At 67.5% G+C, this 115,343-nt stretch carries 97 protein-coding genes, 4 tRNA genes and 3 pseudogenes (1 of these 104 running past the window's edge); 69 read left to right on the top strand and 35 right to left on the bottom strand.

Annotated elements, in window-relative coordinates; translation table 11 throughout:
- Together H623_RS0111990 and H623_RS21135 are read left to right on the top strand one after the other, a co-directional pair.
- Positions 1-181, top strand: the end of a protein-coding gene (locus H623_RS0111990; protein ID WP_245558986.1) for a PadR family transcriptional regulator. It extends 257 nt beyond the left edge of the window; only the last 181 of its 438 coding nucleotides appear in the window; its start codon lies off the left edge, out of view; its stop codon occupies positions 179-181.
- Complete coding sequence (locus H623_RS21135; protein ID WP_051143219.1) at positions 178-1,164, top strand: hypothetical protein; 987 nt, start codon at positions 178-180, stop codon at positions 1,162-1,164. The genes H623_RS0111990 and H623_RS21135 overlap by 4 nt, the downstream gene beginning before the upstream one ends.
- Before the next feature lie 59 nt (positions 1,165-1,223).
- Here the strand turns inward: H623_RS21135 and H623_RS19585 are convergent, their stop codons facing one another.
- A complete protein-coding gene (locus H623_RS19585) occupies positions 1,224-1,979 on the bottom strand; it encodes an HAD family hydrolase (protein ID WP_084485962.1) in 756 nt (251 codons plus the stop codon).
- A 376-nt stretch (positions 1,980-2,355) separates the two neighbouring features.
- Positions 2,356-2,559: a DUF3073 domain-containing protein gene (locus H623_RS0111975; RefSeq protein WP_022901171.1), complete on the bottom strand. Its 204-nt coding sequence runs from the start codon at positions 2,557-2,559 to the stop codon at positions 2,356-2,358.
- Positions 2,560-2,712: 153 nt separating this feature from the next.
- On the opposite strand from H623_RS0111975, the gene H623_RS0111970 reads away from it, so the two are divergent.
- Entirely contained in the window at positions 2,713-3,777 is a 1,065-nt protein-coding gene (locus tag H623_RS0111970; protein WP_022901170.1) for an NAD(P)-binding domain-containing protein, read from the top strand.
- Positions 3,778-3,805: 28 nt separating this feature from the next.
- Here the strand turns inward: H623_RS0111970 and H623_RS0111965 are convergent, their stop codons facing one another.
- The 4 genes from H623_RS0111965 to H623_RS0111950 all read right to left on the bottom strand — a co-directional run bounded on the left by H623_RS0111965 (position 3,806) and on the right by H623_RS0111950 (position 8,147).
- Entirely contained in the window at positions 3,806-4,264 is a 459-nt protein-coding gene (locus H623_RS0111965; RefSeq protein WP_022901169.1) for a hypothetical protein, read from the bottom strand.
- A 124-nt stretch (positions 4,265-4,388) separates the two neighbouring features.
- Complete coding sequence (locus tag H623_RS19580; protein ID WP_022901168.1) at positions 4,389-6,560, bottom strand: APC family permease; 2,172 nt, start codon at positions 6,558-6,560, stop codon at positions 4,389-4,391.
- Between the two features lie 112 nt (positions 6,561-6,672).
- Positions 6,673-7,293 (bottom strand): PadR family transcriptional regulator, encoded by a 621-nt coding sequence (locus H623_RS0111955; RefSeq protein WP_022901167.1) that lies wholly within the window; start codon positions 7,291-7,293, stop codon positions 6,673-6,675.
- Entirely contained in the window at positions 7,290-8,147 is an 858-nt protein-coding gene (locus tag H623_RS0111950; RefSeq protein WP_022901166.1) for a DUF4097 family beta strand repeat-containing protein, read from the bottom strand. The genes H623_RS0111955 and H623_RS0111950 overlap by 4 nt, the downstream gene beginning before the upstream one ends.
- Positions 8,148-8,333: 186 nt before the next feature.
- Between H623_RS0111950 and H623_RS0111945 the strand changes: the two genes are divergently transcribed.
- On the top strand, positions 8,334-9,122 hold the full coding sequence (locus H623_RS0111945) for a MerR family transcriptional regulator (protein ID WP_022901165.1): 789 nt from the start codon (positions 8,334-8,336) through the stop codon (positions 9,120-9,122).
- Positions 9,123-9,167: 45 nt separating this feature from the next.
- On the opposite strand, the gene yczE is transcribed toward H623_RS0111945, so the two are convergent.
- The gene (gene yczE, locus H623_RS19575; protein ID WP_022901164.1) at positions 9,168-9,872 is read right to left on the bottom strand and encodes a membrane protein YczE; all 705 of its coding nucleotides are present in this window, start codon (positions 9,870-9,872) and stop codon (positions 9,168-9,170) included.
- A 61-nt stretch (positions 9,873-9,933) separates the two neighbouring features.
- On the opposite strand from yczE, the gene yczR reads away from it, so the two are divergent.
- Positions 9,934-11,361, top strand: coding sequence for a MocR-like transcription factor YczR (yczR, locus tag H623_RS0111935; protein ID WP_022901163.1), 1,428 nt, complete (start codon positions 9,934-9,936; stop codon positions 11,359-11,361).
- 125 nt (positions 11,362-11,486) lie between these two features.
- Here yczR and H623_RS0111930 read toward each other — a convergent pair whose 3' ends face one another.
- Positions 11,487-12,737 (bottom strand): LCP family protein, encoded by a 1,251-nt coding sequence (locus tag H623_RS0111930; RefSeq protein WP_022901162.1) that lies wholly within the window; start codon positions 12,735-12,737, stop codon positions 11,487-11,489.
- Between the two features lie 288 nt (positions 12,738-13,025).
- Here H623_RS0111930 and H623_RS0111925 point away from each other — a divergent pair, with 288 nt between their 5' ends.
- Positions 13,026-16,442, top strand: a complete 3,417-nt coding sequence (locus H623_RS0111925) for an efflux RND transporter permease subunit (RefSeq protein WP_022901161.1) — start codon at positions 13,026-13,028, stop codon at positions 16,440-16,442.
- On the opposite strand, the gene H623_RS21130 is transcribed toward H623_RS0111925, so the two are convergent.
- On the bottom strand, positions 16,430-17,542 hold the full coding sequence (locus tag H623_RS21130; protein WP_022901160.1) for an alpha/beta hydrolase: 1,113 nt from the start codon (positions 17,540-17,542) through the stop codon (positions 16,430-16,432). The two genes, H623_RS0111925 and H623_RS21130, sit on opposite strands and share 13 nt — an antisense overlap.
- A 437-nt stretch (positions 17,543-17,979) precedes the next feature.
- Here H623_RS21130 and H623_RS0111915 point away from each other — a divergent pair, with 437 nt between their 5' ends.
- Together H623_RS0111915 and H623_RS0111910 are read left to right on the top strand one after the other, a co-directional pair.
- On the top strand, positions 17,980-20,196 hold the full coding sequence (locus H623_RS0111915) for a DEAD/DEAH box helicase (protein ID WP_022901159.1): 2,217 nt from the start codon (positions 17,980-17,982) through the stop codon (positions 20,194-20,196).
- 382 nt (positions 20,197-20,578) lie between these two features.
- A complete protein-coding gene (locus H623_RS0111910) occupies positions 20,579-20,896 on the top strand; it encodes a hypothetical protein (RefSeq protein WP_022901158.1) in 318 nt (105 codons plus the stop codon).
- 255 nt (positions 20,897-21,151) lie between these two features.
- Here H623_RS0111910 and H623_RS19565 read toward each other — a convergent pair whose 3' ends face one another.
- Positions 21,152-21,724, bottom strand: coding sequence for a MarR family winged helix-turn-helix transcriptional regulator (locus H623_RS19565; protein ID WP_022901157.1), 573 nt, complete (start codon positions 21,722-21,724; stop codon positions 21,152-21,154).
- Between the two features lie 9 nt (positions 21,725-21,733).
- Entirely contained in the window at positions 21,734-23,626 is a 1,893-nt protein-coding gene (locus H623_RS19560; protein ID WP_022901156.1) for an MFS transporter, read from the bottom strand.
- A 142-nt stretch (positions 23,627-23,768) separates the two neighbouring features.
- Here H623_RS19560 and H623_RS0111895 point away from each other — a divergent pair, with 142 nt between their 5' ends.
- Complete coding sequence (locus tag H623_RS0111895) at positions 23,769-24,134, top strand: hypothetical protein (RefSeq protein WP_022901155.1); 366 nt, start codon at positions 23,769-23,771, stop codon at positions 24,132-24,134.
- Positions 24,135-24,153: 19 nt separating this feature from the next.
- Here H623_RS0111895 and H623_RS0111890 read toward each other — a convergent pair whose 3' ends face one another.
- From H623_RS0111890 to H623_RS19545, 4 genes are all read right to left on the bottom strand, one after another.
- Positions 24,154-24,840 (bottom strand): SDR family oxidoreductase, encoded by a 687-nt coding sequence (locus tag H623_RS0111890; RefSeq protein WP_022901154.1) that lies wholly within the window; start codon positions 24,838-24,840, stop codon positions 24,154-24,156.
- A 234-nt stretch (positions 24,841-25,074) separates the two neighbouring features.
- Positions 25,075-25,737, bottom strand: coding sequence for a copper resistance CopC family protein (locus H623_RS19555; RefSeq protein ID WP_022901153.1), 663 nt, complete (start codon positions 25,735-25,737; stop codon positions 25,075-25,077).
- The gene (locus H623_RS19550) at positions 25,737-26,561 is read right to left on the bottom strand and encodes a YcnI family copper-binding membrane protein (RefSeq protein ID WP_022901152.1); all 825 of its coding nucleotides are present in this window, start codon (positions 26,559-26,561) and stop codon (positions 25,737-25,739) included. The genes H623_RS19555 and H623_RS19550 overlap by 1 nt, the downstream gene beginning before the upstream one ends.
- 178 nt (positions 26,562-26,739) lie before the next feature.
- Entirely contained in the window at positions 26,740-27,342 is a 603-nt protein-coding gene (locus H623_RS19545) for a hypothetical protein (RefSeq protein ID WP_022901151.1), read from the bottom strand.
- Positions 27,343-27,560: 218 nt separating this feature from the next.
- Here H623_RS19545 and recQ point away from each other — a divergent pair, with 218 nt between their 5' ends.
- Positions 27,561-29,699: a DNA helicase RecQ gene (gene recQ / locus H623_RS0111870; RefSeq protein WP_084486006.1), complete on the top strand. Its 2,139-nt coding sequence runs from the start codon at positions 27,561-27,563 to the stop codon at positions 29,697-29,699.
- Positions 29,700-30,016: 317 nt separating this feature from the next.
- Here the strand turns inward: recQ and H623_RS0111865 are convergent, their stop codons facing one another.
- From H623_RS0111865 to H623_RS0111855, 3 genes are all read right to left on the bottom strand, one after another.
- Positions 30,017-30,841 carry an MBL fold metallo-hydrolase gene (locus tag H623_RS0111865; protein WP_022901149.1) on the bottom strand — a complete coding sequence of 275 codons (825 nt, stop codon included), beginning with the start codon at positions 30,839-30,841 and terminating at the stop codon, positions 30,017-30,019.
- Between the two features lie 333 nt (positions 30,842-31,174).
- Entirely contained in the window at positions 31,175-31,798 is a 624-nt protein-coding gene (locus H623_RS0111860; protein WP_022901148.1) for a YdeI/OmpD-associated family protein, read from the bottom strand.
- Entirely contained in the window at positions 31,795-32,385 is a 591-nt protein-coding gene (locus tag H623_RS0111855; RefSeq protein ID WP_022901147.1) for a DUF1697 domain-containing protein, read from the bottom strand. The genes H623_RS0111860 and H623_RS0111855 overlap by 4 nt, the downstream gene beginning before the upstream one ends.
- A gap of 108 nt (positions 32,386-32,493) precedes the next feature.
- On the opposite strand from H623_RS0111855, the gene H623_RS0111850 reads away from it, so the two are divergent.
- A complete protein-coding gene (locus H623_RS0111850; protein WP_157560971.1) occupies positions 32,494-33,495 on the top strand; it encodes a DUF4436 family protein in 1,002 nt (333 codons plus the stop codon).
- A gap of 222 nt (positions 33,496-33,717) precedes the next feature.
- Positions 33,718-33,957 (top strand): annotated as a pseudogene (locus H623_RS0111845) (transposase); the annotation flags it as partial.
- Between the two features lie 38 nt (positions 33,958-33,995).
- Here H623_RS0111845 and H623_RS0111840 read toward each other — a convergent pair.
- Positions 33,996-35,534: a reverse transcriptase domain-containing protein gene (locus tag H623_RS0111840; RefSeq protein ID WP_022901144.1), complete on the bottom strand. Its 1,539-nt coding sequence runs from the start codon at positions 35,532-35,534 to the stop codon at positions 33,996-33,998.
- Between the two features lie 300 nt (positions 35,535-35,834).
- On the opposite strand from H623_RS0111840, the gene H623_RS21480 reads away from it, so the two are divergent.
- The 5 genes from H623_RS21480 (at position 35,835) to H623_RS0111810 (ending at position 41,528) form a co-directional block, all read left to right on the top strand.
- Positions 35,835-36,236 (top strand): relaxase domain-containing protein, encoded by a 402-nt coding sequence (locus tag H623_RS21480; RefSeq protein WP_342664585.1) that lies wholly within the window; start codon positions 35,835-35,837, stop codon positions 36,234-36,236.
- Between the two features lie 98 nt (positions 36,237-36,334).
- Positions 36,335-38,452 carry an acyl-CoA dehydrogenase family protein gene (locus H623_RS0111825; protein WP_022901141.1) on the top strand — a complete coding sequence of 706 codons (2,118 nt, stop codon included), beginning with the start codon at positions 36,335-36,337 and terminating at the stop codon, positions 38,450-38,452.
- Between the two features lie 186 nt (positions 38,453-38,638).
- Complete coding sequence (locus tag H623_RS0111820) at positions 38,639-38,986, top strand: hypothetical protein (protein WP_022901140.1); 348 nt, start codon at positions 38,639-38,641, stop codon at positions 38,984-38,986.
- An 89-nt stretch (positions 38,987-39,075) separates the two neighbouring features.
- Positions 39,076-39,978, top strand: coding sequence for an ABC transporter ATP-binding protein (locus H623_RS0111815; RefSeq protein ID WP_022901139.1), 903 nt, complete (start codon positions 39,076-39,078; stop codon positions 39,976-39,978).
- Complete coding sequence (locus H623_RS0111810) at positions 39,960-41,528, top strand: hypothetical protein (RefSeq protein ID WP_022901138.1); 1,569 nt, start codon at positions 39,960-39,962, stop codon at positions 41,526-41,528. The genes H623_RS0111815 and H623_RS0111810 overlap by 19 nt, the downstream gene beginning before the upstream one ends.
- Before the next feature lie 197 nt (positions 41,529-41,725).
- On the opposite strand, the gene H623_RS0111805 is transcribed toward H623_RS0111810, so the two are convergent.
- The 3 genes from H623_RS0111805 to H623_RS0111795 form a co-directional block, all read right to left on the bottom strand.
- Positions 41,726-42,745 (bottom strand): malate dehydrogenase, encoded by a 1,020-nt coding sequence (locus tag H623_RS0111805; protein WP_022901137.1) that lies wholly within the window; start codon positions 42,743-42,745, stop codon positions 41,726-41,728.
- Positions 42,746-42,975: 230 nt separating this feature from the next.
- Positions 42,976-44,019 carry an L-glyceraldehyde 3-phosphate reductase gene (mgrA, locus tag H623_RS0111800; protein WP_022901136.1) on the bottom strand — a complete coding sequence of 348 codons (1,044 nt, stop codon included), beginning with the start codon at positions 44,017-44,019 and terminating at the stop codon, positions 42,976-42,978.
- Positions 44,020-44,052: 33 nt separating this feature from the next.
- Positions 44,053-44,631, bottom strand: coding sequence for an HhH-GPD-type base excision DNA repair protein (locus H623_RS0111795; RefSeq protein ID WP_022901135.1), 579 nt, complete (start codon positions 44,629-44,631; stop codon positions 44,053-44,055).
- 134 nt (positions 44,632-44,765) lie between these two features.
- Here H623_RS0111795 and H623_RS21125 point away from each other — a divergent pair, with 134 nt between their 5' ends.
- The 10 genes from H623_RS21125 to H623_RS0111745 all read left to right on the top strand — a co-directional run bounded on the left by H623_RS21125 (position 44,766) and on the right by H623_RS0111745 (position 54,087).
- Positions 44,766-45,884: a LacI family DNA-binding transcriptional regulator gene (locus H623_RS21125; protein ID WP_022901134.1), complete on the top strand. Its 1,119-nt coding sequence runs from the start codon at positions 44,766-44,768 to the stop codon at positions 45,882-45,884.
- Entirely contained in the window at positions 45,881-47,140 is a 1,260-nt protein-coding gene (locus tag H623_RS0111785; RefSeq protein WP_022901133.1) for an ABC transporter substrate-binding protein, read from the top strand. Before H623_RS21125 ends, H623_RS0111785 begins: the two co-directional genes overlap by 4 nt.
- Positions 47,137-48,096 carry a carbohydrate ABC transporter permease gene (locus tag H623_RS19535; protein WP_022901132.1) on the top strand — a complete coding sequence of 320 codons (960 nt, stop codon included), beginning with the start codon at positions 47,137-47,139 and terminating at the stop codon, positions 48,094-48,096. The genes H623_RS0111785 and H623_RS19535 overlap by 4 nt, the downstream gene beginning before the upstream one ends.
- A 79-nt stretch (positions 48,097-48,175) precedes the next feature.
- A complete protein-coding gene (locus tag H623_RS0111775; RefSeq protein ID WP_026940261.1) occupies positions 48,176-48,961 on the top strand; it encodes a carbohydrate ABC transporter permease in 786 nt (261 codons plus the stop codon).
- The gene (locus tag H623_RS0111770; protein WP_022901130.1) at positions 48,961-50,265 is read left to right on the top strand and encodes a family 1 glycosylhydrolase; all 1,305 of its coding nucleotides are present in this window, start codon (positions 48,961-48,963) and stop codon (positions 50,263-50,265) included. Before H623_RS0111775 ends, H623_RS0111770 begins: the two co-directional genes overlap by 1 nt.
- Positions 50,262-51,197, top strand: a complete 936-nt coding sequence (locus H623_RS0111765) for a glycoside hydrolase family 43 protein (RefSeq protein WP_022901129.1) — start codon at positions 50,262-50,264, stop codon at positions 51,195-51,197. The genes H623_RS0111770 and H623_RS0111765 overlap by 4 nt, the downstream gene beginning before the upstream one ends.
- Positions 51,198-51,272: 75 nt before the next feature.
- Complete coding sequence (locus H623_RS0111760; protein ID WP_022901128.1) at positions 51,273-51,722, top strand: universal stress protein; 450 nt, start codon at positions 51,273-51,275, stop codon at positions 51,720-51,722.
- A 112-nt stretch (positions 51,723-51,834) separates the two neighbouring features.
- A complete protein-coding gene (locus H623_RS0111755; RefSeq protein ID WP_026940259.1) occupies positions 51,835-52,629 on the top strand; it encodes a histidine phosphatase family protein in 795 nt (264 codons plus the stop codon).
- A gap of 160 nt (positions 52,630-52,789) precedes the next feature.
- Positions 52,790-53,326 carry a DUF3090 domain-containing protein gene (locus H623_RS0111750; protein ID WP_026940258.1) on the top strand — a complete coding sequence of 179 codons (537 nt, stop codon included), beginning with the start codon at positions 52,790-52,792 and terminating at the stop codon, positions 53,324-53,326.
- Complete coding sequence (locus tag H623_RS0111745; RefSeq protein ID WP_022901125.1) at positions 53,326-54,087, top strand: SCO1664 family protein; 762 nt, start codon at positions 53,326-53,328, stop codon at positions 54,085-54,087. Before H623_RS0111750 ends, H623_RS0111745 begins: the two co-directional genes overlap by 1 nt.
- Before the next feature lie 491 nt (positions 54,088-54,578).
- On the opposite strand, the gene H623_RS0111735 is transcribed toward H623_RS0111745, so the two are convergent.
- Complete coding sequence (locus H623_RS0111735; protein WP_022901123.1) at positions 54,579-55,235, bottom strand: FMN-dependent NADH-azoreductase; 657 nt, start codon at positions 55,233-55,235, stop codon at positions 54,579-54,581.
- A gap of 63 nt (positions 55,236-55,298) precedes the next feature.
- Positions 55,299-55,925, bottom strand: coding sequence for an NADPH-dependent F420 reductase (locus tag H623_RS0111730; RefSeq protein ID WP_022901122.1), 627 nt, complete (start codon positions 55,923-55,925; stop codon positions 55,299-55,301).
- A 217-nt stretch (positions 55,926-56,142) separates the two neighbouring features.
- Between H623_RS0111730 and H623_RS0111725 the strand changes: the two genes are divergently transcribed.
- Positions 56,143-56,805: a TetR/AcrR family transcriptional regulator gene (locus H623_RS0111725; protein ID WP_022901121.1), complete on the top strand. Its 663-nt coding sequence runs from the start codon at positions 56,143-56,145 to the stop codon at positions 56,803-56,805.
- A gap of 147 nt (positions 56,806-56,952) precedes the next feature.
- Here H623_RS0111725 and H623_RS0111720 read toward each other — a convergent pair whose 3' ends face one another.
- Positions 56,953-57,924, bottom strand: coding sequence for an amidohydrolase family protein (locus H623_RS0111720; protein WP_022901120.1), 972 nt, complete (start codon positions 57,922-57,924; stop codon positions 56,953-56,955).
- A 101-nt stretch (positions 57,925-58,025) separates the two neighbouring features.
- Between H623_RS0111720 and H623_RS19530 the strand changes: the two genes are divergently transcribed.
- A complete protein-coding gene (locus H623_RS19530) occupies positions 58,026-58,961 on the top strand; it encodes a LysR family transcriptional regulator (RefSeq protein ID WP_022901119.1) in 936 nt (311 codons plus the stop codon).
- Positions 58,962-59,200: 239 nt separating this feature from the next.
- Here the strand turns inward: H623_RS19530 and H623_RS0111705 are convergent.
- From H623_RS0111705 to H623_RS0111695, 3 genes are all read right to left on the bottom strand, one after another.
- Positions 59,201-59,276 (bottom strand) — tRNA-Phe (locus tag H623_RS0111705).
- Positions 59,277-59,338: 62 nt separating this feature from the next.
- A tRNA-Asp gene (locus H623_RS0111700) sits at positions 59,339-59,412 on the bottom strand.
- A gap of 40 nt (positions 59,413-59,452) precedes the next feature.
- A tRNA-Glu gene (locus H623_RS0111695) sits at positions 59,453-59,525 on the bottom strand.
- Positions 59,526-59,759: 234 nt separating this feature from the next.
- On the opposite strand from H623_RS0111695, the gene H623_RS0111690 reads away from it, so the two are divergent.
- Positions 59,760-61,049: a M23 family metallopeptidase gene (locus H623_RS0111690; RefSeq protein ID WP_022901118.1), complete on the top strand. Its 1,290-nt coding sequence runs from the start codon at positions 59,760-59,762 to the stop codon at positions 61,047-61,049.
- Between the two features lie 19 nt (positions 61,050-61,068).
- Complete coding sequence (locus tag H623_RS19520) at positions 61,069-62,577, top strand: C40 family peptidase (RefSeq protein WP_022901117.1); 1,509 nt, start codon at positions 61,069-61,071, stop codon at positions 62,575-62,577.
- Between the two features lie 140 nt (positions 62,578-62,717).
- Here H623_RS19520 and H623_RS0111680 read toward each other — a convergent pair whose 3' ends face one another.
- Positions 62,718-63,209, bottom strand: coding sequence for an inorganic diphosphatase (locus H623_RS0111680; protein ID WP_022901116.1), 492 nt, complete (start codon positions 63,207-63,209; stop codon positions 62,718-62,720).
- 144 nt (positions 63,210-63,353) lie between these two features.
- Between H623_RS0111680 and tilS the strand changes: the two genes are divergently transcribed.
- The 10 genes from tilS (at position 63,354) to H623_RS0111630 (ending at position 71,215) form a co-directional block, all read left to right on the top strand.
- Entirely contained in the window at positions 63,354-64,421 is a 1,068-nt protein-coding gene (gene tilS, locus H623_RS0111675; RefSeq protein ID WP_022901115.1) for a tRNA lysidine(34) synthetase TilS, read from the top strand.
- Between the two features lie 194 nt (positions 64,422-64,615).
- The gene (gene hpt / locus H623_RS0111670; protein ID WP_022901114.1) at positions 64,616-65,167 is read left to right on the top strand and encodes a hypoxanthine phosphoribosyltransferase; all 552 of its coding nucleotides are present in this window, start codon (positions 64,616-64,618) and stop codon (positions 65,165-65,167) included.
- Positions 65,168-65,296: 129 nt separating this feature from the next.
- A complete protein-coding gene (gene ftsH, locus H623_RS0111665; protein WP_022901113.1) occupies positions 65,297-67,309 on the top strand; it encodes an ATP-dependent zinc metalloprotease FtsH in 2,013 nt (670 codons plus the stop codon).
- Between the two features lie 19 nt (positions 67,310-67,328).
- The gene (gene folE, locus H623_RS0111660) at positions 67,329-67,901 is read left to right on the top strand and encodes a GTP cyclohydrolase I (protein ID WP_022901112.1); all 573 of its coding nucleotides are present in this window, start codon (positions 67,329-67,331) and stop codon (positions 67,899-67,901) included.
- Positions 67,898-68,818: a dihydropteroate synthase gene (folP, locus tag H623_RS19515; protein WP_022901111.1), complete on the top strand. Its 921-nt coding sequence runs from the start codon at positions 67,898-67,900 to the stop codon at positions 68,816-68,818. Before folE ends, folP begins: the two co-directional genes overlap by 4 nt.
- On the top strand, positions 68,815-69,225 hold the full coding sequence (gene folB, locus H623_RS19510; RefSeq protein ID WP_033371913.1) for a dihydroneopterin aldolase: 411 nt from the start codon (positions 68,815-68,817) through the stop codon (positions 69,223-69,225). The genes folP and folB overlap by 4 nt, the downstream gene beginning before the upstream one ends.
- On the top strand, positions 69,222-69,734 hold the full coding sequence (gene folK, locus H623_RS0111645) for a 2-amino-4-hydroxy-6-hydroxymethyldihydropteridine diphosphokinase (protein ID WP_211218002.1): 513 nt from the start codon (positions 69,222-69,224) through the stop codon (positions 69,732-69,734). The genes folB and folK overlap by 4 nt, the downstream gene beginning before the upstream one ends.
- Positions 69,731-70,210 (top strand): DUF3180 domain-containing protein, encoded by a 480-nt coding sequence (locus tag H623_RS0111640; protein ID WP_022901110.1) that lies wholly within the window; start codon positions 69,731-69,733, stop codon positions 70,208-70,210. Before folK ends, H623_RS0111640 begins: the two co-directional genes overlap by 4 nt.
- 75 nt (positions 70,211-70,285) lie before the next feature.
- Positions 70,286-70,801, top strand: coding sequence for a helix-turn-helix transcriptional regulator (locus H623_RS19505; RefSeq protein ID WP_022901109.1), 516 nt, complete (start codon positions 70,286-70,288; stop codon positions 70,799-70,801).
- A 9-nt stretch (positions 70,802-70,810) separates the two neighbouring features.
- Complete coding sequence (locus tag H623_RS0111630) at positions 70,811-71,215, top strand: VOC family protein (protein ID WP_022901108.1); 405 nt, start codon at positions 70,811-70,813, stop codon at positions 71,213-71,215.
- 137 nt (positions 71,216-71,352) lie between these two features.
- On the opposite strand, the gene H623_RS0111625 is transcribed toward H623_RS0111630, so the two are convergent.
- Positions 71,353-71,967 (bottom strand): biotin transporter BioY, encoded by a 615-nt coding sequence (locus H623_RS0111625; RefSeq protein ID WP_022901107.1) that lies wholly within the window; start codon positions 71,965-71,967, stop codon positions 71,353-71,355.
- Positions 71,968-72,251: 284 nt separating this feature from the next.
- Between H623_RS0111625 and H623_RS0111620 the strand changes: the two genes are divergently transcribed.
- The 6 genes and pseudogenes from H623_RS0111620 to H623_RS21115 all read left to right on the top strand — a co-directional run bounded on the left by H623_RS0111620 (position 72,252) and on the right by H623_RS21115 (position 79,106).
- Positions 72,252-72,749 (top strand): PH domain-containing protein, encoded by a 498-nt coding sequence (locus H623_RS0111620; protein WP_026940255.1) that lies wholly within the window; start codon positions 72,252-72,254, stop codon positions 72,747-72,749.
- Complete coding sequence (locus H623_RS21120; RefSeq protein ID WP_022901106.1) at positions 72,746-74,560, top strand: PH domain-containing protein; 1,815 nt, start codon at positions 72,746-72,748, stop codon at positions 74,558-74,560. The genes H623_RS0111620 and H623_RS21120 overlap by 4 nt, the downstream gene beginning before the upstream one ends.
- Positions 74,560-75,246 (top strand): annotated as a pseudogene (locus H623_RS19495) (DUF2520 domain-containing protein); the annotation flags it as partial. The gene H623_RS21120 and the pseudogene H623_RS19495, both read left to right, overlap by 1 nt.
- Before the next feature lie 230 nt (positions 75,247-75,476).
- On the top strand, positions 75,477-76,337 hold the full coding sequence (gene panC / locus H623_RS0111605) for a pantoate--beta-alanine ligase (protein WP_022901104.1): 861 nt from the start codon (positions 75,477-75,479) through the stop codon (positions 76,335-76,337).
- Positions 76,338-76,449: 112 nt separating this feature from the next.
- Positions 76,450-78,006 carry a lysine--tRNA ligase gene (gene lysS / locus H623_RS0111600; protein WP_022901103.1) on the top strand — a complete coding sequence of 519 codons (1,557 nt, stop codon included), beginning with the start codon at positions 76,450-76,452 and terminating at the stop codon, positions 78,004-78,006.
- Positions 78,007-78,269: 263 nt separating this feature from the next.
- The gene (locus H623_RS21115) at positions 78,270-79,106 is read left to right on the top strand and encodes an endonuclease domain-containing protein (RefSeq protein ID WP_022901102.1); all 837 of its coding nucleotides are present in this window, start codon (positions 78,270-78,272) and stop codon (positions 79,104-79,106) included.
- Positions 79,107-79,235: 129 nt separating this feature from the next.
- Here H623_RS21115 and H623_RS19485 read toward each other — a convergent pair whose 3' ends face one another.
- A complete protein-coding gene (locus tag H623_RS19485; RefSeq protein ID WP_022901101.1) occupies positions 79,236-80,426 on the bottom strand; it encodes an ROK family transcriptional regulator in 1,191 nt (396 codons plus the stop codon).
- Between the two features lie 241 nt (positions 80,427-80,667).
- Between H623_RS19485 and H623_RS19480 the strand changes: the two genes are divergently transcribed.
- The 17 genes from H623_RS19480 (at position 80,668) to H623_RS0111505 (ending at position 108,401) form a co-directional block, all read left to right on the top strand.
- Positions 80,668-82,371 carry an ABC transporter substrate-binding protein gene (locus H623_RS19480; protein ID WP_022901100.1) on the top strand — a complete coding sequence of 568 codons (1,704 nt, stop codon included), beginning with the start codon at positions 80,668-80,670 and terminating at the stop codon, positions 82,369-82,371.
- Positions 82,372-82,455: 84 nt separating this feature from the next.
- The gene (locus H623_RS0111580) at positions 82,456-83,445 is read left to right on the top strand and encodes an ABC transporter permease (RefSeq protein WP_026940253.1); all 990 of its coding nucleotides are present in this window, start codon (positions 82,456-82,458) and stop codon (positions 83,443-83,445) included.
- Positions 83,446-83,460: 15 nt separating this feature from the next.
- Positions 83,461-84,438: an ABC transporter permease gene (locus H623_RS21780; RefSeq protein ID WP_051143215.1), complete on the top strand. Its 978-nt coding sequence runs from the start codon at positions 83,461-83,463 to the stop codon at positions 84,436-84,438.
- Entirely contained in the window at positions 84,435-85,469 is a 1,035-nt protein-coding gene (locus H623_RS21775; protein WP_245558985.1) for an ABC transporter ATP-binding protein, read from the top strand. The genes H623_RS21780 and H623_RS21775 overlap by 4 nt, the downstream gene beginning before the upstream one ends.
- Positions 85,466-86,275 (top strand): ABC transporter ATP-binding protein, encoded by an 810-nt coding sequence (locus H623_RS0111565; protein WP_022901098.1) that lies wholly within the window; start codon positions 85,466-85,468, stop codon positions 86,273-86,275. The genes H623_RS21775 and H623_RS0111565 overlap by 4 nt, the downstream gene beginning before the upstream one ends.
- Positions 86,276-86,402: 127 nt before the next feature.
- A complete protein-coding gene (locus H623_RS0111560) occupies positions 86,403-88,907 on the top strand; it encodes a glycoside hydrolase family 2 protein (RefSeq protein ID WP_022901097.1) in 2,505 nt (834 codons plus the stop codon).
- Positions 88,908-88,929: 22 nt separating this feature from the next.
- On the top strand, positions 88,930-89,838 hold the full coding sequence (locus H623_RS19465; RefSeq protein WP_022901096.1) for a LacI family DNA-binding transcriptional regulator: 909 nt from the start codon (positions 88,930-88,932) through the stop codon (positions 89,836-89,838).
- 6 nt (positions 89,839-89,844) lie between these two features.
- Positions 89,845-90,018: a hypothetical protein gene (locus H623_RS21945; protein WP_022901095.1), complete on the top strand. Its 174-nt coding sequence runs from the start codon at positions 89,845-89,847 to the stop codon at positions 90,016-90,018.
- Between the two features lie 218 nt (positions 90,019-90,236).
- Positions 90,237-91,709 (top strand): cardiolipin synthase, encoded by a 1,473-nt coding sequence (gene cls / locus H623_RS0111545; RefSeq protein ID WP_022901094.1) that lies wholly within the window; start codon positions 90,237-90,239, stop codon positions 91,707-91,709.
- A gap of 122 nt (positions 91,710-91,831) precedes the next feature.
- The gene (locus H623_RS0111540; protein WP_157560967.1) at positions 91,832-92,965 is read left to right on the top strand and encodes a hypothetical protein; all 1,134 of its coding nucleotides are present in this window, start codon (positions 91,832-91,834) and stop codon (positions 92,963-92,965) included.
- Between the two features lie 286 nt (positions 92,966-93,251).
- Positions 93,252-95,456 (top strand): vWA domain-containing protein, encoded by a 2,205-nt coding sequence (locus tag H623_RS0111535; RefSeq protein WP_022901092.1) that lies wholly within the window; start codon positions 93,252-93,254, stop codon positions 95,454-95,456.
- 51 nt (positions 95,457-95,507) lie between these two features.
- The gene (locus tag H623_RS0111530) at positions 95,508-98,969 is read left to right on the top strand and encodes a tubulin-like doman-containing protein (RefSeq protein WP_022901091.1); all 3,462 of its coding nucleotides are present in this window, start codon (positions 95,508-95,510) and stop codon (positions 98,967-98,969) included.
- 13 nt (positions 98,970-98,982) lie between these two features.
- The gene (locus H623_RS0111525) at positions 98,983-101,064 is read left to right on the top strand and encodes a hypothetical protein (RefSeq protein ID WP_022901090.1); all 2,082 of its coding nucleotides are present in this window, start codon (positions 98,983-98,985) and stop codon (positions 101,062-101,064) included.
- Between the two features lie 6 nt (positions 101,065-101,070).
- A complete protein-coding gene (locus H623_RS0111520; protein ID WP_022901089.1) occupies positions 101,071-104,415 on the top strand; it encodes an ICP22 family protein in 3,345 nt (1,114 codons plus the stop codon).
- On the top strand, positions 104,402-105,226 hold the full coding sequence (locus tag H623_RS0111515) for a hypothetical protein (protein ID WP_022901088.1): 825 nt from the start codon (positions 104,402-104,404) through the stop codon (positions 105,224-105,226). The genes H623_RS0111520 and H623_RS0111515 overlap by 14 nt, the downstream gene beginning before the upstream one ends.
- Before the next feature lie 16 nt (positions 105,227-105,242).
- Positions 105,243-105,668: a hypothetical protein gene (locus H623_RS19460; RefSeq protein WP_022901087.1), complete on the top strand. Its 426-nt coding sequence runs from the start codon at positions 105,243-105,245 to the stop codon at positions 105,666-105,668.
- A gap of 210 nt (positions 105,669-105,878) precedes the next feature.
- Positions 105,879-108,401, top strand: a complete 2,523-nt coding sequence (locus H623_RS0111505; protein WP_022901086.1) for an ATP-dependent Clp protease ATP-binding subunit — start codon at positions 105,879-105,881, stop codon at positions 108,399-108,401.
- Positions 108,402-108,485: 84 nt separating this feature from the next.
- On the opposite strand, the gene H623_RS19455 is transcribed toward H623_RS0111505, so the two are convergent.
- Entirely contained in the window at positions 108,486-108,770 is a 285-nt protein-coding gene (locus H623_RS19455) for a hypothetical protein (protein WP_157560966.1), read from the bottom strand.
- 98 nt (positions 108,771-108,868) lie between these two features.
- Here H623_RS19455 and H623_RS0111495 point away from each other — a divergent pair, with 98 nt between their 5' ends.
- Both H623_RS0111495 and H623_RS0111490 read left to right on the top strand, forming a co-directional pair.
- Positions 108,869-109,411, top strand: a complete 543-nt coding sequence (locus tag H623_RS0111495) for an amino-acid N-acetyltransferase (RefSeq protein WP_022901085.1) — start codon at positions 108,869-108,871, stop codon at positions 109,409-109,411.
- A gap of 121 nt (positions 109,412-109,532) precedes the next feature.
- Complete coding sequence (locus H623_RS0111490; protein ID WP_022901084.1) at positions 109,533-110,201, top strand: hypothetical protein; 669 nt, start codon at positions 109,533-109,535, stop codon at positions 110,199-110,201.
- Positions 110,202-110,388: 187 nt separating this feature from the next.
- On the opposite strand, the gene radA is transcribed toward H623_RS0111490, so the two are convergent.
- Complete coding sequence (gene radA, locus H623_RS0111485; protein ID WP_026940251.1) at positions 110,389-111,741, bottom strand: DNA repair protein RadA; 1,353 nt, start codon at positions 111,739-111,741, stop codon at positions 110,389-110,391.
- A gap of 200 nt (positions 111,742-111,941) precedes the next feature.
- Between radA and H623_RS19450 the strand changes: the two genes are divergently transcribed.
- Positions 111,942-112,868, top strand: a complete 927-nt coding sequence (locus H623_RS19450) for an alpha/beta fold hydrolase (RefSeq protein WP_051143231.1) — start codon at positions 111,942-111,944, stop codon at positions 112,866-112,868.
- A gap of 112 nt (positions 112,869-112,980) precedes the next feature.
- On the opposite strand, the gene H623_RS19445 is transcribed toward H623_RS19450, so the two are convergent.
- Positions 112,981-113,772 (bottom strand): SGNH/GDSL hydrolase family protein, encoded by a 792-nt coding sequence (locus H623_RS19445; RefSeq protein ID WP_022901081.1) that lies wholly within the window; start codon positions 113,770-113,772, stop codon positions 112,981-112,983.
- A 69-nt stretch (positions 113,773-113,841) separates the two neighbouring features.
- Between H623_RS19445 and H623_RS0111470 the strand changes: the two genes are divergently transcribed.
- Both H623_RS0111470 and H623_RS0111465 read left to right on the top strand, forming a co-directional pair.
- A complete protein-coding gene (locus H623_RS0111470) occupies positions 113,842-114,696 on the top strand; it encodes a MerR family transcriptional regulator (RefSeq protein WP_022901080.1) in 855 nt (284 codons plus the stop codon).
- A 202-nt stretch (positions 114,697-114,898) separates the two neighbouring features.
- Positions 114,899-114,988 (top strand) — tRNA-Ser (locus tag H623_RS0111465).
- A 53-nt stretch (positions 114,989-115,041) separates the two neighbouring features.
- Here H623_RS0111465 and H623_RS21940 read toward each other — a convergent pair.
- Positions 115,042-115,343 (bottom strand): annotated as a pseudogene (locus H623_RS21940) (IS481 family transposase); the annotation flags it as partial.

The raw sequence follows: 115,343 nt of genomic DNA, 5'->3' as shown, positions 1-115,343 counted from the left end.
GCTGATTATTCGTGCAGGCGACGAGACGGTGGATGGTCGGCTGCGCCGGTACTTCGCGTTGAGTGATGCTGGTGCGCAGGTGTTACGTGCCGAAGCGGATCGGTTGGCGACCCAATCCCGTGTGGCGAAGGAGCGGCTGGATGCTCGTCGCGCGGCGGGGTTTGCCGGCGGTGCGGCATGAGCGTGCGGTTGAGTCGGGACTTCCACCGCTGGTCGATCTGGTATCCGAAGCGTTGGTGTGAGGAGAACGGAGCGGCGATGCTGGGCACGTTCCTGGATCTCGCCGACGCGGAGGGTCGGGATCGGCTGACCGTCCTCGAGAAGGTGGGGATCGTTACGGGAGGACTCGTCGCCAGAGGCGAGGCATTGGTTCCGCGCGAGGTTCAGCGTCTTGCGTCGTCGATCCTGGTCGGTTTGCTCGGCGCGTTTGCGTTGTTCGCGGGAGTCGTCTTTGAGTGGGCGCCCTGGGGCGGCGCGAATCGCGTAGTCCTCGAACAGTTCACCCAGACCTTCGGTCACTTCCTCAGCCCGTTCGTCATCGTTGCCGGACTGGCCCTCACCGCGATGCTCGCATCGGTCATCGCGCCCGACTGGCTGTACCGCAGCCTCCTCGGAGCGACGATCATCGCTTCCCTTGCCGTGATGGCATTGGCGCACTGGGGAATCGGCCAATTCGGATTCCTGCGCGCGACGCCCGCGTTCTTCGCATGCGTGATCGCACTATTGGCGTTGCTGTCCGCGGCCCCTCGGCGACGAGTTGCGTTGATCAGCGCCGGAGGCTGGCTGGTGACCTTCCTCATCTCAACGGCCGTGTTCGGCCCATTGCCACTCGCTCATGTTGTCTCCGGCTACCCCTACGGCACGTTGACCTTTTTCGACGCGGTCATTCAGCCCGCACTGGCGTACTTCGGATGCCTGATCGCCCTGCTTGCTGCAGCGTTGCTCACACTCATCCGACGCGCGAAGGTTGGAGCAGTCATCGTGCTGGTCAGCATTCCGTTCGCCACGCTGTCGGCCGCTCACGGCTGGTTCGGACGCGACCAGATCTACCTCGTCGTCCTCGCACTCGGATACACGGCAACAGCAGCTGCCGCCGTCGTCCGAATGACACGACACGCGTCCCGGGCAACACCACCAGAGGAAATAACGATCAACCCCCAGTAAGCCCAGCGCGCACCGGCCGGGCGACGGACTGTCCGCAACGGGATCGCGTATCGGGCTTTCTACCGGACGGCCGACGCAGAGGCTTCCACGCCAACGTCAAGGAGAACCTCGCGCAGGTCGGTGATGTGCTGGCGGATGCGGGCGGAGGCTGGGGCCTCGCGAGCCTTGGTGTTCACCCATGCCACGTCGATCCCGAGCGCGTTCGCTCCGGCGATGTCGGATGTCAATGAGTCTCCGATGTGGAGAACCTCGCCGGGCTCGAGCTGCAATAGTTCGAGGCCTCGCTCGAACAGCTCTGGCCGTGGTTTGTAGGAGCGCACGTCTTCGCTGGTGACGACCAAGGGCAACGATAGGCCGTGATGCGTGATCGTCGCGCGGATGTCGGCTGAATCGATGTTCGAGACCACGCAGATGGGCACGGGGCATGAAGCTAGGAACTCGGCCGCACCGGGCAGCAGCGCGGGCCTCCTCCAGAAGTCGAAGAGTTCCTGTGTCAGCTCAACTGGGTCGAGGTCGCTGCCAAGCTGATCGAGAACTGCACCCAGAGCTTGGATCGTCAAGTCTCGCTGAGTACGAAACGTGCGCCCGTGGGCTGCAGCGAGCGTTGACGAGAAGCCGTCCCACCACAGATGTCCGAGGTCCCGTCCCGACACGCCAGGATGTTCGTCGGCGAGCTTGTCAACGATCGCCCGCACGACCAGGTCGTCTTCTTCGACCACCGTGCCGTAGAAGTCCAGAAGGATGCCGCGATAGGTCACACCCGCCAGTATGGGGCATCCATGGCGAAGGGCCAGCGTGATACTGATGGCACGCAAGCCGGTCCTTCACCGCGCGGCAGGCAGTCCGGGTCGAACGCAGTCATCAACTGCTGAGAGGTATGCACGTATACCCCGCACGAATAAATGCACCGTGATGGGGACCCTTTACGCAACATCGTTTCCGTGAGTGGGGCGACTGTTCGCTATGCGGGGGTGTGTCGACAGCCTGGCAAGACCGCGCCGCGCAGCGTGACGGCTCGTCGCCCTCGGCATGGAACCCCGGGATTCCAAGTCGATCCTGGCTGCTCTGCAGTCTCAGGTCTCGCGAACAAGTCTCAGTTTGACGCGGATTCATCAATCGCATCCCGTGACGGCTAGCGCGTAGCAAAACGCGCACCCCGTCGCGGGATGCGCGCTGCGTCGTGACTGTCGGTCAGCCCGCGGAACGCTCCTGGTGCTCGTAGTCGTCGGCCTGCTCGCCCTCCGGCTCGTAGTCTGACCACGCCGCGTACCGGTCGTCGTCGTGCGAGTGCCCGGTGAGTTCACGCTCCAACTGGTCGTAGTCGACAGTCGGGCTGTACGACTTCAACTCGCGAGCGATTTTGGTGTGCTTCGCCTTCTGACGGCCGCGCCCCATGCGAGACCCCCTCACGATGACAGGCCCGCGGCGTTCGACGCTCGCACGGGACTTTGGATGGGAACAAAAACTACCGACGAGTTTAGCATGGGGCGCCTGATCAGCCCTGGTGCGCGCTCACAGTCCTTCGTGATGGTATATAGCGTGTCCCCAGTGCCCTCCGACGCCGCAGTGGCGATCATCGGGGCCGGTCAAGCCGGCCTCGCGGTCGCCTATTATCTGCGGCGTTTTCAGCTGGATGCCGACGTCGACTTCGTCGTTCTGGACCGGAGTCCGAGCACCGGCGGAGCCTGGCAGTTCCGGTGGGACGGGTTGCGCATGGGCAGTGCCCACAAGGTGAACGACCTGCCCGGCATGGCCGAACTGGGCATCAGCTTCGAGACCGCGGACCGGTCTTTGCCCGCCAAAGACATCGTCGCCGGATACTACCGGCGCTATGAGGATCACTTCGGCCTCGCCGTGCACCGGCCGGTGGCAGTCACCTCGGTCGTCAACCGGGGTGCGGACCTCGTGTTGCGGCACTCCGAGGGTGAGACCGCCGTGCGGGTGCTCGTCAACGCGACCGGCACGTGGGGGTCGCCGTTCGTGCCCTACTATCCCGGCGCAGGTACATTCCGCGGGCGGCATGTGCACACGAACGGCTACGTCTCGTCGGAGGAGTTCCGCGGCCAGAACGTCGTCGTGGTCGGCGGCGGCACGAGCGCGGTCGGGTTCCTCCTGGAGCTGGAGGGCGTGGCGGCAACGGTGTCGTGGGCATCCCGTCGTCCGATCGACTACAGCACCGACCACGTGCGCACCATCGAGGGCGGCGTCGCCGCGGTGCGCGATGCGGATGCCGCGGCGCGCGCCGGTCAGTCCCTTCCATCGATCGTGAGTTCGACGGGAGTGCCATTGACGCGCAAGGTGGCGGCAGGCATCTCCCGCGGACTGCTCAAAGAGCGCCCGATGTTCGTGCGCGTCGAGCCAAACGGAGTGCGATGGGCGGACGGCTCGTTCACGTCGGCGGACGCCATCATCTGGGCCACCGGGTTCCGTCCCGAGCTCCGCCATCTCGCCCCGCTGAAGCTGCGCGAGCGAGAGGGCGGAGTCACCGTCGAGTCCGGTCAGGTATGGACGGACCCACGCGTATTCCTCGCGGGGTACGGGCCGTACGCGTCGACCATCGGCGCGAACCGCTCGGGCCGCATCATCGCGCGTCAGATCATGGCGCAGCTCTGACGCAACGCGCGGTACCGGGCAGCGCAGGTCATGACGCCGTCGGCGTCGTGTCGGGGGAGCCCGCATTCACCCACACGTACCACTCGTGTCCCGAGCGAGCAGCCTGGTCCTGGCCGCACTGGCGGCGGTCGGCGGTCGGCGCCGGGCTCGGCCACCAGTCCGCATCGATCGTCGGGGTGAGAGGTGAGCCGTTCGGGCCGGCGGAGCACGCGGCCGACACCGGGACGCCAGCCGCCGAGGAGAACCGCATCAGGTAAGCGGAGCCCTGCGCGGGCATGTCGACAACGATGTCGGTCGCATCGTCGGGAATCCAGGTCGGAATGTCGGCGGCATCCTCGTTCACCGCCTCGCTCTTGTCGTCGAAGACGAGGTAGCTCTTGCGCGCGTCTGGCCCGAAGAGGGCGCTGCAGCCGGTGAGCGAGACCACGCCGAGGAGGGCGAGAGCGGCGGCTGTGCGGACGAGGTGTGGGTGAGAACGCTTGTGCATGTCTCCACTCTGGAGAAGGAACTGCGGTCGCCGCGTCCACCGTCGGAGGTAACCGGTGCTACCCGGGCATGAGATCGGCGTCACTCCTCGGAGCCACGGTGAAGCGCCCGGGCGCTCGCCGATGTCAGCGGTCGGGCTTGCCGCCCGTGGTGCCACCGTTCCGCGTCGGGCGCTTCGCGCCGCGAGCGGGAGTGACCTCGGCGGCCGCAGCCGAGGCATCCCGTGCACCGCGCTTGGCCGCAGTGGGCGTCGCCGGTGCGAGCGGTCGGCGCGGGATGGCGCGGATCGGAATCGGCTCACCACGTCGGTCCTGGCCGGGCAGGGGCCGCGACCGTCGGCCGTAGATGAGCTCGGACGAGTCGAGCAACCAGGGGACGAGCGCGATCGTCACGCCGTGCACCAGCATGAGCTGACGCGAGATGCGCCGGGCCCGGTGGTTGTGCAGCAGCGTCTCCCACCAGTGGCCGACGATGTACTGCGGCAGATAGACGGTGGTGATCTCGGAGCCGTGCTCCTCGCGGCGGTGCCGGATGTACTTGATCAGCGGCACGCCGAAGTCGCGATAGGGCGACTCGATGATGGTGAGTGGCACGTGGATGTTCATGTCGTGCCACTGCTGCTGCACGAGATCCGTGGCGGCCTCGTCGACGGAGATGTGCACGGCCTCGATCGACTGATGGCGCGCCGCGATCGCGTAGTCGAGGGCCTTGAGCACCGGCTTCTGCATCTTGCCGACGAGCACGATCGCGTGATCACCGCGAGCGCCGAACGTGGTGGTCGGGTCGACCTCCACCTCTTTCGCCACGTCGCGGTAGTACCGGTTCACGCCGAGCATGAGCAGGAACAGGATCGGCATCATGATGAACACCAGCCACGCCCCGTGCGTGAACTTGGTGATCGTCACCACGACGAGAACGCTGAACGTCAGCAGGGCGCCGAACGCGTTGATCGACATGCTGCGGATGATCGTGGTGCGGTCCTTCGCTTGCCGTCGCGCTTCCGTGTCCCGCAGCAGGGTGATCCAGTGCTTGACCATTCCTGATTGTCCGAGCGTGAACGACACGAACACGCCGATGATGTAGAGCTGGATCAGGTTCGTGAGGTTCGCCTGGTAGATGATCAGCAGCAGGATCGCGGCGAGCGCCAGGGCGATCACGCCGTTCGAGAACACGAGGCGGTCGCCGCGCGTCGACATGGCCTTGGGGGCATACGAATCGCGCGCCAGCACGGAACCCAGCAGCGGGAATCCGTTGAACGCGGTGTTCGCGGCCAGCAGCAGAACCACGGCGGTCGCTGCCTGGATGATGAAGAACGGTATCGAGTTGTTGCCGAAGGTGGCGGATGCCAGCTGTGCGATCAGAGACCGCTGCGGTTGGGTGGCGCACTGCTTCCACCCGATCAGGTCGCATCCGTTCTCGGCGTAGTGCACGCCGCTGATCAGTGCGATCGTCATCAATCCGGCGAAGAGGAACACCGCGATGCTGCCCATGAGAACAAGGGTCGTGCGGGCGTTGCGGATCTTCGGGGTGCGGAAGGCGGGGACTCCGTTGGCGACGGCTTCGACACCGGTGAGGGCGGAGCATCCACTCGAGAATGCGCGCAGCAGGAGCAGGACGATCGCGGCCTGGGTGACGTCCTGGGCCTTGACCGCGTAGTGGGCCGACTCCGCCACCGGCGCGAAACCGAGCGCCGTGCGGATCAGCGCGGTGACGATCATGAGGCCGATGCTGCCGATGAAGACATAGGTGGGAATCGCGAAGGCCTTGCTGGCCTCGCGCACCCCGCGCAGGTTCGCCGCTGCGATCAGCGCGACGAACACCACGGCGAGCTCCACGCGGAACTCGCTCAGGAACGGGAGGGCCGAGATGATGTTGTCGACGCCGCTGGCGACGGAGACGGCCACCGTCATCACGTAGTCGACCAGGAGCGCGGAGGCCACGATGAGGCCGGCCTTCTCGCCGAGGTTCTTGTGGGCGACCTCGTAGTCGCCGCCGCCGGAGGGATAGGCCTTGACGAGCTGGCGGTACGAGGCGACGACCGTGAGCATCAGGATGATGACGGCGAGGGCGATCCAAGGCGAGTAGGCGAGCAGGGCGGCCCCTCCGATGAGGAGCACCATCATCAGCTCCTGGGGCGCGTACGCCACCGACGAGAGTGCGTCGCTCGCGAAGATCGGGAGCGCGAGGTGCTTCGGGAGGAGCTGCCCCTCGAGCTTCTCATTGGGTAGAGGTTCCCCGATGAGCCACCGCTTAGCGGAGCGACTGTCTAACCCGGGGGCACGCCCCTCATTTGTCACGAGGCATGACACTACTACCTGCCTAAACGCTGTCAACCCGGGGGCTTCCCACCCTTTGAGAACGCACAGACGGGCGCAGGCGGGCGGCTCAGCGCGGGCGCGGCCGAGGCGCTCAGGCCCGCAGACGACTCAGCAGATTCGCACGCACCTCGGCGAGCGACGTGCGGAGCTGGGCGACCGTGGCATCCGGAATGCCGTGGCGGGCGGATGCCTCGCGCAGGTCCGCGCGCACCTGCTGTCGGAACTCGTTCAGCACGATCTCCGCCTCGCGCAAAGCGAACCGCGACTCCACACGCGGGTCGGGCCGTGCATCGCGGACCCGGCCCTGCTGCTCGGCGTCCTGCTTCGACTCCCGCGCGGCCGCGGCCAACTCGGCGCGGAGGCTCTTCATCGCCTGGTTCACGCCGGAGCGCACCTCGTCGGCCATCCGCCGAAGGGAATCGGTGACCTCGTGCTCGATGTCGTCGAGATCGGATGCCCTCTCCCGCACTTCGTCGCGGCCCGCATCCGTGATCGCATAGACGCTCTTGCGGCCCATCGACGTCTTGGTGACGAGCCCTTCTTCTTCGAGCTTCGCCAGGCGCGGATAGATCGTGCCGGCGCTCGGGCTGTAGGTTCCGCCGAACCGGTCGGTCAACGCCTGGATCAGCTCGTAGCCGTGCTTGGGCGACTCATCGAGCAGGCTGAGCAGGTAGAGGCGCAGGCTGCCGTGCGAGAAGACGGCGGGGGTCATGCCGCTCCGTTCGAGGCATCCGTGGTGTGCGTCGATTCGGCGGCGCCCGCGGGCCGGCGCACCACCGAGATGTTTCCCGAGACCGAACTGAGGTTCACGTCGAGCCAGTGGCCGTCGTGCGAGTCGGATTCGTGGGTGAACGTCTTGCCCATGGAGCCACGAACCATCGTGGTGCCGTCGAGATGGGCGACGCCGCTGACAGTGTTGAGGCGGTAGCGCACGCCGAGTCCTTCGTCGACGCGCATCGTGAGGTCGCCCGAGACGGAGTTGGAGCGGACCTCGTACGGGGCACCGGACAAGTCGAGATAGATGTTCGCGCTCACGCCGTCGACCGTGAACTTCGGCACGTTGCCGGCCACCGTCACGTCGCCGGAGACGGTGTGCGCGTTCACCTCGCCGCGATGGTCTCTGGCCGTCAGCTCACCGCTCACGGTGTTCAGATCGAGGTCGCCGATGATGCCGTCGGCGGTGACCTCGCCGCTCACCGTGTTGAGCTTGGCGTCGGTCACGAGTCCGCTCACCAGCGCCGTCGCCGAGACGACCCCGAGCTTCAGGTCGACGTCGCGGGGCACGAGGATCGTGACTTCGGCCCGCGCCTTGCCGCGCCAGGATCGGAACACGTCGATGAAGTTGTCCCAGCGCCACTGCGGGTGGTCGACCTCGAGGGTGTCGCCGTCGATCGTGATCTTGAGCTCCTTGCCCACGACGTCGTTGACCTCGACGCGCGCGCTCGGCTCGTCGTGACCGATCACGTCGACCTGGCCGCCGATGAGGCTCACCTTGAGCTTGCGCACCACCTCGAGGTCGATGGTCTTGCTCTCGCCCGGATTCACGATCCAGCGTTCCTGTGCCATGGTGCCGTCTCCTCTTTCTGAACTGGCGAAGTGTGCGGGCCGCGATCGGGACCGGATGTCCGGGTCGTGTAACACGATATATCGCGTGCCGATGAAGACACGATATATCGCGTCTACCGAAACTGCAACAACGAGCCGCGTGCGCCGCTTGACATTGACGTTGCGTCAACCTCTAGCGTCGTTGTCATGAAGAGCGAATCGGATGCCGCCCGCTCGGTCGACGAGTTCGCCGAACTGTCGATCCAGCAGCTGGCGCGGCTGGTCGGAACAACCAGCCGTACCTTGCGCCACTACGACGACATCGGGCTGCTGAAGCCGACCCGCGTCGGCGCGAACGGCTACCGCTACTACGACTCGTCCGCACTCGTGCGCCTGCAGCGCGTGCTCTTGCTGCGCGACCTGGGACTCGCGCTCCCGGAGATCGGCGCCGTGCTGGATCGCGAGCGCGACGAGGTCGCGGCACTGCGGCACCACCTCGGATGGCTGCGCAGCGAGCAGGAGCGGCTGGCTCGGCAGGAAGCATCCGTGTCGTCCACTATCCACGCACTCGAGAACGGAGATCGGATCATGGCGGAGAAGGCATTCGACGGCTTCGACCACACGCAGTACAAGCAGGAGGTCGAGCAGAAGTGGGGCGCTGCGGCGTACGCGAAGAGCGACTCGTGGTGGCGCTCGAAGACCGACGAGGAGAAGCGGGCGTTCCAGCAGCAGCACCTCGACATCGCCGCGGACTACGCCTCGGCGCGTGCCGACGGCGTCGACCCGGCCGATGCCCGGGTGCAGCAGATCGTGCGACGTCACGTGGACTGGCTGAACCTGTCAGCACCGGCGACCGGTGCCACGGTCACGGCGCAGGCACTGCTCGGCTACGGCGACATGTACGTCTCCGATGATCGGTTCGCAGCGAACTACGGCGGCACCGAGGGTGCCGAGTACGTGCGCGACGCGTTCCGCGTCTACGCCGACACGATGTAGCGCCGGCGGACCACCGCCGGTCGAGTCATCAGGGCCGGATTCCGTTCAACGCGCGGGCGGGGTCTCGACGGGCTCGACCCGAGGTCGGCGGTGATCGGATTCACGGCGGCTGTTCGGGGCATCCTCGACGCGAAGCGCGAACAGCGGGATCGCCACGTGCACGAGCGGTCCGATGCACACGGCGAAGGCGAGCGTGCCCCAGCCCACGTTGCCGCCGAGCAGCCAGCCGATGAGCAGCACCGTCGCTTCGATGGCGCCGCGCACGAGCCAGATCGGTCGCCCGGTGCGGGCGTGCAGTCCGGTCATCAGGCCGTCACGCGGTCCGGGTCCGTAGTGGGCGCCGATGTAGAGGCCGGACGCCGCGGCGATCAGCAACAGCCCGGCGGCGAAGAGAAGGATGCGTGCCCACAGCTCACCGGGTTGCGGAACGATCCAGAGGCCGAACTGCGCCGACGGACCGATCAGCAGCACGTTGAGCACGGTGCCCCGGCCGGGGCGCTGACGGAGCGGGATCCAGAACAGCAGCACGACGCCGCCCACGAGGTTCGTGACCAGACCGAACGGAATGCCGGTGTGCAGCGTGATGCCCTGCGCCAGCACGTCCCACGGCTCGATGCCGATCGTCGCCTGCATCATCAGCGCGATCGCCATGCCGTAGCAGAACAGGCCGACGAGCAACTGGGTCATCCGTCGCGCTGCGGTCGCGGGCCGGGAACTCGCGAACAGGGCGGGGAGACGGATTGGCTGCATATACGCATCCAATCGATGAATTGGCCTGTACCGAAATAGCCAATTCGGCTAAAGTGGCCTGATGGCCACGACGACGATCGGCACTCGGTTCCTCATCGAGCTGCTCGGAGAATGGCGCGACGGACGCTCATCGTACGAAGCGCTCGCCGACCGCATCCGACTGCTGGTCATGGACGGCCGGGTGCTCGCGGGCGTGCGCTTGCCGGCGGAGCGCGAGCTCGCGGCGCAACTCGAGGTGAGCCGCACGACCGTCACGGCCGCGTATCAGAGGTTGCGCGATCAGGGATTCGCGGTCAGCCGGCAGGGATCGGGCACGCGCACGACGCTTCCCGGCAGCGCCGGCTCGTCCGCTGCGCACGACCCGGGTCTGCTCGATTTCACGAAGGCCGCCCCTCCGGCGCCCTCGCGCATGCCGGATGCCGTGCGTCGTGCCTCCGAGCTCGTCTCGCCGCTGCTGGGCGAGACCGGGTACGACACCGTCGGCCTGCCGGTGCTGCGGGAGGCGATCGCCCGGCGGTACACGCAGCGCGGACTGACGACCAGCCCCGACGAGGTGCTCGTCACGGTCGGGGCTCAGCAGGCGATCGTGCTGCTCGCTCGCACGCTCGTCAGCCGCGGCGACCGGGCGCTGATCGAGGTGCCCACGTATCCGCACGCGTACGACTCGTTGCGGGCGGCCGGCGCGCGCATCGTCACGACACCGGTCTCCGTAGATTCGGCCGACGGCTGGGACGTCGACACGTTCGAATCCGTGACTCGCCGTACCAGCCCGGTGCTCGCCTATCTGATGCCGGACTTCCAGAACCCGACCGGGCGCTCGATGTCGCAGGCGGCGCGTCGGCGCGTCCTCAATGCGGCGGCGGCCCAAGGCACCGTCGTGGTCGCCGATGAGACGCCGGCCGAACTCGACATCGACCGACCGGATGCCCACCCGCCGCTTGCCGCGACCGCGCACGGTGCGCAGGTGGTCACCGTCGGCTCCGCCAGCAAGACCATGTGGGGCGGACTGCGCATCGGCTGGATCCGCGCCGAGCGCTCGATGATCCGGCGACTGCACGCGGTGCGCGCGAACATGGACCTGGGCACGCCCGTGTTCGAGCAGCTCGTGGTCGCGGCCCTGTTCGAGCAGTACGACGAACTGCTGGAGGAACGTCGTGCGGCATTGGCGGCCGGCCGGGATGCCATCGAGCGGTTGACCGCCGAGACTTTCCCGGACTGGAACGTTCCTCATGCGCAAGGCGGGCTCTCCGCCTGGGTGAACATCGGAGCGCCCGTGAGCTCGCAGCTCGCGCTCGGCGCGCGCAGTGAGGGGCTGCTCATCACGGCAGGACCGCGCTTCGGCGTCGACGGCGCCTTCGAGCGCTACCTGCGCATGCCGCTCACGTCGTCGCCGGCGCAGGTGGAGCGGGCGATCGCGGCGCTGAAACGGGCGTGGCCGGCGGCGACGAGACATCCGCTGCCCGAGCCCGGGATGCTTGCGGTCGTCTGAGCCGGTCGGACCAGGCCCTACCGTCGAGTCAGGCCCGCTGCCGAGCCGGGCCCGCTGCCGGGTCAGGCCCGCCGTCGAGTCGAGCTCGCTGCCGACGGGTCTGTGCGACGCCGGTGCGCAACGGCTCAGCCCGCGCCGTTCGAGCAGGTCTTGGTGGCGGCGGTCTGGCCGAAGACGTTGTCGCTGAGCGCGGCGGGCGTGGAGGTCGACGACGGCGCGGCCGATGACGTTCCGGCGCTCGCGCTGCTGGCGGGAGCCGGGGGCGATGCGGTCCCAGTCGATCCGCCGTCGGCGTCGATCGAGCCCTGCCCTGTGCCTGCCGTGACGGTGATCGGCTGGTCTGCGATGATCGCGTCGGTGAGCGTCTTCGCGGAGTCCTCGTCGGGGATCACTCGGTTGTTGTTCTCCGGGTCGTCGAACACGGGGTATTGCACGAACGTGATGTCGTCGAAGCTCAGTCCTTTGACCGCCATCGCCAGCTGGTAGAGGGTCGTCAGGTTCTTCAGGTTGTCGGAGAACGTGATGTTCTGTTCCGCCGCTTTTGCGATGCCCCACACCTTCACCGGGTTCGACAGCGTTCCCGCGCTCATGATGGTGCGCACGAGCGAGGAGAGGAAAACCTGCGTGTTGCTGATGCGCGACAAGTCGCCCCCACCCTGCAGGCCGTGCCGAGTACGCAGGAACTGTGCGGCCTGCAGGCCCATGAGCGTGTGCTCGCCCGGGGGAAGCTCGAGATCGGTGTCGGGGTCGTCGATGCCATCCCCTCCGACGCACACCGGCACTCCGCCTACGGCGTTCGAGAGAGCGACGACGCCGTTGAACTTGATGAGGCCGGCTGCCTGGATGTCTATGCCGGTCAGCTGCTCGATCACCAGAACCGTGCACGGCAGGCCTCCGTCGACGAGCGAGGTGTTCAGCGGCACGTAGTACTCGGCGCCGTTCCAGCCGCCGTCGCCGTCCGGGCACTTCGGGAAGTCGATCATCAGGTCGCGCGGAAAGCTGATGACCTCGGCGTGCGTGTGGTCCTGAGAGAGGTGCAGCAGCATCGTGACGTCGTTGAGCCCGATGCCGGAGCTGTCCTCCGTGGTGCCGTACGTCGTTCCCTCGCCGGTTCTGCTGTCGGTTGCGGCGATCAGGATGTTCATGCCGCCCTTGAGCGCGCCGACCTCGGGGATCGGGCCGGACGTCTGACCGACCAGGTGCACCGTCGGCGGCGCATCGCTGACCAGGTTCGCGGCGGCGACGCCGACGATGCCGACGGTGCTGAACACGCCAACGGCGGCGATGCACGCGATCACCTTTCCGACGGTGCGCCACGGATGCCGGCGCAGCCGCCCGTGGCGCGCGATGCCACGACGCCTGTGGTGCTTCGTCACGTGGGCCCCTCTCCGCCCGAACCGAACCGAGGCGAGCCGCACGGGCCGGCCGGGCACGGACATCCTCGCCGCGCGGACGACGAGTGCTCGGTCTCGCACGGTGAGATCCGTTTCGCAGGCTACCGGATGCCCGTGCGGCCACGGCGGAACCGAGTGACTGCGGACGCCGAGCTGTGACGGACCTGGGCGGTCGGCCCAGGGCCGGGTGCGATAATCGCGACGGTTCGGCAGGCGGACGTGCGCCGGTTGTCGCCGTCAAGCACCTCGCGACGCCCGAAGGAATAACGCGTGCACGCTCTCGCCGTTCTGAGCATGAAGAACCGTGCTCTCATCGCGCTCGTCACCATTGTGATCGCCGTGTTCGGCGGCATCGCGTTGAGCAACCTCAAGCAGGAGCTCGCGCCATCGATCGAGTTCCCGCAACTGGCGATCGTCACGAGCTACCCCGGCGCTTCGCCCGAGGTCGTGAACAACGACGTGAGCACGCCCATCGAGGCCGCCATCCAGAGCGTGCCCGATCTCGACAGCACTTCCGCGGTGAGCAACACGAATCAGTCGCTCGTGACGGCCAAGTTCACCTACGGCACCAACCTCGCCACGGCGGAGCAGAAGCTCGATCAGGCGATCAACCGCATCAAGTCGACCCTCCCCGACGGCCTTGATCCCCAGGTGCTGAGCGGCAGCATCTCCGACCTGCCGGTGCTGCAGCTGGCGGTCACGAGCGACGAGAGCGGCAAACAACTCGGCGACGACGTGACGCGCCTCGTGCTGCCCGACATCAAGAAGGTCGACGGTGTCAACGATGCCCAGCTGATCGGCGAGGTGGGTCAGCGCGTGACGATCACGCCCGACACCGCGAAGCTGGCGGCCGCGGGCGCGAGCGCGCAGTCGATCAAGGATGCCCTGAGCCAGAACGGCGTGCTGCTCCCCGGCGGGTCCATCACCGAGAACGATAAGACGCTGACGGTGCAGTCCGGATCGACGATCACATCGGTGCACGAGATCGCGGCCCTCCCGCTCGTGCCTTCCGGTGCGAGCTCGGCGGCGTCGGCCGGCTCGTCGGTGTCGTCGGCCGGCGCGGCCGCGTCGTCGAGCGCCGCGTCGTCGGGTGAAGCAGCAGCGGCAGGATCGGGAGCGGCGGGCGCCACGGGGGAGCAGCCGTCGGGAGCCGAGAGCGCGACGCAGCCCCAGGCATCCGCTGCGGCGGCCATGAGCACGATCGGCGACGTGGCATCCGTCGAGCTCACGGATGACCCGACCACCTCGGTCTCGCGCGTGAACGGCAAGCCGGCGCTCACCATCGCCATCACGAAACTGCCCAGCGCGAACACCGTCGAGGTGTCGAACGCGGTCAACAAGCTCGTGCCCGACCTGCAGGACAAGCTCGGCCACGGCGCGAAGTTCACGGTGGTGTTCGATCAGGCGCCGTTCATCACGCAGTCGATCGACTCGCTCACCGAAGAGGGCCTGCTCGGCCTGCTCTTCGCGGTGATCGTGATCCTGATCTTCCTGCTGTCGATCCGGTCGACGCTGGTGACGGCCATCTCCATCCCGACGTCGGTGCTCATCACGTTCATCGGCATGTGGGCGAGCGACTACACGCTCAACATCATCACGCTCGGCGGTCTCACGATCGCCATCGGCCGTGTCGTCGACGACTCGATCGTGGTCATCGAGAACATCAAGCGGCATCTGGTGGCCGGCGTGGACCGGGCGAAGACCATCGTGGATGCCGTGCGCGAGGTCGCCGGCGCCATCACGGCTTCCACGATCACCACGGTCGCGGTGTTCCTGCCGATCGCGTTCGTCGGCGATGTGACCGGTGAGCTGTTCCGACCGTTCGCGGTCACCGTGACCATCGCGCTGCTGTCATCGCTGCTCGTGGCGCTCACCATCGTTCCCGTGCTCGCGTACTGGTTCCTGCGGCCGCCGAAGGCGAAGGCCGTCGAGAAGGCGCGCGCGCGGGAGACGGCCGACGAGCTCGCCGAAGACGCGGCGAGTCACATGTCGATCGGTGAGGCGATCGCGAGCGGACACGACGAGCTCGAGCATCCGTCTCGCCTGCAGAAGGGCTACCTGCCCATCATCAACTGGACGCTCAAGCACTCGGCCGTGACGATCATCGCCGCCGTGCTCGTGCTCGGCGGCACGCTCGCGCTGACCCCCCTGATGAAGACGAACTTCCTCGGCTCGACGGGCCAGAACACGCTGACGGTCTCGCAGACGTTCGACCCGGGCACGAGCCTGCAGGCCGAGGACGACTCCGCGCGCGTCGTGGAGAAGAAACTGCTCGCCATCGACGGCATCAAGACCGTGCAGCTCTCCGTCGGGTCGAGCGGCAGCGCATTGCAAGACGCCTTTACGGGAGGCGGCAGCGGCGCAACGTTCTCGATCACGACCGATGCGGATGCCGACCAGGACGCCCTGCAGGCGACAGTCCAGAAGCAGATGAAGAAGATCACGGGCGAGGGCACGATCACGGTGTCGGCCGGCTCCGGGTTCGGATTCTCGAACGACATCGAGATCGACGTCACCGCATCGACCCAGGAGGAGCTGCAGAAGGCATCCGACACGATCGTGAAGAAGGTGTCGAAGCTGAGCGCCATGGGCGAGGTCACGAGCAACCTGAGCGCGTCGCTGCCCTACATCGCCGTGGACGTGAACCGCGAGACGGCAGCGCAGTACGGGCTGAGCGAGGTCGCCGTCGGCAGCCAGGTCTCCCAGGCGATGCAGCCGACCCAGGTCGGCACGGTCGCCATCAAGGACAACACGCTGAAGATCTACCTCGCCGACGCCGATCAGCCGATGAGCCTTTCTGCGCTGAAGCAGCTGCAGATCGTGACGGCGAAGGGTCCCCAGCCGCTGAGCGCGCTCGCCGACGTGTCGCAGAAGAACGGTCCGGCCTCCGTGACGACGCAGCGCGGCCTCCGCAGCGCGACCGTGACGGCGGCGCCCAACACCGATGACCTCACCACCGCGAACGCCCAGGTCACCGAGGCTCTCGATGCGGCCCACCTGCCCGAGGGCGCGTCGGCGACCATCGGCGGCGTCACCGCCAACCAGTCGAGCGCGTTCTCGCAGCTCGGGCTGGCGTTGTTGGCGGCGATCCTGATCGTCTACGTCGTCATGGTGGCCACGTTCAAGTCGCTGCGCCAACCGCTCCTGCTGCTCGTCTCGATCCCGTTCGCGGCCACCGGCGCGATCGCGTTGCAGATCCTCTCGGGCATCCCACTCGGCGTCGCCTCGCTGATCGGTGTGCTCATGCTGATCGGCATCGTGGTGACGAACGCGATCGTGCTCGTCGACCTCGTGAACCAGTACCGGCGCAGAGGGCTGACCGTTCCGGAAGCCGTGCGCCACGGTGCCTCACGCCGTCTGCGGCCCATCCTGATGACGGCCCTCGCCACCATCTTCGCGCTGCTGCCGATGGCCATCGGGCTCACCGGCCACGGCGGGTTCATCTCGCAGCCGCTCGCGATCGTGGTGATCGGCGGCCTGGTCTCGTCGACCTTGCTCACCCTCGTGGTGCTGCCGACGCTGTACAACCTCGTGGAGGGTGCCCGCGAGCGACGCCGTGCGCGCAAGGCGGCGAAGCGAGGCGGCGGCTCCGCAGGCACGCCGGATGCCGGTGGTGATGGAGGCCCGAGCGCGCCCCGCGCACCCGTCGCCGACGGTTCCGCGCCCGCGGCCGCTCAGCCGAGGTAGCGATGCAGGAACGCGGCGACCGCGGCGCGAGTGGAGGCATCCAGTTGTGCGATCGAGTGTGCGCTGCCCGGAACCACCCGCAGCACCGTGGGCACACCCGCGCGCGTGAGCGCGGCCGCGAAGGCCGTGCCCTGCTCGTGCGGCACGAAGTCGAACTGCGAGCCCTGGATGAAGGCCGGCGGGTCGCTCGCATCGACGTGCGTGATCGCTGACGCCTCGGCGGCGGGCGCGCAGCCGGTGAACGTCGCGCATCCGAGATAGCCGAGCACGTCCGCCTGGATGCCTGTGCTCGGCTGTCCGAGGGACTGGCCGCGTGCCGTCAGATCGACCGGACCCGACAGGTCGACGAGGGCGGCGACGCGCGTGCCCCGATCGGTCGGGCCGGTGCCGCGCGTGGCCAACAGCGACGCGAGGCTGCCGCCGGCCGAGCCGCCGACGACGCCGATGCGCGTGGGGTCGATGCCGAAGCGCTGCACTGTCGCGGCCCGGCGCATCCACGTGATCGCGGCCGTCAGTTCGCGGGGCGCGACGGGGTACCGACCGGCGGCTCCGAGCGTGTAGTCCGCGGAGAAGGTCACGAAGCCTTCGGATGCCAGCCATTGGCAGACCGCGTGATAGTCGACGCTCGCCTTGTCCCCGCCGTGCCACCCGCCGCCGTGGATGAGCAGCAGCGCGGGCCGGTGATCGTCGCTCGAGGTGGCCGAGCACACGTCGAGGTCGAGCAGGCTGCCGTCCGCGGCGGTGGCATAGGTCACGTCAGACGTGGTGCGGATGCCACGGGGCGCGACGAACGTGCGCAGACCGCCGCGCAGGCCCGCGGCATCCTTCGCCTTGGACACGGTTTCAGGGCCGTCTGCCGTCGTGGCATTGCGGGCCGCCACTCCGGCCGCTGCTTCGGCCCCAGCACCGCTCGTGCCAGCGGCCGGTGCGAGCGGCCGGGCAGTGGCTGCCGCGGTTCGCAGAGCTGCGCCGTTCACGGTCGCGCCGATCGCGGCGACCGTGACGAGGGCGCCGACGAGCACCGTTGCGGATGCGGCGTAGACGAGGGCGCGCAGGCGGCGCCGAGGCGGGCGGTCGCCCGCCGAGGGAAGCGTGTTCACTGGCAGTGGATTCTCGTACGGGTGGAAAAGTCGGTCTCAGCGTAGGCCACGATGCTCCGCCGACCGAGTGACACGGCTCACGAGCGATGCGCCGCGCTGCGAACACGCTCAGAGGAGCGAAGCGTTCTCGTCTTGCGATTCGTGCGCCGGCTGTTCGTGCCCGGCTCAGTGCTCTGCCAGGCGGCGTCCGCTAGAGTTGTTCGGTCGGCTCTGGACACCGTGCATGTCGCACGGATGGGTTTGTAAGTCCTGCGGGCCGGTACCGCCGGTGCGAGTGCACCATTTGCGTCGATGGACGCCGCGGCGGATGACCACTGTATGTGAACGGCCCTGATGGTTGCCGGCGCTTCGCGCCGCTCAGCCGAGGATCTGCAAGGACGCGACGACCTGTCGCGAGTTCTGCCATGCACACTCAAGAACAACCCAGAAGTAGAGCCATGCCCAAGAACAAGAAGCCCGCCGGCGGACGTCCGGCCCGCAACTTCGACCCGAGCCGCGCCAAGAAGTCCGGCGGCCGCTCGCCGTTCGGCGGTTCCGCGAAGCCGGGCAGCCGCAGTGCCGGCCATCGCGGATACCGCCCGGCGGACGAGACGGATGCCCCCAAGAAGCGCCGCTGGACGGCTGACGAACGCGCCGCCCGCGGCCATGCGCCGGCGCGGCCGCGCGGCGAGCAGCGGTACGCGGAGCAGTCGAGCGCCCGTTCGTTCGGCGACGCCGAGCGCGGTGGCCAGCGCAGCGAGCGCCCGCGTCGTGACGATGCGAACCGTGACGGTCACGGCGGCCGTGAGGGCTACCGCGGCCGTGACGAGTACCGCGGCCGTGACGACCGCCGTCCGTCGCGTGACGACCGCGACCGTCCGCGTCGCGATTTCGGCGATGACCGTGCTCCTCGCCGTCAGTTCCGCGAGGACCGCGGACAGCGTCGCGACTTCCGCGACGACCGCCCGCAGCGCCGGTACGACTCGGAGCGCCCCGCGCGCCGCTTCGACGACGGGAACGAGCGTCGACGTTCCGCCGAAGACCGCCCCGCGCGTCGCTTCGGCGATGACCGCCAGCGCCGCGACTTCGGCGATGAGCGCCCCCGCCGCCGGTTCGACGACAGGGATTCTCGTCGCGACGACCGCCGTTTCCCGGACGACCGTCCGCGCCGTCATTCCGGTGACGACCGCCCGCGCCGTGACTTCGATCGCGATCGTCCGCGGCGTGACTTCGACCAGGATCGCCCGCGTCGCACCTTCGACGACCGCCCTCGCCGCCGGTTCGACGACGATCGTCCCCGTCGCAGTGACGATCGTCCCCGGCGCAGCTTCGAGGATCGCCGCTCCGACGCTCCGCGCGAGCGTCGTGACTCCGACTTCTACCCGAAGCGCGACGAGCGGCACGCCGGACACGCGTCGCACGACGACGTGGTGCTCGAGCGCCTGCAGGCGGATGCGATCCAGGCGTCCGATGTGGAGGGCGTGAGCTTCGGTGACCTCGGCCTCGGCGGCAACATCGTCAGTACCCTCGCCGACCTCGGCGCCTCCTCGCCGTTCCCCATTCAGGCCGCGACCATCCCCGACGTGCTCGCCGGCCGCGACGTTCTCGGCCGTGGTCGCACCGGCAGCGGCAAGACCATCGCCTTCGGTGCGCCGCTCGTCGAGCGACTCATGAAGCTGTGGGCCTCCTCGGGCCGCGCGAGCGGCAAGCGCACCATGGGTCGCTCGCCCCGTGCCCTCATCATGGCGCCCACGCGCGAGCTCGCGCTGCAGATCGACCGCACCGTGCAGCCGATCGCGCGCAGCGTCGGACTGTTCACCACGCAGATCTACGGCGGCGTGCCGCAGGCGCGCCAGGTGGGCGCGCTGCGTCGCGGTGTCGACATCGTGATCGGCACGCCCGGCCGCATCGAAGACCTCATCGAGCAGGGCCATCTCGACCTCAGCGAGGTCGTCATCACGGTGCTCGACGAGGCCGACCACATGTGCGACCTGGGATTCCTCGAGCCGGTGCAGCGGATCATCCGTCGCACCAGCGAGGGCGGCCAGAAGCTGCTGTTCTCGGCCACACTCGACTCGGGCGTGGCGAATCTCGTCGACGAGTTCCTCGTCGACCCCTCGGTGCACGAGGTCGCCGGTGAGGACCAGGCGTCCGGCACCATCGATCACCGCGTGTTCGTGATCGAGCACCGCGAGAAGAGCGCGATCGTCGAGCAGCTCGCCGATCGCGACGGCAAGACGCTGGTGTTCGCCCGCACCCGGGCGTTCGCCGAGCAGCTCGCCGACCAGCTGGATGAAGCGGGCATCCCCGCCGTCTCGCTGCACGGCGACCTCAGCCAGTCGCGACGCCAGCGCAACCTCGACAAGCTCTCGAACGGGCGCGTCTCGGTGCTGGTGGCGACGGATGTCGCGGCTCGCGGCATCCATGTCGACGACATCGATCTCGTGGTGCAGGCCGACGCCCCCGACGAGTACAAGACGTATCTGCACCGCTCCGGCCGCACCGGCCGGGCCGGCAAGCCGGGCACGGTCGTCACGCTGATCACGCGTCAGCGCCGGCGGCGCATGACCGAGCTGCTCGGCCGCGCGGAGATCGAGGCGGCGTTCGAGGACGTCGTCGCGGGCGACGCACGGATCACCGATCTCGTGGTCGCGGATCTCGCCGCGACCGAGTAGCCGCACCGCCAGAACGCCAGCGGCGCCGGCAGGACACCGCTCGCGTCGGCAGGGCGGACCGCTCGCGTAGGCAGGACGCACGGGTGTCGCCGGCAGGACACCGCTCGCGCCGGCAGGGCGGACCGCTCGCGCGGGCAGGACGCACGGCTGTCGCCGACAGGACAAGCGTCTGAAGACATGCCGAAACGGCATGTCTTCAGCCCGAAAGCGCGTTTTGTCCTGTCGGTGTCGGTGTCGGTGTCGCGTGCGCTGTCGGTGCGGCGTGGTCGGCGCCGCTGGGCGGCATTCCGCCGTTGCTGGACGCCCCCGTCTGCCGTCGGACGCATCCGTGCGCGCCGGTCAACCCCTGGCGCAAGGTGGTCCGGGGTGGAACGGTGAGCGCATGACAGACGAATCGAACACCCAGAACGGCGGTCCGGATGTCAACGGAACCGCCGATAATCCCGAGCGCTCACAGAGCGCGAACGCCCAGAACTCCGCACCGACGCAGGACTCCGGGTCGCAGAACCAGGAGCGGAACGCCGGGCTCGGCTCCCTCGCCGAGGATGCGGCGCATCCGTTCGATCAGACGAACGGCATCATCGACGGGCTGGAAGGCGATGCCGACGACCCCGAGGTCGTCGAGGAGCGTCTGAACGAGTCGGAGGATTCCGCGAGTCCGCTCGACATGGGGGCCAACAGGTCGGGCAGCGGCGGCTGAGCCGAGGGCCGGCTTGTGCCGGCGCACTCCGCCGAGTGCGGTGCGCAGCCGCTCAGCGGCTAGCGTGCCGGCCGACCGCCGAGTGCGGTGCAACCGCTCGGTGAAAACAGCAGATGTCGTCGAGAACAGCACGGCTTCTGCTGTTTTCTGTGCCGGAGCGCGTTCGCTGCTGCTTTCGCGTCGGCCCGCTGGAGCGCCGTGGCCCGGCGGCGCAGTGCGGTGGCGTAGTGGCGCGGTGGCGCAGTGGCGGCAGAGCTACCTGCCTGGCACGTACACCGAGATGCTCTCCAGCACATCGAGCGCGCTGGTCACGGCCGCCATCTGCTCATCGTCGAGCCCGGCCATCAACACCGAGATGCGCTGAGCGCGCTCGGCACGGGCAGTGAGCACCGCGGCAGCTCCGGCCTCGGTGGACTTCACGAGCGAAGAACGTCCGTCGTCCGGGTCGGAATGCCGTTCCACCAGGCCGCGTGCCTCGAGTTCGGCCACCACGCGGGTCGCGCTCGGCGCGGCGATCGACTCGATACGGGCGAGGTCGCCCGGCCGCAACGGGCCCTTCCGGGTGATGCTCGACAGAGCGGAGAGTTGCGCCTGGGTCAGTTCTCCGCGGGGGCGGATACGCCGGTTGATGCGTCCGATCGCCACCGCGAGGCGAGCGGCGGTCTCCGCACGTTCCGGTCCCTCCGCCGGTGCGGAGGCGGACCGCTCAGAACCGCCGTCGAGTGGCGCCGAACCTTCGGCCCGCAGCTCGGAGCCGTCGACTGCATGGGCGGAACGGCTGCCGGCGCGCTCGGAACCGTCACCGGCGTGCTGGGTCGGGGTGGACATCCGTCGATCCTAAGAGGCGGTACGGCCCGGGTCGTCGGGCACGCCGGCGGAGGCGGTCGGGTCTGCTGGGCCGGATTCGGAAGGACCCGTGACGGCAGCCGAGGGGGCGTCGGCTGCCGTCACGGCGACGGGACGGGGCGCAGAGTGGGGGGTCGCGCCGGCTGTCCCGCCGTGCTTGTGGTGGAGTGCGGTCGGGGTCGTGTCGACGTGCACGTACATCTTTCCGCGGCTGAGCGACGCGATGGCGCCGACCAGGGACATGATCGCGGCGGCCACGAACACGACCACGAGTCCGTCGTGGAACGGATCCTGGATGAGTTGCGGGAAGAAGTGCTTTCCGGTCAGCGTGTCGACGTTGGACTTCGAGAGTGTGTCGAGCGCACCGGTCGGCGCCAGCAGGCTCCGGATCGGGTTGTAGCCGAGGAAAGCGGCGAACACACTGCTCACCGGCGGCAGCTCGGAGAGCTGATGAGCGACGGTGCTCGATACGCCGTGCGCCGTGAGGCCGCCGTAGAGCGACTTCGGCAGGGACGAAGCCAGGCCCGAAATGAGCAGGGAGAAGAACAGGCCGATCGAGAGCGAGGTGCCGGCATTCTGCACCGTGCCCGCCATGCCGGATGCCGCCCCTCGCTGATTCGCTGGAACGCTGTTCATGATCGCGGTGCGGTTCGGTGCCCCGAACATGCCGGATCCGATGCCGGAGAGCCCGGTGATGATCGCGAACTGCCAGTACTCGAAGTTCACCGGAATGAGCAGCAGGAGCACGAACGTGATCGCCACGATCACGAGGCCGACGGTGGCGAAGAGGCGGGCTCCGAACCGGTCGGACAGCGTTCCCGACAGCGGTCCCGCGATCAGGAACCCGATCGTGATCGGCAGCATGTAGATGCCGGCCCAGAGCGGTGTATCCGCATAGGCGTAGCCGTGCAGCGGCAGCCAGATGCCCTGAAGCCAGATGATGAGCATGAACTGCAGGCCGCCACGACCGACCGAGGCGAGCAGCCCCGCGAGATTCGCCATCGCGAACGCACGGATCTTGAACAGCCGCATGTTGAACATGGGCGCTCTCGACTTCAGTTCGATGAACGTGAAGACGACGAGCAGCAGGATGCCGCCCACGATTCCGCCGATCACCCACGGATTGGTCCACCCCGTCGAGCTGTCGCCGTAGGGCTGAATGCCGTAGGTGATGGCAGTGAGAAGGGCGGTCAGGCCGACAGCGAACGTGATGTTGCCCGGCCAGTCCAGTCTGCCGGGGTTCCTGGTTCCGACCTCCTTGAGCGAGATGTACGACCAGATCGTGCCGATGACGCCGATCGGAACGCTCACGAAGAACACCGCGCGCCAGTCGACGACGGCGAGAAGCCCGCCCACGATCAGGCCGATGAAGCTGCCCGCGATGGCGGCCACCTGGTTGATGCCGAGTGCCATGCCGCGGCGGTTGGCGGGGAAGGCATCCGTCAAGATCGCCGTCGAGTTGGCGAACAGCATCGCACCGCCGATGCCCTGCACGAAGCGCCAGACGATGAGCCACATGGCGCCGGCGCCGCTCGTGAACGGATCGAAAGCGAGCGCGATCGAGCCGATGGTGAAGACCACGAAGCCCAGGTTGTAGATGCGCACCCGGCCGAACATGTCGCCGAGACGCCCGAAGGTGACGACGAGTACCGCGGTCACGAGCATGTAGCCCATCAGCATCCAGAGCAGATAGCTCACATTGCCCGCCTCGAGCGGATTGAGCTTGATGCCCTTGAAGATCGCCGGTAACGAGATGATGACGATCGACGAGTTGATGGTCGCCATCAGCATGCCGAGCGTCGTGTTGCTGAGCGTGACCCACTTGTAGCGAGGGTGTTCCTTGCTGAAGAGAGCGCGGGTGGGCGGGGTGGAGACGGTGCTCACAGAACTCCTGGAATGAATCAGAGCCGAATTAGTTGCTTGATGTAAAGCAAGTATAAGAGTCGCGCCGTGCGCGGGCACCGCGGATGTCTGCCTCACGGAGAGTCCGTTCGGTCGCCCTTGCCCGATGTGCCAGGGTCGTTTCATGTCGTACTACCCGGCGCCCACGCCGCCTGCATCCGCCGCGCGCCCGGCTCCGGCGGGGAACCTGCTCGGGGTCGTCTCGTTCGTCTTCGCACTCGCCACCGTCGCCTTCGACATTCTGCGGGCGTTCGGTCTCACGTTCCTCGTTCGCGTGACGCCGGCGGGTCTCTACACGGTGGTGTCGTGGACAGGCACGGCGCTGGTCGCGATGCTGGCGCTCGGCGCCCTGATCATCGGGATTCTCGCTCTGCTGCGCAAGGGCGCGCCGAAGGGATTCGCCGCCGCGGGCACCGCGCTCGGCGCTCAAGCCCTCCTGGCCGTGCTCGTCGGACTCGCACAGACCGGGCTCTACTCCTTGATGTACTGAGCCTTCCGGACGTGGCGCGTCAAAGCCCCGGCCGCACGCGCAGGTCGGTCAGGTCGGCGTCGCGTGGCAGGTCGAGAGCGGTGAGCACCGCGGTGACGACGGACTCCGGCCGGATCCAGGCATCCTCGTCGTATTCGGCGCCTTCCTGTTCGTGCACTCGCTTCTGCATCGGCGTCGCGGTGCGACCCGGGTACACGGTCGTGACGCGCACGCCGGCGCTGCGTTCCTCGGACCGGAGCGCGTCGGCGAGTGCGCGCAGGCCGAACTTGCTGGCGGCGTACGCGCTCCAGTCGGCGGATGCCGCGAGCCCGGCCCCCGAGTTCACGAACACGACGCGCCCTCCCGCACTCCGCAGGGCCGGCAGCGCGAGCCGAGTGAGTTCGGCAGGGGCGGCGAGGTTCACCGTGAGCGCGCGATGCCAGGCGTCCGGCCGCAGATCGGCGACCGGTCCCAGGTCGACGACTCCCGCGACGTGGAGCACCGAGTCGAGGCGCTCGGGCAGGCTGCCGCCGATGGATGCCTCCAGCGTCTCCGGCCGCTCCAGGTCGCCGACCAGCGTGGTGGCGCCGGGGAACGCTGCCGTGAGTTCCGCGGCACGATCGGCATGCCGCGCCAGCAGCACGAGCGCGTCGCCGCGGTCGTGCAGTGCGTGGGCGAGGGCGGCGCCGATCCCGGAGGACGCGCCGGTCAGGAGGTGGGTGGCCATGGCATCCAGTCTGCCTCCCGTCGATCCGGTCTCGCGCCTGCGGCTCGGTCGCGTCAACGCTCGACATGACGGTCTGCGCCCTCGCACGGAGACAGGCCGCTCTGGCCTGTCTCCGTGCCGATGTCCTGTTGGGCGCGAGTGGCTGTCCGAGGCCGCGTGTCAGTGGCCGGTGTCAGCGGCCGCTCAGTCTTCGTGGCCGCTCGGTCCTCGTGGCCGCTCAGTCTTCGTGGCCGCTCAGTCCTCGTCCGGGTCGACCGGCTCGTCCTCCTCATCGTCCGCATGGTCGCTCGCTCCGCCGCGCCGCCGGGTCAGCAGGATCACCACGACGGCGATCAGCGCCAGCACCACGATGCCGGCGGCGATCACCACGACGATGACGATCGCACCCGAGTTCACCGTGCCCTCCGCTGTGCCCGCGCCGGCGGTCGGTGCAGCCGTGGCTGCCGCTCCGGCGCCCTTGCAGGGGCTGGCGGATGCGCCGGCCGAGGTTTTCGTGCCCGCCGGCGGTGCGTAGGTGAACTGGATCGAATCCGAGACCACGTGTCCATCGGCAGAGACGATCTGCCACGTGACCAGGTACTTTCCGCTCTTACCGAGCGACACCGGAACCGAGACCTGGCGTCCGCTGATGGTGGGACATCCGGTCTCGAAATGCGTCGCCTTGCCGTTCGGGCCCGTCACCTGAAGCAGTGCGCCAGGACCGGACTTCGCAAGATCCAGCACGACGTCGTCGAAGGTGAGCCGAACCTTGTTGATCGGAGTCGTCTGCGTCGAGCCGGCCTTGGGCGAGCTGTCCACGAGGTAGTCGTGGGCGCTCGCCGGAGCGGCGACGAACGTGCCGAGGGCCGCGGCCGCCACGAGGGCGACGGCCGCAACCCATCCGGTGAGGCGGCGCATCAGTCGCCGCCGGTTCCGGTACCCGAGGTCCCTGCTCCGGCGCTCGAGCCACCACCCGGCTGCTTCGAGCGCGCGGCGCCGGTGCTGCCGGGTCCTGCGCCCGTCACAGCGCTGCGAGGACGCCGGACCAATCCGAGCACGGCCACCACGAGCGCGATCGCGCCGAGCACGAGGCCGCCGATCGCGATGCCGATCGCAGCGGCATCCGTCGACGTCGCGGCCGGTGAAGCCACGGGCGCCGCGGAACTGCTCACGATCGTCGGCGTTCCGTCACTCGGCGGGGCGTCGTTGATGTAGAGCGTCGGCGCCGGATGCTCCGGCTCCTGGCCCGACGCGGGCGTCTTCTGGTCCCACTTCACGACGGTGCCGTCGGAGTAGGTCTGGGTCGCAGGCATCAGCATCTTCCCGGTGTCGGGCACGATGCCCGCGGAGATCGCGAACTCCTGGAACTGACCCGGCTTCACTTGCACTCCGGGGTCGGCTGTCCAGACGATCTTGCTGGGAGCTTCGGTGACGGTCGCGCCGGAGATCTTCACCGGCTTGGGGAGAGTGCTCGTCGTCACTTGGGCACTCCACCCGGCCACGGGCTGGTACGACACGGAGGTGAAGGGCGTGTCGGTCGGGAAGTCGACCTCGAGTTTCACGGTTCCCGCGGTTGCCGACTCGGTCGGCACGCGGAAGGTGAGCACGGCGTAGCTGCCGGGCGTCGCCTGATCGGGGTTGACGCGCACGTGTGCGCTGGCCGCGAGCGGTGCGGCGATCGACAGCGCAACGGCTGCCACCGCACTCGCGGCTGCGGCGGCGAGGGATCTTCTGATTTTCATGGATGCTTTCTGCTGGCTTTGCGTCCGTCCTACGGGTGCGCGCACGGGGGCGCGCCCGACGAGGCGCGGCAATGGTCTGGGGTCGCGGGGCGCGACCGACCTGCGCGCAAGATCGCACCGCCGACACGACGTCTTGTTCCCCAGACGTCTGCATGGCAGTGAGAAGTATTCGGCGCGGTCAGGCCGCGACGGAAAGCGCCGGCGGGCCGCGATGCCGCATCGCGCCGAGCACGCGGGTCGGGGAGGCGAGCGTGACCGGGCGGGTCTGCACGCCCATCCGCACGGGTGCAGGCACGGGCGTGACCGTGAGGCGCCGGATAGCGGTGACGAGCAATACCGTGAAGTTCGCCAACGCGTACAGCGTGCGCTCGCCATAACGCAGGGCGATCAGCGTGACGATCGCGGCAGCGGTGTGGGCGAGCACCATCCAGCCGGTTCCGCCGTGCATGGCCATGCCGTGTCCGGCGACGACATCGATGTGCATGCCGGCGTGCAGATGGCCTGCTGGCACGTTCAGCGACGTGCCCGAAGCATCCGATCCGAGGCTGAAGAGCAGGTGCAGAGCCAGCTGACTGATGCCCACGCAGGCGGCCTGCCGCCAGAGCACGATGCGGCGGCCGGCCAGCACGACGCAGATCGGTGTGGCGAAGGCGAGTGAGAGCACCACGGCGAGTACCGAGGGAAGACCGTCGCCGGCCGCATCATGGAACAGCGCGGCCACGAACACGGCGAGCACCGCGGTTGCGGTGCCGCGGAGCGTGCGGATGCCGCGATCCGTCATGAACGCCTCTCGCTGTTGGTGAATGCCTCCAGGTTAGCCGAGCGGGTCGACGCGCGACCGGTCGATGCTGTGGGCTGTGGAGGCGACGCGATTCCCGGTGCTGGGGAGGGCGAGTGGATGCTCTCTCCCGCCGAATGCCTGTGGATGAACGTGCATCCACCGTGAGCACCGACACAGCCCGCGACGTCGGCCGCCCTGGATACCCTGGACCGGTGAGCATGCCCGAGCCCTTCGATCCCACCGACCTCTCGTCGGGCGGCCCGTCCGGCGACCCCGCCGAGGCGGACGGCTGGCACGACTGGGATCCCAACGAGCTCGTTCCACCTGACGATGAGTACGGGCCCGAGGAATACGGCCCCGAGGGATACGGTCACGAGGAGTTCGGTCCTGTGGTGGGTGGCGGAACCGCCGCATCTCCGCGTCGATCTGTCGCTGGCGAGAGACCGACCGGCAGCCTCGAAGCTGCGCTGGAACAGGCCTCCGTTCGCCGCATGGTCGGCTCCCATCCGCTCGATGTGCTGCACACGGTGTGGGGCTACGACGAATTCCGCGGCGACCAGGCCGAGATCGTCGACAGGGTGATCGGCGGCGGCGACGCCGTCGTGTTGATGCCGACCGGTGGCGGCAAGAGCCTCTGCTATCAGGTACCGTCCCTCGTGCGCGAGGGCACCGGCGTGGTGATCTCGCCGCTGATCGCGCTCATGCACGATCAGGTCGAGGCGTTGCGGGCGGTCGGCGTGCGCGCAGCCTTTCTCAACTCCACACAGGATGCCTCCGAGCGGTCCTCCGTCGAGCGCGCGTATCTGCACGGTGAGCTAGATCTGCTCTATGTGGCGCCGGAACGGCTGGCATCCGAGCAGACGAAGCAGTTGCTCGGCCGTGGCCGCATCGCGCTCTTCGCGATCGACGAGGCGCACTGCGTGTCGCAGTGGGGGCACGACTTCCGCCCCGACTATTTGGGGCTCTCCGAACTGGCGGACCGTTGGCCCGATGTTCCGCGCATCGCACTCACCGCGACGGCCACCGAGGCCACGCACAAAGAGATCACCGAGCGTCTGAGGCTGCAGAACGCCCAGCATTTCGTCGCCAGCTTCGACCGGCCGAACATCCAGTACCGCATCGTCGAGAAGAGCGAAGTGCGTCGGCAGCTCGTCTCGTTCATCCGCGACGAGTTCGGCAGTGTTGACGCCGCACGAGAAGGGAGCGCCGGCGACGGTCCGGCCTCTGGCATCGTCTACGCGCTCAGCCGCAAGACTGTTGAGCAGACGGCGGAACATCTCAAGCAGAACGGCATCGACGCCATGCCGTACCACGCGGGGCTGGATGCCGGCACACGCGCCAGAACTCAGTCCCGTTTCCTTCGCGAGAACGGTGTCGTGATCGTGGCGACGATCGCCTTCGGCATGGGGATCGACAAGCCCGACGTCCGCTTCGTCGCGCACATCGACCTGCCCAAGTCTGTCGAGGGCTATTACCAGGAGACCGGTCGCGCCGGCCGCGACGGTGAGCCGGCCGTCGGCTGGCTGGCCTACGGCCTGCAAGACGTGGTGCAGCAGCGCCGCATGATCGAGCAGTCTCCCGGTGACCTCGCGCACCGCAGACGCATGTCAGCCCATCTGGATGCCATGCTCGCGCTCTGCGAGACGGTGCACTGCAGGCGGCAGAACCTGCTGCAGTACTTCGGACAGAACTCCGAGCCTTGCGGCAACTGCGACACCTGCCTCAACCCGCCGGAGACCTGGGATGGCACGGTGCCCGCACAGAAGCTGCTGTCCACAGTGGTTCGGCTCAAGCGGGAGCGGAATCAGCGGTTCGGTGCCGGCCATCTCGTCGATATCCTGCGCGGCAAGCGCACGCCGCGCGTCGACCAGTACGGACACGATGCGCTGAGCACGTGGGGCATCGGCGACGACCTCAGCGAGCAGCAGTGGCGCGGCGTCGTTCGGCAACTACTCGCTCAGGGACTGCTGGCCGTGAACGACGACGGCTACGGCACCCTGGCGATCACGGCCGCGAGCACCGACGTGCTGAGCGGCGCGCGCCAGGTTCTCCTGCGACAGCAACCCGACCGCCCCGAGCGCGCGTCCCGCTCGCGCGCGGCGAAGGCGAGCATTGCCGAGCTGCCGGATGTGGCGCATCCGCTCTTCGAAGCGCTGCGCACGTGGCGCGCGGCACAGGCGAAGGAACAGGGTGTGCCCGCGTACATCGTGTTCGGCGACGCGACGCTCCGCGGTGTCGCCTCCAGCCGGCCGTCCACGCTCGACGAGCTCGCGCAGATCTCCGGTGTAGGTGCGAAAAAGCTCGAGACGTACGGCGAGCAGGTACTCGCGGTCGTGGCGGCCGACGCCAGCAGCTGAACGGCAGGGGCTCGCTGACCTCCCGGGCCGGGCCGCCGCACATACGTCGACCGCACCCCGCGCCTTCGCGCCGCGCAATCGGCGACGCGACGCGCGTTCGCGCCGCGCAGTCGGTTACATGCCGCGCAATCGGTCGTACGCCACCCCAACCGCTCGACAGCGCCGGCATCCGGAGCGGATCACCGTGAGATGGGTCGCCCTGGGACGGACCGCCCTGGGATGGGTCGCCCTGGGACGGACCGCCCCGGACCGGACCGCCCAGGAACGGACCAACCTGGGACGGGGTCGTCAGCAGCGTGTCGGACCCGACGCTCGTGCTACGTCAGGTCGTCGTGGACCCCGCTCACCCAGGCGATGTACCGGTCGGCGGATGTGCGCACCACCTCGTGCGCGTTCTCGGGAACGCTCCGTCCGAAGTTGTTGTACAGCCGGTCGAACCGCAGTTCGAGGGCGCGTGAGGAGACCCGTTCGACGGTCGCCGCCGACAGCGGCAGCAGGTTCGGATAGCTGCGCATGAACGACACGGATGCCCCGTTGGGATTCGGGAAGATCGCGTCCCCGGCCAGCAGCACGCCCCTCCCGTCCGCACCCGCGTCCCAGAGCGCCGCTGTGCTTCCCGCAAAGTGGCCGCCCAGCGTGTGCAGTGCGAGGCCCGGTGCCAGCTCGAGCGTCGCTCCGAAGTGCCGGATGACGGCATCCGGCCGGCGAACCCACTCCGCGTCTGCCTCGTTCACGAGCACCGGAACGTCGCCGAGCGCGTGCGACCACGACACCTGAGCGCCGTACATGTGAGGGTGGCTGGCGGCGATTGCGAGCACGGACCCGTACTCGAGAACGCGCGCGGCGGCATCCGCATCGACGTAGCCGATCGGGTCGAAGAGCAGGTTGCCGCTCGGTGTGACCACGAGCATGCACTGCTGACCGATGCCGACCTGTGGCGAGCTCGTCACCGCGACGAGCCCGGGCTCCACGTCGCGCAGTTCGACTTGGATGTCCGCCTCGCGCAGCTGCTCCGCTGTCGTCCACGCCTGGCCGGTTCGCGGCACCCATTGACGTTCGTCGCTGCAGATGGCGCACTCGGCCGGCGGCTCGGGCGTGTCCGCGTGCTCGACGCCGCACGTCGCGCAGATCCAGAGAGTCATGGCCTCACGCTATGCGGCGCCGCCGACAACCGCTGTGCGGTTCCTGTCGTCGGAGCATCCGCGTGATGTGCCGGCATCCCGCATGCTGTCGCGGCATCCCTGGCCCACCGACCGACCCGCGTTCGATCGAACCCGCATATTGTCGTCGAGCCACCCCGTTGTTCGCGCGAACAAAAGGGTGGCTCGGTGACAAAGGGGTGGCCCGACCACCGAGGGGTGGCCCGATGACCGAGGGGTGGCCCGACAACAGAGGGTGACTCGGCAACAGAGGGTGGCTCGGCAACAGAGGGCTGCTCGACAACAGCATGCGGGCGTGCCGGCAGGCGCGAACACCTACCCCTCTCGCCCCGATTGCGGATAGATCGTCTCGCCTCGTTCGAGCATCGCCACGTACTCCGCGATCTTGCGGGCGCGAGTCTCGGCGCGCTTGACGTTGCCGATGCGGAACAGGATCGCGAACCTGTTCTGGCTGGTCAGCGTCTCGAACATGGCGCTCGCCTTCGGGCTCGCCGCCAGGGCCTCGGCCAGATCGCCGGGCACTGAGATCGTGCTCGATCCGGCGTAGGCGGCGTCCCAGCGACCGTTCTCTTTGGCGCGGGTGATCTCGGCGCGCCCGGCGTCGGTCATCATGCCGTCGCGCTCAAGGCGTTCGACGTGTTCCTGGTTGCGCTTCGACCAGATGCTGCCTGGCCGGCGCGGCGTGAACGTCTGCAGCCACTCGCTGTCGCTCAGACCTTGCTTGCGCCCGTCGATCCAACCGAAGCACAAGGCCTCGTCCAGCGCTTCCGCGTAGCGGATTCCGTCGGCCGACCCCTTCGCCAACGCCAGTTGCACACCCGGATGGGATGCGTGATTCTCCTCCAGCCACGCACGCCATTCCGCCTGATCGCTCACACGGAGCACAGGCTTCTCCGCGCTCGGCTTCGTGGCCGTCTTCTCCACTTCGTCCGGCGTCACCGCAGCAGCTTCCGCAGCGTGTTGAGGTTGCGATTGGTCGTCAACGTCTTTTCCTTTCCGGAGCCGATCGCCTTTCCGACGACGCTGTCCAGCGTGTGCCCGCGCTCGACGGTCCAGTAGAGAACGGGGCCGCCATCGGCGATCGACTCGAGCGCGGAGTCGGGCGCGAGCTGCGTGACGCGGTTCGCGAGAGCATCCAATTCCGCTGCCCGCATCGACAAGTCGCCTCGTGACCCGTCGGCCCCGATGAGGAACACGACGTACCGGTGCCAGCCGTCGCGCTCGGCGAATGGGTACGCGTCGACGATCGCCGACAAGGATGCCGTGTCGAGCACGTGCACTTTCGCGTCGTATCCGAACGCGTCGGCGAGGGCCTTCTCCAGATGGGCACGCGCGACGGACACGGACTCGTCCGTCTCGAAGACGACGTTGCCGCTGGCGAGCACCGTCTTCACCGAGTCGTACCCGAGCCCGCGGAACACGTCGGCGAGCTCTGCCGACTTGATCGTCCGGCCGCCCACGTTCACTCCGCGCAGCAGCGCGATGAGGCGAGTCATGGCATCCAGCGTGGCAGCGGCCTCCGACATTCGTAAACCCGTCGGCTCAAACCGGTGGAGTGTCGGAGTCTGCCGCCGTGCAGTTCCACGCCAGACCGGATGCTGTCCGCCGGCATGCCGCGCCCGTATGCTCGGTGCGTGGGGGACACGACGCCGGGGGACACGACGCCGAGAGCCGACCCGGTGGCGGAGAGCACGGTGCCGGGAGGCGGCGCGAGCGCGGCACACACCTCGACACCGCCGGAGCGCCGGCGCACGGTGCCGCGCATCGCCGCGGTCGTCGCGATCTGCGTGATCGTCTACGCACTGGTCGTGACGCTCTACGCGGCCAGTGGCGCGGTCAGGTCGCCGAACCCGAAAGAGCCGAAGCCGCCGACGGGAGGCGTCACCGTCGTGCTCTCCGTGGAGTCCGTCGATGCGGCGGCCCAACGTTCCGACGTGAGCGTGCAGATCGATCCGTCGGAGAAGCTCTACAGCGGCAACGAGTTCGCGCTGAGGCACGACGTGCACGTCATCGTGTCGCCGATCGACGGTGAGCAGACGCTGGACTTTCCCGCGCACTCCGCGCAGACGACGAAACCGGTGCGCATCTTCACCGACGGCGAGATCGGAACCTGGCCGTTCGACAGCTATCACGCCGACGAGCTCATCGTGGTCGCCTACACCAAGAGCGACGGCGTCGCCCATCCGATTCCCGCGAAGGTGTGGTTCACCGGCGACGTGCCCGGCTGGCGGGTCGACGTGTCGTTGAAGGGCGAGGTGCCGCATGCGGTGCCGTCCACGCTCGTCGGAGCGGTGGCGAGCGCGCCGACCATCGACTTCCGCGCCACCCGCTCGAGCAGTACCGTCGCTTTCGCGTTCGTGCTGCTGGCCTTGCTCGTCGTCATGCCGTCTCTCGTGCTGTTCGTCGCGATCACGGCCTTCCGCGGCAAACGCAAGCTCGAGCCCTCGTTCATGGGATGGATGGGCGCCATGCTGTTCGCCACCATCCCTCTGCGCACGTTCCTTCCGGGGTCGCCGCCGATCGGGTCGTGGATCGACTTCACCGTCGTGCTCTGGGTGGTGGTCGGTCTCGTCACCGGTCTGGCGGTCTACGTGGCGGCGTGGGCCCGGTGGTCGCTGCCGGAGGCGAAGAAATAGGGGCGACGCGACGAGCACACCGTGATCCGGCGGTTGGCGCCTGAGCCGTTCGGGCACCGGCCCACGACGTTGCTGGTGCGGGTGCGCCGCTACCGGTGTGAGCATTGCGGTCGGACCTGGCGGCAGGACACCACGAAAGCGGCACCGGTCAGAGCGAAGATCTCCCGTGGTGGCTGAGGTGGGCGCTGGGTGCCATCGTCGTCGACCACCTCACCGTCTCTCGTGCCCACCGCGCTGGTCGAGATTCGTCGCCTCGGCCGCACCCTGAAGCAGCACGCCGTCGACGTGCTCGCCTACTTCGACCAACCCGGCGCCAGCAACGGACCCACCGAGGCCATCAACGGCCGGCTCGAGCATCTCCGCGGGTCCGCCCTCGGCTTCCGCAACCTCACGAACTATCTCGCGCGCAGCCTGCTCGAGAGCGGCGGTTTCCGACCGCTCCTACACCCTGAATTGCGATGAGCCGCTTCTGAGCCACCACGCCTCTTGCAGGTCGAGGTCTAGTCGTCGGCGTAGAGATACAGCGGAGCGCGACCGGACACGACGCCAATACCGTGCGTAGACACTGCCAGTCTTATGACCTTCGCTATCTTGCGAACGCTCGGCATCCTCAAATCCACCATGTCCCCGGTACGCAAAGACCGCGAGCTAAAGCCGATGAGCTGGGCCTTCTCAAGCCAGTGAGGAAGGGGGCAGCTCAAACCAGCCGACTGGAGCAACCGACTGCGTTTGCGCATTACAAGCCAGATTTGTGCAGCTATCCACTCGTCAAGTTCTCTCAGTCCTCGCTCATCGTTTATGAGAGGAAAGAAGGACATGACGCCCTCGAAAGACATTGGCGGAATCGCACCTGTTTGGAATCGTCTGATGTCCTTCTCCGTCAACGGACCATATAGATATCGGCGAAGCTGCCAGATCAGCGTCACGTAGTCGCGATCGACACTACTGAGGCGCGTTGGATCCTGGGTCCCATTGAGTGGTTCCAGAAGAAGATTGTTGAAAATCAGCTTGCTGATCCGGGCCTTGATTCGGGTGACCGAGGCGTCCTTCATGCGTACGTCACGAAGTCCAAGCCGGTGCCCGAGATAGTCGACATACTTCGTCGAGGACATCTCGACGTGAACGGTCTCTTCCTTTGTGAGCAGCCGTATGCCCCGGCTCTTCTCTGAGTTGATGGGGGATCCGATGTGGCTCGAAGCTTCGTGAAGGATGGACGCAGCTTCGCCTATGCGTCCGTAATCTGTGCTCCAAATGAGGGTGTCGTCGGCGTAACGAACGAAGCCGACACCGAGTCTCTCTAGCGCTCGGTCGAGTTCGGATGCAGCGACGTTGGCGAGGAAAAGACTGAGAGAGGTTCCCTGGGGAATACCTTGCTTGCGGGAAGACTTATCGACGAGCTTCTCCGCGGCGGATACATATGGCTCGGGCGATTCGAGAAACCGCTCGATGACGTACTGTTCAAGAGGCGTCCTCGTGATGCCCATTGTGTCGAGAGTTTGCAGCAGGAATTCATGATCTACCGTGTCAAAGAACTTGCTGAAGTCATACTCGGCAACGAACAGCCGGTGCTCGCGGGCGAACTCGGTCGAAACGTAAGAGATCGCGTCGTGCGGACCGAGATCAGGACGGTAAGCGTATGCGCGGGCGCTCATTCGCGGAAGATTCTTCCGTGTCAGGGCTCGTAGCAGACGGTTCGAAACCACCTCATCCGCTATCTCGAAGGTGCTTACGATCCTTTCGCCACCGGACGGTTTGGGAACGCGAAAACCAGCTGGTGGCCGAGGAAAGTAACTGCGCTCCTTCAGCCGCTCCGTAATTGCGTGGGCGATGCGTTGATGGCGGGACCGTACAACGTACGGGTTAAACCCCGGATCAAGGTCCCAGGTCTCTGGACGGTGGACATGGAGGATCTCGGGGGCTCCCGTGCTGCGTCTGCGGCGCCGGACGTTCTCATCATGGACAGACTTGGCATAAGTCTCGTGCTCGACGATGAGCCGGAGGGATGCTTCCCGGACGCGGCGGTCAAGCTCCCACCACATAAGCGGTCCCCTGTCATTGAGAAGTGCTGGGGTTGAGCGTGTTGCTCAACCCCAGCAGCGGCTTCGAGTCCTGGCAAAATGTGCTTCACGCGGGCAACCAACTTGCGAAGGCGGCCCCAGTGGCGCAGGCGGTGATCAACCGTGATCTGCTCCAAATCGGATCGATGCCTAGTCCCACTGGGAACCTGTTTCGGATTCTATCGGCCAGGGCGATGGCTCGGCTCTGGCGTCGCCTCACTGGATGGGCTGATCGCAGATGGTGATCAGGTCTCCGAGTCCTAGCTCGAACTCCTCCTCGGCATTGGCCGGCATCCAATCACGGGCGTCTCGCTGGGGCTGGCGTATCCGGCCTACAAGACCGTCGCGGAGCGGATCGGGGAGCGTGTCGCGGCGTTCGACCCCGAGTTCGGGCCTCCCGGGCGCGCGGAGGCGGTCGCCGCGATCGACGCCGAGGAGCAGGCACATGGGACGCGCCGGGCGGTTGCGGGCTACGACTACCCCTTCTCGATCCCGAAGTCGGCGAGCGTGCGCTGGGCGGTCGCCGACGCGGACACGCAGGCGCTCATCGCGGACGCGCACCATGCGGCGGGTGCGGAGATGGTTGCGTTGCGCAATTCCACAGGGGGCCGCGCGGGCGTGCGAAACCGGTTTGTCGCATCCGCACCGCGAACTGTGCGCTCTCAGACTGCCCACCTAGCGTGAGAATGGATGCCCGTTGCCGGGCATCGCATGCCGTGACTCGCTCGCCGTGCGAGCGTCACCGACGACTTTCGCTGAATCGATGTAAAGAAGGCCTTTCGATGGTGGACACCGCTTCGAAGTCAGGAAGCGAGCGCACGACGCGCTCCGATCGCTCGCAGTACATCGCCCAGACCGGGCCCATCGACGTGGATGCCCCGCCCGCGGCCGTGGATGTCGCTCTGCTCGGCCGCACGCTGCTGGGGACGTGGGCAGACATCCGTCTCGCGTCGAGGGAGCTCGTCAAGGATCCTGCCCTGCAGCGCATCGAGGGCCTCAGCCTCGAGGAGCACCGGACTCGCGTGCTCGGACAGCTGAGGCTGCTCGTGCAGAACGGCCAGGTGCACCGCGCATTCCCGGAGGCCCTCGGCGGTGGAAACGACCACGGTGGCAACATCGCCAGCTTCGAGGAACTCGTCACGGCCGACCCGTCGCTGCAGATCAAGAGCGGCGTGCAGTGGGGACTATTCGGCGCGGCGGTGCTGCACCTCGGCACGCAGCGCCACCACGAGAAGTACCTGCCCGGCATCATGAGCCTCGAGGTGCCCGGCGCGTTCGCGATGACCGAGATCGGCCACGGCTCGGATGTCGCGTCCATCGCCACGACCGCCACCTACGACCCGCAGACGCAGGAGTTCGTGATCAACACGCCGTTCCGCGCGGCGTGGAAGGAGTTCCTGGGCAACGCGGGCAAGGACGGCATCGCGTGCACGCTGTTCGCGCAGCTGATCACGAACGGTGTGAACCACGGCGTGCACTGCTTCTACGTGCCGATCAGGGATGCCGCGACGGGCGAGTTCCTCCCCGGCGTCGGCGGCATCGACGACGGACTCAAGGGCGGTCTGAACGGCATCGACAACGGTCGGCTGCACTTCGACCACGTGCGCATCCCGCGCGAGAACCTCTTGAACCGCTACGGCGACGTCGCCGCGGACGGCACTTATTCGAGCCCGATCGCCAGCCCGGGTCGACGCTTCTTCACCATGCTCGGCACTCTGGTGCAGGGCAGAGTGTCTCTCGACGGCGCCGCGACGATCGGTGCGGAGCTCGCGCTGACCATCGCGATCACATACGGCAATCAGCGCCGCCAGTTCACGGCTGCCAGCGACACCGACGAAGAGGTGCTGCTCGACTATCAGCGGCACCAGCGCCGGCTGATTCCCCGGCTGGCGACGACCTATGCCCAGGTGTTCGCCCACGACCAGTTGCTGCGCAAGTTCGACGAGGTGTTCAGCGGCGCCGGAGACTCCGACGAAGACCGCCAGGATCTCGAGACGCTCGCCGCCGCGCTCAAGCCGCTGTCGACCTGGCACGCGCTCGACACCCTGCAGGAGGCGCGAGAGGCGTGCGGCGGTGCCGGGTTCATCACCGAGAACCGGCTGGTCAGCCTGCGTGCCGACCTCGACGTCTACGTCACGTTCGAGGGCGACAACAACGTGCTGCTGCAGCTGGTCGCGAAGCGACTGCTCACGGACTACTCGAAGAAGTTCGCCAAGGCGGATGCCGGTGCCCTTGCCCGCTACGTCGTCGCCCAGGCCGCCGATCGCGCCTACCACGGCAGCGGTCTGCGCCGTCTCGCGCAGACCGTCGCCGATTTCGGTTCCACAGCCCGTTCCGTCGGCCAGTTGCGCGATCCGCAGACGCAGCGCGAGCTGCTCACCGACCGGGTCGAGACCATGATCTCCGAGGTCGCCACCCGCCTCCGCAACGCGAACAAGCTCTCCAAAGAGAAGGCGGCCGAGCTCTTCAACTCGCAGCAGAACGAGCTGATCGAGGCGGCCCGGGCGCACGGCGAGCTCCTGCAGTGGGAGGCGTTCACCGAAGCGCTGGACGGCATCCACGATGCAGGAACCAAGCAGGTGCTCACCTGGGTTCGTGACCTGTTCGGGCTCGGACTGATCGAGAAGCACGTCGCGTGGCACATCATCCACGGCCGCCTGTCGCCGCAGCGCGCGCAGGCCGTCTCGGCCTACATCGACCGGCTCGTCGCGCGGTTGCGTCCGCACGCGCAGAGCCTCGTGGATGCCTTCGGTTACGAACAGGAGCATCTGCGCTCGACGATCGCGACCGGCATCGAGGCCGAGCGGCAGAACGAAGCACGCGAGTACTACCGGCAGCTGCGAGCCTCCGGCGACGCGCCGATCGACGAGAAGACGTTGCGCAAGAAGCAGGGCAAGTAGCGCGGAGGCGAACGTCGTGCTGCGCTCCGGTGCGCTCGGCGCGACCGTTCGCGCGTGAGCCTCGCCCGCGCAGCTCGTGCATCGGGCCGGTCCACGCAGCTCCTGCGTCAGCCCGTGGGCGCACACACAGGTTCCGTGCCTGCCGCTCACAGGAAGGTGTCGAACCGGCTTCGTAGACTCCCGTCCATGATCCGCACCATGCCCCCGCCGTTCGCGGTGTGGGACATCGTGGTGTCGGTCGTGGTGTGGATGCTCACCGCCGCGTTCATCGCGGTCGCCGCGTTCTTCGCGCTCGTGAGTCTCGTGTACGTCGATGACTGCGGCCCGCTCTCGTGCAGTGCCGCCCCGGCCTTCTCGTGCCTGTTCGCGGCAGGGATGGCCTCCGTGGTCGCCGCCGTGACCGGCTTCATCTGGGGATTGGTGCGCATGCTGAACCGTCGGTTGAGCTGGGCGATCACGGTCGGGGCGTTCGCACTGTGCGTGGCGTGCTGGGCGGTCGGGTTCGTCGCGGCGGCGCACTCGATGGGCCACTGAGACGCCCGGGTCATACTTGCGGACGATGCCTTCGTCGCCGGTGGCGCATAGAGTGTGAACCCGACCCTGTCGGCCACCGAAAGGATGTCATGACCGACGTGAACCCGTCCGTTCCGTCCGAGGGCGCTGACGTCGCGCCAGCACGCGTCGCGCCGGCTCCGCCCGCTCCATCCAGCACGCAGCCGGAGGTGCCCGCCGCCGCGGGACAGCATCGCATCGACTCGCCCGAACCCGATCCGCGGGCCGCGCTGTCGCTCCGCGGCCTCGTCAAGACGTTCGGGCAGAAGCGCGCCGTCGACGGCATCAGTCTCGACGTCCCCGTCGGCAGCTTCTACGGTCTGGTCGGGCCGAACGGTGCGGGCAAGACGACGACGCTGAACATGGCGACCGGCCTGCTCACGCCCGACGCAGGCGTCGTGACCGTGCATGGAGTGGACGTGTGGCGGCATCCGTTGACCGCGAAGGCGCAGATCGGCGTGCTCGCCGACGGCGCGCGGCTGTTCGACCGCCTCACCGGTGAACAGCTCGTCGTCTACTCGGGCCTGCTCAGCGGCATGGACCGGCCGACCGCGATCTCGCGCACTCGCGATCTTCTGCAGCTGCTCGATCTGCAGGACGCCGCGGGCACGCTCGTCGTCGACTACTCGGCGGGCATGACGAAGAAGATCGCGCTGGCCGGCGCCATGGTGCATGCCCCGCGGCTGCTCGTGCTCGACGAGCCGTTCGAGTCGGTCGACCCGGTGTCGGCGGCGAACATCCGCGACATCCTCGGCGGTTTCGTGAGCGGCGGGGGAACGGTGATCGTCTCCTCGCACGTCATGGACCTGGTGCAGCGCATGTGCGATCACGTGGCGGTGATCACCGGGGGCCGGGTCGTGGCATCCGGAACCGTCGACGAGGTGCGCGGGGGAGCCGACCTCGAAGACCGTTTCGTCGAGCTCGTCGGCGGTCGCCGCGTGCAGGAGGGCCCGGAGTGGTTGCGGCACTCGTAAGGCTGCGGCTGCTGGTTCTGCGCAACAGTTTCAAGCGCAGCGTCGGACAGCTGGTCGCGGTCATCCTGGGCGGCCTGTACGGGCTGTTCGTGCTCGGGATGATCGTGCTCGGCCTGTTCGCGTTGAACTTCGCACCCACGGAACTGGCGCGCACGATCGTGGTGCTCGGCGGGTCGCTCGTCACGCTGGGCTGGGCCGTTCTGCCGCTGTTCTTCTCCGTCGAGCAGACGCTCGACGGACCCCACCTCTCGGTCTTCCCCATTCCGCTGAACAAGCTGCTCGTCGGTCTGCTCGTCTCCGGCGTCGTAGCCGTACCGGGTGCCGTCACGATGCTGGCGTCGATCCTCACCGCCGGGTCCTGGCTACGGTTGCCCGGCGTCGCTGTGATCGCACTCGTCTGTGGCGTGGCCGGAGCGCTTCTGTGCGTGATGCTCTCGCGCGCGGTCACGTCGGCGGCTGCGGGGCTGGCGTCGGGACGACGGTTCAAAGAGGCCGCGGGCATCCTGATCTTCATCCCGCTCATCCTGCTCGGACCGATCATCGCCGGCACGGCGTCGTCGCTGCGGCATTCCGCCAACGTGCTGCCGAGCCTCGCGGACGCCATGTCGTGGACACCGCTCGGGGCCATCTGGGCCATCCCCTCGCAGGTCGCCCTCGGCGACCCGCTCGGTGCCGTTTTCCGCGCGCTGATCGGCGCGGCCACGATCGCGGTGGTGTTCGTGGTGTGGCGATGGGGTCTCGCCCGGTCGCTCGTCACGCCGGTGCACGCCACCTCCCGTGTGCGCGCCTCGGGCAAGCTCGGTCCCTTGGGCCTGCTTCCGGGGACTCCGGCCGGTGCCATCGCAGCCCGTTGCCTCGTCTATTGGTTCCGCGACCCGCGCTACCTGCGTCAACTCGTCATCGTGCCGCTGATGCCGCTACTCCTCTGGTTCTATACGACGTTCACGCACGTGCCGGCGATCGTGTTCGCGGCGGGCCCGATCGTCGCGTTCCTGCTCGGCGTGACGCTCATCGCCGACGTCTCGTTCGACTCGACCGCGTTCGTGCTGCACGTGGCCAAGGGCGTGCCGGGGCGCGCGGACCGGTGGGGCCGGGCATTCGCCGTGCTCGTCTTCGGGCTGCCCGCGGTCGTGGTCATCACGTTCCTGATGGCCGCGCTGCACAGCGAGTGGATGCCCGTGCCCGCGCTTCTCGGCCTCTCGTTCGCCCTGCTGCTGGGCGGGCTCGGCGTGAGTTCGGTGACCTCGGCCGTGGTCGTGTTCCCCGCACCGGCGCCCGGGGACAACCCGTTCAAGACGCGGGCCGGCGCGAACACGGCGCTGCTCGGCTCGACGTTCCTGAGCTGGGGAGTGCTCGCCATCGTGGCGGCACCCGAGATCGTGCTTCTCATCGTCAGCCTGGTCACCGGCGACATGCTCTGGGGTTGGCTCTGTCTGCTGGTCGGCGTCGTTCTGGGCCCGATCTCACTGGCGATCGGCGTGCGACTCGGCGGTCAGGTGCTCGACCGGCGCGCCCCGCAGCTGCTGATGCAGCTGCGGAAGGACGCCTGAGCCCGTTCCGGTCGCCCTCGTCTTCGTTCCGCCCGCCCGCCCGCCCTCATTCGCGTTCATTCGCGTTCATAATTCAGGCTGCGCGTCCCGCTGATCGGGCTCGGTCGCCGAAGGCGGAGGATTGCCGGCCGCATCGTGTCTGCCGGCCTGAATGGTGAACCGGGGAACCACCTCGGCGGCTCGTGCGGCCCTCGTCTTCAGGCGGGCAGCAGGCCGAGCGCGCGCACCGCCTCGCGCTCCTCGATGAGCTCGGCGACCGACGCCTCGATGTGGGCGCGCGCGATCGGCCCCTCTTCGAGGCCTGCCACGATCGACCACGCGCCGCCGTCGGAACGCACCGGGAACGAGCACACCAGTCCCTCGGGCACGCCGTAGCCCGCCGCGGCATCGGCGTTGGCGTCGCTCGAGCTGACGCCGGCCGACGTCCACCGCTCACCGGTGCCGTTGACCCAGTCGGAGACGTGGTCGATCGCGGCCGAGGCCGCGGACGCCGCGCTGGATGCTCCGCGCACCTGGATGATCTCCGCCCCGCGCTTTGCCACCTTCGGCACGAAAACGCTCTCGAGCCACTCGTCGTCGACCAGCTCGGCGGCGCGACGTCCGTCGACCGTGGCGTGCGAGACATCCGGATACTGCGTCGCCGAGTGGTTGCCCCACACGATCACGCCGTCGACCGAAGCCACCGGCACCTCCGCCTTGAGCGCGAGCTGGGCTGTCGCACGGTTGTGGTCGAGCCGGGTCATCGCCGTGAATCGTTCGCGCGGCACGTCGGGAGCGTTGGCCGACGCGATCAGCGCGTTCGTGTTCGCGGGGTTGCCCACCACCAGCACTCGCACATCGGATGCCGCGTGCTCGTTGATCGCCTTCCCCTGCGGTCCGAAGATGCCCGCGTTCGCCTCCAGGAGGTCGCCGCGCTCCATGCCGGCGGTGCGTGGGCGGGCACCGACCAACAGCGCAACGTTCGCGCCGTCGAAGGCGGTGGCGGGGGCATCCGAGACGTCGATGGAGTGCAGAAGGGGGAAGGCGCCGTCGATGAGCTCGAGCGCGGTGCCCTCGGCGGCGCGGAGGCCCTGCGGAATCTCCAGAAGGCGCAGGTCGACCGGCACGTCGGCGCCGAGAAGCTGCCCCGACGCAATGCGGAAGAGCAGGGCGTAGCCGATCTGTCCGCCCGCTCCGGTGACGGTCACGGTGGCGGATTCACGCGTCGAAGAAGGCATGGCGCCAGCCTAGGCACTCGTGCGCGGAGCCCCGGGCCGAGACAGGGATCCCCGGAGCGCGAAACGGCGCTTCCGGGGATCCGGCGCGATGTCGGGTGCATCACACCTGCGGTCGGGCGCTTTGGGGGGATGCCCCCGACTGCCCTTTGAGAGTATGAGTATTCTTCGAACAATCCCTGAAGGATTACTTCGGCGCGCCTGGACGCTACCTATGATTACGCCATACGCTGTCAGGCGTCGAGTTCGCCGCGCCTCGCCGTCGCCCAGAGGTCGACGCCGGAGTCCACCGCGTGGCCGTCGATGGCAGCGAGCTCTTCGTCTGTGAAGTCGAGTCGATCGAGCGCACCGACGTTCTGCTCCAGTTGCTCCAGACTGCTGGCGCCGATCACGAGAGAGGTCATCCGCTCGTCGCGCAGCGCCCAGGCGAGCGCGAGCTGAGCCAGTGTCTGGCCGCGCGATGCAGCGATGTCGGCGAGCGCGCGGATGTGGCCGAGCGCGGCATCCGTCAGCAGATCCATGGAGAGGGACGAGCCCTCGGCCGCTCGCGAGCCCTCGGGGATGCCGTCGAGATACTTGCCGGTCAGCATGCCCTGGGCGAGCGCGGTGAAGCCGATCACGCCGAAGCCGAGTTCGCCGGCGGCATCCAGCAGTCCCTCGGTCTCGATCCAGCGGTTCAGCATGGAGTACGACGGCTGGTGGATGAGGAGGGGAGTTCCGAGGTCCGCGAGCATGGCGGCCGCACGCCGGGCGTCCTCCGCGCTGTACGACGAGATGCCGACGTAAAGGGCCTTACCGCTGCGCACCGCGTAGTCGAGCGCGGCCATCGTCTCTTCGAGCGGTGTCGATGGATCGGGGCGGTGCGAGTAGAAGATGTCCACGTGGTCGACGCCCATGCGCGCCAGCGACTGGTCGAGGCTGGCGAGCACGTATTTGCGGCTGCCTCCGCCCTGACCGTACGGGCCGGGCCACATGTCCCAGCCGGCCTTCGTCGAGAGCACGAGCTCGTCGCGGTAGGGGAGCAAGTCCTCGCGCAGGATGCGTCCGAAGTTGATCTCCGCCGACCCATAGGGCGGGCCGTAGTTGTTCGCCAGATCGAAGTGCGTAATGCCGAGGTCGAACGCGCGGTGCACGATGGCGCGTTGCGTCTGAATCGGGCGATCGTCTCCGAAGTTGTGCCAGAGGCCGAACGACAGTGCCGGCAGGTCGAGCCCGCTGCGCCCGGTTCGCCGGTAGTGCATGTGGTCGTAGCGGTCTTCGCGGGGAATGTAGGCCATGGCAAGGAACCTACGACGGATGCCCCGCCCGCGTCAGCGCGCTGTCTTCGCCGCCGCTTTGGCCGCTTTCTTCGTTTCGCGAACGCGCGCGAGGGAAGCCGCGTCCACGATGTCGGCGACCGAGCGGTACGACCCTGCCTCCCCGTACGGTCCGGCGGCGTCGCGCCACCCGGTCCCGTCGTATCCGTACTGCTTGCCGAGCAGTGCGACGAAGATGCGTGCCTTCTGGTCGCCGAACCCCGGCAGCGCCTTCAGACGCTTGAACACCTGTGCTCCGTCGGGAGATCCGTCCGTCCAGATAGCGGATGCCTCGCCGTGCCAGTCCTCGACTATCGCGCGGCACACCGCCTGGATGCGTGCCGCCATCGAGCCGGGGTAGCGGTGCACCGAGGGAGGTGTGGCACAGAGCTTCGCGAAGGCATCCGGGTCGGCGTCGGCGATGGCCTGGGCGCTCAACGTGCCCAGTCGCTCGCGGATCTTCTGAGGTCCGGCGAACGCGGTCTCCATCGCGACCTGCTGGTCGAGGAGCATTCCGATCAGCAGCGCGAGCGGGTCGGTCGAGAGCAGTTCATCGGCCGCCTCGTCGCCGGTGATGTGCAGGGTGCCGGTCATGGGGCCCATCCTGCCATCTGCGCGCGGGGCGCGGCCGTCTGTTCGCAGGTGGAAAGAGGAACTTGTTTAATCGATAAAGCGCCGCTAGTTTAATCGATAAAGCACTGCAGGCGACGGCGGAGAGGACCACTCACATGGCGAAGAGGCCGGCCGACCACAGCACGGTCACGCTCAAGGACGTCGCCTCCCGCGTGGGTGTGACGACGGCTGCGGCGTCGATGGCCTTGGCCGGTCACGAGCGGATCAGTGAGAAGACACGGGATGCGGTGCGCCGCGCCGCCGACGAACTCGGTTACGTTCCGAGCTCCGCGGGCCGCGCGCTCCGCAACCAGCGCGCCGGCGCCATTGCCGTGATCGTTCCGAACACCTCGCAGCACGTCTTCGGCCACCTCTATTTCATGCACGTGCTGACCGGCGTCTCCTCGGCAGCGAACGACCACGACGCGCAGCTCATTGTCTCGACCAATCCGGACGAGGCGCACGGCGTCGTCGCATACGAACGGGTGATGCGGTCCCGCAGTGCCGACGGCGCGATCGTCACCAGTGCCGCGATCGATGACAGCAACATCGAGACCCTCGTCGAGACCGGCCTGCCGGTCGTGCTCATCGGCAACTTCCCGTACCTTCCGTCGGCGGTGACCGTGGGCATCGACGACGTGGCGGCGACGAAGGCGATCGCCGAGCACCTCATCGATGAGCACGGCGCGCGTTCCCTTCTGCACGTGTCAGGCACTCTGGATCACCAGACGGGCATCGACCGTCGCGAAGGATTCCTGGAGGCCGTGCGCGGCCGGGGGCTGGAGTCCTTCGCCGCGGTCGTTGAGGGTGATCTGAGCGAAGAGTCGGGCGCACAGGCGGTCGCGTCTTCGCTCGAAGACGGCCGGCGATTCGACGGAATCGTCTTCGCGAACGACGATATGGCGCTCGGCGGCATGCGAGTCCTGCGCGAGCGGGGCATCCGCGTTCCCGAGGATGTGGCGGTCGTCGGTTTCGACGACTTCGGCCTCGCCCGCGTCTCGACCCCCGCGATCACCACCGTGCGCACGCCTGCGGAACGGATGTCCCGACTCGCCGCCGAACAGTTGTTCCGGCTCATCGACGGGTCGGCAGAAGGCCCCACCCATCACGAACTCGACGTCGATCTCGTCTTCCGCGCCTCGTGCGGCTGCGAGTCGGGCGACGGCGAGCGAGTGACCCCCTTGCGCGGCGAAGAGCCGCACCGCAATGACAGGCAAAGGAGCGTTTCGTCATGAGAAAGAAGATCGCGGCGGCACTGGCCGCAACGGCGATCGTGGCACTCGGGCTGTCCGGGTGTTCGTCGTCGGGGAGTGGCACCGACAGCGGTGGAAAGGTGACACTCACGCTGTGGACCGGATTCACCGGCGGTGACCGCCCCGGGTATGCGCAGATCGTGAACGACTTCAACAAGTCGCATTCGAACATCCAGGTGAAGATGACGGTACAGCCCTGGGACACCATTCAACAGAAGCTGCCGTCGGCCTGGCTGACGGGGCAGGGGCCCGACCTCGCCACGCCGTCGAGCGACCCGAACGCGGTCGCCGACTACGTGAAGAAGAACTCCGTGCTCCAGATCACGAACACGGGCTCGGGCGATGACCAGATCAACGTCGACAAGCTGGCACCCGGAACCGTGAAGGAGTTCACGTACGACGGCAAACTCTACGGGGTGCCGGCCAACTTCGCCACGTTGAGCCTGTACTACAACAAGAAGGCGTTCGCCGCCGCCGGCATCGACAAGCCGCCGGCGACCGTGGACGAGCTGGCCGCCGACGCGAAGAAGCTGACGGGGAACGGCCAGTACGGGCTCGTGCTCGCCGACAACCAGACGATCCAGATGTGGCCGATTCTGCAGTGGCTCGAGGGCGGCGACATCGTGAACGCGAAGAACTGCAGCGTCGTGCAGTCCGCCGCCGGGCAGAAGAGCCTCTCGAAATGGGCCGACTTGGTGTCCAAGGACAAGGTCAGCCCGGTCGGGCTCACCGGCGCCGAGGCGGACTCGCTGTTCTCGGCGGGCAAGGCGGCCATGGAACTGAACGGTCCGTGGGCCGCACCCGGGTACAAGAAGGCGGGCATCGACCTCGGCATCGCAACGGTTCCGGTCGGGGTCGACGGCAGTTCAGTGACGCTCGGATCGACGGCGCCTCTGACCATCTCGGCGAAGACGAAGCATCCGAAGGAGGCCCAGGAGTTCCTGGCGTACTGGACGAGCAAGAAGGTTCAGGAGAAGTTCTCGCTCAAGACCGGCTTCCCGCCGCTGCGCACCGACCTCGGTGACGACGCCAAGCTGAAGAATGATCCGACCATCTCGGTATTCGCCGCCCAGGTCCCGGACTCGCGTCTGTATCTGCCGCACGTCCCGAATGCGACGAAGGTGGACTCGGATGCCTACACCACGCTGATCGGTCAGATCACGCGCGGAACTCCGGTCGGGACCGCGACCAAGCAGGCGGCCACCACGATCGACGCTCTCACGGGCTGCTCGTCATGACGACGAGCACCACCGACCGGGTCTCGCCGCGCGTGCGCGGCGGGGCCCGGCCCCCGGGTGGACCGACGCCGGTCCCGTCGGCGCGACGGCGGCGCATCCGATGGCAGCCCGCGTGGCTGTTCATGGCGCCGAGTCTGCTGATTCTGGGCGTCTTCGTGCTCTACCCGATCCTGCGAACGCTGTACTACAGCTTCTTCGACTGGTCGGTCGGTGCCGCGGTGCAGCCCTTCGTCGGGTTTGGCAACTACATCAAGCTCTTCCAGGACCCGAGCTTCTGGAACGCGCTCGGGGTCACGCTGGAGTTCACGGTGGTCTCCGTCGTTCTGCTCATCGTGCTCGGGCTGCTCACGGCACTCGCGTTGCAATCGGAGGGCCTGGCGAGCCGCATCACGCGGTCGGTGTTCTTCTTTCCGACGATCGTCTCGCTGGCGACGATCGGCCTGGTCTGGAAGTTTCTGCTCGACCCCGACATCGGCCTCGTCGGAGGGGTGACGAAGGCGCTGGGCCTCGCGCCCGTCGCCTGGCTCCAGTCCGCGCAGCTCGCGCTGCCGACCCTCATCTTCGTGTCGGTGTGGCGCAGCGTCGGCTTCGCGATGATCCTCTTCGTCGCGGCGCTCCAGGGCGTGCCGGGCGAACGATACGAGGCCGGACGGCTCGACGGCGCCGGCCGCTTCTCCCTCTTCTGGTACATCACGCTTCCCGGCATCAGACCGACGATGCTCTTCGCGACGATGATGCTGACCATCCAGTCACTGCAGGTCTTCGACCTCGTCTACGTCATGACCGGGGGCGGTCCGCTCTATCGCACCGACACCCTGGTCAATCTGATCTACCGCGACGGATTCGTGAACTTCGAGACGGGATACGCCGCCGCGATCTCGTGGGTCCTCTTCGCGCTCATCATGCTCATCTCGCTCCTTCAACTCCGGATCTTCAGGTACAACGATGTCGACTAGCGCCACCGCCACTCGAACGTCCCCCGGGCGTCCACGGGCCGGTCGTGCCGGCCTGCGGGCCGGTGCCGCACTCAAATGGATGTATGTGGGCGTGGGCTTCGTGCTCGCGCTCATCCCCTTCATCTGGATGGTGTCAGGGTCGTTCCGCAGTGAGGCCGACCTGTATCAGAACCCGGCGAGCCTCTTTCCCACGAGCATCACGCTGCACGGGTACATCGGCGTGTGGCAGCAGTTGCCGTTCCTCCGCCTGCTCCTGAACTCGTTCGTGTTCGCCGGCGTCACGACGGCACTCACGGTGCTCTTCGACTCCATGTGCGCCTACGCGCTGGCGAGGCTGAGGTTCGTGGGCCGCAACGTGTGCTTCGTTCTCGTCATCGCGACGCTGATGGTTCCGTTCCAGGTGACGCTGATCCCGGTCTTCATCCAGCTGTTCCATCTCGGGTGGCTGAACACCTACGAAGGGCTCATCATCCCGAGGGCGACGAGCGCGTTCGGCATCTTCCTGTTCCGCCAGTTCTTCATGAGCATTCCCGCCGACCTCGACGAGGCGGCCCGGATCGATGGCGCGGGCCACTGGCGGATCTACTGGCGGGTCATCATGCCGCTGGCGAAGCCCGCCATCGCGACCGTCGCCATCCTCAACTTCACCAATCTGTGGAATGACCTGCTCTGGCCACTGGTCATCACCAGCTCGAACGACATGCTGACCCTTCCGGCCGGCCTCACACTCTTCGGAGGACAACACGTGACCGATCATGCGGTTCTGCTCGCGGGAGCGACCATCTCGCTCGTTCCCATCGCGATCGGGTTCTTCTTCGCGCAGAAGTACTTCATCGCCGGTGTCGCGACGACCGGGCTGAAGTGATGGCGCCGCTCGCTCACGAGGATCGGTTCGGCTGGATCCTCGGCATCGAGGACACCTGCGTCTACCCGCACGCCGGGGCGCGGATGCAGCCGCTTGACGAGTTCCAGCTGACCGAACACGACGCCAACTGGCGTGATGATCTGCGTCTGGCGCGCGACCTCGGCGCGACCGCCGTTCGCTACGGCACGCGCTGGCCGCTCGTGCACGTGGCTCCCGGGCGGTATGACTGGTCATGGCTCGAGGAGAGGTTCGAGTTCGCGGTGAACGAGCTCGGGCTCCGCGTGATCGCCGACCTCGTGCACTACGGCACCCCGACGTGGCTCGAAGGATCGTTCGCGGATCCGAGCTACCCGGAGGTGGTCGCCGACTACGAGGGCACGTTCGCCTCGCATTTCGCGGGTCTGGTCGACGACATCACGCCGCTGAACGAGCCGGTCACGACCGCGTCGTTCTGCGGCCTGCGCGGCGTCTGGCCACCCGCTCTGACGGGCTGGGAGGGGTGGACCGCCGTCGTGCTCGGCGTCGTACGAGGAATGCAGGCCTCCATCCGTGCGATCCGGGAGGCCAACGGCAACGCGCGGATCGTGCACGTCGAGGCGTCCGCGCTCTATTCCGCCGAGTCCGAGTCGCTGGCCGATCATGCGGTTCACTTGGAATCCGTGGGGATGCTGCCCACCGACCTCTTGACGGGCCGGGTCACCCGGCAGCATCCGATGCACGACTGGCTTCTGGCGTGCGGGGCGAGCGAGCGTGAGCTCGACGAGCTCGTGCGCGGCGCCGTGGATTTCGATCTTCTCGGGGTCAACTATTACCCCGATCTGTCCCCGCGCACGCTGACGCAAACGGGTGGGGCCGTCGAGCAACGCGCCACGAATCTGTGGACGCGCGGACTCGTCGACAGCGTGCGCGGCTTCATCCGCCGGTACGACTCGCCGGTCATCGTCACGGAGACGAGCATCGAGGGCACCGATGAGGTGCGCAGCGCCTGGGTCGACGGGTCCGTTGACGCGGTTCGCGAGCTGACGGAGTCTGGCGCCGACGTGCGCGGGTATACCTGGTGGCCGCTCGTGGACTTTGTCGACTGGTCGTACGCATCGGGCGGACGGAACGTCGAGGAGTTCGTCGTCGACGAGTCCGTGGTCGCTGCGAGGACTCGCCCATCGGCCGCGACATCGAAGACGCCGTTCCTCCGTCGTATGGGCCTCGTCAGACTGGAGGAGCAGGCCGACGGCAGCCTCCTCCGCGTCCGCACGCCGGCCGCCGAGCGCTTCGTCGCCCACGCACGGGGACCGGTGTCGAGGTGAGCGGCGCTGACGACCTCGCCACCTCGAACGCGAGTCCCGTTCTCGAGATACCGACGGAGCCGCATCCGGTGCGCCCCGAGTACTTCGCCGATCCCTTCTTGACGCGATTCGGCGGTCGATTCTTCGCGTATGGAACGTCGGATCCGCGGGGGCCGATCACGACGTTCGAGGCGATCTGGTCCGACGACCTCGAACACTGGCAGTCGGTGGGCCAGGTGCTCGATCCGCTGGATGTTTCGTTCGGCGATGCGTACTGGGCGCCGGAGGTGGTGGAGCGGGATGGCCGTTTCTGGATGTACTACTCCGTCGGCCACGACATCGCGCACCACCACCTCCGAGCCGCGTCGGCCGAGACGCCGTCCGGTCCGTTCGTCGACTGCGCCGTCGATCTGACGCCGGAGGAGTCCTTCGCCATAGACGCTCATCCGTTCCGCGACGACGACGGTCGCTGGTACCTGTACTTCGCGCGCGATGTTCTCAATGACAAACGCCCTGGCACGCACCTCGCCGTCGCCGAGTTGCTTACGCCCACCCGCCTGGATGCGACCACGCACGTGGCCCTCGCTCCGAACGCGGATTGGCAGATCTATGAGCGCGATCGCTCGATGTACGGTCGTCGTTTCGACTGGCACACGCTCGAGGGCCCGACGGTGATCCATCACGGCGACGCCTATGTGATGTTCTTCTCGGGCGGCTCGTGGGAAGGCCCGGGATACGGTGTCTCGCTTGCGACCTCCAAGCATCCGTTCGGTCCGTGGAAGCACTCGTCGGGAACAACGCCGGCTTTCCTCAGCTCACGAAGCACGGGCTTGGTCGGTCCCGGACACAATTCGATGGTTCGAGCGGGCGACCGCTGGGTCACGGCTTTCCACGCGTGGAACGCCGAACGGACCGCGCGGCAGATGTACGTCGCCGAGGTGCGCTTCGTCTGATCGGGTTGCATTTCCCGCACCGTTTCACCCGTCGAGGAGGTGACATCCGGGGCAGGGGCGACGCATGCTGAAGGCATGAGTGAGACAACCGACACTGCGAACGGAGCGCCGGAGGGCGCCAAGATCATCGTCGGAGTGGACGGCTCGGAGCAGTCGATCGCTGCGCTCCGCCACGCCGCACGCCTGGGCGGCCTGCTCGGCGCCCGCATCGAGGTCGTCACGACCTGGTCCTATCCCATCGCCATGTCGCCTTACGCGATGACGACCGAGCCGTCGTTCGAGGAGATCGCGCGCCAAGCGCTCGATGAATCGCTGAAGGATGCCTATGGCGAAGACATCCCGGCCGGCCTGACGTCCGTCGTGCAGTTCGGGCATCCGGCGCAGGTGCTCATCGAGCGCAGCACGGGCGCCGAGATGCTCGTGCTCGGCTCGCGCGGTCGCGGAGGCTTCACCGGCTTGCTGCTCGGTTCGGTGAGTTCGGAGTGCGCGGCGCACGCGAACTGTCCGGTGCTGATCGTGCGCTGAGCCGGAACGCGGCTCGTGCGCTGAACGGAAGGCCTGCGGCGCTGCCAGAGGCCGGGCATACGAAGCCACGAACGCGCGCCCGGGCGCGGTGGCGCACCGTAGGCTCGACCTCATGGCGACGGTGATCCTCGTGCGGCACGGGCGCACCGCGGCGAACGCGAGGGGCATCCTGGCGGGCCGCATGCCCGGCGTGCAGCTCGACGAAGTCGGCCGCGGCCAGGCGGAGCGTACCGCGCAGAGACTGGCGGCCGTGCCATTGGCGGCTCTCGTGTCGAGCCCCCTGGAGCGTTGCCGGGAGACTGCCGAGGCGATCCTCGCGAGTCAGCGCGAGGGTGCCGGGCGAAGCCGTGCGACCGGAAGCGAAGGTGCCGATCGGGGCAATGCTGGCGAGGGCGAAAAGGCAGGGGACGCGCAGCCCGCGGCCGTGCGCGGCGTGATCCTCGAATCCGTGGCCCTCGAACCGGCGCTCACCGAGTGCGGCTACGGCGAATGGCAGGGCCGCGCGATCAACGAGTTGGTGCGAGAAGACCTGTGGCGACACGTGCAGGCGAGCCCGGCATCCGTGACCTTTCCCGGCGGCGAGGCGATGCTCGCCATGCAGGCGCGTGCCGTCGAGGCGATTCGGCGTCACGATGCGGCGGTCACCGCCGAGTACGGCGCGCGTGCCGTCTGGGCAGCCGTGAGCCACGGAGACGTCATCAAGTCGGTGCTCGCGGATGCCCTCGGCCTGCCGTTCGATCGGTTTCAGAGCATCGTGGTCGGGCCTGCTTCGGTGTCGATCGTGCACTACGGAAGCCAGCGGTCGGGCGTGATCGCCATGAACACGCACGGTGGCGACCTCGGGTGGCTGAAGGACGGTGTCCCCGACGAGGACGCGCCGGTCGGCGGTGGCGCGACCGCCGGCTGACGGCGTGCGACGACCTGTGCGCTCGGGCAAGTCGCAAGAAGTGGTTCTTTCGGCGCGGGGATCCGAAATGACAGACCTGTGGAAGCCGAACCGGCCCGCGCCATTCGGCATGACCGGCACGCTTCGAACAGAGCACGGGCCCGCCTCCTATGCTGAGGCCATGCCCACCGTCGTCCACGGCTTCGACTGGCCCGATCGTGTACTTGTGGGCACGATCGGTGGCCCCGGCTCGCGCGCCTTCTATCTGCAAGTGCGCGAGGGGCGTCGCGTCGTGAGCGTGCTGCTTGAGAAGCAGCAGGCGGCGTTGCTCTCGGAAAAGATCGAGCAACTGCTCGACGGCCTCATGACGACCGACAGCCCGGTCGCCATTCCCGCGGAAGCCCCGCCGGAGTTGGTCGATTCCGCTCCGCTCGAACCCGTCGACGAGCAGTTCCGGGCGGGGACTCTCGGCCTCGGCTGGGATCCGTCGCGCGCTCAGATCGTGCTGCAGGCCTACTCCGACCAGCCGTTGAGCGACGACGACGCCGACGAGGAGCAGCCTGCCGAGATCGTCGCCGTGCGGATGCCCGTGGGCACCGCCCGCGCGTTCGTCCAGTCCACCCGCGCGGTGGTGCAGGCCGGACGTCCGCTGTGTCCGCGATGCGGGCATCCGATGGATCCCGACGGACACGTCTGCGAACAGCCCGGCCTGGTCTGATGGTCACGAGCGTGCCGGCCGATGCGCTGGAGCTGGTCGCGCGCATTCCGACGGCCTCCAACGAGACGTTCCTGGCACGACTCGGCGGCAGCGAGGTGATCTACAAACCGTCGGCGGGCGAGCAGCCGCTCTGGGACTTTCCGAACGGCGACCTCGCCCAGCGTGAGCTGGCGGCGTACCTGGTCTCCGAGGAGCTGGGCTGGAACATCGTTCCCCGCACCTGGCTGGGCGACGGGCCGCTCGGTCCCGGCATGGTGCAACTGTGGCAGCACACGACCGGCACGGCGGCCATCGACGTGCTGCCGACGGATGTCGTGCCGCACGACGGCTGGCGTGTCGTGTTCGAGGGCGAGGACGAACACGGTAGAACCGTCGCACTCGTGCACGAGGATTCGGCGGCACTGCGCCGCATGGCCGTGTTCGATGCGCTGGTGAACAATGCGGATCGCAAGGGCGGTCACGTGCTCGTCATGCAGCACGGTCATCGGTTCGGCGTGGATCACGGACTCACGTTCCACGTCGAGCACAAACTGCGCACAGTGCTCTGGGGTTGGGCGGGGGAGCCGCTGAACGCGAACGAGACGCGCGGGATCGAGCGGCTGCGGGCATCCATCGACGGCGAACTGGGAGTTCGGCTCGCGGAGCTCATCGAGGGCGACGAGATCGAGGCGCTGGCCGACCGCTGTGACACCCTGCTCGCGCTCCCCGTCTTTCCCGCGCCGAGCGGTTGGATGCCTGCCACGCCCTGGCCGCTCTTCTGACCGTCGCTGAGAATTCGTCGAGAACCGCGTCATGATCGGCCGGTGTTCGGCGTCTTCTCCCATGGAGGCTCCCGAACCTCCCCTTCACCTCATTTCGAGGGGTGCCCCGCCCGACATCTACTGGGCGGGGCATCAGGGGTGGACCCCGTGGGGCACGCAGGGAAGGGCCGCCGCGACCGGATCGGGCAGGGGCGCATCGGGCGTGCACCCTCGTTCTGGGTGCTGCGCGAACATCCGGCCGCATACAGGCTGGAAGCATGCAGGACTGCGTCGAGGTGATCGTCGTGGCCGCGAGCGCGTTGGCGCTGGGTATCGCTTTGGGGGCGTTGATCACGTATGTGCGTTTGAGGCGCCGTCGGTAATTAGTGAGTGTGTGGTGATTCGTCGGCGTGCAGCGACGCGGTTCGCCGGCCGAGTGACTTCACCTCATGCTGAGCACGGCGATCGCCGCCCTGCTCAACCTGGCCAGGGCGGCGACGGACGTTCTTGCTTCAAGCGGCCCGGCGTGTGCCCCGTTCGGCAAGCCGGCGTCCTTCGACCTCGGCGGCGCGGACTGCGTCGACGCGCATCGCGTCAGCCATGTCCCTGAACCGGTCCAGGCTCGGGTTGACCCCGACCAAGGTGAACCGACGGTCGACCGTGGCGAGGTCCAGCCCGAAGACGTCAACGAGAATGCGCTGCAGCCACGAGGTGGAGTGATCCCATCCCTCCTTCGGCGATCCGGGCGCGTAGTTTCCTCCGGAGACGGTGACCAGAAGCGCGGGACGGTCGCGGAGTTCCGGACCGCCCTCGCTGATTCGGGGGTCGGTGTAGAGGATGTCGAACCACGACTTGAAATGCTGCGAGACTCCGTAGTTGTAGAGCGGTACCGCGAAGACGAGGGTGTCGGCCGCGATGAGCTCGTCGGCCAAGGTGGTGGCGAGCTCGATGGCGGCCTCCTGGGCGGGAGTGCGCGCATCCAGTGGAAGCTGCTGCCCCACGACGGCGTCGGCCCAGGCCGTGGACGGTAGCGGGCTCGCGCCGATGTTGCGGCGGATCACCTGCTCGTCGGGATGTGCCGCCGTCCACTCGGCTTCGACGATGTCGGCGAGCTCGCGGCTCGCGGAGCGGTCGGGAAAGATGCTTGCGTCAAGGCGAAAGAGGGTCATAAGGTTTCCAGTTCTTTGGTCAGTTGTTCTTGAGGCTTTGCGTGAATGTCGGCTTTCTGGCGATCACTCCTTTCCTGCGATGTTGACGCCGAGAGAGAGGTTGAATCCCAGACCGCCGCGGGCCAGGCCCATCTCGAGCAGGCCCGCGCCCTCCAGCCAGTGGGCCATCGTGAGGTCGCCGGCGTCGCGAGGACGCAGCCCCAGGCTGGTGATGAATGCGGACAGGTCTGCTTTCGCCTGCGCATCGTCGCCGGCCATGAACACGTCCACCGGGGCGCCCGCCGCCACGAGGTGGCTGAAGAGGGTGTTGAACGCCTTGACGACATGGGTGCTCGTCGGCGCGGCGTCGGCCACCAGCTGTGCGACGGACGTGTCGTGAGGCACGGCGAGCCCAGAGGCGTCGGCGTTGAACGGATTCGTGATGTCGACGACGATCTTGCCGGCCAGAGCCTCGCCGTACTCCCTGACGACCGGCACGGCGCCCGCGAAGAGCACCGCGAGGATGACGATGTCTCCGGCCGGTGAGGCACCCCACGTTCCCGCCGTAGCGCCGTTGCCGAGCGCCCGGGCCAGCGCCTCGGCCTTGTCTCCGTTCCGCGCGATGATCTCGACGGTGTTGCCGCCCTTGAGTGCCAGGGAACCGATGGCTTTGGCCATGTTCCCCGCTCCGATGATGCTGACGCTGCTCATGTTGTGCTCCTTCGTCGTTGCGATTCCGTGGCCGTCGGGTTCTCGCTGAGCGCTCGAATGGAGCAACAGGTGAGGCCCCCCTCCGGTTGTTGATGGAACCGGAGGGGTGCCTCATGTATTCCGCCCACCACGCCCGAATCGAAAAATGGTGGACCTGTCCGGTTGCTGTCGAGCCCGGAACCGGAGGGCATCCTCAGTGCGGAGGTAGATTGGCGGTGTGAGCACGAGTGAGGTCGAACGGGCCCGCGCGCCCTGGCGCCGCGACGCTCAGAAGCGCCACGACAGGCTCATCGAGGCGGCGCGGCGTGAGTTCGCCGCCCGAGGGGTAGACGCCTCCTTGGAAAGGATCGCCCGCGAGGCGGGGGTCGCCATCGGAACCCTGTATCGCCACTTCCCGACGCGCTTGGATCTGCTCGTGGCCGCCTTTGAACCCCGGCTCCAGGAATTCCTCGAGGGTGCCGAGAAGGCCATGGAGATGGATGATCCGTGGGAAGGGTTCGTCTACTACATGGAAAACCTGTTTCGGGCGCAGGCAGGAGACCGAGGGTTCAACGACTTCCTCTCCCGTCGCTTTCCGAGCAGCCCTGAGACAGAGCGCATCCACGATCAGGTGTGCCATCAAATCGAAGCCGTACTCACCCGAGCCCAAGAAGCCGGCAAGGCCCGGCCCGACATCGCGATGGCCGACATCGTCAACCTCATCTGGTCGAATGGCCGGATGATCGATGCCACCAGTGTCACGGCGCCGAACGCGTGGCGTCGCCACCTCTACCTCATGCTCGACGCCTACCGAGCCGAGCGTGCGCATCCGATCCCCGAAGCGCCCATGACCGACGAGCAGCTCTACGACGCCATGGTCCAGCTCAACAAGGTGGATTGAATAGCGCCGGCCGCGGCTGAGGAAACGGTGCCGCGAAAGGCGACGAAGGCCGCGTATCCGCTGAGCGGTAAGGGTTTGCCCGGTCGAGCCGGACGCTTCGTTTCAGATCGGCGCAGCGCTTCATGAATTACGTCTCGCAAGCCCGCCTCAGAGACGGAGAAGGCGTTCCGCATTGCGGTACGAGATCAGTTCGCGCTCGTCGGCGGCGAGCGGGGCGCTCTGGAACGCGGCGACAGCAGACGCCGTGTCTTCCCACGGATAGTCGATGGCGAACATGATGGCATCCGCACCGATCGCGTGGATTGCGCCGGTAAGCGCTGCGGGCGACGGTACGCCGCTCGTCGTGATGTGAATGTTCCTGCCGAGGTATTCGGAAGGCATCCGTCGGATGCGACGCCCGGAGTCGAGGGTCGCGTAGCGGGAATCCAGCCGCGACATCATGAACGGCAGATACTCGCCCATGTGGCCGAGGATCACTCGCGCCGAAGGATGCCTGTCGAAGACCCCGCCGAAGATCAGACGGAGTGCGTGTCCGCCGGTCTCGGCGCCCCAGGTGAAGAGCGGGCCGATCAGCTCGGGAGCGCCGTCGGCGAGCGCCCATTGCTCCCGGGTGGGCGCCCCGGGGTGGATGTAGAGCGGAACGTCGAGCTCTTCGAGAACGTCCCAGAACGGCTCGAACGCGGGGTCGTCCAGGTACCGCCCATCCGTGTGGTCATTGACCAGCACGCCGCGCATCCCCAGTTCGCCGATGGATCGGCGGGCCTCCGTCACAGCGGCTCGTGGGTCCTGCAGTCCTACCGCAGCCAGGCCGACGAACCGGTCGGGGCGCCGCCGAACAGTCTCCGCCAGAGCGTCGTTGGCCTCGCGAGCGATACCAGTCGCATCCGACGGGGCCAGCGCTGCTGCCTGTACCCCGGGAGCCGTGAGAGAGAGCACCTGCACGTCGACGCCGTTCGCATCCATGTCGGCGAGCCGCATGCCCGCCAGCTCGGGGAGTCTTTCGGCGACGTGGTGCACGAACTCGGAACTCACTCGGATGGGACCGAGGTCGAGCATCCCGGGGAAGCGTGAAGCGAGGGTGGGGAGGGAGAATGATTCTTCGAGCGCGATGAGTCGCATGGTTACGCCCTACTTTCTGTCCTTCCCACCATGGATGTCGTCCCTCCTCTGAATCCAACGACTTCTCTCGAACCCGTATCGGCCGGGTCGATACTGCGTGTATGGATCTGCAGCAACTGTCGTATTTTGTGGCCATTGCTGAGGAGGAGAGCTTCACGCGTGCAGCCGCACGCGAACACGTGGTGCAGTCCACGGTGTCGTCCGCCATCAGCCGGCTCGAGGCGGAACTCGGCCAACAGCTGTTGACACGTACGCCCCGAGCGGCGAGGCCGACCGAGGCCGGGATGCTGCTCCTGAGACGAGCTCGCAGCATGTTGTCCGAAGCAACCGCGGTGCAGGAGGAGTTGGCTGCGTTGCAGGGGCCCGTCGCCGGCACCGTGACCATCGGTTGCCCGCTCTCCACAGGAAGCCTGAACCTCGGCCGCGTCTTGCACGAAATGCGCCGCGTGCTGCCTCTCGTCGACGTTCGCCTGCGGGTACCAGAGACGGCCAACGACTGGAATCTCAGCTCGCTCCTCGACGGCGAGTTCGACCTCGCACTTCTGCCGAAACCGTCGTCAATCCCGCAGGCGGTGCAGGCGACGCCGGTCGGAACGCTCAGCCTCGTGTTGACCACCGCAGCCGGATCGGAAGAGCCCGACCGGCCGTGGTCGGTTGCAGAAGCCGCCGCGGCAGCGACCGTCGACTTCCCGCCGAGCTGGCCCAACAGGCGCAGAACGGATGCTTACTTCGCTCAGAACCGCACGGAAAGGAATGTGCTCTTCGAAGTCGCCGATGTGGCCTCCGCCATCGAGATGATTCGAGCCGGCCTCGGCGCAGCCTTCCTCCCGGAGTCGCTTATCTCTGGTTGGGCCGGGATCCGGACGGTCGAGCTCGCACGCGCGATTCCCTCCCGCACGCTCGTGCTCGCGCAGCGATCGATCCCGCAGCGTCCCGCCGTGAAGGCCTTTTCGGATCTCGTGATAGCGCGGGTCGCGGAGGGCGTCGGTCAGGCGTGCGGACCGGCACAGAACAGCATCGCGCCGAACGACCGATGACGGATCCCTTTACGGGCTCGGTATGTACTCGTGAAGCAATCCAGGGACCGCTTGGGCGGTGGAGTCGAAGTCATGGTCCGCGATGAGGACTGCGGCGGCATTCACGTGGGCCCAGGAGGCGATCATGATGTGGACAGCGCCGGCGGCTCGTCCTGTTCCTCGCTGGAACAGGGCTTGCCGGATCTCCAGCACGTCTTCCAGGAAACAAGAAAACCCCCGGCTGACCGGCGGGGCTTCACTGGTGGCTCCGACCGGCATCGATCCGGTGACCTTTCGATTTTCAGTCGAACGCTCTACCAACTGAGCTACAGAGCCGCAGCACCGAACAAGGGGTGCCACTCGAAAAGAAGCCCTTCCGCAGAAGGGCTTCTCCTCAGCGACCCTGACGGGACTTGAACCCGCGACCTCCGCCGTGACAGGGCGGCACGCTAACCAACTGCGCCACAGGGCCTTGTGTGTTTATTCAGTTATCAGTGTAGTCGGCCTCGCCGTGACCCCAACGGGATTCGAACCCGTGCTACCGCCGTGAAAGGGCGGCGTCCTAGGCCACTAAACGATGGGGCCGTCTTCACGTTTTCTTGGCGTTGACTGCCGACGCTAAAGCCTAAATGAGGCCCGGCGGATTTCCAAACCGGCGCCGTCCGCGTCGGAGGCCAGCATTCCCGGTCGATGCCAATCCCGCGACGAGCGCCGAATGGCACGGGCGATGCTACCTGGCCGGGGTACAGTCGCACAGACATCCGGCCGACCAACGACCCTCCGCTCGATGTTTCGGGTGATCAGCTGAGGACGAGAACCATGACGCGAGACGACCGTGCGCAACGACGCGTGCGCTCACGCCGCCCGCGTGCACGAAGGCGAGGCGTTCGGGGGACGGGCGCGCGTGCGCTGCTCACGGGCATCCTGGCGGCGGCTCTGGTCGGCGGCATCGCGATGCCGGCGCACGCCGACGACTATCCGAGCTGGACCGACGTGCAGAACGCCAAGTCGAACCAAGCCGCAGCGCAGGCGGAGGTGACCAAGATCGAGGGGCTCATCGCGAGCCTGAAGACGCAGGTGCAGCAGACCCAGGATGCCGCGGTCAAGGCGGGCGACGAATACCACGAGGCGCAGCAGAAGTTCGATCTCGCCGACGTGAGGGCGCAGGAGTTGCAGGCTCAGGCATCCGGTCTGGAGAAGAAGGCGACCGCGGCCACGACCCAGGCCGGACGGCTTGCCGCGGAACTGTACCGTTCCGGCGGCGGCAACCTCACGGCGAACCTCTTCCTCAGCGGCAGCAAGAGTTCGAAGGATGCCGACAAGCTGCTCGATCACCTCGGTGCGGCTTCGAAGCTGGTTGAGAACACGTCAGGCATCTACGAGCAGGCGGAGCAGGCCCGCAATACCGCCAAGGCCATGAGCGACCAGGCGAGCGCGGCGCGAACCGAGCGCGAGGGGCTCCGCAACGATGCGGACACCGCGTTGCAGAAGGCGACCGCCGCAGCGAAGGCGGCGCAGGATGCGCTTGCGACGCAGCAGGCGCAGTCCACCGTGCTCGAGGCGCAACTCGCCGCACTCAAGGACACGACCACGAAAACCGTGGCGCGCTACCAGGCGGGCGTCGAGGCTCGGCGCAAGGCGGCCGAGGCGGCCGAGGCCGCCGCGGCCGCCGCGATGGCCGGCGGATCGGTCGGCTCGCAGGGGTGGGCGGTGCCGGTGAGCGGCCCCATCACGGACTACTTCGGCTGGCGCGTCTCGCCGTGTTCCGGCTGCACGAGCTATCACGAGGGGACCGACATCGGAGCGTACTGCGGGGCCACGATCTACGCCGCGCACGCCGGCACAGTGACCTATGCCGGGTGGAACGGCGGCTACGGAAACTTCGTGCTCCTCGACAACGGGGGTGGCATTTCTACGGGATACGGACATATCGTGAGCGGAGGCATCCTGGTCAGCTACGGCGAGTCCGTCGGCGCCGGAGAGCCGATCGCGAGGGTCGGGAGCACCGGCAATTCGACCGGATGCCATTTGCACTTCGAGGTGCGTGAAGGCGGTAGCGCGATCAACCCGGTCCCGTTCATGGCCTCGCACGGCGCACCTCTCACCTGATCTGTCGCGGGGGGGCGATATGGCACGAGAGACGTCGAACAAGGCGCGCCGAGGAGACCCGCGGAATGAGGATGGCTCGCGGCTCGACGCCGACATTCTCGGAGCAGAGCGTCGGCGCCGTGAGCGTGCGCTCTGGGCCGAAGGGTCGCCGGTGAAGGATGACGCGCGCGCGGAACCGCGCGCGCAGAACCGCACCGGTTCGTTCCGCACCCTCTCACTCGGGGCGGCCGCGGTCGGGGTGATCACGGCATCCATCGGAATCGTCGCCCCGGCGGCGCACGCCGACGATTACCCGAGCTGGAACGACGTGCAGCAGGCCAAGGCCAATGTCACGCAGCAGAAGGCGCTCGTCGACAAGATCAACGGGCTCATCGCGGGCCTGCAGAAGAATGCGGATGCCGCGAGCCTCGCCGCGCAGAAGGCCGCGGAGGCCTACCTCGAGACCAAGGTCAAGCTCGACGACGCCACGACCAAAGCGGCCGGCCTGAAGAAGGACGCGGCGACCGCGGAGAAGACGGCGAAGGCATCCGCGATGCGTGCCGGTCTTCTGGCGTCGCATCTCGCACGATCGGGTGGCGGCTCGTCGATCAACCTGATGCTCTCCGGAGGCGACGCCGACCGTGCCGACAAGTTGCTCTACCAGCTCGGCACGATGAGCCAGCTCACGGAACAGTCGAGCACCATCTACAAGCAGGCGATCACCGACAAGAACGCGGCGTCGGCCCTCGCGGACCAGGCGACCGCGGCCGAGAAGGCGCGCCAGAAGCTCGCCGACGACGCCGACGAGGCCCTGCAGACGGCGAAGGATGCCGCGGGTGCGGCGCAGACGGCCCTTGCTCAGCAGAAGACGAAGCAGGCAGAGCTCGTGACGCAGCTCGCCTCGCTGCAGAACGTGTCGGAACAGGTGGCGCAGCAGCACGCGGACGGCGTGGCGCGCGCCGCGGCGGCGAAGGCGGCCGTGACCGCTCCGTCGACGACCGGAACGTCGGACGGTGGTTCGGGCTCAGCCGGTGGTTCGGGCTCGGCCGGCGGTTCGGGTCCGTCCGCGGGCTCGGGCTCATCGGGTGGCGGTTCGGGCTCAGCCGGCGGCTCCGGCTCGTCGGGCGGGTCGAGCGCACCGGGAGGTTCCACCGGCGGTTCGGCGGGCGCACCGAACAGCAGCGCCGTCGAGACCGCCATCAACTACGCCTACGCCCATCTCGGCGCCCCGTACGATCTCGGCGGCGAGGGGCCGACGTACTACGACTGCTCGGGACTGGTGATGATGGCCTACCGAGCCGCTGGCATCTACGTCGGCGCCCACAGCGTGGGCGACCAGTACTACACGGCTCAGGCCAGGGGACAGCTCGTCCCGTTGAGCCAGCGGCAGCGCGGCGACATCATCTTCTGGTACGACGGCGGCTTCTACCATGACGCCATCTATCTGGGGAACAACCAGATCATCGCGGCGCGCGACTACGGCGAACCTCTCGCGGTGCAGGGGTTGTGGGGGTCGCCGTATCCGTACGTGGCGCGCCCATCGGCCTGACGGCGCGAGCCGAGCGCGGCCGCAGCAGACCTACTGCTCGCCGCAAAGCCCTGGCCGCTCAGGCGCGGGCGCCATCGCGTGACTGATCCGCGGTGGCGCCCGTCCTCAGCGCCGGCTCGACCTCACGATCGTGATCGGCCTCAGTGGCCCTGCTCGGCGAGGCGCGCGGCGGCCTCCTGCACGAGGCGATCGGCGTCGGCGGCGGTGCCCCAGGCATCCACCTTGACCCACTTGCCCGGCTCGAGATCCTTGTAGTGCTCGAAGAAGTGCTGGATCTCGTTCTTCGTGTACTCCGGAATGTCGTCGACGTCTTGGATGTGCTTCCAGCGCGGGTCCTTGTACTGCACGGCGATCACCTTGTCGTCGCCGCCGGCCTCGTCGCTCATGTGCAGCACGCCGACCGGACGCACCTTCACGCCGACGCCCGGGAAGAGCGGGTAGTCGAGCAGCACGAGCACGTCGAGCGGGTCGCCGTCTTCGCCGAGGGTGTTCTCGAAGAAGCCGTAGTCGGTGGGGTAGCTGAAGTTTGTGAACAGCACGCGGTCGAGGTAGACCCGACCGGTCTCGTGGTCGACTTCGTACTTGTTGCGGCTGCCGCGCGGAATCTCGATGATCGCGTCGTAGTCGGCCATGCGGTGCTCCAGTTCGATGAGTGGGGTGATGGTGTGGCTGATGGATGCCCGCCGCGGCCGCTAGCGCACGCCACCGCCGCAGACACGCGCCTCCAATCTACCCGCGCCGCGGATGCCACGGCCATGACGGCCTAGCGTGGAAGCATGGAGCCCCGACGCCCGCGCCTGACACCGCCGATCGCGGACATCCGGCGCGCCGTGCGCGAGGGCCTCGCCGCCGCCGGAGTTGCCGAGGGGGACCTCGTGCTCGTCGGTCTCTCCGGCGGCGGCGACTCGCTCGCGCTGGCGGCGGGAGCCGCTTTCGAGGGGCCGCGGGCGGGCATCCGGGTGGGTGCGGTGATCGTGGACCACGGGTTGCAGGATGCCTCGGCCTCCGCCGCCGAACGCGCGCGTGAGCAGGCGGTCGCCCTCGGCCTCGCCCCCGTGGTCGTGACGCGGGTTCAGGTGGCCGATGCCGCCGCGGCGGGAGGACCCGAGAAAGCGGCGCGCGAGGCCCGTTATGCGGCCTTCACCGGGGCGCTCGCCGACACAGGCGCGACTCATCTGCTGCTCGCGCACACACTGGACGACCAGGCCGAGACCGTGCTGCTCGGACTGGCGCGCGGGTCCGGTGCGACGAGCCTGCAGGGCATGGCGCCGCGCTCCGACCTGCACTCCGAAGTGCGCGCCGGCGGGCGGGGCGCCGTGCTCCGCCCGCTGCTGGGCATCCGGCGCGAGACGACACGGCAGGCCTGCCGCGATGCCGGGCTCACGATGTGGGACGACCCGCAGAACCTCGACCCTTCCTACGCGCGGGTGCGCGCGCGGCAGAACGTGCTGCCGGTGCTGGAGCGCGAGCTCGGACCGGGGGTCGCGGAAGCGCTGGCCCGCACGGCCGACCAACTGCGCGAAGACGCGCAAGCCTTCGACGAGATGATCGAGGAGGTCATCGAGGACATCTGCGAACCGGCGGAGGCGGGCATCGCCGTGTCGGTGCGTGCGCTCGAGGCGAACCCGGCGGCCTTGCGGAATCGGATCATCCGGCACGTGGTCTTCAGCGAGTTCGGCGTGGCACTGGAGCGCGTGCACGTGCTCGCGGTCGCACGTCTCGTGACCGACTGGCACGGGCAGAAGGCACTCGATCTGCCCGGCGGCGTGCGGGCATCCCGAGCCGGCGGTCACATCGTGTTCTCCACGACCGGGGCGACCCGACTGCTGCCGCACGACCACTGAGCGCCCAGCGACACCGGCGCTGGGCTCATCGTGTCGTGTGCAGCCCTTTCCGCTGTCACAAAGCGAGTTCACTTCGCGACAGCGGAATCGGCATTGTGTGGCAGCGGGGACGTGCGACGGATGGAACCAGGGCACGAAGCGGGCGCAGAGCGACGCCGCGAGAAGCGCGGCGACGTGCGTGCGAGGATGGATGCATGCTGCCAGAGGACATCCAGGGCGATCTCACGACGGTGCTCGTCACCGAGGAACAGATCCAGGAACGCCTGGCCGAGCTCGCCGCGCAGATCGACGCGGACTATGCGGGCAAGGATGTGCTGCTCGTCGGCGTGCTGAAAGGCGCCGTGATGGTGATGGCCGACTTGGCGCGGGCGCTGAGCATCCCGCTCGAGATGGACTGGATGGCCGTGAGCTCGTACGGCGCGAGCACCAAGTCGAGCGGTGTGGTGCGCATTCTCAAGGACCTCGACGCTGCGCTCGCCGGGCGGCACGTGCTGATCGTGGAAGACATCATCGACTCCGGCGTGACACTCTCGTGGCTGCGCGAGAACCTGATCACGCGCGGACCGGCATCCGTCGAGATCTGCGCTCTGCTGCGCAAGCCCGATGCCGCCAAGGTGGAGGTCGACGTCAAGTACGTCGGCTTCGAGATCCCGAACGACTTCGTGGTGGGCTACGGCCTCGACTTCGCGGAGAAGTACCGCAATCTGCGCTCCGTGGGCATCCTGGCGCCGCACGTCTACGAGTGACCAGGGCCGCAGCGCTCGCCGCGCGTTCCAGCGGATGTCTGCGGGCGCGTCGGTCGCGGGAATCGCACTGCGCGCCCTGAGCGAACACGGAGTGGTTGCCAAGGAACACGGCGGTACCCTGACAGGACCATGAACCTGAAAAAGATCTTCCGGGGCCCCATTCTGTGGATCGTGCTCGCGGTCGTCATCGTGTGGATCGGCTCGAGCCTGATCACCATGTCGGGCTACAAGGAGATCAGCACCGAGCACGGGCTGCACCTCCTCAAGGGAGACAAGGTCTCGCAGGCCACGATCGTCGACAACGACCAGCGTGTGGACATGACGCTGAAGAAGGCCGACGGCTCCAACGGCACGCAGGTGCAGTTCTATTACGTCGAGCCGCGCGGAACCGACGTGGTCAAGGCCGTCTCGAGCGCCGACCTGCCCAAGGGCTACAACGACCAGGTGCCGCAGCAGAGCTGGTGGCTCTCGATTCTCAGCATTCTGCTCCCGGTGCTGCTGATCGGCGTCTTCTTCTGGCTCATGCTCTCCGGCATGCAGGGCGGCGGCAACAAGGTCATGCAGTTCGGCAAGTCCCGGGCGAAGCTGGTCTCGAAGGAGAGCCCGAAGGTCACATTCGACGACGTCGCCGGCAGCGACGAGGCGATCGAAGAGCTGCAGGAGATCAAGGACTTCCTCAAGGAGCCGGCGAAGTTCCAGGCTGTCGGCGCGCGCATCCCCAAGGGTGTGCTGCTCTACGGCCCTCCCGGAACCGGTAAGACGTTGCTCGCCCGCGCTGTCGCGGGTGAAGCGGGCGTTCCGTTCTACTCCATCTCGGGATCGGACTTCGTCGAGATGTTCGTCGGCGTCGGAGCCAGCCGCGTTCGCGACCTGTTCGACCAGGCCAAGCAGAACGCGCCGGCCATCATCTTCGTCGACGAGATCGACGCGGTCGGCCGCCACCGCGGCGCGGGTCTCGGCGGTGGACACGACGAGCGCGAGCAGACGCTGAACCAGCTCCTGGTGGAGATGGACGGCTTCGACGTCAAGACCAACGTCATCCTGATCGCGGCGACGAACCGCCCCGACATCCTCGACCCGGCGCTGCTGCGCCCCGGCCGCTTCGACCGTCAGATCGGCGTGGATGCCCCCGACCTCGTCGGCCGCAAGAAGATCCTCGAGGTGCACGGTCGAGGCAAGCCGCTCGCCGCCGGCGTCGACCTCGAGGTCGTGGCCCGCAAGACGCCCGGCTTCACCGGTGCCGACCTGGCCAACGTGCTGAACGAGGCAGCGCTGCTCACGGCGCGCTCGAACGCGCAGCTGATCGACAACCGAGCGCTGGACGAGGCCATCGATCGCGTGATCGCCGGCCCGCAGCGCCGTACGCGCGTCATGAAGGACCAGGAGAAGCTCATCACGGCGTATCACGAGGGCGGCCACGCCCTGGCTGCCGCCGCGATGCGCCACACGGACCCGGTGACGAAGATCACGATCCTTCCCCGCGGCCGTGCCCTCGGCTACACGATGGTGCTGCCGCTGGAAGACAAGTACTCCGTCACGCGCAACGAGCTCCTCGACCAGCTCGCCTACGCGATGGGCGGACGCGTCGCCGAGGAGGTCGTGTTCAAAGACCCGACTACCGGCGCGTCCAACGACATCGAGAAGGCGACCGGCATCGCCCGCAAGATGGTCACCGAATACGGCATGAGCTCCGACATCGGTTCCGTGAAGCTCGGGCAGTCGTCGGGCGAGATGTTCCTCGGCCGCGACATGGGTCACCAGCGCGACTACTCCGAGCGCATCGCCGAACGGGTCGACTCCGAGGTGCGGGCGCTCATCGAGAAGGCGCACGACGAGGCGTGGCAGGTCATCAACGACAACCGCGAGATTCTCGACAGCCTGGCTCGTGCACTCCTCGAGAAGGAGACGCTCGACCACCACCAGATCGCAGAGATCTTCAAGGACGTCAAGAAGCTGCCGGAGCGTCCGGAGTGGGTGTCGGCGGAGAACCGCGTCTCGCCGGGAATCCCGCCGATCGCGTTCCCCGAGCCGGAGACGGCGCCCATCGACGAGGGCGTGGTCGATGGCGGCGTCGACTCCGACCCCAACCCGGGCAAGCCGAAGCGTTCGCGTCAGATCAAGCCGCGCCCCGCGACGGCGTAAGGACGGGCAGACTAGCCGCATGGCCATCGACCGCGCACGAGTGGAAGCGGCCGTTGTCGAACTCCTGGCCGCGATCGGCGAGGACGGCTCGCGGCCGGGGCTTCAGCAGACCCCGGCACGCGTTGCGGATGCCTACGAGGAGTTCTTCGGCGGCCTCGCGCTCGATCCGGTGGAGCCTCTGAGCGAGACGGTGCCGCTCGGCGACAGCGACGCGGAGACCGTGCTGCTGCGAGACATCCGATTCCGGTCCGTCTGCGAGCACCACCTGCTGCCGTTCACCGGGGTGGCGCACCTGGCGTACCTGCCCGGGGACCGGGTCGTGGGACTGGGGCGGCTGCCGAAGGTGGTCGAGATCTTGGCGGCGAGACCGCAGCTGCAGGAGCGGCTCACCGAAGAGATCGCGGACACGTTCGTGACCGGGCTCGATCCGCGCGGCGTGCTCGTGGTGCTCGACGCGACGCACGCCTGCGTGACCACGCGCGGTGCACGGCAGACGGATGCCTCGACGGTCACGATCGCCAGCCGCGGCGAGTTGAGCGACCCCGTCACACGCGCGGAGCTCATCGCCCTGATCGGTCGAGGCGTGAAGTGACGCGCATCATGGGCGTGCTGAACGTGACGCCCGACTCGTTCAGCGATGGCGGACGGTGGGCGTCCACCGACGCCGCCATCGCGCACGGCGTCGAGCTCGCCGAGCAGGGCGCGCACATCGTCGATGTCGGCGGCGAGTCGACGCGGCCCGGCGCCGAACGCGTGCCGATCCCTGCCGAGCTGGGGCGCGTGCTGCCGGTCGTGCGCGAGCTGGCGGCGCGGGGCATCCGCGTGAGCATCGACACGATGAACAGCGAGACGGCGAGGGCGGCGGTCGATGCCGGTGCGCAGATCGTCAACGACGTCTCCGGTGGGCTCGCCGACGCGGCCATGGGCCCGTTCGTCGCCGAACGCGCCGTGGACTACGTGGTGATGCACTGGCGCGGGCACAGCACCGTGATGAACGACCTGGCGAGGTACACGGATGCCGCGCGCGAGATCCGCGAGGAGCTGTTCCGTCGCGTGGACGCGCTGGAGGCGCAGGGCGTCGCGCCCGAGCGGATCATCGTGGACCCGGGCCTCGGGTTCGCGAAGACCGCTGAGCACAACTGGGACGTGCTGCGGCACCTGGCCGAGTTCGAACAGGCCGGGCTGCCCGTGCTTCTCGGGGCGTCGCGCAAGCGGTTCCTCGGCGAGCTGATGGAGCCCGGCGCCACCCCCCAGGATCGCGACCTGCCCAGCGCCGTGGTCGCGGCGTTCGCGGCGCGCGATGGTGTGTGGGGCGTTCGGGTGCACGACGTGGTCTCCACGCGGATCGCGCTCGAGGTGGCGCGCCGATGGCTCGGTACCCAGGGACCCGGTGCCCAGGGGTCCGGCGTCCAGGGGCCCGGGGCCCAGGGACTGGGTACCCAGGGGTCCGGTACCCAGGGGTCCGGTAGCCGGGTGGGCGTGTTGCATGGTGAGGAGCAGAAGTCGTGAGTGACCGGATCACGCTGACGGGGCTGCGCGTGCGCGCCCACCACGGCGTCTTCGACTTCGAGCGGAGTGAGGGCCAGGACTTCGTGATCGACGTGATCGCGTGGCTCGACCTCGCACCGGCGGCCCGGGGCGACGCACTGGCGAAGACCGTGCACTACGGGGAGCTGGCCGAGGCGGTCACGCAGGCGGTGGCATCCGACCCCGTCGACCTGATCGAAACCGTCGCGGAGCGGGTGGCGCGCGTCGTGCTCGGGTTCGCGGTGGACCGCACCGAGGTCACCGTGCACAAGCCGAACGCGCCGATCACGGTTCCGTTCGGCGACGTGGCGGTGACCGTGGTGCGCGACCGGCCTTGGTTCGAGGAGGGCCGTGTCGACGACGGCCAGCTCGAGGAGGCGGAGTCGTGATCGCGAAGCCGCAGCGACTGCGGCCGCTGGAGCCGACGGTGATCGCCGTCGGCAGCAACCTCGGTGACCGGGGAGCCACGATCCGAGCCGCGCTGGACGATCTCGCGGCGACACCGGGCGTGCGGTTGGATGCCGTCTCTCCCCTGATCGAGACCGCCGCTCTCCGCGTCGAGGGTGTCGACGAGGACGCTCCGCGCTACCTGAACGGTGTCGCTCTGATCTCGACCGCGCTCGATCCGCACGCGCTCCTCGACGAGTTGCATCGCATCGAGGATGCCCACGGTCGCGTTCGCGTCGAGCGCTGGGGAGACCGCACGCTCGACCTCGACATCGTCGCGATGGGCGGTCGGCACCTGGCCGACGAGACGCTGACGCTGCCGCACCCACGAGCATCCGAGCGGGAGTTCGTGCTCGCCCCCTGGCTCGCCGTCGATCCGGATGCCACGCTCCCGGGCCTGGGGCGTGTGGACGCGCTGCTGGCACGACTTCGAGAAGGAGACGCGTCGTGAAGCGCACCGGACCCATCGCGCTGATCGCGCTCGGCGTCATCGGGCTCGCGATCGGCTACCTGGTCGAGCTGGCGCTCGTGGCGGCCGGCTCTCCGATGCTGATCCCGCCGCTGTCGTTGTCGATCACGCTGATCGCCATCGCCGTGATCGTGGTGCTGGTCGCCGTGCCGATCCGCCGCGCCGTGCACAGCAAGGTGAAGGTGCATGTCGATCCGTTCCGCGCCATGCGGGTCGCCGTGCTCGCCAAGGCGTGCAGCATGGTCGGCGGGCTGCTCACCGGCGTGGGAATCGGTGTCGTCGTCTACGTGCTGACCCGCACCGTTGTCGCGAGCGCGGACTCGATCTGGCTGAGCGTGGTCGCGGCGGCGACCGCGGTCATCCTGCTGATCGGCGGGCTGATCGCGGAGTTCTTCTGCACGCTCCCGCCGCCGAAGGACGAGGAGCGCGAGCACGCCGATCACGTGCCTGCGCGCTGAGCGCGGCTCGGAGCGAGCGAAGCGCGTCGAACGGCCGACTCGTGTGATGTCGTGGGCAGGAGGCAGACTGAGACGATGGCAGCCGACCTGGACGAACTGCGCCGACTGCGCAGAGCCCGCGACCGCATGGACCGCGAGTACGCGGCGCCGCTCGACGTTCCCGCCCTCGCGCAGACGGCGCTGATGTCGCCGGCGCACTTCAGCCGGCGGTTCCGCGACGAGTACTCCGAGACGCCGTACTCCTACCTCATGACGCGGCGCATCGAGCGGGCGAAGGAGCTGCTGCGCCGGGGCGATCTCAGCGTGACGGATGTCTGCTTCGCCGTCGGCTGTACCAGTCTCGGCTCGTTCTCCTCCCGCTTCACCGAGCTGGTGGGGGAGACGCCGTCCGCGTATCGCGGGCGCGACCACGAGCAGCTGGATGCCTTCGCGTCGTGTCAGGCGATGGTCCTGACGCGGCCGCGCCGCAACGAGGGACGCGCGCATCTGGACGAGCTCGAGCTGGCAAGTCGCGGCGACGGTCGCGGTGACGACGCACCGTCACGAGAACGAGCAGTTTCGGAGAAGACCGCGGTGCAGGCATCCGCCTAGCGTGAAGCCATGACAGTTTCCATCAGCGGAGTGCACGTCCTGGTCGACGACCCGACGGCATCACTTTCCTTCTATCGCGACATTCTGGGCCTGACAGTGAAGAACACGGTCGAGAACGGCGGATTCACCTGGATCACGCTCACCACCCAGAGCCAGCCCGAGATCGAGATCGTGCTCGAGCAGCCGCAGGCCGGTCGTTCGGCGGAGAACGGCGACGCGGTCGCGGCGCTTCTGGCCAAGGGTGAGCTGCAGATGCTGCAGCTGCGCACCGATGACCTCGGTGCCACGTTCGACAAGCTCGCGGCGGCCGCGGGCGTTGAGATCATCCAGGAGCCCACGGATCAGTTCTGGGGTGTTCGGGATGCCGCGGTGCGCGACCCCTCCGGAAACCTGATCCGCATCGCGCAGGCCTGAGCCGTACCGGCAGGCCTGGCCTGTCGGCCTGCGCACCGTTCCCGAGGACATACGGCACGTCGAACGTCATTGACGATCGAGGTGCTCTCCATCCTCGGGAACGGCAGCCGGGAGGGCGGCCCCGATCACGGGCTGACTCAGCGGCGGCGATCGATGCGGCGCACGAGGGCCCACGCGATCGGAAGCAGTGCGGCCGCGATCGCCCACTTGATGATGCCGCCGACGATGAACGGCGTGAACCCCGCGGCCATCACCGCGGCGAAGTCGTTCGGCAGACCGAGGTTGCCCAGCACGACAGCGAGGTACGGGAGGCCGACGAGGAACGGCACGATGCTCGCGGCGAAGAAGCCGGCCGCAGCGAGAACGGGGCGACGATCCCAGGCGCGCTCTGACAGCCATCCGATCAGCGCAGCGGCAGGGATGAAGCCGATGATGAAGCCGAAGCTCGGCGACAGCACGGAGGCCGGGCCGCCGGAGAATTCCGCGAAGATCGGGAGGCCGACGAGGCCGAGCACGGCGTAGAGGCCGAGGGATGCCGCACCCCGCCACGATCCAAGACTCGCGCCCACGAGCATGACGGCGAGTGTCTGGCCGGTCACCGGCACGGGCCAGAGCGGAACCGAGATCTGCGCGGAGATCGCGACGAGCGCGGTCCCGGCGACGATGAGCAGGCCGTTCGCCACCGCGCTGCGCGGCACGACGCGATCGGCGAGCGTGGGGAGTAGGCGCGGGGTCGAGGTTGCAGTGGACACGTGGTCTCCGATCCGTGACGGTGGGGGTGACGCGGTACGTCCCCACACTAGGCGCGCAGACGAGCACGGTCGGGGTGAGGGTCTCCACATCGCTTTGCGGTCTTCTTTGGTCGAATGAGCCAAGGGGGTGCCGTCGGCGACGATCAGCGGATGCTTGCCACGCGTTCGCACGCCGCGTCCAGTCCCGCGCCGTGTCCGCTCAGTAGCATGGAGGGCACTATCGCCGCCTGCCCGGCATCCGTTGCCGGAGTCCGGTGCGGCGGGCGCCAACCGAGGAGCTCCCCGTGTCGCAACGACTCGATGTCGCCGGGCCCGACGGCACGATGCAGTGGCATCGGGTCTCGCCGAAGTACGTCGTCGTCGTGATCGTCAGCTCGTTGATCAGCACGTTGATCGCGGCCGCCATCGCCGTGTTCGCCTGGCTCGTACTGGCCTGGTGGTGGGCGTGGATCGCACTCATCGTCATCGTCGCCATCGGCATCGCGCAGCTCATCATCGCGCCTCGGCGCGCCCGAGCCATCGGCTACGTGCTGCGCGACGACGACCTGCTCATGCGGCGCGGCATCATGTTCCAACGGTTCGTCGCGGTGCCGTACGGTCGCATGCAGCTGCTCGACATCGAGCGAGGACCGGTCGATCGGATGCTCGGTCTCGCCGAACTCCGGTTCGTCACCGCGGCCGCCTCGAGCCGGGTCTCCGTTCCGGGACTCGTCGAAGCGGACGCCGCGTGGCTACGCGATCGCCTCGTCGAACTCGCCGAGTCGCGCAGGACGGGGCTGTGACCCAGCCGTACACCGCGGCGACCGGCCTCGCCGACGGCGAGTGGCACCGCATGCACAAGGCGACGCCGCTGCTGAGGGGCGGCATCGCGATCATCGCCATCGCGGGCGTGATCGTCGCGAACCTGCGCGAGCGCATCGTCAACTTCTTCATCGGTACCCCGGACTACCCCTCGGGCGATCCCGTCGACGTGATCGTGCAGCACGACTTCGTGTGGCAGGCGATCGGCATCGCAGCCGTGGTGATCGCGGTCTGCGTCGGGGTCTTCACCCTCTCCTGGCGCGTGCAGGTGTTCCGCGTGACGCACCAGGCCGTGGAGCTGAAGAGCGGCATCCTGCGCAGGCAGGAGCGCAAAGCGCGGCTGGATCGCATCCAGGGCATCAACGTGCAGCGGCCGGTCTTCGCCCGCATCTTCGGCGCCGCCAAACTCGAGATCGTGGTGGCCGGTCACGACGCGAACCTCGATCTGGCCTATCTGCCGTCGAACGTCATCGAGACGCTGCGCCGGGAGATCCTCCGCCTGGCCTCCGGCGTGCGCGCGGAAGAGGCGCGGCGGAGCGACACGCGCTCCCCGAGCGACATGCGCTCGTCGAGCGACGCACGCCCCCTGAGCGAGCGCAGCGAGTCGATGGGTGGGTCGACTCCGGAACAGGCGGCGCCCTTCGACTCGCCAGCGGTGCCCTTCGACCTGCCTGCGGCTCGCTCAGGAAGCACTGAAGCTGCGGCGGGCCGCTCAGGGAGTATTGAAGCGGTCCCGGCTCGCTCGGGGGGCGGGGACGCGCCGAAGGCGTCTCTGCGGGAGTCGGCCAGGGGCATCCTGTCGGATCGCGTAGAGGAGTTCGTGCTGCCGGCGGACCTCGACCCGGATGCCGCGCCGCCGGAGTCCGTCGTGCGCATGCACCCCGGACGCCTGGCCGGCTCCCTTCTGCTGAGCGGGCCCACGATCGTGATGTTCCTCATCGTGATCGCGATGATCGTCGGCGCTTCCACCGGTCGGCTCTGGCTGATCATCATCATCTTCCCGACCGTGCTGAGCCTCGGCGGCCTTTTCGTTCGCCGCTTCAGCAAGGCGCTGCGCTACAACATCTCCGGCAGCGATCAGGGCGTGCGCATCGGATTCGGCCTGCTGACGACGAGCAGCGAGACCATCCCGCCGCGGCGCATCCATGCGGTCGAGATCGTGCAGCCGCTGGCGTGGCGGCCGTTCGGCTGGTGGCAGGTGCGCATGGACACCGCCGGCCACACTCGCGGCCGCAACTCGGCTGGCGAGGCGCGCACGACGACGTTGCCGGTGGGCAGCGTACGCGACGTGCAGCGCGTGCTGCCGCTTCTGCTGCCGTCGATGGACGACGCGATTCGGGATGCCATCGCCCACGCCGGCATGGTCCGTCGCGCAGACCAGTCCGCCTTCTCGTCCGCGCCGTCGCGCGCGCGCTGGCTGCGCCCGTTCTCGTGGCGCAAGACGGGCTACACGATCGCGGACGGCGTCGCCGCCCTGCGCCACGGAACGCTCTGGCGCAGAATCGTCTTCGTTCCGCTCGCGCGTATGCAGAGCATCGAGGTCGCCCAGGGGCCGCTGCGTCGCGTTCTCGACCTGGCCTCGGCTGACGTGCACGTGATCGACGGTCCGGTGCGCGGAAGGCTGCCGGTGATCGACGTGCGGGAGGCCGAGGAACTGTTCGCGATCGTCTCCGCGGGCGCGATCGCCTGGGCGGACGCGGAACACCCCGCCACGAAGCGCAACGACGAGACGGACGGCGCACGAGACGGCGTCGCCGGCACTGCAGAAGACGGTACGGGAGGGGATGTCTGATGGTGCAGCGATCCGGACGCCTCGGCGTCGGCATCGTCGGCGGAGGACACGTGGGACCGGTGCTCGGCGCGGCACTCGCGGGCGCGGGGCACGCGATCGTGGGGGTGGCGACATCCAGCGACCGCAACCGCGAACGCGTGGAGACCTTGCTGCCGGGGGCGCCCGTGCTGGAGCTGCCCGACCTTCTCGAGCGTGCCGAGCTCGTGGTGCTCGCCGTGCCGGGCACCGAGCTCGCGGAGTTGGTGAACGGCCTCGCGCTCGCCGGCGCCTGGCAGCCCGGACAGCTCGTCGTGCACACCTCGCCCGAACACGGTGTCGGGGTGCTCACGCCGGCGCTGCAGCGCGGAGCGATTCCGCTCGCGATCCATCCGGCCATGGTGTTCAGCGGCACGAGCCTCGATCTGGCCCGCCTCGCCGAGACGTACTTCGCCGTCACGGCGCCGGCGCCCGTGCTGCCGATCGGGCAGGCGCTCGTAGTCGAGATGGGGGGAGAGCCGGTGGTTGTCGAGGAAGAGGATCGCGCAGCGTACGCCGAGGCGATCGCCACGGCCACCACGTTCTCGCGCTCGATCGTGGAGCAGGCATCCGGCATCCTCGCGCGGGTCGGGGTGGAGAATCCGGGCGCCTATCTGTCGTCGCTGGTACGGTCATCCGTCGACGAGGCGCTGCGGCGCGCCGGCGCGCCGACCGAGCTCGACGCGCTCGACCTGCCCGGTCTGCTCGAGGCGGGCGCCGCATCCGCTAGCCCGCTGGAGCCGCGCCCCGGCGACGGGCCGCCGCACGGGCGATGGGACCTCGGCGGCACACCGGACGACCTGCCCGGCGATGCGCCGAGCGAGTTCCCGGGGACCTCGGACTCCCCGTGGGACGACACCACCGGCTGGCCGCGCACCGACCCCGACGATCCGGAGAACAGATGACCGAGACCACCGACGCCCGCGTGGCACCGACGATCGCCGACGTGCGCAGCCGGGTTCGGGATGCCCGTGTCCGCGGCGCGCGTGTCGCCCTCGTCCCGACGATGGGCGCCTTGCACGACGGCCACCTGGCGCTCGTGCGCCGCGCGCGCGAGCTCGCCGACTTCGTGGTGGTCTCCATCTTCGTGAACCCGCTGCAGTTCGGGCCGTCGGAGGACTTCGAGCGCTATCCGCGTCGCCTCGAGACCGATCTGGAATCGCTCGGCGCTCTCGCCGACGTGGTCTTCGTGCCGAGCGTCGACGAGATGTATCCGAACGGGCCGACGCAGACCCGCATCACCGGCGGCGAGGCGGCGACCGTGCTCGAAGGGGCGTCGCGTCCGGGCCACTTCGACGGCATGCTCACCGTTGTGGCGAAGCTGCTGAACATCGTGCAGCCGGATGCCGTGATGTTCGGCCAGAAGGACGCCCAGCAGGTTTTCCTGGTGCGCCAGCTGGTCGCCGACCTGAACCTGCCGGTGTCGGTCGAGTCGGTGCCCACCGTGCGCGAGCCGGACGGTCTCGCGCTCTCCAGCCGCAATCAGTATCTCGACGACGAGGCGCGGACAGCAGCGGTGACGCTGTCCGCCGTGCTGAAGGATGCCTCTGCGGCGGCACCGAGGGGAGTGGCAGCGGCGCAGGCGGCCGGGATCGCACGCGTGCGGGCATCCGGGGCCGTTAAGCTGGATTACCTGGCCATCGTCGACCCGGGAACGTTCCGTCCCGTCGACGGCGCGTACCGCGGAGAGGCCACCGTGCTCATCGCGGCGCGCGTGGGCGGAACGCGGCTCATCGACAACGCGAGCATCGTCGTCGGGTGAGCCGGGCATCCGGCCGCATCGACGAACCACCACACGCAGCGCGGGCGAAGCCCGTCGCAACCACCACGAACACCCGGCGGTCGTGCCGACCGCTACGAACGAACGAGGACCCATGGCGACCCCACCGCGTGACGCGTCCAGCGCCGAACTGACCGCCGACGAGGTCAGCGAGCAGAAAGCGGTGCGCCTGGCCAAGCGCGAGCGCCTGATCGCCGAGTCGGATGCCGCGGGCGGCGCCTATCCCGTCGCCGTGCCGATCACGGCCACCATCTCGGAGCTGCGCGAGCGGTACGGCGACCTCGAAGCGGATGCCACCACCGACGAGCACGTCGGCGTCGCCGGCCGCGTCATGCACCTGCGCAACACCGGCAAGCTGTGCTTCGCGGCGTTGCAGTCGGGCGACGGGGCGCGCATCCAGGCGATGGTGTCGCTCGCCTCGGTGGGCGAGGAGTCGCTCGCCCACTGGAAGGAGCTCGTCGATCTCGGTGACCACGTGTTCGTGCACGGCGAGGTCATCTCTTCCCGGCGCGGAGAGCTGTCGATCATGGCCGACGAGTGGGCGATCGCGTCGAAGGCGATCCTGCCGCTGCCGAACCTGCACAACGAGCTCTCCGAGGAGACGCGTGTGCGCAGCCGATACCTCGACCTGATCGCTCGCGAACAGGCACGTGCCAACGTGCTGAACCGGGCCAAGGCGGTCGCTTCGCTGCGCGCCACGTTCGCGTCGCGCGGCTTCACCGAGGTCGAGACGCCGATGCTGCAGACGATGCACGGCGGGGCATCCGCTCGCCCGTTCGTCACGCACTCGAACGCGTTCGATACCGAGCTCTACCTGCGCATCGCGCCGGAGCTGTTCCTGAAGCGCGCGGTGGTCGGTGGCATCGACCGGGTGTTCGAGATCAACCGCAACTTCCGCAACGAAGGCGCGGACTCGACGCACTCGCCGGAGTTCGCCATGCTCGAGGCCTACCAGGCGTACGGCGACTACAACACGATGGCGGAGCTGACTCAGGCGCTCATCCAGGACGCGGCCTGGGCGACCAGCGGCGGCCACGTGGTCACCTGGGCGGATGGCACCGAGTACGACCTCGGCGGCGAGTGGGACTCCGTCTCCATGTACGAGAGCCTGACGGATGCCCTCACGCAGGCCGTCGCATCCGGTCGCGTTCCGTGGACCGGCGGCACCGACATCACACCCGAGACGCCGCTGTCGGAGCTGGCGGCGTTGGCCGAGCTGCTCGAGATCGAGGTGAAGCACCCGATACACGGCAAGTACGTCGAGGAGCTGTGGGAGCACTTCGTCAAGGGCGGGCTCACGCGGCCGACGTTCGTGCGCGACTTTCCGGTGGACACCTCGCCCCTGGTGCGGGCGCACCGCTCGAAGCCGGGCGTCGTGGAGAAGTGGGACCTCTACATCCGCGGGTTCGAGCTGGCGACCGGATACTCCGAGCTCGTCGACCCGGTGGTGCAGCGTGAGAGGTTCGTGGAGCAGGCGCGGTTGGCGGCGCAGGGCGACGACGAGGCGATGCGGCTCGACGAGGAGTTCCTGCGCGCCCTCGAGTTCGGCATGCCGCCCACCGGCGGCATGGGCATGGGCATCGACCGACTGCTGATGGCGCTGACCGGGCTGGGCATCCGCGAGACGATCCTGTTCCCGCTGGTGAAGTAGGCGGCAACCGGACCACGGGCATCCGCCTCTCGTTCTACGGTCCTTGCCGCGTGGCGAAGTAGCCCGTCACATCACTGGTGAGGTGCAACAGGACGGTCCGCGCTCTCTCTCCGAAAACATGTCGATTTGGCATGTTTTCGCGCGGATGTCCTGTTTTCCCATCGACGACACCTTTGCGTCCACACTCGGGTGGCTCCGTGAGCGTTCCCCATTCGAGGCGATCGACAGCGTCGAACCCCACGGTGCCGACAACGATCGGACGCATGAGTACGAACGTGGCAGTCGAATTGAAGCGCAGAGGCGGCCTGGCTACGCGACGTGCCCTTCAGGATGCCGGCTGCAGCAAGGAGTCGATCGTTGCGTTCGTGCACTCGGGCCAGGGACGAGTGATCCGCCGATGCTGGTTGGCTTCTGGCGCTGACGCGGACGCCGTCCGGGCGGTCGAACTCGGCGGTGCGCTCACCGCGGGCAGTGCGCTACGAACGATCGGCGTGTGGGTGTCGCACGACCGCGGTCTCCGCGTCGCGGTGCCTCGTTCGTCCAGTCGTTTGCCTCCGCTCAACGACGGTGAGAGCCGCTACCGATCCCGGAATTTCCGGCGAGCGCAGGGCGCACCGTGGCGAGTCTCGGCTGTCATGGCCCTGGTTCAACTGGCATCGATGGAAGAACTGCCGCACGTCGTCGCGTCCGTGGACAGTGCATTGCACAGCCGTGCGATGTCGACGTATCAACTCGATGAGCTATTCGCAGCGTTGCCAAGACGGTGGTCGAGGATGCGCAAGCTCATCAACGCCGAGGCCGAGTCCGGACTCGAGTCGATTCTGCGGGTCGCACTGGTTCTGGCCGGCTTACAGGTCGAGGTCCAGGTCAGTATCTCGGGTGTAGGGCGCGTGGATCTCGTCGTGAACGGGTGGCTGGTCGTCGAGACGGATGGTGACCGATGGCACTCGAGTCGCGAACAGCGGGAACGCGATCGGAGGCGGGACGCGGCGTTGGTGAGGCGCGGGATGCGACAACACCGGTTCGGGCACGGGCAGATCATGGACGATCTAGAAGGTTGTGTCGACGTGGTTCGGGAACTGTTGGCGTCGCGGCCGTAACCAAGGCTCGCTGCGGCGAGTGGGATTCTCACGGCTCGACAGGACAGCCGGGTGAGAACATGCCAATTCGGACTGTTCTCGGCGTGAGAGCGCGGACCGTCATGTTGGCGCCAGGCGGCAGGAGGCGCCCTACGAGAGCCCCATGGTGCGCGGCGCCAGCTCGGTCTGCAGCACGAGAGCGGCACCGCCCACCGCGGCGGCGTCCGTGACGTCGGTCGAGAGCCGCACCCGTACCGCGTGCTGGGTGCGCACGAAGAAGTCGCGCTCAAGGCGGCGCAGCACGGTGCGTACATATGTCGGGCCGGCGATCGCGAAGGCGGGGCCGGCCAACGAGATCGAGTCGAGATCGAAGAGGTTGGCGAGCGTGAGCACCGCCGTCGCCAAACGTTCCGCGGACTCCTGAATGAGCGCAGACGCTCCGCCATCGCCGCGCACGGCCGCCATCGCGATGGCGCGGAAGTCGTCGAACTCGTCGTCACCGCCGAGGGCGAGCCGGGCATCCTCACCGAGTTCCCGCGCTCTGCGCACAATGGCGCCCGGATTGGCCAGCTCCTCGAGCGGATAGTCGGCACCGTCGGGCCCCGCGATCATCACCTGGCCCAACTCTCCCGCGTTCGAGCTCGCTCCTCGGAACACGATGCCGTCGATGAGCACGCCCGCGCCGATGCCGCTGCCCATGTAGACCGTGGCGTGCGCTCGAGCGTCGAGTTTGCCGCCCCAGAAGTCGCCGAGGGCGGCGGCGGTGGCGTCGTTGTCGAGGATCACCGGCAGTCTGACGGCGTTCGAGAGCATCTCTCGAACGGGCACGTCGAGCCATGCCGACAGATGGGGTGAGTGAAGGATGACGCCGCGCGCCAGGTCGAGCGGCCCCGGCGACACAACGCCCACACCGACCACCGACGCCTTCTCGATGCCCAGCCCGACCAACATGCTGTCCACCTCGGAGGCGAGGCGGGCGATCATCTCCTGCGGCTCCGTGGTGCCGATGCCGAGCGTGCGCGTGCGGCCCACGATGGCTCCGGCGAGATTGATCGCCACGTACGTGATCGACTCCCGGCCGAGTTGCACCCCGACGGCGAACCGCGAGCTCGGGTTCACGTCGAGCATGACCGGCGGCTTGCCCCCGGTCGACTCACCCCGCCCCGATTCGATCACCAGTCCTTCGGTCATGAGCTGGCGTACCACGGTCGACATGGTCGCCTGGGTGAGGCCGGTCGCCTCGGCGAGCGCCACCCGGCTGATGGGTCCTTGCGCGCGGATGAGGTCGAGCACCACACCCCGGCTCGTCCCGCTGGCGAGTGAGACGCGCTGCTTGGCCATGCATCCCCTCTCGGCGGCGCGGCCGGTCCGCGTCGTATTAGGCCCGTGCGGGCCGCGAAAAGCCGTCGGCCGGCGGAATGCCGTCGGTCGTTCTTTCGAAGAATCCTCGCACAGCATACTAACTTGACATGCTTTATAAAGCGGTCTAAGAAAGAACCCGATCGCAACGAAGCGAGAACGAGTTGCGGATCGGCGGCGGCTCCTTCGCACCGCCACACCCCCTCCCAACGAAAGGACAAGGATGTCTCCACGCAGCACACGGCGCCGTCTCGGCGTCGCGCTGGTCGCAGTAGCGGCCGCAGCGACGCTCGCGCTCTCCGGATGTTCCTCCAACAGCACATCCACGAGCTCATCCGGCACCACCTCGATCACGATGTTCACGGGACAGGTCGGCAACTTCACGGAGAACTTCAACCCGCTGAACAACACGGGCGCCTATCTACCGCAGACCAATGGCGCCATTTACGAGCCGCTGTTCTACTACAACAAAGCCCGTGCCGGTAAGCCGGTGCCGCTGCTCGGAACGTCGTACAGCTGGAACAGCGACGGCACGCAGCTCACCGTCAAAGTGCGCCAGGGCGTGAAGTGGTCGAACGGCAAGCCCGAGACCGCCGACGATGTCGTCTACTCGCTCAACCTCATCTCGAACAACGCGGCACTGAACACCTCGGGTGTCAAGTGGGTCGCCAAGAAGACCGCTGACGACACCGTCGTCATCACCTTCCCGACCACGTCGTTCACGCTCGAGCCGCAGGTTCTCGGCAACGAGCCGATCGTGCCCGAGAGCATCTGGAAGAAGATCTCGGACCCCACCAAGGTCACCAACACCGAGCCGGTCGGCACCGGCCCGTACATGCTGAAGAGCTTCACTCCGCAGAGCTACGTGCTCGAGAAGAACCCGCACTACTGGGGGACGGGCGCGAGTGCGCCCAAGGTCGACCAGGTGCGCACCATCTCGTTGGCGAACGCGGATGCCGCGACCTCTGCCCTTCAGGCAGGCAAGACCGACTACATGGGCGCCTTCCTGCCCACGCTGAAGAACATCATGGCGAAGAACAAGAACCTCAGCTACTCGAACTCGCCCCAGGCCACGACGGCCCTGTTCACGTGTGAGAACGCAGCCCTCGGCTGCACCGGACCGCAGACGGATGTCGCCGTGCGGCAGGCGATGTACTACGCCATGGATCGCACGCAGCTCGACAAGCAGGCGGCCGCGGGGTTCAGCGCGCCGGCATCCCCGTCGCTCGTGCTCAACACCGTGAACAAGGCCCAGATCACGAGCCCGAAGTACATGGAGGTACCGCAGAAGGCGAACGTCGCGAAGGCGAAGAAGCTGCTCGAGGCCGACGGCTGGAAGCTCGGCTCCAACGGCTATTACGCCAAGGACGGCCAGGAGCTCGACCTGTCGATCAACGTCGTCTCCGGCTGGACCGACTACGACACCATCTGCCAGTTGCTGCAGGGCCAGTTCAAGGCGGCCGGCATCAAGCTCACCGTGAATCAGATGGCGCAGAACGCGTGGACTCAGTCGGAGTCCACCGGCAAGTTCCAGATGTCGATGAACTCGGTCAACATGGGCGTCTCGTCCGACCCGTACTTCCAGTACAACAACTACCTGTCCACGTCGGCGACCGCGCCGGTTGGACAGCCGGCGAAGTCGACGAACACGTCACGGTACTCGAACCCGTCGGTCGACGCGGCGATCAAGAAGCTCGCGACCACCAACGACGACTCGGTGAAGCAGGCGGCGTACAAGACGATCCAGGATCAGATCGTCAAGGACATGCCGTACGTACCCGTCTATGTGAACTCCGCTCTCGCCGAGTACAACAACACGCGCGCCACGGGCTGGCCGACGCAGAGCAACCAGTACGCGTTCCCGCTTCCGTGGGGTGGCAACTGGGGCATGGGCATCGTCCTCAAGACGATCCGCCCGGTGAAGTAGTCCGCACGACGCGATAGTGCCGGAGCCGGGCGGGCGCCCACGAGCATCCGCCCGGCTCCGCCGACACCACGAAAGCAGAGAATGATGCGGTTCTACCTGCAGAAAATCGCGTTCTACGTCGTTGCCCTGTGGGCGGCGGTGACGTTGAACTTCCTCATCCCCCGTCTGATGCCGGGCAACCCGGTCGACATCATGATCTCCAAGATGGCCGCCGCCGGCCAGCCGATCACCGCCGGCACCCGCCACGCCCTCGCGATCGAGCTCGGCGGCTCGAGCGGAAGCATCCTGCAGCAGTACGGCGATTACATCGTCAACCTGCTGCATGGGAACCTTGGAATCTCGCTCACCAATTACCCCGAGCAGGTCACCACCGTGATCGGCCAGGCGCTGCCCTGGACGATCGCGCTCGTCGGACTGGCCACGGTCATCTCGTTCATCCTCGGCATCGGCCTCGGCATGCTCGCCGGTTGGAAGCGCGGCTCGTGGCTCGACAACCTCATTCCCGTGACCACGATGTTCCAGGCCGTGCCGTACTTCTGGCTGGCGTTGATCCTGGTGCTGGTGCTCACCCGCGTGGTGCCGATCTTCCCGTTCGCGGGCGGCTACGACGTGACGTCCACCACCCCCGGCTTCAGTCTGAGCTTCATCGGCAGCGCCATCTACTACGGGTTCCTGCCCGCGCTGACGATCGTCATCTCGTCGATCGGCGGGTGGATGCTCGGCATGCGCAACATGATGGTCTCCACGCTCTCCGAGGATTACATCGTGACGGCGGAGGCGAAGGGTCTCAATCCGCGCCGCGTGCGCATGACCTACGCCGCCCGCAACGCCGTGCTGCCATCACTCTCGGGTTTCGCGATCTCGCTCGGATTCGTGGTGGCCGGCTCCATCGTGACCGAGCAGGTGTTCAGCTATCCGGGTATCGGCCAGCTCCTCTTCACCGCCGTCTCGAACGACGACTACGCGCTCATGCAGGGCGTGTTCCTCGTGATCTCGCTCTCGGTGCTCGCCGCGAACCTCGTGGTCGACGTGCTGTACGGACTCATCGACCCGCGCACCCGCGCGCGGTCCTAGGAAGGGGTGCACACCATGGACACCTCCATCGCCGTCACCAACAAGGCCGGTGACAAGCCGACCCGCGTGCGCCGAGAGAGCAGTCTGAGCCGACTGCTGCCCTCGAGATCGGCGAAGCTCATCGTCGGTCTGATCATCGCCGGCGTCATCATCCTCTGGGGAATCGTCGGTCCTCTGCTCGTCGGCGACCCGCACGCGATCAGCACAGACGCCTTCGCTCCGCCAGGACCCAACCACTGGCTCGGCACGACGCAGACCGGGCAGGATGTCTGGACGCAGGTCGCGTACGGCACCCGCGGCTCGCTGATCATCGGCTTCGTCGTCGGCATTCTCGCCACTGTGCTCTCGGCGTTCTTCGGCGTGCTCGGGGCGTACATCGGAGGCGCCGTCGACGAAGGGTTCGCGCTCTTCACGAACGTCGCACTCGTCATCCCCGGCCTGCCCTTGGTGATCGTCATCGGAAACTACGTACCGCAGAATCAGCGCGGTCTATTCCTGATCGCGGTGGTGCTGGCCATCACCAGCTGGGCCGGGTCCGCGCGAGTGCTTAGATCCGTCACGCTGTCGCTGAGGAACCGGGACTACGTGTCCGCATCCCGTGTCTCGGGAGAGAAGACCTGGCGCGTTCTCGTCGTCGAGATCCTGCCCAACCTCATCCCCGTCATGGCGTCGCAATTCGTGTTCGCGATCATCTTCGCGATCCTCGGTGAAGCGGGGCTCTCGTTCCTGGGCCTGGGCGCGAGCAACACCTTCACGCTCGGAACGATCCTCTTTCAGGCGTACAACGACCTCGCGCTGACCCAGGGCGCATGGTGGTGGTTCGTTCCGCCGGGCCTCGTGATCGCGCTCTTCGGCTGCGCGCTGTCGCTGATCAACTTCTCGATCGACGAGATCATCAACCCGAAGCTGCGCAACCAGACCCGCGCCGCCCGCAAGGCGTGGGGGCTGACCGCGGAGCAGATCAAGCGTCTCGAGAAGGAGGACGTCAAGTGAGCGAGACCACGAGCATCCGGCCGCCGCGAAACGTGGCGGACCCCGTTCTCACGATCGAGGACTTCAGCGTCGACTACCTCGGCACCCACACGACGCACGCGGTGAAGAACGTGTCGCTCACGCTCGGCCGTGGCGAGGTGCTCGGCCTGGCGGGGGAGTCGGGCTGCGGCAAGTCGACACTGGCGTACGGCGTGACGCGGCTGCTGAAACCGCCCGCCCTGGTCACTTCCGGATCGGCCACGTTCCACTCGCGCGAGGGATACTCGGTCGATCTCGCCACGCTGCAGGGTCCCGATCTGCGGGCGTTCCGCTGGGACAAGATCTCGATGGTGTTCCAGGGGGCGATGAACTCGCTCAACCCGGTGATCAGCGTTCAGGACCAGCTGACCGACATCTTCACCGCACACCGGCCCGAGATGAAGAAGGCCGAACGCGTGCACGCCGCGGGCGACCTGCTCGAACGGGTGGGCGTCGATCGCAACCGGCTGCGCTCCTACCCGCACGAGCTGTCGGGCGGCATGCGCCAGCGTGTGATGATCGCGATGGCGATGGCTCTCGACCCCCAGGTGATGATCATGGACGAGCCGACCACCGCACTCGACGTGGTGGTGCAGCGCGAGATCCTCGACGAGATCACCCGCCTGCGATCCGAACTCGGATTCGCGGTCATCTTCATCACGCACGACCTGCCCCTGCTGCTCGAGATCAGCGACCGCATCGCCGTGATGCGTGCGGGGGAGATCGTGGAGCTCGGCGGCGCGTACGACCTCTACACGAACCCCGAGCATCCGTACACGAAGCGGCTGCTGGCATCCTTCCCCAGCCTCACCGGCGAACGCGGCGACTTCATCCGTACGGGCGTGCGCGACGACCGGCTCGAGGTCGATCCTGGCGATCTGACGGATGCCCCGAGCATCCACTCGCAGACCGCCGAAGGACTGCAAGAAGAGCTCGAGTTCGACGCCCCGGGCACCGGTGTGCCGGAGACGGATTCCGCGGCCGCCGACGAGAGCGAAGGAGCCGGCGCATGACCACCCTCGAATTCCGCAACGTCGTCAAGCGCTACAAGGTGCGTGGCGCGGGCAGGTCGAATGAGCTGCTTGCCGTCAACGACGTGAGTTTCACGCTCGAATCCGGCAAGACGATCGCGCTCGTCGGGCAATCCGGAAGCGGCAAGTCCACGATCGCGAAGCTGCTGCTACAGCTCGAGCGGCCCAGCAGCGGGCAGATCCTGCTCGACGGCCGGCCGATCCGGCACCGCGGCAAGGGTCTTCGCGACTATCGGCACCAGGTGCAGATGGTGTTCCAGGACCCGTTCGCGTCACTGAACCCGTATCACACCATCGCCCATCACCTGGCCAGACCACTGCGGCTGCACGGGCGGGCGCGAACGCGCGACCAGCTCGAAGCGGGCGTCGCGCGGCTGCTGGAACGCGTTCGACTGACGCCGACGGGGGAGTATGCGAACAAGCATCCGCACGAGCTCTCCGGAGGTCAGCGTCAGCGCGTCGCGATCGCCCGGGCCCTTGCCCCGGAGCCCACGATGCTGATCGCCGACGAGCCGGTTTCGATGCTCGACGTGTCGATCAGGCTCGGCGTGCTCAACCTGCTGGCCGGCCTGCAGCGCGAAGAGAACCTGGGTGTGCTCTACATCACGCACGATCTCGCGACAGCCCGCCACTTCTCGGACGAGATCCTCGTGATGTACAAGGGGCAGATCGTGGAGCGCGGACCGGCGGACGACGTCATCCTCCACCCGCAGCACGAGTATACGAAGCTCCTCGCAGCGGCCGCACCGAACCCGGAGCTCCGGCTCCAACAGCTCGCGGGAGCCTGACCGGCGGCACGAGCTGTCCGGCCCGCACGGGCCGAACGAACTCGGGCACGGCCCGCCCACCGATGCCGGGCGGGTCGCGTCCGAGCCCTGCCTCGGCAGGAATCACGCACGAGTAAGAAAGAAGACCATGTCCTTCGTCCCCCGAACGTTCACCCCGATCCACGACGGCTGGAGTCTGACCGCGGTTCAGGGCCCGACGCCCGCCGCCGACCTCACCGACGTGCCCGCCGTCGTTCCCGGCTGCGTGCACACCGACCTGCTGCGCGCGGGACTCATCGCCGATCCCTTCGACGGCGACAACGAGGCGGCCCAGCAGTGGATCGGCGACACAGTCTGGCGCTACAGCACCACGTTCGACTGGTCGGATGACGGCAGCGAGCGTCACGACCTGGTCGCGTTCGGACTCGACACCGTCGCCACGATCGAGCTGAACGGTGTGCGGGTCGGCGAGACCGAGAACCAGCACCGCTCGTACCGGTTCGACGTGCGCCCACTGCTGAAGCACGGAGTGAACGAACTGGTGATCACGTTCGCGGCCCCGGTCGTCGAGGCCGAGCGTCGTGACGCCGAGTACGGCGTGTGGCCGCACGTGAATCACCACCCGTTCAACCAGCTGCGCAAATCGGCGTCGAACTTCGGCTGGGACTGGGGCATCGACGTCGCGACGAGTGGCATCTGGCAGCCGATCGGCATCGACTCGTGGTCGCATGCCCGCATCGCCTCGGTGCGTCCGCTCGTTTCCGTCGACGGCAGCGACGGTGTCGCGACCGTGCACGTGGACGTGGAGCGCGCGAGCGTGGATGCCTCGGCTCCTGTCGCCCTCGACGTGCGCGTCGGCGAGGTGCGCGCGCGGGTGAGCGTGCCGGAGGACGAGGCGCAGGCATCCGTCGACCTGCGGGTCCCGGACGTTCAGCGGTGGTGGCCGATCGGTCACGGTGAACAGCCGCTCTACGACGTGAGCGTTTCTGTCGAGGGCACGCGCGCGCAGTGGAACGGACGGATCGGATTCCGCACCGTCGAGGTCGACACGAGCGCCGATGCCGAAGGCAACCGGTTCGTCGTGCGCGTCAACGGCGAGGACGTGCTGATCCGCGGCGTCAACTGGATTCCCGATCACGCGTTCCTGACCGAGATGACGCGCGACCGCTACGCCCGGCGTCTGACGGATGCCATCGAGGCGAACGTGAACCTGTTGCGGGTGTGGGGCGGGGGCATCTACGAGTCGGACGACTTCTACGAGCTGGCCGATGAAGCGGGGTTGCTGGTGTGGCAGGACTTTCTGTTCGCCTGCGCCGCGTATTCCGAAGAGCCGTGGCTGGCCGACGAGGTGGAAGCGGAGGCACGCGAGCAGATCACGCGGCTCGCCTCGCATCCCTCGCTCATCATCTGGAACGGCAACAACGAGAACGTCTGGGGTTACGTCGAGTGGGGCTGGCGCGAGGCTCTGGGCGACCGCGCCTGGGGCAACGGCTATTACCGCGAACTCTTCCCGCGGCTGCTCGCGGAGCTCGATGCGACCCGGCCGTATTCGCCGGCCAGCCCGTTCTCGTTCGTCGACTACGCGCATCCGAACGACGAGCGCAACGGCACCATGCACATCTGGGACGTCTGGAACCAGCGCGACTACAGCGCTTATCGCGAGCACCGGCCGCGGTTCCTGAGCGAGTTCGGGTTCCAGGGACCGCCGGCATGGTCGACCCTGACGCGCGTCGTGCACGATGCACCGCTGGAGCCGTACGGGCACGAGATGCTCGTGCACCAGAAGGCGGAGTTCGGCAACCTCAAGCTCGAGCGCGGAATGGCGGAGCATCTGCCGCAGCCGCGTACCGTCGAGGACTGGCACTGGGCTGCACAGCTCAACCAGGCGCAGGCCATCAGGTTCGGCGTCGAGCACTTCCGCTCGCTCACCCCGCACAACACCGGAACCATCCTCTGGCAGCTCAACGATGACTGGCCAGTCGTGTCGTGGGCGGCGGTCGACTTCGACGAGCATCGCAAACCGCTGTGGTACGCGATGCGCGACGCCTACGCTCCTCGTCTCGCGACCATCCAGCCGCGTACGGTCGACCCGCGTGACGCCGACCCGACCGCGCTCGGAGAACCGGAGGAATACCTCGCGCTCATCCTGGTCAACGACACGGTGGATGCCGTCTCCACCACCGCACGCTTCGTTCGTCTCGCGTTCGACGGTACGGTGCTGGCGGAAGAGTCCATCGACGCGAGCGTCGGCGGCCGTTCCACGGAGACGTTCCCGGTGCCGGCATCCGTTGCCGACTTCGGCGACCCCTCTTCCGAAGTCGTCGTCGCCACCGTTGACGGGTTCGGCCGAGCCCTCTGGAATGACGCCGAGGTCGCCGGCCAGCGACTGGACCCCGCCGCGGCCGACGTGGAGGCTGCGCTCACCGAGCGTGGCTACCGGGTCACAGTCTCGGCGCGCTCCTACCTGCGCGACGTGTTCCTCGCGGTCGACCGCGTGGATGCCCGTGCCACCGTCGACAATGGACTCGTCACCCTCCTGCCCGGCGAGTCGGTCACTTTCCGCGTCTCTTCCGACGCCGAAGTGGACCCCGCCGTGTTCACGGACGCGCTCGTGCTGCGCTCGGCCAACGATCTCGTGGCGCGGAAGGGCTAGCAGTGTCGTCCATACTTGAGCCATGAGGGGGCAACAGCCGGGTTCCGCGGCGATCGGAATGGCGTTCCTCCGCTCGGCTGCGGGCGTTGATCCGTTCTACAGCGAGGTCATCGCCGGCATGGAGGACGTGCTGCACCGGCGCGGGATGCGGGTGCTCATGCAGACCGTGCCAACGCTCGACGACGAACTCGTGGTCTATCGGCGCTGGTCGGAGAACGCGACGGTGGCCGGCGTGGTCGTGAGCGATCTGACTGTCGGGGACCCGCGAGGTGCGCTGCTGGCGCACCTCGGCATTCCGCACGTGACGCTCGGCGAGCCCGAAGACGCGGCGGGCGGCGCAGTCGTGCGCGTCGACAACTACACCACCTCGGTGCGAGCGGTGGAGGAGCTCGTGCGGCTCGGGCACCGCTCGCTCGGGCGCGTGTCCGGACCGCTGCAGCTCACGCACACGCAGGCGCGTGCGGCGGCATTCGAGGATGCCATTGCCTCCCTCGGCGGCACTCTTATCACCGCCGTCGGCGACTACTCGGCGACGAGCGGCGCCGCGGCGATCACCGAGCTGCTCGAGTCGCCTCAGCCGCCGACGGCCGTCGTCTTCGACAACGACGTGATGGCGGTGGCGGGCCTCGCCACCGCGCAGGAGCGGGGGTTGAGCGTGCCCGACGACCTGTCGATCGTGGCCTGGGACGATTCCACGCTGTGCCGGCTCGCGACTCCGCCGCTGTCGGTGATGAGTCACGACGTGCGCCAGCTCGGGCTGCTTGCAGCACACGCGCTGCTCGCCATCGTCGACGGCGGCGAGGCGCAGGATGTCACGGCCCCGCTCTCGACGTTCGTCGCCCGCGGATCCACCGCCGCGCCACGCCCCGCGCCGCCGCTCGGCTCCGACAGGGAGCCGCGCGCGACTCCCAGCGCTCCCGCGTATCCTTGAGGCATCATGAACGGCGTGTTGTCTGGAGTCATCTGGGCACTGGCGCCGACCGTTCTGGTCGGGCTGGTGTTCTGGGTCGTGATGCGTGCGGTCGTGCACGCCGACCGCAGTGAGCGCAGAGCGTACGCCAAGATCGAGGCACAGGAGCGCGCTCGCCGGGGTCTCGCCGGCAAGAACTGACCAAGCACTCCTCGCCGGCTGACGCGACGATCGCGTCGCTGAGGCGCCGGTATGGCCGAGCCGTGCCGTTTCACCCTTGTCGGTAGCGTCATCCCGCCGTGGTCGGTGCTAGCGTCAGCGGCAACCCCGCCGCGGGGAGACGTGAGCGACGTCACGTGACGGTGTGACAGGCATCCGAAATCGGCGGGGTCCTGCATGGGAAGCCTCGAGGGGGCCGGATGGACAGAGGCACTCTGACCTGGATCATCATCGTGGTCGCGCTCATCGTCGACTTCGGGCTGCGCATCGTCGCCATCATCGTCATCCCCCGCAACCGCCGGCCCACGTCGGCGACCGCCTGGCTGCTCTCGATCTACTTCATCCCCTACCTCGGCTGGCTCTTCTTCCTTCTCATCGGCAGCTACAAACTGCCGAAGCAGCGTCGCATCCGACAGCAGCGCATCAACGACTTCATCCTGGAATCCACCGACGGCATCGAACGGGTGCGCCGCGACAATCCGTGGCCGCCGTGGCTCCAGCAGGTCGTGCGGCTCAATCGCAGCCTCGGCGCGATGCCGCTGGTGGGCGGCAACACGTCGACGCTGATCGGCGATTATCAGGCGTCACTGGATGCCATGACCGACGCCGTCAACGCCGCCTCGCGTTACGTGCACGTGGAGTTCTACATCCTCACCTGCGACCAGACGACGGCGCCGTTCTTCGACGCGTTGGAGGCTGCGATCGGCCGCGGCGTGACCGTGCGCGTCATGCTCGACCACATCGCGTCGCTGCGCACGAGGGACTACAAGCACACCATCGCACGGCTGACCGACATGGGCGCGCAGTGGCAGCTGATGCTCCCCGTGCAGCCGTTCAAGGGCAAGTACCAGCGGCCTGATCTGCGCAACCACCGCAAGCTGCTCGTGGCCGACGGGCACGTCGGATTCATGGGGTCGCAGAACATGATCGACCGCACCTACAACAAGCGATCGAACATCAAGCGCGGCCTCCAGTGGAAGGAGCTCGTGACCCGGCTCGAGGGCCCGATCGTCGCGGGGCTCGACGCCATATTCATCACGGACTGGTACTCGGAGACCGGGGAGCTGCTGGCACGTGAGCGCGACGCGATGGAGGCCGTGGCGCCCCCCGAGGCGGTGGACGAGATCGACTGCCAGCTCGTGCCGAGCGGTCCCGGCTTCGCGGGCGAGAACAACCTGAAGCTGTTCCTCGCGCTCCTCTACTACGCGACCGATCAGATCATCATCACCTCGCCCTATTTCGTGCCCGATGAGGCGATGCTCACCGCACTGACGACGGCGGTGCAACGAGGCATCCGGGTCGAGCTGTTCGTCTCCCAGATCGGAGACCAGGCCCTCGTCTACCACGCGCAGCGTTCGTACTACGAGCAGCTGCTGCGCGCCGGCGTGACGATTTGGATGTACAAGGCCCCCTACATCCTTCACGCCAAGCACTTCACCATCGACGACGAGGTCGCGGTGATCGGGTCGAGCAACATGGATATGCGTTCGTTCATGCTGAATGCCGAGATCTCGCTCATGGTGCGCGGCAGGTCGTTCGTCACCGAACTGCGCAAGGTCGAACAGGGCTATCGCGAGGCGAGCAAGCGCCTCACGCTCGACGAATGGATGAAGCAGCCACTGCGATCCACCGTGCTCGACAACCTCGCCCGTCTGACATCCGCCCTCCAGTGAGGGCTGCGCGCGCGATCGACCCGGCGTCCACAGGCATGGCCCGTTGGCCGGCCTGTGGATAGCGTCGACCGCCGTGTCTGCTTTCGATACGCTGGCCGCTACACGTCAGGAGGCCTAGACCGATGAGCCAGTACGACCCACAGCAGCCGATGCCTCAGCAGCCGATCGCTCAACCAGCGCCGGGTGCCCCGGGCGCGATGGGCGCTCCCCTCTCGAACGAGCCCTCGCCGAGGCGGGCGAGCGTTCTTGGGCCGTGGGGTGCCCGCATCGTGCTCATCGTTGTCGCCGCCTGTGCTCTCGTGTCCGTCGTCTTCATTCTGTTCGGGTCCGGCGGCGACACGATCAGCCGCGTCGTCACGACGGACTTCGCCCTCATCGTGTTCGCCCTGCTGGTCTGGCTCGACACGGTGGTCGGCTCCTACCGCCCCGAGTGGTTCGAGTTCACGTCTCTGGCGGTGGATGCCTACCTGCTGCTGCTCTGGATCCTGATCGTCTGGACCTTCGATGAGAGCGCACCCGCTGCGCTCGCGCTGGGTATCTGGGGCGGGCTCCTCTGCCTGATCTTCGTGCGCGGCATGCTCGCGCTGACCGACCTCGTGCGCTATCTCTATTCGCTGTGGACGTCCACGGTGACCCGCGCTCTGGCCTATGTCTCCGGATGCTCGCTCGGCGTGCTCGCCGTCATGGTCACCATCCCGACGCCCACCCCGTTCAACGACCTCTGGGACGTCGACTACTACGGCCGGATCGTGGCCGCGATCGCGGTGATCGGCGGCGTTGCGCTCGTCCTCATTCCGCTCTGGGGCCTGCTCAGCAATCGCGCGCACGGCGGACCGCGCCGTCCCGTCGCCTACGGCGTGCCGGCCGCGTACCCGGGCGCCGGTGAATATGCCGGCTATTCCGCCCTGGGGCAGCCCACGACCCCCGGGTACCCGCCGGCGTCAGGCCATGCCGCGGCGCCCGTCCGCGCCGGGGCGCCCGCTCCCGCACCAGGCCAGCCGGGCGCGCAGCAGTTCCCGCCGCAGCCCGCCTCGCCGGGCGTTATCGCGCCGAGCCCCTCGGCACCGACGGCGACGCCGCAGGGAGCGCATCCGCCGCTCGCCTGGCCACGCCTGAGCAACGGAACGCCGGTGCCCGCCGGCCCGACGGGCGCGCCGGACTTCGCGGCGGTCCCCGGCGCATCGCTCGCCTGGCCGACCTTCCTCGACGGCACGCCGGTGCCGGCGCGCGCCGACGGAACGCCCTTGTACCGGTGAGCGACTCGGGCCGGACCGCGGCCGTCTCGGTCGGCGCCTGACGAGGACCGTCGCCGACACAGGAGTGCTGAGGTAGGCAGCGCGGCGGGAATTCCGCCGCCAAGCCCTCCGACCGGCGCTTCGGCAGTGCCCGAACGCCCTCAGCTGTGTCCCCCATCCGCGCGTCACCAGAGATCGTGGCGCGCGAACTGGGGGTTCGCCGTGCATCTTCGCTTCGATAGTTTTAGGCGCGCTGAGTCCCGCCTGCAGCAGTGGAGGCAGCTCCACAGCAGCAGGGAGGCGAACAGTGTCGGCACGCGACTCGACCGGGCGTCAGACGCCGCAGGGTCGTCGCGCCTCCCGAGCGCTGGGTGCTCTGCGCATCCTCGTCGCCTCGGTGGTCGCGGTCACCGCCGCCGCGCTCACGACGTACGCGGCCGCACCCGCTTCAGCCGCGGCATCCTGTGGCGCGACGGTGAACGCTGCCGCGCCGGAGTCTCGGCAGATCAATCTGGTCATCGACGACTCGGGCTCCATGTTCAACGACGGCACTCAGCCGCTCGACCGTTGGTCGCAGGCGAAGTACTCGCTCGAGGTGTTCGCCGCCATGCTCGAGCACGACGATTCGTTGAACGTCTATCGGATGAGCGACTTCGGCTCGAACCCGAACGCCGGCCCTCAGCTCCGCATGAGCGGCGCCGACCCGATGAGCACCCGCGTCGCGAAGGTTCACGCGATGCAGATGGTGGGCGGAGGAACGCCGTACGCTCCCGTTCAACGGGCGTATGCCGACCTGGCCTCGAGCAAGGCGTCCGCCAAGTGGCTGGTCGTTCTCACCGACGGCAAGTTCGATGATCGGACCACGGCCGACGTTCAGTCCGACCTGTCGGGGTTCGCGGCATCCGGCGTCTCGGTCGCCTTCCTCGCCATCGGCTCCGACGCGGCCACGATCGCCAACGATCCGGCGCACCACATCTACTTCGCGCACGCGACATCATCCAGCGACCTGCTCGGCTTGATGACCAACTTCTCCAACCTGATCTTCGAACGCAGTCTCCTCCAGCAGTCGTCGCCGGGCCACATCTCCGCCGACGTGCCGCTCGACCAGGCACTCGTGTTCGCGCAAGGGCCGAACGTCTCCATCGGATCCGCGACGACCGGCAGCAAGAAGACGTCGCCCGTCTCGTCAGTCGGCGTGGCCTGGGCGAACAACCAGCAGGCGCAAGACGGGGGAGTGCTCGTCGACGCGGTGCCCAACAAGGGCCTGCAGGGCACGATCGCGACCTTCACCGATATTCCGCAGGGAGACACGGTCTTCAACGTCAAGGCGCAGACGATCAACATCTTCTACAAGCCGCACGTGAAGTTCGGCATCGAGCTCGACAAGGGCGGAAAAGCAGTGGATGCCGACAAGATCGTCGGCGGAAAGTACACGCTGCGCTACGGCTTCGTGAACAACAAGTGCAAGTTCATTCACTCCAGCCTGCTCGGGAACGTCGACTACAGCGCGCGCATCACGAACAACGGAAAGGTCGTCGCCACGAAGTTCACATCGGGCGACGAGATCACCCTCGCGCGCGGGGATCTCGTGATCGAGGCCGGGGCCCAGTTCCTCGGTGACGAGTCGTCGAAGGCCACCATCCAGCTCAAAGTTCTCGAACCGGCCAGGCCCAGCGGCTTCACCGTGCACAATACGACGTTCGAGGTGAGCAAGCTCGCGCGGTACCACGCTCCGGGACACGCGATCGAGCTCGACTACGCGGTGAAAAACGGTTCCTCCTACACGCCTTTCACCAAGAGCGAGTGGGCGACCATCAAGCCGTCGTCATTCCGCGTCGGTACCACTTCGAACCTGCACTTCGACGTCTCTCTCGGCGAGAAGATCGGCCAGGTCTACCTCGTGCCGCGAGCGCCAGGCGGCGACGCGTACGCGGCCGACACCGGCCGCATCCCGCTCACCATCCACGCCTCGCACGTCTACGACGAGCAGCTCAACCAGGCGACCATGAAGATGAGCACCACCATCACGGATGACATTCCGTGGTACCAGCGGTTGGCGCACTGGTTCGGCCAGGACGGCTGGAAGTGGCTCCTCCTGTTGGTGGTGCTGATCATCCTCGCGGGATATGTGTTCAAGAGGCGGTTCTCGAAGCGGGTCAAGAAGCGCCCGAGCGTCGTCGGAACACCGAACCGAGTCGGAGTGCGAAGCGAGGAAGCCACCGGCCGGTTCGTGGTCGCGACGGGTCGCAAGCTGCTGCCGTTCGTTTCCGACGTCGCCACCCTGCGCTACGTGCCTCCCGGCGTGATCGGGTTCACCTCGATGCGCCTGAAGGCCGGCCCGCACCACACGATGCGGCTGGAGAACTGGCGAGCGATCGCCCAGCGCAAGAACGTCGCCATCAACGGGACCGACCTCGATGCCGACACCACCAAAGCCCCGCCGCTCAGTCCATCGAGCACGATCACGGCCAGTACGTCGCAGATGACGTACGAGATGACGCCGAACGCATAAGAACACCCGTCGCGCGACACGTGCCGTGCGGTGAACGAGAGGAAGACTGCAATGCCCATCGCACCCACGCTCATCTTGGGCCTCGGCGGCACCGGCTCGAAGATCGTCGAGAAAGTCGCCGAGAAGGTCAAGGAATCCGAGAGCAGCCAATCGGAGCGCATCGCATTCGTGGCATTCGACACCGACATCAACGACCTCGGCCGCATTCGGCAGCGAAGCCCCGAGATCTACACGGTGCAGACATCCACTCGAAACACCGTGGGCGAGTATCTCAACATCAACACGAACGCACGGGACAAGTGGTTTCCCGTCAACGAGATGCTCAACCGCAAGACGCTGACGGAGGGTGCCGCGCAGGTCAGAGCCATCTCCCGCCTCGCGTTCGACACCACCCTCAAGGGCGGTCATCTGGATGCTCTGCATCGGGCGATCGAGGCGCTGTTCCGGATCGACAAGGATCAGGAGGAGCAGTCCCTGCGGGTGATCATCACCTCATCGCTGGCGGGAGGAACCGGCTCGGGTCTCATCCTCTCCGTCGCGATGTATCTCGGGCAGTACCTGCGCAGCAAGTACCCGAAGGCGAAGGCGATCACACGGGGCTTCTTCGTGCAGCCGGATGTCTTCTACTCGGTCATCAAGGCGCCGGAGGAGCAGCAGAACCTCCAGGTGAACGCCTACGCGGCCGTGCGCGAGCTGGACGCCTTCCTCATGAAGGGCGACAACACCCTGCCCCCGCAGTATCGGGACCTGAGCTTCGAGTTCCCGCGCGTCGGCTCCGACGGGGTGGAGGCGATCGATGTCATGCCCTACGACTTCTGCTTCCTGTTCGACGCCAACAACTCGTCTGGAGGCAGCCTGGATGCCTTCACCACCTATCTCGATCACGCCGCGACGTGCATCTACACGCAGTCGATCGGACCGATGTCGAAGAAGTCGAACTCGCGGGAGGACAACGTTCTGCGCGAGGTCATCAAGAACGACGGCCGCAACAGATATGCCGGCGCCGGCGCATCCCGTCTCGTGTACCCCTGGACGCACGTTCGAGATGTCGTCGCCTACCAGTGGGCGAGCCTCGCGCTCTCCACGCAGTGGCTTCAGTTCGACGATCAGTTCCTCGATCGGCAGGAAGGACTCATGAAGCAGCGGGAACGCGGCTTCGCGGCGCGGGATCTCGACCGTGCCACCGAGTTCGTCGCGGCCGTCGACTCGGCGGCGACGAACAAGGAGCCATTCGCGAGAGCGATCCAGGCGCAGTGCCTCGCGTACGACGAGGATGGCATCTCGGTCGTGGGGAACAGGTGGGACGAATACCTGACGGCCCTGCGCGACCATGTCATGCGCAGCGTCAGCGTCTCCAGCGACGAGGTGTACAAGCGGAATGTGAGCGCGGCGATCGTCGCGCTGGCCGACTCGGCCGACGCCGAGACATACCTCGCCACCTACTACGACATGAAGAAGTACCACGATCTCGCGGAACGGCACACGGAGGAGACCGCGGGCATCCTCGGGTACTCGATCTTCCAGGCGGACGCCGGCGATCCGACGAAAGAGAAGCACGAGCACCAGCTCGAGACGTACCTGCGCGACAAGATCTCCGGCTCGTTCGTGCACCCGGTCTCGGCGCGGTACTTCCTCTATCGCACACTGCAGTCGCTCAAGGACGAGAAGCAACGCGTTCAGGTCGAACTCGATCGCACGCTCAAGTTCTTCAGCGATTTCGAACGGTCCGCCTTCGACAACCCCGAGACGGAAGACATCGAATCGGCCGAACAGTTCGTGACGCGCAAGAAGAGCCTCATGGAGACGCTGCGCGGCAAGCCGGGAGCCCAGCTCCAGGAGATGCAGGAGAAGTTCCAGAACTACGTCAAGCGGGTCGACCAGCTGAGCAAGCAGAGCGTGTACGTGAAGGTTCTCGAAGAGGGAATCGACTACGTCACGGGCATGGCTGCCTCGTTCGAGACCTTCTTCACGACCCTGCGCGACAACCTCAAGAAGCTTCGCACGACCATCGATGCGGCTCGCACCAAGTACGACGATCTGACCGGTACGACGACGCGCTACGTGCTGGCGTCATCCGAGAGTCTCGACAGTCTGTACCGGAGCATGCCGTACACGGGCGGGGTCGTGAGCATCGACTCGGAGCTGTCGGAATCCATCTATAAGAAGGTCCGCGACTATTCCATGCTCACCGACGAGAAGGACTCGAACTACTTCCAAGACCTGTACTCGAACACGATCATCGCCTACTTCGCGACGCAGGTGATGAACAGCTACAGCTCGCAGATCAAGATCGACGTCATCGAGGCGCTGGAGAAGGAGTACCGCACCAGGGAGAAGAACTTCGAAGAGGCCAACGTGGTGCACTACGTGACCGGCGAGATCGACAAGGCGAAGCGGCTCGCGGCGCCGTTCCTAGAGCAGCCGATCGGCGAGGAACGGCATCCGATCCAGGCCTGCGCATACAACCCGACGCTCGAAGGGGACTCGGATCCCAAGCGCAAGGGCCTCATCGCCGAACATCTCGGCAACTACGGCGGCGAGCAGGACGACGAGATCAGCCCGCAGGAGATCCTCTTCTACAGCGCGATCTACGGTATCCGGGCCCGCGACCTGTCGAAGTACTCGCCGGAGCGCCACCACGCGACCGAGAAGCGGCCCGCAGGCCAGTACTTCTCGGCGTACTACGAGCTCGTGTCGAACATCAAGCCGTCGGTCGCCGAGACGAAGGTCATCACCCCGCACATCGATCGCCGCTGGCACTGGATCTCGCAGCTCCCCGACCTCGACGAAGGAAATCAGGGCCGGCAGCTCGAAGGCATCCACAGTGCGCTTCTGCTGGGGCTCGCCTACAAGAAGATCATCTGGACCCCGGTGCACGGCGACGATCGCGTGTACAGGTACAAGCCGACGGGCCAACTGGAACAGGACTTCATCGTCTCCAACGGCACGCCCTGCGACCACTTCTACGAGGTGATCGACGCTCTGACGGTGAACCCGGTGGCGGTGCGCGAGATCACGGATGCCGTGCAGTCGGCCATCGAGCGATGGGAAGCGGACACGCCCAGCATCGCGTTCGAGAAGACGCAGCTGGCGCAGGTTCTCCTGCGAGGTCTGCCGCTTCCGGAGCTCGCCTCGATGATCCCCGAATTCGATGGCCGCGTGATGACCGTCTTCGACGTGGCCGCCTTCTTCGGCGTCTCGGTGCCCAAAGACCTTTACCGCGACGAGGAAGTGCGCACGCTCGTGACCAATCTCGTCTCGCTCGTGCGGCGCGAAGTCGAACGTGCCGAGTTCGAGGGCGACGCCGTGCCTGTTCTCGAGAAGGTTCTGCGCCAGCAGTTCGCGGAGTTCCAGAAGAACGCGGCGATCTACCTGGAGCACGAGGGCGCTTCGTTCGCGCGCAAGCTGCGCACGGTCATCGCGCCGCTGGAAGAGCTGCTCGACGAACTCCACCTGCGCGAGTTCGCGAGCGAGGTGAACTCCTTCGACGACGTCCTACTCGCCGCACGCTGAAGCGAGCTCCATCATGTTCACCGTCGTCATACTCAGTGACGCTGCTCGCACGATCATCGGCCGGTCGCGCGTGTTCTTCGAACCGTTCGAGGAGGCGGGCGGCCTCGCCTTCTGCCGCTGGGACCAATCGAGCGGGGCCACAAGCCTCGCCCAGGCGTTGCCCGATCTCCGCGAGATCATCAGGGGCAAGAAGGAGTGGCGCGCCGTCGTCGTCGATCACGTCGCCGGGGCGGCCGATTCGGAACGGAACGCGGAGAACCCGTTCGACTTCGTCGACAATCGGCGTCGGGAACTCAATCTCGAGCGATCGAAGCACCCGCTGGTGCGCATCGCGCACGTGCTGCTCGGGTATCCCGAGATGTCGGCGATGGCGTTCGAGCCGATGCTGAGCTACCGCGAGCACGACACCGGGGACAGGGTGTTCCGGACGGAGTCGGAGCTCGCTCTGGAATATCCGCAGACTCCGTTCGCCGAGGTGCTGGCCGGGCTCGGCAACGACAAGACCAAGTACGACGTGCAGGTGCACTTCAAGGAGATCGAGTACTCGCCGCAGCAGAAGGCGGCACACGAGGAGCTCGTCGAGCAGTACCGCATGAAAGAGGTGCGGCCGTCCGAGGTCGTCTTCATCAGCACGCGCACGCCTGTCGAAGTGAATTCGAAGGAAGTGCTGCACGAGGCATGGCGCTCCGAAGCCGAGCGGACTCCGTCGATGTTCGTGGAACGGAACGACTATCCGCCCTCCAGCCGGTTCGCCGTGTACGACCTCGTGAACCCGGAGAACTCGGGATACGAACAAGACGAGCTGCGGTTCTGGCTCGCGGTGTTGACCGTGGCCACCAACCTGCTGCCGCCGAGCGCGTTCCAGGCCGAGCACGTCTACCGCATCAGCGTCGATTTCAGCGACGGCCGGCTGGCGGAGATGCTCAACGCGCACTTGAGCCGCTTGATCGACGTGCGCGATCGCCTCACGAGCATGATCGAACAGCCCAGGCGTCCCCCGGATGTCTCGGTCTCCGACTACCTCACCGTGCAGCACGTTCCGCTCGAGTTCGACCGGATCGGCGGCGCCGAGCTCAGGGTCGGAACGGACGGATACTCACTGGTCTCGGATGTGCCGAGAAGCGAGATCATGCGGTGGGAGAGTGACTTCGCGGATCTGTCTCTGCACGCCGACGCCTTCATGCGGCGACCGCGGCGGGTGCTCGGCCGCGCCGTCTTCGAGGCGCATGACCGCGTTCGCCGATTTCCTCATCCGCAGCGCGCTCTCACGGCGATCGAGCGCGAGGAGATCGAAGACGAGCTGGGCAAACGGATCGGCGAGCTGACCACGCCGGCGACCACGGACATCCTGGACCGCGGGCAGGTGTCGGCCACGTTGAAGGAACTGGATGGACGAGTCGGCGCGCACATCCGCCAGCGCATGCGGCGCGGAACGGTGCTGGCCGCCGGCGTCGTCGCCCTCGCCGTGTGGCTGGCCTCGTTCACCCCCTATCTCTTGCAGGCGGCGACGAAGGGCTGGCCGAGTGCGGCGGAAGCGGTTCTCGTCGTCGTGATCGTTCTCGCCATCGTCGCCGCGAGCGGCCTCCTCACGCTCGTGTGGATGCGCATGCGGATGAGGCGCCTGCTGGCCGACGTGAACCGCACCATGCGAGACCTGGTCTCCCGCGTGAGCAATGGCGCAAGTCTCTTCGGGGACTACCTCTCGAAACTCGCGACCTACATGTATGCCAGGGCTCTTCTGCTCGGATCCCACGAGGAAGAAAGCCATGAGCGGGCGAGGCTCCGCAGCTGGGTCGCGTTGCGTGTGCGCCTCGACGACGTGATCGGAGTCGAGAAGGGCATTGTCACGTCGCTCGGATTCGCTCCTCAGACCACGCGGGTCCCGATGAGCGCGAACCCGTTCGACCCCGACGACGAGGCAGCCCTGCGCACGGTATTCCGATTCCCGGTGGCCGACATCGCGCGTGCTCGCTTCAACGACTCGGGGGAGACCATCGCCGCACCCTACGAGTTCATCACGCACCTCGAGCTCGCGCGGATCCCTCTCGTCGAGACCGACGCCACGCCATCCGATGCGCCCCGAGAGCGGAACTGAGCAACCATGCCGACCTTCCTGCAGAGCCTCGCCGGCACGGCGCCGGTGCTCATCGTCCTGCTGCTCGCCCGCACACTGAACGTGCCGCGCGCAGTGCGCGTGCGTCAGTATCTTCTTCCGCCGATCGCCGCCGTCTACCTGATCGGCGCGCTGGTCGTGCTCTACCCACTGAATTCGTGGCTCGACTCGTTGCTCGGCGGCCTCTTCCGTGTGATCCCAGTGCTGCAGACCTGGTACAGCACGGCCTGGTTGTACGTCATCGAGAACACGGTGGTCATCCTCGTCTGGCTCGCGATCAAGCTGATTCTGCGCCCGGTATTCCGGCGTGTGGGCGCCGAGGCGAACTTCTTCGCAAGCTCGCTGGTTGCGGGCGTGTACGTCTTCGATGCCGATTACGAGACCTGGTTCGTGCAGCGGCGCCTGGGGAGCCTGCGCACCTTCTACCGAGTGCTGACGTGGTTCTCGCTGGCAGTCGCCATCGGCCTCATCGCACTCGTCGACGCATTTCCGGCCTGGCCGGGGTTCCTCGCGATCTCGTTCCCCGCGCTCGCCGCGCTCCTGATCGCGGAGATCTCCTACTCGCTCGACGGCGTGACGAGGCCCGAATACGAATCGGATGTCTTCGGCGAAGACGACACGGCGACGCGCGTGGTGCAGTACGGCGGCCTTCGCGAGATCTATCGCGAGACATTCGGTGATCGAACGCTCGACACCTCGATCAGCCTCTCCTCCACCGACCCGAAATCGTCTTTCGCCCGCCTCGATGAGTTGAGTCGATCATCCAGCGACGTCGACCGCATCGCGTCCGCATACTTCGGTCGGCTCAAGGCGTCGGGACGAGAGCTCGACATCAACCTCCTGGATGCCACCACGCGCCTTCTGCACGACGTGAGCGTGGTCGTCAGCAATCCCTTCTACAACGACCTCACCGACTACCTGGCATTCCCCGTCTACTACCGTCTGCTCCAGTACGGAAAGTGCCTGATCATCGCCGGGCGCGACTCCGCAGCGAGCGACCTCGCCGAGTGGATCACGGCCGGCCTCGAGTCGATCACGGGTGTACCCGACCTGTGGCGCGTCGACGTGCTCGATGAGCGGAACTCTCGCGAGCTCGACGTGGGCGTGCTTCGGTTCGCGGACATCCACAACCTCGACCTCATCGCCGGAGCAGACGATTTCTTCGGCGAGGTGGCGATGGTCATCCTCGCCGAACCGAGCCGGATGCTCACGACCGCTCAGGTCGGGCTCGGGCTCGTGCTGGCGCGCTGCGGCAGGTCGTCCGCTCCGGTGTTCGCCGTGTTCGACAGGAATCACGACGGCCTCGTGGATGCGCTCTCGCATCTGCTCAGAACGAACCTGACGACGGTTGTGGCCTCCGCGCTGCCGTACGGCGCGGGCTCACAGGTGGTCTGGCGAGGCGACGGACCACCGATGCACACCGCGATCCTTCCCGAGATCACGCGTTATCTCGGGTTGGGCACCGAGATCGGAGCGGTCGCGCTGAAATACCAGGTCTCGCGCGTCGAATGGGTGGGTGCCGACGTCTTTCCGGTCGAGGACATGTCGTGGATCGCCGGGCAGTATTACGGACAGCTGAGCGCGTTCGCCGGTCTCGACGTCTCTCAGCACGCGATCTCCGAGTCCATCGTTCCGGTGGCCAATCCCTGGGAGCTGAGTCGCAGCGACAACCGCTTTCTCGTCGTCGAGGACGAGATCTCGAACGTCTACGAGTCGATCCGGCTCTACGCGACGCGGGCGGACAAGCAGGGCTTCGTCAACCTCATCAGCTCGGACTATCTTCTTCGCGACTACATGGTCGCGAACCGGCAGATCTTCGAGGCCGACCCGAAGGCGGTGCCCTCCTTCGTTCCGGACTTCGCTCGAACCGAGCGGAATGCCGTGTTCCGGCTGGTGCTCACGCTGCTCGCCTTCGAGGTCGGGCATGACGACCTGGTTCGTGAACTGGAACTGATCGGCGTGCGCGTCCCCGAGCCGGACGCGGGGGACGTCGATGGTCGTGACCGCGACGGCGAGGAGGCGGGTGAGCGCACACCCCCGACGGTGGTCGAGCTGAGGTCCCTGATCGAGCGGCACACCGGCATCCGCAACGCTCCGGTCACCTGGAGCTCACAGATCATCGACGAAGGTGTCGGCGTCCCGAAGGAGCGCGTCAGCTACCGGATCGCTCGAGGTTCGAGACTGGACGAGGTCGTTGCCCAGCTGAAGCCGGCGTACTTCTTCGTCGAAGACGAGGCCGTCGACGAGAACTACATCGGCGCGGCACTCTTCGGCCACGTGTACCAGCTGCTGCTCCCCGGGCAGTTCGTCACGCACGCGGGCAAGTACTACCAGGTTCAGAGCATCGGCGAGAGCGCCCTTCGCAACGGCGTCGTGCTGCGTCGTGCCGCGGAGCACATCGACGATCGCCGCACGTACCGTCAGCTTCGCCGATTCACGATTGCCGACATCGAGTCCACCGGTCGGGTCGGAACCCGCATCGTCGACGGGGGTGTCGGCATCCGCCGAGTCCCCGCGACGATGAGCGTGCAGTCGCTCGGCTACGTCGAGCAGACGGGACGTTCCGGTCTCGGAACGGGGCACAGGGTCGAGATCGAGGGGATTCCCGCGAGGCAGTATCGCGAGAAGGAAGTTCTGGAGATCACCCTTCCCGACGTCCCGCCCAGCGTGCGCAAGACGATAGCCCTGCTCCTCAACGAGCTGTTCGTGACGATCTTTCCGCACTCGGTGCCGTTCATCGTGGCGCTGACACCCGACGAGGAGGGCGAGTTCGGTGATCTGCTCGCGGGCTTCACCTCCGACGGCCCGCGAGATGCCATCTATCTCGTCGAGGACAGCGTGCTCGATCTCGGTCTCATCCTGTCGGTGGAAAGGAATTGGCGGCGTCTTCTCGAGATCGTCGCAGACTTCCTGACCTGGCGAGGCGGTATCGACGGTTCGGAGCCGGAGCCCGAGGAACCGTCAGGGGTCGATGCCGACGACCTCCCCGAGCCGCACGAGCCCGAGGAAGGTCTCGGGGCGGTCGACTTCGCGATGCCGAACGGAGAGGTCGTCGTCGAGCCGGAGCCGGAGCCAGGGCCGGTGCTGGAGCCGGAGGCGATCATGACACCGGATGGCAGCGCGGAACAGCCCGCGGCGCCCGCCCTCGCCGCCACGGCAGCAACGCCGTCGCAGGATGCAGGCATCGCCGGCGTCGAGCATCCCGGAGCGGAAGCCGGCGACGAGCCTCCTGAAACACAAGCCGGCGTCGAGCATCCCGAAGCAGAAGTCGGCAACGAGTCTCGCGAAGCGAAACCCGGAGTGAAGGTGAGCGCGGACGATGACACAGAGTGACTATCTCCAGTACGACGGTGCGAGCGAGGCTCACGCGATCGACGATCGTGGCACCCTCGCCTACCTCGAAACGCTCGGCATCACCGGGGGCGCGTTGCAGCGTGCGCGCACTGCTGTCGGCGCCGGCCGGGCGGCCCGCTTCGAATTCGAGGACGGCGATGCACGGTACTGCGACTTCTGTTTCGTCAGGCTCACCGGCGGCGAATACGACCGGCTGGCGGATGGCCGGGAGCGGTGCGTACGGTGCTCGCGAACTGTCCTGTCGACCGGCAGCGAGTTCACGGATGTCTTCCACAAGGTGCGCACGAACCTGGAAGTCGCGTTCGACGTCACGGTGCGCGCTCCCGCCGTCGTGCGCATGGTGAACGCGAAGGAGATCGCGCGTCGATCGGGAGAACGGTTCCAGCCGACGCCCGGGGTCGACGCACGGGTGCTCGGTTTCGCCGAGCGTTCGCGGTCCGGCTTCCGGCTGTACCTCGAGAACGGCTCGCCGAAGCTCGCCGCCATCGCGACGCTCGCGCACGAGCTGACTCACGTCTGGCAGTACACGCACTGGAATGAGCGTGCGGTGCTGGCGCGGTACGGCAAGCGCAACCGCTTGCCGGTCTACGAGGGCATGGCGACCTGGGTGCAGATCCAATACCTGTTCTGCATCGCAGAGACGGGCTTCGCAGAACGCCAGGAGGCGTACGCGCTGCAGCGCACCGACGAGTACGGCGTGGGCTACCGGTGGTTCCTCGACGCCTACCCGCTCCGGCGCGACGGCGACGTGCGCCACGCGACGCCATTCCATCAGCAGCTCCCGTTGTAAGTCCTACGATGGTGGCATGCCGCGACGCCTCGCCCGCATCACCGCTGCCGTCCTCGTCGCCGGCGTCACGGCGCTCATGCTGGCTGGATGCGCGCAGAACTCCACGAAGCCGGTCACCGATTACCGCGGTGAGCCGAAGGGTGTGGAAGCCCCGGCCAGCAGCGCGGGAGGTGCCCCGTTCTCGGTGTGGCTGAAGAACGGCGACCAGTTCACGGTCACCTTCTACGGCAGTTCGACGTGCCCGCCGGTTGGCGAGCGATTCAAGCTCACCGGGCACAACGCCATCTCGATCACGCTGGCCAAGACCACGAAGAAGGCGTGCACGATGGACTACGTGCCGCACACCACGGTGTTCACGACCCCGAATACGGTCGACCGCCATTCCGACGTCTCCCTCACCGGGCAGGGCATGACGTGGGTGCTCCAGGCGCTGAAGAAGTAGCCGCGGTTCTGGCGCACAGTCTGCGCCTGTCGACGCCAGGATGCACGTGCTCGGCGGAGCTTAACGCCGACGGCGAACAGCGGCCAACAGCTCGCACTCGCTCACTACCCTGAATGTATCGAGACCGACGTGCACGGACCCTGGATGCCCGCAGCACCACTCGTAGACATCCACCGGCACACGGCCAGCGGCCTCGAGAGGAGCGACCACATGTTTGAGAGATTCACCGACCGAGCCCGTCGCGTCGTCGTCTTGGCGCAAGAAGAAGCCAAGATGCTCAACCACAACTACATCGGCACCGAGCACATTCTGCTCGGGCTGATCCACGAGGGTGAGGGCGTCGCCGCGAAGGCACTGGAGTCGCTGGGGATCTCCCTGGATGCCGTGCGTGAGCAGGTACAGGACATCATCGGCCAGGGTCAGCAGCAGCCGACCGGGCACATCCCGTTCACTCCGCGCGCGAAGAAGGTGTTGGAGCTGTCGCTGCGCGAAGCGCTGCAGCTCGGGCACAACTACATCGGTACCGAGCACATTCTGCTCGGGCTCATCCGCGAGGGTGAGGGCGTTGCCGCGCAGGTGCTCGTCAAGCTCGGCGCCGACCTCAACCGCGTGCGCCAGCAGGTGATCCAGCTGCTCTCCGGCTATCAGGGCAAGGAGCAGGTTCAGGTGGGCGCCAATGAGCAGCAGGGCGCGCAGGGCGGGAGTCAGATTCTCGACCAGTTCGGTCGGAACCTCACCCAGGCCGCGCGCGAGAACAAGCTCGACCCGGTGATCGGGCGCGAGAAAGAGATCGAGCGCGTGATGCAGATCCTGTCGCGTCGGTCCAAGAACAACCCGGTGCTCATCGGTGAGCCCGGCGTCGGCAAGACCGCCGTCGTCGAGGGCCTCGCCCAGGCGATCGTGCGCGGCGACGTGCCCGAGACGCTGAAGGACAAGCAGCTCTATACGCTCGACCTCGGCTCGCTGATCGCCGGTTCCCGCTACCGCGGTGACTTCGAGGAACGCCTCAAGAAGGTCACCAAGGAGATCCGCACCCGCGGCGACATCATCACGTTCATCGACGAGATCCACACCCTGGTGGGTGCGGGCGCGGCCGAGGGTGCGATCGACGCCGCGAGCATCCTGAAGCCGCTGCTCGCCCGCGGCGAGCTGCAGACCATCGGCGCCACGACGCTCGACGAGTATCGCAAGCACTTCGAGAAGGATGCCGCGCTCGAGCGCCGCTTCCAGCCCATCCAGGTGGCAGAGCCGTCGCTCCCGCACGCGATCAACATTCTCAAGGGCCTGCGCGACCGCTATGAGGCGCACCACAAGGTGTCCATCACCGACGGCGCCATCGTCGCGGCCGCCAATCTCTCCGACCGATACATCAGCGACCGCTTCCTGCCCGACAAGGCGATCGACCTGATCGACGAGGCCGGAGCCCGGCTGCGCCTGTCGATCCTGTCGGCTCCGCCGGAGCTGCGCGAGTTCGACGACAAGATCGCGAAGGTGCGCGAGCGCAAGGAAGGCGCGATCGAGGAACAGGACTTCGAGAAGGCCGCATCGCTGCGCGACGAGGAGAAGAACCTGCTCGGCGAGCGCCTGCGGCTGGAGAAGCAGTGGCGCAGCGGAGACGTCAAGACGACGGCCGAGGTCGATGAGGGGCTCATCGCCGAGGTGCTGGCGCAGGCCACGGGCATCCCGGTGTTCAAGCTCACCGAAGAGGAGTCCAGCCGCCTGGTCTTCATGGAGAAGGCGTTGCACCAGCGCGTCATCGGCCAGGACGAGGCCATCTCGGCGCTCTCCCGCACGATCCGTCGTCAGCGTGCCGGGTTGAAGGACCCGCACCGCCCGAGCGGCTCGTTCATCTTCGCCGGCCCGACCGGTGTCGGAAAGACGGAGCTGGCCAAGGCGCTCGCGGAGTTCCTCTTCGACGACGAGGACGCGATCATCTCGCTCGACATGTCGGAGTACGGCGAGAAGCACACCGTTTCCCGGTTGTTCGGCGCCCCTCCCGGGTTCGTCGGCTTCGAGGAGGGCGGCCAGCTCACCGAGAAGGTGCGGCGCAAGCCGTTCTCGGTCGTGCTGTTCGACGAGATCGAGAAGGCGCACCCCGACATCTTCAACTCGCTGCTCCAGATTCTGGAGGAGGGACGTCTGACCGATGGCCAGGGCCGCGTCGTCGACTTCAAGAACACGGTCATCATCATGACGACCAACCTCGGCACCGCGGCCATCTCCGGAGGCCCGGTCGGTTTCCAGGCTGAGGGCGACACGGGCAGCCAGTCCGGGTACGACCGCATGCGGGGCAAGGTGAACGAGGAGCTGAAGAAGAACTTCAAGCCCGAGTTCCTCAACCGCGTCGACGAGATCATCGTGTTCCCGCAGCTCGACAAGGGCGAGCTGCTGCAGATCGTCGACCTCTTCGTCAAGCGTCTGGGCGAGCGGATGCTCGACCGCGACATGACAGTCGAGCTCACGACCCCGGCGAAGGAGAAACTCATCGAGGTCGGGTTCGACCCGGCGCTCGGAGCGCGTCCGCTGCGCCGCGCGGTGCAGCACGAGGTGGAGGATCGGCTCAGCGAGAAGATCCTGCACGGCGAGCTGAACGCGGGCGACCACGTCACGGTGGACTTCGTGGGCGGCGAGTTCGTGTTCACGACTGCCGCGCGCAAGGACCCCGTGGGGGCGATCTCCGCGGGACCGGTCGGCACGGGATCAGCGACACCGGACCTCGCCGCCGGGCTGTAGAGACCGCAGAGTAAGCACGCCACACGCAGGGCGCGGGATCGGCTCAGGGGCCGGCTCCCGCGCCCTTGTGCGTGGCCGGATCGCTCAGCCCGCGCTGCCGTCGATCTTCTTCTCGGCCGAGCCCAGAGCATCCGAGATCGTGCCGGCGGCCCGATCGGCGACAGAACCGGCCAGGTCGCCGACGCTGCTGGACACGTTCTGCATCGGCGGCGAGTCGGCGATCTTTCGCGCCGTGTCGCGCAGGCGCTCGTAGCTCTTCCGTCCGGCCCGTGCGCCGAAGATGTAGCCGATGGCGACGCCGGCCGCAAAGATGACGAATTTCATGGCAATCCCCTTTCCGCAACGCGCCGGGGACGCGCGCTGGTTCACCAGGATCCTCCGTCGAGCGCTCTCTGTCAGCCCCTTGCGGTCGGCGCGCGAGTGTTGACGGGCCCAGCACGAGTGGCAACACGGCCTAGGCTGAACGGGTGGCAGACCTCCTCACCGAGCCGATCTCGACGACCGACGTACTCGGATTCCGCGTGCGCCGAGCGCGCACAGATGACGTGCCCGGCATCCAGCGCCTGGTGCAGCCGCTGGTCGATCAGCGCATCCTGCTCGGCAAGGAGCGCGTCGCGCTGTACGAGTCGTTGCAGGAGTTCCGGGTCGCTGTCGACGCGAACGAGACCCTCATCGGGTGCGGTGCCGTGCACGTGCTCTGGGAAGACCTCGGTGAGGTGCGCACGTTGGCGGTCTCCGACGACTGGCGTGGTCGGGGCGTCGGGCACGCGATGCTCGAGCGACTCGAGCACGACGCGTCCGGCCTGGGTCTGAGCCGTCTGTTCTGCCTCACCTTCGAGGTGCGGTTCTTCTCGCGGCACGGTTTCGAAGACATGGGACACGAGACGGTCGACCCGGATGTCTACAACGAGCTCCTGCGAAGCCGCGACGAAGGCGTGGCCGAGTTCCTCGACCTGGCACGGGTGAAGCCGAATACTCTCGGCAACACCCGCATGATCAAGCAGCTGTAATCGCTTCCGCGTTGTCGCAGCAAGGAAGCACTCACGGCGATACCACGCCGAGGCCCGAGATTGCCTCATGCGCTCGGCGAGTTGCCGCAGGTGCCGCCGCGCGGCCGCTTAGCCTGAGGGCATGTCGAGCCTGAAGCATCCGGTCGGCCCTCAGTCGAGCAGGGTGTACTGGCGGCGGCGCCTCGTCGTGGGGCTCGCTGCAGTGGCGGTGATCGCCGTGATCTTGCTGATCGTCTTCGCTCCGCGCGGCAAGTCGGATGCCTCCGCACCGGTCGCGACTCACACTCACACCGCGACCTCGACGCCGAAGAGCACGGCGAAATCGACATCGAAGGCCGACGCAGGCTCCGCGACCGTACCGACCACCAAGGCGAACGCGAGCGGCAAGGCGTGCTCGCCGTCGGTCGTGGACGTCGAGGCCATCACCGACGCGAACTCGTACGCGGCGGGTGTGAAGCCGCAGCTGTCGTTCTCGATCACGAACACGGGCGGCGTGGCCTGCGTGTTCAATGCGGGCACCGCGAAACAGGTGTTCACGATCACGAGCGGCACCGAGGTGTACTGGAAGTCAACGGACTGCCAGACGGATCCGACGAACACGAAGATCATGCTCGAACCCGGAAAAACGCTCACCTCGAGCCCGATCAGCTGGGATCGCACCCGGTCCGACCCGTCGACGTGCAAGTCGACGGATCGTCCTGCGGTTCCCGCCGGGGGCGCGTCCTATCACCTGAAGGTGGAGGTCGACGGTGTCACCTCCGACAGCACGAAGCAGTTCCTGCTGTACTGACGCGCACCGTCGTCTCTTCCGAGACGCGCCGCCTGCTCTACCGTGCGCCGCCTGCTGTTCTGATGCGCGCCGTCTGTCGACTCGCACCGTCAGCTGTACCGAAGAGCTCTTGTGCCGACTGGCTCTTGTGCCGACGGGCCCTGTCCTTCCCGGTGTCGCGGCAGCGGCGGACTACGAGCGGCGCCGTTCAGAACGCCGCGTCGAGCTCCCGTTCGCGGTCGCTCAGCCCGCTCGCGAATGCCAGCCGTAGCGCGGACGCAATGCCGCCCGCTCGTTCGTCGATGTGCTCGCGAAAGCCCATGCGCGCGCCTTCGCCGGCGCGCTGCTTCGCGGCGTTCACCGCGCGCACCTCACCGGCGAGGCTGATCTCGCCGAACGCCACGATGTGCTGCCCGACGGGTTTGTCGCGCACAGCCGACGCCACCGCGATCGCGATGGCGAGGTCGGCAGCGGGTTCTGTGAGACGCACGCCGCCCACGGTCGACACGTAGACATCCCGATCGGAGACGCGCACGCCCGCCCGCTTCTCCAGCACGGCGAGCAGCATGGCGAGGCGCGCAGCATCCACACCGCTCGTGACACGTCGCGGGTTCGGTGCGCTCGAGTCGATGACCAGGGCCTGCACCTCGACGGGGATGGCACGACGGCCCTCCATGGCGACCGTGACGCAGGTGCCGGAAACCGGGCTGGACGACCGACTGAGGAAGAGTCCGCTCGGGTCGGGAACCTCGACGATGCCGTCGCCCGACATCTCGAAGCACCCGACCTCGTCGGTGGGGCCGAAGCGGTTCTTCAGTGCGCGCACGAAGCGCAGCGCCGTCTGGCGGTCGCCCTCGAACTGGCAGACCACGTCGACGAGGTGTTCCAGCACGCGAGGCCCGGCGACCTGGCCGTCTTTGGTGACATGGCCGACGAGCAGGATGGGCAGGTTCCGATCTTTGGCGACGCGGATGAGGGCGCTCGCGACCTCGCGCACCTGGCTCGGGCCGCCGGCGATGCCGTCGATCGAAGCGCTGGCGACGGTCTGCACCGAGTCGACGATGACGAGCTGAGGGTCGATGGCATCGATCTGCCCGATCACCGACGCGAGATCCGTCTCGGCCGCGAGGAAGAGGTTCTCGTCGAGCGCGCCCGTGCGTTCCGCGCGCAGCCGCACCTGCCCTGCCGACTCTTCGGCCGAGACATAGAGCACGCGCGACTTCGCGGCAGCGGTACGTGAGGCAACCTCCAGCAGCAGGGTGGACTTGCCCACGCCGGGTTCGCCGGAGAGCAGGATGGCCGCACCCGGCACGATGCCGCCGCCGAGCACGCGGTCGAACTCGCCGATGCCGCTCGGCCAGTGATAGACGGCATCCGTCGCGATCTGGGTGATCGGTGTCGCCGCTCGATCGTCTGCGATCCGTGTCGGTGTCACGCGAGCGGATGCCTGCACCGACTCCGCCATCGTGTCCCACGACCCGCAGTCTCCGCACTTGCCCACCCACTTCGGGGTGCTCCAGCCGCACACCGTGCACCGGTATCCGCCCTGCGTCTTCGCCATCAACCCTCCGTGCCGGTCGTTCGTGCTCGCCCATCGATGACCGACATCGAACGCGAACAGCGCCACGTGACCTCGACCGCATTCAGGCTATGCGGCACCCCCGACGCTGTCGGCGGGGACCGCCGGAGTTGTGGAGAGCCGGAGGCTGTGGACGACGTCAAGGGGTGTCGATGTCATGCGGTCGGCGCACAATGGGCGGCATGGCAGACCAGATCTTCATGCTCGAGTCGGGGCGGCGCCTCGGAGTCTCCTCGCACGGCAATCCACTGGCCGATGATGTCGTGGTGTTCTGTCACCCGGCGCCGGGCAGCGGAGTGTTCGATCCCGATCCCACGGTGTCGGAGCGGTCAGACGCTCACATCATCGCGATCGACCGTCCCGGATACGGCTCGTCCGACCCGCTCCCCGCCGGGGAATGGCCCACCGTCACCCGGGCGGCGGAAGACATCGCCGAGTACATCCGTCGTCGCGCCAACGCCGGTATGGCTATCGGGAACAATTCGGAGCGCACCGTGTCGGTGGTGGGATGGTCAGCGGGAGGCAGGGTTGCGCTGGCGTTGGCGGCACGGCATCCGAGCCTCGTGAAACGGCTGGCCGTCATCGGCACGCCGGCGCCGAACGACGAGGTCGAGTGGATTCCGAAGCCGCTCGCGAACGAGAGCGCTCGACTGGCCCGTCTGCCCGCGCAGGAGGCGATCGAACGGCTGACGGATGCCTTCGCGCACCAGGCCGCCGCGGCCGGCGTCTCCGAAAACTCCCCGCCACCGCTCGCGATGCTCGGGGTGCGCGATGTGGACGACCGGGTGCTCGGCGCCCCGGGATTGCGCGACCGGCTCGAACAGATGCTCGCCGATGCGGTGCGACAGGGGTCGATCGGTCAGGTGACGGACCTGCTGGCGTATACGGCCCATCCATGGGGCTTCGAGGTGTCGAACGTGGCCGTCGAGACGCTGCTGGTCTACGGTCGCGCTGACGAGATCGGTCAGGCGCACGGCGAGTGGTACGCCGACAGGATGCCGAACGCGACGCTGGATGCCGTCGACGGCGTCGGCCATCTCGTCGTCTACCCCGCGTGGAAGCGCGTGCTCGAGTTCCTCACCTTCGGACAGGAAGGCCCAGCCCTGTGAAGAGGCGTTCCGCTGCGGCGGCACGCTCCACTCCGATGGCACGTTCTGCTCCGACAGGGAGCTTCGGACGCGATGTGCTCAGCCGAACCGTGCGCTTCGCTGCGGTGCACGCTCAGACATCGCCGGACCGTGTCGTTCCGGTCGGGTCCGCGGCGGTGCGAGATGCGAGCAGCTCGTCGATGCGGTGGTCGACGAGCGGCGCGAACGCGGATGCCCACACCCGGTAACCGGTGTCGTTGGGATGGAAGCGGTCGCCGGCGAACATCGCGAGCGCGCCGAGCAGGCCCGGTGCCGCGGTGAGGGCGTGCAACGGAGCGACGGAGAGGTCGCGCTCCGTCGCGAGTCGCCGCAGGATATCGTTCGCCTCGGCGACCTTGCGTTCGTTGCGCGGCAGGTAGAAACACGGCAGGTCGGCGACGATGGAGTGCGGCGGGAGCGCGTCGAGAACGGCGGTCAGCGCGCGCTCGAAGGCCGTGGCATCCCAGGTCGCGATGTCGTTCGCACCGATCGACACGGTGACGATGTCGGGGGAGCGCTTGGCCAGCCGCGGCAGTTGGTAGTCGACGGCTTGCCCCACGGTCGCGCCGGAGACGCTGAGGTTCACGGTGCGCACGGTCCTGCCGCTGCGGCCGGCGATGCGTTCGGCGAGGATGCCCACATATCCGCGTTCCGGACGGCTCGCGCCGATCCCTTGCGCGGCGCTGTCGCCGAGGGCGACGTAGAGCAGCTCGCCCTTCTCCTTGGCGTGCGCGCGCCACCACGCGGAGTTCACCGGAAGCGACTCGTTGAGCGTCGCCGACGCCGCGAGGCGGATGCGGCGCATCCTCGTCAGCACAGCCAGCACGCCGACGCCGAGCCCGGCGACGACCGACGCGGCGACGAGCCACTTGCTTCCCCCTCGCACGGTCTCACCCTACGTCGCGCGTGATGCGCTTGACCCTCACACTGTGTGAGGCTCGAGTCTGGTGATGTCATGTTGAGCATCGGAGAATTCGCCTCGATCGGCCGGGTGAGCGTGCGCATGCTGCGCCACTACGACGAGATCGGGCTGCTCCGTCCCGCCCGAGTGGATCCCGCGACCGGGTATCGCTCGTACGAGGCGTCGCAGCTCACCGGGCTCAGCCGCATCGTCGAGCTGAAGGGTCTCGGCCTCACGCTGGAGCAGATCGCGCGCGTTCAGCGCGAGGATGCCGTTCCTCACGACCTCGAGACTCTTCTCGTGACCGTGCGGGCCGACCTGCGACGCGCGCTCGCCGAGGGCGAGGCACGGCTGCGGCGCATCGAGGCGCAACTCCGCACACTGAAAGGGGACACCGTCATGCCGACATCCAGCACCGTCACCGTGGAGATCCGTTCCGTCGAACCGCAACGCGTCGCCACTCTTACCCGCAAGGCTCCTGGCTTCGGTCCGGCGAACATTTCGCCGGTGATCGGACCGATGTATCCGGATGCCGCAGCCCTCCTCGCGCAGGCGGGCGTCACCGAGTTCGGTCCAGGCATCGCCCTGTACGAGGCCGATGAGAGCGGCGACGGAAGCGGCGCTCTCGTCACGGCGGGCTTCGTCGTGCCGGAGAGCACCGGCGCGCTGCCGGGCCTCGACGTACACGACATCCCTGCCATTCCGCAGGCTGCGATCACCGTGCACCGCGGTGAGGTCTCCGGAATCGGCGAGTCCTGGATGGCGCTCACCGAGTGGTTGCACGAGAACGACTACGAACTGATCGACGTCTGTCGTGAGGTCTACTGGACGCCCGGCGACAGCCCGCAGTCCGAGTGGATCACCGACCTGGTGCAGCCCGTGGCGGCAGTAGGTGCCGTTCGGCGGTAGGCCACCGCGCGGCGTCGGCGCGGCGAAAAGCTCGTCGAGCCACGTTGCCCTCCGTCACCGAGCCACCCTGAAGTTGTCGAGCCACCCTCGGATTTGCGCGAATAGATTGCGGGCTCGACAACATCCGGGTGGCTCGCCGGAGACCGTGCGACCGGACCCCATCGATTCGCTCGGCGTCGAGTCGTCGCGTACAGTAGACGGCGGTACCGTGTCCGAGCGGCCGAAGGAGCATGTCTCGAAAACATGTGTGGGGGCAACTCCACCGTGGGTTCAAATCCCACCGGTACCGCCATGTGATGTCTCAGGACATCGGAATAGCCCGAACCCATGTTGTGTGGGTTCGGGCTATTGCTTTGTGCGGGGTTGGTAGTCGCGTTCGAGGTTGATGGTCAGTTCGCGTAGGAGTTCTCCGGTGGTGGCGTTGATGACGATCACGTCGAGGTCGTGGATGAGGAGTTTGACGTGGGTTCCGGCGTGGGTTCGGCCGATGCCGATGTGGCGTAGCCGGCCGGCGACGCGCAGGGTGACGGTGCCGCTTTTGTCGATGCGGTCGTCTCGGACGCGGTCGTGGCTGTCGGTTCTGGCGTTGGCGGGCGAGGTCTTGATGCCGGTGCTGTAGATGGTCGCGGGGGTGGCTTGTCGGGGCA

Origin of the sequence: Humibacter albus DSM 18994, from assembly GCF_000421825.1 — a bacterium.
Classification (GTDB): domain Bacteria; phylum Actinomycetota; class Actinomycetes; order Actinomycetales; family Microbacteriaceae; genus Humibacter; species Humibacter albus.
This window is presented reverse-complemented; position numbering and strand designations above follow the sequence as displayed.

Coding starts and splice junctions, on each gene's coding strand:
- H623_RS0111630 (WP_022901108.1), top strand. CDS start 70,811: ATGACAGTTTCCATCAGCGGAGTGCACGTCCTGGTCGACGACCCGACG.
- H623_RS0111945 (WP_022901165.1), top strand. CDS start 8,334: ATGAAGAGCGAATCGGATGCCGCCCGCTCGGTCGACGAGTTCGCCGAA.
- H623_RS0111540 (WP_157560967.1), top strand. CDS start 91,832: ATGAGCCAGTACGACCCACAGCAGCCGATGCCTCAGCAGCCGATCGCT.
- H623_RS21125 (WP_022901134.1), top strand. CDS start 44,766: ATGGCGAAGAGGCCGGCCGACCACAGCACGGTCACGCTCAAGGACGTC.
- recQ (WP_084486006.1), top strand. CDS start 27,561: ATGCCCGAGCCCTTCGATCCCACCGACCTCTCGTCGGGCGGCCCGTCC.
- H623_RS19555 (WP_022901153.1), bottom strand. CDS start 25,737: ATGCGCCGCCTCACCGGATGGGTTGCGGCCGTCGCCCTCGTGGCGGCC.
- H623_RS0111965 (WP_022901169.1), bottom strand. CDS start 4,264: ATGCACAAGCGTTCTCACCCACACCTCGTCCGCACAGCCGCCGCTCTC.
- H623_RS0111825 (WP_022901141.1), top strand. CDS start 36,335: ATGGTGGACACCGCTTCGAAGTCAGGAAGCGAGCGCACGACGCGCTCC.
- H623_RS0111775 (WP_026940261.1), top strand. CDS start 48,176: ATGTATGTGGGCGTGGGCTTCGTGCTCGCGCTCATCCCCTTCATCTGG.
- H623_RS0111805 (WP_022901137.1), bottom strand. CDS start 42,745: ATGCCTTCTTCGACGCGTGAATCCGCCACCGTGACCGTCACCGGAGCG.
- H623_RS19530 (WP_022901119.1), top strand. CDS start 58,026: ATGGATCTGCAGCAACTGTCGTATTTTGTGGCCATTGCTGAGGAGGAG.
- H623_RS0111560 (WP_022901097.1), top strand. CDS start 86,403: ATGTCCTTCGTCCCCCGAACGTTCACCCCGATCCACGACGGCTGGAGT.
- H623_RS0111750 (WP_026940258.1), top strand. CDS start 52,790: ATGCCCACCGTCGTCCACGGCTTCGACTGGCCCGATCGTGTACTTGTG.
- H623_RS0111840 (WP_022901144.1), bottom strand. CDS start 35,534: ATGTGGTGGGAGCTTGACCGCCGCGTCCGGGAAGCATCCCTCCGGCTC.
- H623_RS0111490 (WP_022901084.1), top strand. CDS start 109,533: ATGTCGAGCCTGAAGCATCCGGTCGGCCCTCAGTCGAGCAGGGTGTAC.
- H623_RS0111770 (WP_022901130.1), top strand. CDS start 48,961: ATGGCGCCGCTCGCTCACGAGGATCGGTTCGGCTGGATCCTCGGCATC.
- H623_RS0111755 (WP_026940259.1), top strand. CDS start 51,835: ATGGCGACGGTGATCCTCGTGCGGCACGGGCGCACCGCGGCGAACGCG.
- H623_RS21780 (WP_051143215.1), top strand. CDS start 83,461: ATGGACACCTCCATCGCCGTCACCAACAAGGCCGGTGACAAGCCGACC.
- H623_RS0111520 (WP_022901089.1), top strand. CDS start 101,071: ATGCCGACCTTCCTGCAGAGCCTCGCCGGCACGGCGCCGGTGCTCATC.
- H623_RS0111975 (WP_022901171.1), bottom strand. CDS start 2,559: ATGGGGCGCGGCCGTCAGAAGGCGAAGCACACCAAAATCGCTCGCGAG.
- H623_RS0111865 (WP_022901149.1), bottom strand. CDS start 30,841: ATGACTCTCTGGATCTGCGCGACGTGCGGCGTCGAGCACGCGGACACG.
- H623_RS0111950 (WP_022901166.1), bottom strand. CDS start 8,147: ATGGCACAGGAACGCTGGATCGTGAATCCGGGCGAGAGCAAGACCATC.
- tilS (WP_022901115.1), top strand. CDS start 63,354: ATGGAGCCCCGACGCCCGCGCCTGACACCGCCGATCGCGGACATCCGG.
- mgrA (WP_022901136.1), bottom strand. CDS start 44,019: ATGGCCTACATTCCCCGCGAAGACCGCTACGACCACATGCACTACCGG.
- H623_RS19535 (WP_022901132.1), top strand. CDS start 47,137: ATGACGACGAGCACCACCGACCGGGTCTCGCCGCGCGTGCGCGGCGGG.
- H623_RS19520 (WP_022901117.1), top strand. CDS start 61,069: ATGGCACGAGAGACGTCGAACAAGGCGCGCCGAGGAGACCCGCGGAAT.
- H623_RS0111785 (WP_022901133.1), top strand. CDS start 45,881: ATGAGAAAGAAGATCGCGGCGGCACTGGCCGCAACGGCGATCGTGGCA.
- H623_RS19460 (WP_022901087.1), top strand. CDS start 105,243: ATGCCGCGACGCCTCGCCCGCATCACCGCTGCCGTCCTCGTCGCCGGC.
- H623_RS19465 (WP_022901096.1), top strand. CDS start 88,930: ATGAGGGGGCAACAGCCGGGTTCCGCGGCGATCGGAATGGCGTTCCTC.
- H623_RS0111690 (WP_022901118.1), top strand. CDS start 59,760: ATGACGCGAGACGACCGTGCGCAACGACGCGTGCGCTCACGCCGCCCG.
- H623_RS0111895 (WP_022901155.1), top strand. CDS start 23,769: ATGTCGTACTACCCGGCGCCCACGCCGCCTGCATCCGCCGCGCGCCCG.
- H623_RS19450 (WP_051143231.1), top strand. CDS start 111,942: ATGGCAGACCAGATCTTCATGCTCGAGTCGGGGCGGCGCCTCGGAGTC.
- H623_RS0111955 (WP_022901167.1), bottom strand. CDS start 7,293: ATGACCCCCGCCGTCTTCTCGCACGGCAGCCTGCGCCTCTACCTGCTC.
- H623_RS0111680 (WP_022901116.1), bottom strand. CDS start 63,209: ATGGCCGACTACGACGCGATCATCGAGATTCCGCGCGGCAGCCGCAAC.
- H623_RS0111470 (WP_022901080.1), top strand. CDS start 113,842: ATGTTGAGCATCGGAGAATTCGCCTCGATCGGCCGGGTGAGCGTGCGC.
- H623_RS19480 (WP_022901100.1), top strand. CDS start 80,668: ATGTCTCCACGCAGCACACGGCGCCGTCTCGGCGTCGCGCTGGTCGCA.
- H623_RS0111525 (WP_022901090.1), top strand. CDS start 98,983: ATGTTCACCGTCGTCATACTCAGTGACGCTGCTCGCACGATCATCGGC.
- radA (WP_026940251.1), bottom strand. CDS start 111,741: ATGGCGAAGACGCAGGGCGGATACCGGTGCACGGTGTGCGGCTGGAGC.
- H623_RS21135 (WP_051143219.1), top strand. CDS start 178: ATGAGCGTGCGGTTGAGTCGGGACTTCCACCGCTGGTCGATCTGGTAT.
- H623_RS0111915 (WP_022901159.1), top strand. CDS start 17,980: ATGCCCAAGAACAAGAAGCCCGCCGGCGGACGTCCGGCCCGCAACTTC.
- H623_RS0111910 (WP_022901158.1), top strand. CDS start 20,579: ATGACAGACGAATCGAACACCCAGAACGGCGGTCCGGATGTCAACGGA.
- ftsH (WP_022901113.1), top strand. CDS start 65,297: ATGAACCTGAAAAAGATCTTCCGGGGCCCCATTCTGTGGATCGTGCTC.
- lysS (WP_022901103.1), top strand. CDS start 76,450: ATGGCGACCCCACCGCGTGACGCGTCCAGCGCCGAACTGACCGCCGAC.
- H623_RS0111815 (WP_022901139.1), top strand. CDS start 39,076: ATGACCGACGTGAACCCGTCCGTTCCGTCCGAGGGCGCTGACGTCGCG.
- H623_RS19505 (WP_022901109.1), top strand. CDS start 70,286: ATGGCAGCCGACCTGGACGAACTGCGCCGACTGCGCAGAGCCCGCGAC.
- H623_RS0111720 (WP_022901120.1), bottom strand. CDS start 57,924: ATGCGACTCATCGCGCTCGAAGAATCATTCTCCCTCCCCACCCTCGCT.
- yczE (WP_022901164.1), bottom strand. CDS start 9,872: ATGCAGCCAATCCGTCTCCCCGCCCTGTTCGCGAGTTCCCGGCCCGCG.
- H623_RS21115 (WP_022901102.1), top strand. CDS start 78,270: ATGAGTACGAACGTGGCAGTCGAATTGAAGCGCAGAGGCGGCCTGGCT.
- hpt (WP_022901114.1), top strand. CDS start 64,616: ATGCTGCCAGAGGACATCCAGGGCGATCTCACGACGGTGCTCGTCACC.
- H623_RS0111795 (WP_022901135.1), bottom strand. CDS start 44,631: ATGACCGGCACCCTGCACATCACCGGCGACGAGGCGGCCGATGAACTG.
- H623_RS19545 (WP_022901151.1), bottom strand. CDS start 27,342: ATGACGGATCGCGGCATCCGCACGCTCCGCGGCACCGCAACCGCGGTG.
- H623_RS0111745 (WP_022901125.1), top strand. CDS start 53,326: ATGGTCACGAGCGTGCCGGCCGATGCGCTGGAGCTGGTCGCGCGCATT.
- H623_RS0111580 (WP_026940253.1), top strand. CDS start 82,456: ATGCGGTTCTACCTGCAGAAAATCGCGTTCTACGTCGTTGCCCTGTGG.
- yczR (WP_022901163.1), top strand. CDS start 9,934: ATGGCCACGACGACGATCGGCACTCGGTTCCTCATCGAGCTGCTCGGA.
- H623_RS21945 (WP_022901095.1), top strand. CDS start 89,845: ATGAACGGCGTGTTGTCTGGAGTCATCTGGGCACTGGCGCCGACCGTT.
- H623_RS0111890 (WP_022901154.1), bottom strand. CDS start 24,840: ATGGCCACCCACCTCCTGACCGGCGCGTCCTCCGGGATCGGCGCCGCC.
- H623_RS0111735 (WP_022901123.1), bottom strand. CDS start 55,235: ATGACCCTCTTTCGCCTTGACGCAAGCATCTTTCCCGACCGCTCCGCG.
- H623_RS0111505 (WP_022901086.1), top strand. CDS start 105,879: ATGTTTGAGAGATTCACCGACCGAGCCCGTCGCGTCGTCGTCTTGGCG.
- H623_RS19485 (WP_022901101.1), bottom strand. CDS start 80,426: ATGGCCAAGCAGCGCGTCTCACTCGCCAGCGGGACGAGCCGGGGTGTG.
- H623_RS0111820 (WP_022901140.1), top strand. CDS start 38,639: ATGATCCGCACCATGCCCCCGCCGTTCGCGGTGTGGGACATCGTGGTG.
- H623_RS19565 (WP_022901157.1), bottom strand. CDS start 21,724: ATGTCCACCCCGACCCAGCACGCCGGTGACGGTTCCGAGCGCGCCGGC.
- H623_RS0111760 (WP_022901128.1), top strand. CDS start 51,273: ATGAGTGAGACAACCGACACTGCGAACGGAGCGCCGGAGGGCGCCAAG.
- cls (WP_022901094.1), top strand. CDS start 90,237: ATGGACAGAGGCACTCTGACCTGGATCATCATCGTGGTCGCGCTCATC.
- H623_RS0111515 (WP_022901088.1), top strand. CDS start 104,402: ATGACACAGAGTGACTATCTCCAGTACGACGGTGCGAGCGAGGCTCAC.
- H623_RS0111855 (WP_022901147.1), bottom strand. CDS start 32,385: ATGTCGGAGGCCGCTGCCACGCTGGATGCCATGACTCGCCTCATCGCG.
- H623_RS0111530 (WP_022901091.1), top strand. CDS start 95,508: ATGCCCATCGCACCCACGCTCATCTTGGGCCTCGGCGGCACCGGCTCG.
- H623_RS0111730 (WP_022901122.1), bottom strand. CDS start 55,925: ATGAGCAGCGTCAGCATCATCGGAGCGGGGAACATGGCCAAAGCCATC.
- folE (WP_022901112.1), top strand. CDS start 67,329: ATGGCCATCGACCGCGCACGAGTGGAAGCGGCCGTTGTCGAACTCCTG.
- H623_RS19550 (WP_022901152.1), bottom strand. CDS start 26,561: ATGAAAATCAGAAGATCCCTCGCCGCCGCAGCCGCGAGTGCGGTGGCA.
- H623_RS0111565 (WP_022901098.1), top strand. CDS start 85,466: ATGACCACCCTCGAATTCCGCAACGTCGTCAAGCGCTACAAGGTGCGT.
- panC (WP_022901104.1), top strand. CDS start 75,477: ATGACCGAGACCACCGACGCCCGCGTGGCACCGACGATCGCCGACGTG.